This window comes from Nonomuraea endophytica (genome assembly GCF_014203235.1).
GTDB classification, from domain to species: Bacteria; Actinomycetota; Actinomycetes; order Streptosporangiales; family Streptosporangiaceae; genus Nonomuraea; species Nonomuraea endophytica.
Genome location: NZ_JACHIN010000007.1, coordinates 94,393 through 176,710 on the forward strand (window position 1 = coordinate 94,393; position 82,318 = coordinate 176,710).

Consider the following 82,318-nt stretch of genomic DNA (forward strand, 5'->3'; position numbering starts at 1 on the left):
CCCAGAGCGATGCCCTCAGCCGCATGGGTGTTACTCAGGTCGAGTTATCCACACCCCACCCGCGCCCACCTCCGGCAATCCCCAGAACCCCGCTCGGCGATTTTCCGAGATCCCGTCTGCGCGACAGTCATCGACATGTCCGCGAAACAAGACCTCGGCAGGCAAGGCGAGCAGCTGGCCGTCGCATACCTCCAGTCCGAAGGCATGGAGATCATCGAGCGCAACTGGCGCTGCCGCCACGGCGAGATCGACATCATCGCCCGAGACGGCCCCACCCTCGTGGTGGTCGAGGTCAAGACCCGCTCCACCAGATCCCACGGCACCGCCCTGGAGTCGGTGCGCCCCATGAAGCTCGCCCGCCTCCGCATGCTCGCCGCGAAATGGCTGGCGGCCCAGCCGTGCGGCTTCGAAACCGTCCGCGTGGACGTCATAGCCCTGGAACGCTTCGCCGGCGACTTCTCGATGCGCCACATCCGGGGGGCGATCTGAATGGCCGTGGCCCGCACCAGAAGCGTCACCCTCATCGGCGTAACCGGCCGCACGGTGGAGGTGGAGGCCGACGTGGGCAACGGCCTGGCCGGCATCTCCCTGATCGGCCTGCCCGACACCGCCCTGAGCGAGGCCCGCGAGCGCGTACGTTCCGCGCTGGTCAACAGCAACTACCCCTGGCCGGACGCCCGCATCACGGTCAGCCTCTTCCCGGCGAGCCTCCCCAAACGAGGCAGCCAGTTCGACCTGGCGATCGCGGTGGCCATCCTGGGCGCGGCCGGCGTGGTCCCGGCCGAACGCCTGGCCTCCTTCTCCTTCCTGGGCGAACTCGGCTTGGACGGCCGCCTGCGCCCCGTCCGCGGCATTCTCCCGTCCGTCCTGAGCACCGCGAAGGAGGGTGACATAACAGTCGTGGTCCCCACCGCGAACGCCGCCGAGGCCAGCCTCGTCCCCGACGTGAAGGTGGTCCCGGTCCGCGACCTCCGCCAGCTGGCCGAATGGCTACGCAGAGGCGACGACCCACCCGAGCCCGAATACCCAGAACCCCCACCAACCCCCACGACTTCCCAGGTACGGCCCAGCGTCGACCTGGCCGACGTCGTAGGCCAGCCGTTGGGCAGACGGGCCTTGGAAGTGTGCGCGGCAGGCGGCCACAACCTCTGGCTGCTCGGCCCGCCCGGCACCGGCAAGACCCTCCTGGCCGAACGCCTGCCCACCCTCCTGCCCGACCTGCAACTGGACCACGCCCTGGAGGTGACCGCCATCCACTCGGTAGCCGGAGTCCTGCCGCCCGACAGTCCCATGATGAGCAGGCCGCCGTTCGTCAGCCCCCACCACACGGCGACACCGGCGGCCATAGTCGGCGGCGGCAGCACGATCATCCGCCCGGGCGCCGCTTCCCTGGCCCACCGAGGCGTCCTGTTCCTGGACGAAGCTCCGGAGTTCCAGCGCTACGTCCTCGACTCGCTGCGCCAACCCCTGGAATCCGGCTACGTAACCGTCTCGCGAGCGGCAGGCTCGGTGACCTTCCCCGCACGCTTCATGCTGGTACTCGCCGCCAACCCCTGCCCATGCTCACAACCGCAGGAAGGCGACCAAACCTGCCGCTGCACCCCCGTCGTGAAACGTCGCTACCTGGGCAAACTCTCCGGCCCACTGCTGGACCGCATCGACATGAAGGTCACGGTGGCCCGCTCCTCCCGCAGAGAACTCATGGCCGACCGCCACTTCGTCGAGTCCAGCGAGGTAGTGGCCGCCCGAGTGAAGGCGGCGAGAGACCGAGCCGCGAAGCGCCTGTCCGGCACCCCGTGGCGCACCAATGCCGAAGTCCCGTCCCCGGCTCTCCACACCGACTTCCGCCCCACGAACGACGCCATGAAGCCCCTGTCGGTCAGCCTCGACACCGGCACGTTGAGCACACGAGGCCTGGACCGCATCATCCGAGTCGCCTGGACCCTCGCGGACCTGGCGGGAAAGGACCGTCCCGAGGTGGAAGAAGTCTCGACAGCGCTGGCCCTGTGGCTGGGGGTGGGCTGATGTCCCAGAACGACGACCTCCTGGCCCGAGTGGCCCTGATGCGAGCAGCCGACGCCGGAGACAAGCTCATGGGCCGCCTGGTGGCCCACTTCGGCCCCGTGGAAACTCTCCGCCTGATCCACGCCCACGCCAAGTCCACAGTCACCCCCACCCTCCTCACCCGAGCCCCAACCTCAACCCCAACCGCCTGTCCCCCGCCCAACCTGCCCCCAGCCACCCCGCATCTCCACCCAGTCACCCCGCCCAACCTCAACCCACCCAACCCCAACCCGGCCAACCCCAACCCGGCCAACCCCAACCCGGCCAACCTCACCCTGGCCACGCCGCCCGACCTCAGCCCTGCCACGCCGCTCAACCTCCATCCGGTCAACCAGGTCAACCAGGTCAACCAGGTCAACCTCAATCTGGTCACCCAGCCCGACCTCGACCCGGCCACCCAGCTCAACACCGCGGCCCTCGCGACCACACCCCACCCCGAGTCGCCGACCACGCCACAACACGTCTGCTCTCCTGCCACGTCTTGCCGGACCGCATCCCCCGCCATCACTGCCAACGCCACATCCCCTTCCTGGGCAGCGTCCCCGGCCCTGCCCACCCAGGCCACCTGCCTCGGCAACTCGTCCCCCCTCCCCAGCGGGCAGAACTCCGCGTGCTGCCGAGAAGCTCCCGGACCTGGTCCCCAGGACGCCCTGACCGGGCGCGTCCTCCAGGCCGGAGACCCGCACGCCTACCGAGGGGAGTGGGTCCAGCTCACGACCGAGGGCAACCTCGCGCTGTACCCGACACCCGAGCCTGAGCACCAAAGCGGCCACGCGTGCTGCCCGCCTGACGAGGAGCGCGACAGAGGCCAACATCCCAGCGACCGTGCGACCACACGAGACACGACGGCATCGGAAGCCCAGGAAGCCAGGCTCAGTCGGCGGCTGCGAGCGTGGCAGGCGCGCCTGGAGACCGCCGACCCGGAAGCGGATCTGGCGGCAGGCGAGAAGGCGGGCGCCCGGCTGATCATCCCCGGCACCCCCGAATGGCCCACCCAGCTCGACCAGCTCGGCACCAGCCGCCCCCTCGGCCTGTGGGTGAACGGCACGGCCGACCTCCGCTACTCCTGCCTGCGTTCGGTGTCGATCGTGGGGGCACGGGCGGCGACGCCGTACGGGATGCATGTGGCGGCGGAGTTCGCGGCAGGCGTGGCCGAGTCCGGCTGGACGGTCATCTCAGGCGGCGCCCTCGGCATCGACGGCGCCGCGCACCGAGGAACTCTGGCAGCCGGAGGCACCACGATCGCCATCCTGGCCTGCGGAGTGGACATCGCCTACCCGAGCGGTCATCACGACCTGTTCGCGGAGATCAGGGCAGACGGCGCGGTCATCAGCGAATGCCCGCCCGGCGTTCACCCGACCCGCGCCCGCTTCCTGATCAGGAACCGCCTGATAGCCGCCCTCTCCCGAGGAACCCTCGTGGTGGAGGCGGCCCTGCGCAGCGGCGCCGCGAACACGGCCACCCACGCGCTGACCCTGTCACGCCACCTGGCCGTAGTCCCGGGTCCGGTCACGTCGGAGATGTCCGCAGGCTGCCACCGCCTGCTCCGCGACCGCAAGGCCGTCTGCGTGACCACCCCGGCGGAACTCATCGACCTGGTCGGCATGATCGGCGATGACCTGGCCCCGACCCCGCGCGGCCCCGTGGTGCCCCACGACGCGCTCTCAGAGACGGCCAGGAGTGTTCTGGACGCGGTACCCGGCAAAGGTGGTGCGGGGACCGCCACAATCGCGGTAGCCGCGGGCACAGACCTCTCCACGACCCTCAGCGCCCTCGGCAGCCTGGCCGCCGCCGGCTATGTCCTCCGCACCGCAAGGGGCTGGCGCCTAAAACCCGGCGCCTTCTCCCGCCCCTAACCCCCAATCCACCTAACCCCAGCCCAGAGCCCACATTGCCCAGAGCACCAGGTCACACACCCTGCGGCCCTCTGACCGAGAGAAGACCCACCACACGGGTTGCCGAGGAGCGCCACACGGTGCCGAGCTGCTGAGCGCAGCCCCCCTTTGGTACGCGGTTACCGGGGAGCGCCGCACACGGGAGCGCCGCACACGGGAGCGCCGCACACGGGAGCGCCGCACAAGGGAGGGCCGCCCCGCGTGCCGACAAGGGAGAGAGGCCCTCGGGGGCTCGCCCGACTGGTAGCCCGAAGGGTCGGTTGCCCGAAGGCAGAGAGGCGATGGGCATCTCATAGGGCCTGAGCAGGCGAGACGCTCTAAGGGCGGGAGGTGGCGGCCGCATAGAAGACCTGGGCACGTGCGGAAGGGCTCAGGTCGGCGCGGTAGGGCGTAGGCAGGTGCGGCAGGCCGTGGGCACGTGCGGAAGAGCCCAGGTCGGCGTGGAAGGGCGTGGGCAGGTGGCGGAAGGGCGTGGGCGGGTGCGATGGAACCTGGGAGTCCGGGGAGAACGGCGGGTCACAGAATGGACGAGAACCGGAGGTCGCAGAGTGTTGGGCAGCATGCGAGAGGCCCCCAGTGTCGTGACGGACTCCAGAGGCCAACCCGGAATGCCGAACCCCTACTTGGAGAAGCCCTCCTTGGGCATCTCGAGGTCGGCCTTGGCCAGTTCTTCGACGTTCACATCCTTGAACGTCACCACCCGTACGTTCTTAACAAACCGTGCAGGCCGGTACATGTCCCAAACCCATGCGTCTTGCATCTTCACGTCGAAGAACACATCGCCGTTCCCCGCCGTCTTCACGTCGAGATCCACCGAGTTCGTCAGGTAGAAGCGCCGCTCCGTCTCCACGACGTAAGTGAACAGGCCCACGACATCCCGGTACTCGCGGTAAAGCTGCAGCTCCATCTCGGTTTCGTACTTTTCGAGATCTTCTGCGCTCATCGCGTCCCTCCTGTAGTTCCGAGGTCAGGCAACCCCGGCCCCCATTTCATTGTCACCCATCTCCCTTGCCACAGTGACGAAGGAGAACCGGTGATGCGAGCACGGACCGTGAGCTTCCAGTGCCCGCCGGTGCCGAGCGGTCGTATACCCCTTGTGCTCGGCGAAACCGTAGGCGGGAAACTCCGTGTCCAGCGAGACCATCATCCGGTCTCGCGTCACTTTCGCCACGATGGAGGCCGCCGCCACGCATGCGGCGACCTGGTCCCCCTTCCATACCGCCAGCGACGGCGCCGGCAGGCCCGGCACGGGAAAGCCGTCGGTCAGGATGTATTCCGGGTCTGTCGTCAACTGCGCCACCGCCCGCCGCATTCCCGCCACGTTGCATCGGTGCAGCCCGCGCGCGTCGATCTCCTGCGGCGGGATGACGACAACCCCCACGTCGGCGCTCTTCGTGACCAGGGCGTAGAGGCGCTCGCGCGTGGCGGCTGTCAGGAGCTTCGAATCCCCCAGACCCGAAATCTCCTTGCGCAGGATCACCGCCGCGACCACCAGCGGTCCGGCACAGGCGCCGCGACCGGCCTCGTCCACCCCGGCGATCGGGGTGAGACCGCGGCGGGCCAGCGCTCTCTCGTACGCGTAAAGCCCGGAATCTCGCCGGACAACGCTCGGTCGGGGGCGGAACGCAACTGTCATGACAGACGCAGCGTACGCCCCAATAGCCGCAAACCGCGACCGGAAAGGCGCTTACTTCACCTTGTCGAAGCTCTCCGGTTTCTGGAAGATCTCGCCCCTGCCCAGCGGCCAGTAGCGCAGGAACGCCTTGCCGACCACGTCCTCCTCGGAGATCCACCCGGCGGCGCCCTCCTGCTTGACGTGGTCACGCGAGTCCTGCGACATCGACCGGTGGTCGCCCATGAGGAAGAGCTTGCCCGCCGGCACGGTGTACTTGAAGTCGTCGCCCGACGGCTCGTCGTCCGGGAACAGGTAGGACTTCTCCTCAAGCGCAACGCCGTTGACCGTCACCCGGCGCTTGGAGTCGCAGCACACGACCTTGTCGCCGCCGACGCCGATGACGCGCTTGATGGTGTCCTGTCCGTCCCAGCCCTTGAAGACCACGATGTCGCCCCGCTCCGGCTTGCCGGCGAGCTTGTTGACGAACACCCGGTCGTTGATCTGAAGCGTGTTCTCCATCGACTCCGACGGGATGTAGAAGGAGCCGACCACGAACGCCTGCAGCAGCAGCGCGATGCCGACGCCCAGCACCAGCAGGAGCACCGTCTCGCGGAAGCCGCCCTTTTTCTTCTTCTTCTCGGCGGGCTCCGCCTTCTTGGTGACGGCCATCAGCGCTTCCTCCTCAGCACCCACCGCCGGCGCACCAGCACCAGCGGCACCGCGAACGCGAACCCGGCCACCAGCGGCAGCCCCCCGGCCATGGCCTGCAGCGCGGGCTGCGCGAACGTCTCGGGGATCGGCAGCGTCGCCGCCCGCGAGAAAGGCCAGACGATGACGAACGCCCGCCCGATGACCTGGCTCTCCGGGATCGAACCGCCACCCGGATCGCCCTGGTGGGCACGCGAGTCGAGCGAGACCACGCGGTGGTCGCCCATCACCCACAGCCGCCCTTCGGGCACCGTGATCTCGAACGGCTCCCGCGACGGCACATTGCCCGGATAGAGGTAACTTTCCTCGTCGATCGCCACGCCGTTGACCGAGATGCGGCCCTTGGAGTCGCAGCACTTCACCTTGTCGCCGCCGACGCCGATGACGCGCTTGATGTAGTCCTTCTCACCGGGGACCACGCCGAAGGCCGTGCCCACCCAGCGGAAGAAGGCCGCGATCGGGTTCGACGGCTCCTCCATCACGAACTCGCCGTCCCAGGAGTCGACCCCGGAGAAGACCACGACGTCACCGCGCTCGATGTCACGCGTGTGGTAGACCAGCTTGTTCACCAGCACCCTGTCGTTCTTCAGCAGGGTGTTCTCCATCGACTCAGACGGGATGTAGAACGCCTGGATCACAAACGTCTTGATGATCAAGGCTAGTACGAGGGCCACGACGACCAGGACGGGAAGTTCCTTCCAGAACGACCCTTTCTTGTCCTTCTTTTTGGGGTCCTTGGCCTTCTGAGTCTCTTCGGCGACCACGTCCACCTCGTCCTTGACAGGGCGGCGCGCTGCGCCGTTCTCCTGGCTCTCGCTAGTCATCGCTGACGAGCCTAGATGATGCATGGGCTCGACAAGCCTCGACCGACGGTACACCCGTCCGCGAGTCGCTCCATATAAAGAAAAGCCCGGTACGGCCAAGCAGTACCGGGCTTTTGGGTCGCGCCTTACTTGGCGGGCGCGTTCTCACGCTTCTCGCGGATGCGGGCGGCCTTGCCGCGCAGGTCACGCATGTAGTAGAGCTTGGCGCGGCGGACGTCACCGCGGGTGACCAGCACGATCTTCTCGATGACCGGGCTGTGCACCGGGAAGGTGCGCTCGACGCCCACGCCGTAGCTCACCTTGCGGACGGTGAAGGTCTCGCGGGCGCCGGCGCCCTGACGGCGCAGCACGAAGCCCTTGAAGACCTGGATACGCGACCGGTTGCCTTCGACGACTCGCACGTGAACCTCGAGCGTGTCACCGGGACGGAAGCCCGGGACGTCGCTGCGCAGGGTCGCTTTGTCGAGTTCCTGGATCTTCGTGTGCATGAGAGCTGTTACCTCAAAGTCTTCGCGAGCACGCGGAGGTCCACCCGGCCGCGGCTCGCGGCGGACACGCCTGCTTCCATGATGAACCCGGGCGTCCCCCGGGCACGGCGAACCAACCACATGATGGGTTGGCAGCGATTCAGTTTGCCACATGTTCCCGCATGACGCGAAACGAAGCCCACCCACCGAACGACAAGGACCCTCGGGCCAGAGGGCGTCAGGTGGCGCTGCCTGCACAGCAGCGAGGGGCGGGCGAAGGGGGTCAAGGGCGCCGCCTGGGCAGCGGCGAAGGCATCAGCGCATGGGGGTCGGGCCGAGAGTGTCAGGGCGAGGCAGTGCGCGGGGCCCGGGAGGGACATAGAGGCGAGCGGGCCAGGGGCGCGGGGCGGGCGAAGAGGTCGGGCAGAGGAGCGAGCAGGGGCGGAGGGGCGGGTGGAACGGAAGGGTGGGGCGGGCGAAGAGGTCGGGCAGAGGAGCGAGCAGGGGCGGAGGGCCGGGCCGAGCAGAGGGGTGGGCGGAGTGAAGGGGTGGGCGGAGTGAAGGGGTGGGCGGAGGTGTGAAGGAGGGTTGGGGGTGGTGGAGGGCTAGGGAGAGTCTGGGGTTTCGAGGTCTTTTAGTAGGGCTTGATCGTGTTTGTCGAGGGTCTGCGGGTCTAGGTTCGCGGCCAGTTCTGGTCGGTTCTTGACCGTGCGACGTAGCGCCTCGTCCCGTCGCCACCTGGCGACCTTGCCGTGGTGCCCACTCAGCAGCACCCCAGGCACCTCGTGCCCCCGCCAAACCGGCGGCTTCGTGTAAACAGGCCCTTCCAGCAGGTTCCGCATCGAACCAGGAGCGAACGAGTCGTCCACCGCCGAGCACGCGTTGCCCAGCACACCGGGCAACAACCGCCCGATCGCCTCCACCATCACCAGCACCGCGACTTCGCCGCCTGCCAGCACGTAGTCGCCGATGCTCACCTCGTCCACGCGCAGGCGGGAGCCGTACTCGGTCATGACGCGGGAGTCGATGCCCTCGTAGCGCCCGCAGCAGAACAGCAGCCACTCCTCGCGCGCCAGTTCCTGCGCCAGCTCCTGCGTGAACGGCCGTCCGCTCGGCGTCGGCACGATCATGCGGGGCGTGCCGTCGCCGATCACGGTGTCGATCGCCTCGCCCCACACCTCGGGCTTCATGACCATGCCGGGACCCCCGCCGTAGGGGGTGTCGTCGACGGTCTTGTGCACGTCGTGCGCCCAGTCGCGCAGCTGGTGGAGGCGGACGTCGAGGGTGCCGCGCTCGCGGGCCTTGCCGATCAGGGAGACGTCGAGCGGGGCGAAGTACTCGGGGAAGATCGAGACGATGTCGAGGCGCAGCATGTCAGAGCAGCCCCTCCGGGGGGTCGACGATCAACCGGCCTCCGGGCACGTCGACCTCGGGCACCAGCGCCTTCACGAACGGGATGAGGGCGTCGTCCTGGCCGCCGTCGCGGCGTACGACGAGGAGGTCCTGGCCGTGGTGGAGCACGTCGGCCACCTCGCCGACGGGCGCGCCCGCGACCGTCACGACCGCGAGCCCGATGAGCTGGTGGTCGTGGAACTCGTCGGGGTCGTCGGAGGGAACCACGTCGGCGGAGTCGATGACGAGCATGGTGCCGCGTAGTTCGTCGGCCGCGTCGCGGGTGGCGAAGCCCTCGAAGCGCACCAGCAGCACGTCCTTGTTCCAGCGGCGGCTCTCGACCACGAGCGGGCCGCGCGCGGCCGGGTCGGTGGTCAGCGCGATGCCGGGCGCGAAACGCAGCTCGGGCTCGTCGGTGCGCACCTCCACGGTGACCTCGCCGCGGACGCCGTGCGGGCGTCCGATCCGCCCCACTACCAGCTGCACGATCAGTTCCTTCTCTCCATGTACGGCCAAACGCGAGCGCCCCCACCGGAGAACCGATGAGGGCGCGTGAAACCAGCGGACTAGCGGACCGCTTCGTGCAGGTCGAGCAGATCGACCCGGACGTACTTTCCGTCAGCCAGTGCGTTCACGACGGTGCGCAGCGCCTTAGCGGTGCGGCCGCCGCGGCCGATGACCTTGCCGAGGTCGTCGGGGTGCACCCGGACCTCGAGAACGCGCCCGCTGCGAATGCGGCGTGCGCGGACCCGGACGTCGTCAGGATGTTCGACGATGCCCTTAACGAGGTGCTCGAGGGCCTCCTCGAGCACGTCAGCCCTCGCCCTCGGTGGGGGTCTCGGCCGGCGTCTCGGCGGGGGCCTCGGCTGCCGCAGCCGGAGCCGGAGCCTCGTCCTTCTTCTTGGCCTTCTTCGGCGTGGTGCCGCTGTTGCCGGTGTCGCCACCGGACAGCGCCTCCTTGGCCGCGGCCTCGTAGACGAGGTGACGGTCGGCGGGCACCTCGGCCACCTTGAGCGGAGCCGGCGCGGGCTCGCCCTTGAACTTCTGCCAGTCACCGGTGAGCTTGAGCAGCTTCAGCACGGGCTCGGTGGGCTGCGCGCCCACGCCCAGCCAGTAGGCGGCGCGCTCAGCGTTGATCTGGATGACCGAAGGGTCTTCCTTCGGGTGGTACAGGCCGATCTCTTCGATCGCCCGGCCGTCACGCTTGGTGCGGCTGTCGGCGACGACGATGCGGTACTGCGGGTTGCGGATCATGCCGAGCCGCTTGAGCTTGATCTTGACTGCCACGGGTGTGGTCTCTCCTGCAATCGAGCGTGGGTGAACGGTTTGCCATCGAGTGGGGCACGATGGCGGGCCGCTCGAGGGACAGGCGCGGCCGGCGGGAGGTGAGAGGGCACCCGCCTGGTCACGGTGTTCCAACATGCCATTGTGCCAGACCGTGGGTACTGACAGCGACATGGCACGTGGGGTACGGCGGCGCGCGCCGTACCCCACGAGGAGCTACTTCTTGTCGTCGCCGGGAAGCTGGAACTTCGACGGGTCGAAACCGGGCGGAAGCTGCATTCCTGGCGGGAGCTTGGGGCCGCCGCCGAGGTTGCCGAGCAGGCCGCCCTTCTTGGGGGGCGCGGCGTCGTCCTCGGGTGACGGGGCGGGCTTGCCCAGCGCCGCCTTGCGCGGGTCGCCGCTGACCCGGCGGCCCTTCTTGTTCTTCTTCTGCTGCTTGGCGGCCTTGTTACGGCCGCCCGGCATGCCGGGGATGCCCATGCCGCCGGCCATCCGCTTCATCATCTTCTGGGCTTCGTAGAAGCGGGTGATCAGGTTGCTGACCGCGGTCACCGTCACGCCGGAGCCGGCGGCGATGCGCGCCCTGCGGGAGCCGTTGATGATCTTCGGGTCGCTGCGCTCGCCCGGGGTCATCGAGCGGATGATCGCGGCGATGCGGTCGAGGTCGCGGTCGTCGATCGAGTCGAGCTGATCGCGCATCTGCCCCATGCCGGGCATCATGCCGAGCAGGTTTTTGATGGGGCCCATCTTCTGGACCATCATCATCTGCTCGAGGAAGTCCTCCAGCGTGAAGTTCTCGCCCGAGGTGAGCTTGCCCGCCATCTTGGCGGCCTGCTCCTCGTCGAACGTCTTCTGCGCCTGCTCGATCAGGGTGAGGACGTCACCCATGTCGAGGATGCGGGAGGCCATCCGGTCGGGGTGGAAGGCGTCGAAGTCTTCCAGCTTCTCGCCCGTGGAGGCGAACATGATCGGCTTGCCGGTGATGTGCCGCACCGAGAGGGCGGCGCCGCCGCGGGCGTCGCCGTCGAGCTTGGTCAGGACCACGCCGTCGAAGCCGACGCCCTCCATGAACGCCTGCGCGGTGGTCACCGCGTCCTGGCCGATCATGGCGTCGACCACGAAGAGGACCTCGTCGGGCGAGACCGCGTCGCGGATGTCGGCGGCCTGCTTCATCATCTCCTGGTCGATGCCCAGGCGGCCGGCGGTGTCGATGAGGACCACGTCGTGCTGCTTCTGGCGGGCGACCTCGATCGACTGCCTGGCGACCTCGATCGGGTCGCCGACGCCGTTGCCCGGCTCGGGCGCGTAGGTGACGACGCCCGCGCGCTCGCCCATGACCTGGAGCTGGTTGACCGCGTTGGGACGCTGCAGGTCGGCCGCGACCAGCAGCGGCACGTGGCCCTGCTCGCGCAGCCAGCGGGCCAGCTTGCCGGCCAGCGTCGTCTTGCCCGCGCCCTGCAGACCGGCCAGCATGATGACCGTCGGCGGCGTCTTGGCGAAGCGGAGCCTGCGCGTCTCGCCGCCGAGGATGGCGATGAGCTCCTCGTTGACGATCTTGACGACCTGCTGCGCCGGGTTGAGCGCACCGGAGACCTCCGAGCCCCGGGCACGCTCCTTGACCTGGGCGACGAACGCCTTGACCACCGGCAGCGCGACATCGGCCTCGAGCAGCGCGATGCGGATCTCGCGGGTGGTCGCGTCGATGTCGGCGTCGGACAGCCGACCCTTGGAACGGAGGGAGGAGAAGACCGATGTCAACCGGTCGGAAAGCGTCTCGAACACGTGGTTGGCCAGTCCTCGATGCGGTTATGCGTGGTCTGGACCCAGCCTAGTCGCTCCTTCAGCCATTCCAGCCGGGCACGGCCATGCGTACCGTAAGGGCGTGCTCGACCAGGTGGATGAGCGCGCTCTTGACCGAGTCCTTGGACCGGGCGTCCAGGCGCACCAGCGGGATGTGCGGCGCCAGCGTGAGCGCGTCGCGCACCTCGCCGTCGCTGTGGGGATACTGGCCGTCCCAGCCGTTGACGCCCACGACGAACGGCAGCTGCGCCTCTTCGAAGTAGTCGATGGCGGGGAAGCTGTCGGCCAGGCGCCGGGTGTCCACCAGCACGACCGCGCCGATGGCGCCGCGCACCAGGTCGTCCCACATGAACCAGAACCGGTGCTGACCCGGCGTCCCGAACAGGTAGAGGATGAGGTCACGGTCCAGCGACACGCGGCCGAAGTCCATCGCCACGGTCGTCGTGGACTTCAGTGGTGTCATCCCGAGGTCGTCGATCCCCGCTGAGGCGTCTGTCATGACCGCCTCCGTGGTCAGCGGCATGATCTCCGACACCGCGCCGACGAACGTCGTCTTACCGACACCGAAGCCTCCGGCCACCACGATCTTCGTCGAGGTGAGGCCGGGGCTAGAGCCTGCGAAGTCCACTGAGCACCCTTTCGAGCAAAGACACGTCCGGCCTTCCGGCTTCCAGCGCTGGCTGGTGCACGCGGACCAGACCTTCTGCCGCCATGTCGGCGATCAGCACCCGCACCACGCCGAGTGGTATCCGCAGGAGCGCGGAGACCTCGGCGACCGAGCGCACCTGGCGGCACAGCTGGGAGATCGCCTGGTACTCGGGGGTGATGTGCGAGAACTCCCGGTGTTCGGCCGTGGCCGAGGACACCAGCGCTTCCATGGCGAGCTTGACCCGCGGCGCCGTGCGCCCGCCCGTCACCGCGTACGGGCGTACCGGCGAGGCGGGGTCGTTGTGGGGCGGCGGCGGGGGTTCCCAGCCGCCGCCGCTGTTCCAACTAGGGTGGCTGTTCACGAGGCGTGCACCTCGAAGCTCTGGTCACTCACGCTGATCACCTGGTCTGGCTGGCGCGCAGTTCGGCGCGTACCGCAGGGGTCAGCACCTGCCCGGCACGGTCCACCATCAGGGTCATCTGGTAGGCGACCAGCCCCATGTCGCAGTCGGGGGCGGCCAGGACCGCCAGGCACGAGCCGTCGCTGATCGACATGATCAGCATGAGACCGCGTTCCATCTCCACGATGGTCTGGTTGACCACCCCGCCCTCGAAGACCCGGGCGGCGCCCTGGGTCAGGCTGATCAGCCCGGAGGCGATCGCGGCCAGCTGGTCGGCCCTGTCCGTCGGGAAGCCGGCGGAGGCCGCGAGCGGTAACCCGTCGGAAGAAACCACAACAGCATGGGCGACCCCGGGAACGGTGCTGACGAAATCAGTGATCAGCCAGTCGACCCCGCGCGCCGCGTGGCTCAGGTCGTTCATTCGCCCTCCTCCCTGCTATCAACGTGCTTCGAGCCAGGGGGATACGCCCTGCCTTCGCTGATGTCATCACGTGCTGCTCGGAAGCCCTGCTGGAAACTGCTCAGCCGGCTGCGCACCCGGTCGGGCGAGACGTTGCGTACCGGGGCCACGCCCTTGGGCGCGCTGGCGGTGTCGGCCGAGCCCGGCACCAGGTTGGCCTTGGGGACGCGCTTCGGCAGTCCCGCCGCCGTGGGCGCGTCTCGCACCGGCTCGCGTACGGCTTCCGCCGCGCTCCAGCCCGCGTCAGCCTTGGTCGAGCCCCAGTTGCCGCCGCCGTTGTCGTTGTGCTCGAACCAGGCCGACTCCACCGAGGCGAAGATCGGCAGGAACTCGTCGCCCTGGTTCACGGCCGGGATGGGCCCGGTGGCGGCCGACTCCGTCTCGGGGAAGTCGTAGCGGTTCTGCGGGCGCTGCGGTTGCTGTTGCTCGCGGTTGAACGACCAGGTGGACACCTCCTCCGATGGAGGCGCCGGCTGGCGTTTGGGCAGCGGGGGCTCGTTGCCCCAGCCGCCACCGCCGGTGTTGCGTGAGGGCACCCACACGTCCGAGGTGTCGGGGCCGCCGCCGCGCGGGTCGGACGGCCAGCCGCCGCCGTTCCCGCCGCCGCCGCCACCTGCGGGTACGCCGCCTTCGGAGGGCCACTGGGGCATGGACGGCCATGAGCCGCTGGCCGGGTTCGACGGGAAGGAGGGGTGGCCGCCGGGCATCTGCTGGCCCCACTGCATGGGCTGGCCGTTGAACGGCTCGACCACGGGCGGGTGCGGTGGCGGCGCGCTGATCGGGCCAGGTCCGCTGCCGGCGCCGGCCATGGCGGCGGCCTGGGCGCCGAGCAGCGCCTCGGGCAGCAGAACCATGGCGGTCAGGCCACCGGAGCCGTGGGGGCGCAGCTGCACGCGGATGCCGTGGCGGTGGGCCAGGCGGGCGACCACGAACAGGCCCATGCGGCGGGAGACGGAGACGTCGACCGTGGGCGCGTCGGTGAGGCGGTCGTTGGCCTGGGTGAGTTCCTCGCCGGTCATGCCGATGCCGGAGTCGGTGATCGACAGCATGACGCCGCCGCCGTCGATGCGGCTGCCGGAGACGGTGACGCGGGTCTCGCGCGGGGAGAACGACAGCGCGTTCTCGACCAGCTCGGCCAGCAGGTGGATGACGTCGTTGACGGCCTGTCCTGCGACGGATACGCCGTCGGGCACCTGCAGGACGACGCGCTCGTAGTTCTCGACCTCCGACAGGGAGGCGCGGGCGACGTCGACCAGCTTGACCGGCTGGCTCCAGCGGCGGGGCGGGTCCTGGCCGGCGAGGACCAGGAGGTTCTCGCTGTTGCGGCGCATGCGGGTGGCGAGGTGGTCGAGCTTGAACAGGTTGGCCAGCCGGCTCTCGTCCTGCTCGCCCTGCTCCAGGCCGTCGATCAGGGTGATCTGGCGCTCGACGAGGGTCTGGGAGCGGCGCGAGAGGTTGACGAACATGGCGTTGACGTTGCTCCGAAGCCTGGACTCCTCGCCCGCCAGCCGTACCGCCTCGCGGTGGACCTCGTCGAAGGCGCGGGCCACTTCACCGATCTCGTCCTCGGAGACGACGCCGATGGGCGGCACCTCGGGCGTGCTGGCGTCGACGGTCTCGCGCATGGTGCGCACGGTGTCCGGCAGGCGCTGGCCGGCGATGTGCAGGGCCTCGCTGCGCAGCCGGCGCAGCGGGCTGACCAGCGAGCGCGCCATCAGGGTGGTGACGATCAGGACCAGGATCAGCAGCAGGCCGGAGCCGACGGCGGCGAACAGCGCGGAGGTCTGGGCGGAGTCCTTCAGCCCCCGGCTCTGCACGTTGATCGACTGCGACAGCCGCTTCTCCACGGTGCGCATGGCGTCGATGGCGCCGGTGATCGACTCGAACCAGCGGTCGGCGTCCGCGCGGGTGCGGGAGTCGAGGTCGATGGCGGTGCCCTCGGCCGCCTGCGACAGCGCGCGCAGGCGGAACAGCGCCGCGCGGTCGACGTCGGCGCCGGTGACGGTGTCCTCGTAGAACTGCAGTTCGTCGATGGAGGCGGTCGACCGGAATGCGGCGATCTCGCTCTCCTGCTGGGCGCGGGCGCCGCCGAAGGCTTCCTGCTCGCCGGTCTGGAAGGCGCCGGTCGTGGCGGCGGCGGCCAGGAGTCCGCGCTGCTGCGAGGCGGCGTCCTTCGCGCGCGTCAGGGCGCTGAAGGCGCGGACGCTGTTGCTCAGGGTCTCGTCGACGTCGCCCTGGCCGATCTCGTCGTGGAACTTCTGGAGCGCGTCGATGATCTGGGAGTACTTGCGCATCGTGGGCAGCGCGGGCAGCTGCGACTTGATGACGGTGTCGCGGGCGAAGGCGATCTCCTCCAGGCGGCCCTGCATCTGCTGGACCATGAGGCTGACGCTCTCGCCGTGCGCGTCGGAAATGACGGCGGCCTTCTGGTTGAAGGCGGTGACGGCCTTGTCGACCGGGGTGAACGTGGCGCGTAAGTCGGCTTCAGCGGGCCTGCGCCGACCGACGGCGACATACTGGACGGCCCGGTCACGTTCCAGGGCGAGCTCGTGGACGAGCTCGGTGATGGAATCCCCCAATTCCGCCTTTTCCAGGACACGCTGATAAGCGTTGGCCCGGCCAATGGAGTCCACGATCTGCAGGCCGCCGATCCACACACCGACGGCGGTCGGGACGGCGATGAGCGCGATGAGCCGCCATCGCACGCGCCAGTTGCGGAGTCGGAACCTACCGCCACCGGCCTTGGAGTGTGCCTGCGTGGGCACCGGACTCTGCGTGCCACGCTGGTTCGCGCCGGATCGTTTCCTCACGTGACTGGCACTTCCTCGCGGGTTCCACGGGGTGGTGAGGGATAGACGGGACAACCCTCGGAACAAGGAGCTATTTGAGCACATCCTCCTAACTCAGGCCAACACTCCGGCCTCACCGAACTCATCAAGCATTGCAAATCACCCACTCCCTGCCATATCACATCTTCATTATCACCACAAAGGTCATTATTTCGGACATACGGCCCAGCCTTCGATATTTCGGACAACACAAAACGGATGATTTCATGGCAATTGCGACCGGGGCTCCGGTACGATCACCGCCTGTTCGCACGGTCCCACCAGTCGCTCGGGACGCTCGCGGAACCCTTGCACCACCCCGTCGAGGAGACTCATGACTTTCGGGCCTACCCTCCGCGTGTCCGTAATCGGGCTCGTCGTGGCCGTTTCCCTTGCCGCATGCAGCAGCGGCTCAGGCTCCCCCACTGGTTCCTCCGCAGCTGGGGGCCTTGAGAAGACGACGATCACCATCGGGGTCTCCCCCGTGCCGTCGTCCGCGCCGGTTTATATCGCCGAAGCGCGAGGTTTCTTCAAACAAGAGGGCCTCAGCGTCAAGATGGAGGTCATCCAGGCGCCACAGGCGGTCATGCCCAAGATCGCCAACGGCAGCATGGACATCTTCAAGGGCAGTTACGTATCGTTCCTAAACCTTCAGGACAGTGGTCAGAAGATCAAGATCCTGTCCGATACCCTCCAGGGCGCGCCCGGTATCGCCGCAGTGGTCGTCCCGAAGGACTCCAAGCTGCAGAGCGCCAAGGAGCTCAAGGGCAAGACCATCGCCGTCAACTCCCTGAAGAACCTCGGCGAGCTCTCCGTCAGCGCGCACCTGCAGATCAACGAGCTCAGCCCGCAGGACGTCAAGTTCACCGTGATCGACTTCCAGGCGCAGATCGCCGCGCTGAAGTCCGGCACCGTGGACGCCGCGTGGCTGGTGGAGCCGTTCCTGTCGGCGGCGCAGCAGGGCGGTGCGCGCGTGCTGCTCGACACCAACACCGGCCCCACCGAGTCGCTGCCGATCGACGGCTGGGGCAGCACCGACGCGTGGGTGGCCAAGCACCCGAAGACCGCCGCCGCCTTCCAGCGCGCCGTCCAGAAGGCGCAGCGCCTGGCCGCGACCGACCGTTCGGCGCTGGCCGAGGTGGTGCCGAAGTACACCCAGATCCCCAAGGAAGCGGTCATGACCATGGCCATGGGGACCTTCCCGACCTCGCTCAACGCGACGCGCATTCAGCGCGTGGCCGACCTCATGCACGAGTTCGGCTATCTGAAGAGCAAGATTGATGTCCCCACCATGGTCTTCAACGGACCCGAGCAGTAGCAGGAGCGAAAACATGAGATTAACGCGGGTCGTCACCGTCGCCTGCGCGACCGTTCTCGCCCTGGCCGCGTGCGGCGGCGGGCAGAAGGAGACGCCGAAGGCGCAGGGCTCGGCCCCCGCCGGCGGACTGGAGAAGAGCACGATCACCGTTGGTGTCGTGCCCGTCCCCTCCTCCTCGCCGCTGTACATCGCCGAGAAGCGCGGCTTCTTCAAGGCAGAGGGCCTGACCGTCAAGACGGAGATCATCCAGGCTCCGCAGGCGGTCATGCCGAAGATCCTCAACGGCAGCATGGACGCCTTCCTCACCAGCTACGTCTCGCTGATGGCGATCCAGGACTCCGGCGCGGCCAAGCTCAAGCTGTTCCAGCACGTCCAGACCGGCGCCCCCGGCATCGCGGGCGTCGTGGTGCCCAAGGACTCGCCGATCAAGGCGACGGCCGACCTCAAGGGCAAGACCGTCGCGGTCAACGTGCTGAAGGCGCTCGGCCAGACCGCCACCAACGCCCACCTCCAGGCGGCCGGTCTCAAGCCGGAGGACGTGAAGTTCGTGGCGATCCAGTTCGCCGACCAGCTCGGCGCCCTGGCCTCCAAGAAGGTCGACGCCGCCTGGCTGGTGGAGCCGTTCCTGTCGGCCGCGATCAAGGAGGGCGCGACCCAGATCATCGACACCACCAGCGGCCCGACCGCGGGCATCCCGATCGACGGCTGGGGCGTGTCGGAGAAGTGGCTGACCGACAACCCGAAGACGGCCGCGGCCTTCCACCGCGCGCTGGCCAAGGCGCAGAAGATCGCCGGTGAGGACCGCAACGCCATCAACGAGGTGGTCCCGACCTACACCCAGATCCCCGCGCCGGCCGTCGCCGCGATGAAGCTCGGCAGCTTCGGCATGGAGCCGGACATGGCCGCGTTCCAGAAGCTGGCCGACCTGCTCCAGAGCTACGGCTACCTCAAGGCGAAGATGGACGTCTCGACACTCATCCCCGCCAAGGTCGAATGAGCACTCTCCGCAACAGACGAGGAATCCTGGGCGCCGCCGGCGTCCTGGGGTTCCTCGTTCTCGTAGAGGCCCTGGGACGTCTCGGGGTCATCGACCCCGAGATCATCCCGCTCGTCTCGACCGTGCTGGCCACCACGGTCGAGATCGCTTTCGAGGGCGAGTTCCTGTCCAACGTCGGGGACACCCTGCTGGCCTGCCTCATCGGCCTGGTGATCGCGATCGCCACCGCGGTGCCCGCCGGGCTGCTGCTCGGCACCGTCCCCGTGATCGAGCGCTCGGTGCGGCCGCTGGTGGAGTTCCTGCGGCCCATCCCGTCGGTGTCGCTGATCCCGCTGGCGATGTTCCTGTTCACCGAGAGCCAGGACGCCAAGATCGCGCTGATCGTCTACACCTGCGCGTGGCCGTTGCTCATCAACACGATGTACGGCCTGAGCGACGTCGACCCCCAGGCCAAGCAGACCCTGCGCAGCTTCGGGTTCGGCGGCATGTCGATCGTGCTGCGGGTCAGCCTGCCCAGCGCGGCGCCCTTCATCGCCACCGGCATCCGCATCGCCCTGTCGGTCACGCTGATCGTGGCGGTGAGCGTCGAGCTCATCGCCGGTGGCGGCGGCGGGATCGGCAACTTCCTCTCCCTCGCCGGCAGCGCCAACCGCGTCGACAGGATGCTGGCCGGCACGATCTGGGCGGGCCTGATCGGCCTGGCGGCCAACGCGTTGTTCATGGCCGGTGAGCGCCGGTTGTTCCACTGGCACCAGGGATCGACGTCATGATCATACGCAGGCTCGCGTGGTACTGGCTGCTGCCCGTCGCCGTCCTGGCCTGGGAGCTGACCACGCGGCAGGCCGAGGCCACCTACTTCCCCCCACCGAGCGTCATCGTGGTCCGGCTGCACGAGATGTGGTTCTCCGGGCCGCTGTCACGGGTCTTCCTGACCGACGAGGCGCTCGCGGACCTGGTCCCGAGCCTGGCCCGGCTGCTGGCCGGCTGGGCGATGGCCGCGGTGGCGGGGGTGGCGCTCGGCGTCCTGCTGGGCCGCTCGCGCTGGCTGTCGGCGCTGGCCGACCCGCTGATCCACTTCGGCCGCTCGGTGCCGCCCTCGACGCTCCTGCCGATCTTCCTCATCCTGTTCAAGATCGGCACACCGATGCAACTGGCCTCGATCGTCTACGGCGTCGTCTGGCCGGTGCTGATCAACGCCGCGGACGGGGCGCGCTTCGTCGACAAGCAGTACGTGGAGACCGGGGAGGTCTTCCGGCTGAGCATGACGCAGCGGGTGTTCCGCATCATCCTGCCGGCGGCGGCGCCGAAGATCTTTGCCGGGCTGCGGCTGAGCATCTCGCTGGCGCTCATCATGATGGTCGTCTCGGAGCTGGTCGGCAGCAGCGAGGGCATCGGGCACCGCATGCTGGAGGCGCAGAGCGAGTTCGACATCCCGGCCATGTGGGCGGGCATCGTGCTGCTGGGCGTGCTCGGGATCCTGCTCAACGCCGTGTTCATCGGGGTGGAGCGGATGACGCTGGGCTGGCATCGGGCCAGCCGTACCCGCTGAGACGCCCCCTTCCCGAGGGGAGGGGGGCGTCCGCGCGTCAGCCGTACAGGCGCTCGATGATCTCTTTCTGGCGGGCGACGAACCAGGCGCGGCCGGGCTCGGCGTCGGCCAGGCCGTCGGGGCGCTCCACGTCGTGGCGGGCGTACTCCTCGGCCCAGAGGGCCGGTTTCACGCGGGAGAGCAGGTTGGTCATGCCGGGGCGGGTGCGGAAGCGGCGCAGTCCGTCGAGGTCGAGCTCGGCAGCGGCGATGACCGACTCGCCCGGCCCGGCCACGGCGAGCACCCGGCCCTCGAAGTCGAGGACCTCCGAGCCGCCGTTGGTGGAGTCGCCGGGGATGGAGATGCCGGTCAGGCCGCCGCTGTTGGCGGAGACCAGGTAGGCCATGTTCTCGATGGCGCGTGCCCGGCGGCCGATCGCCTTGGGCGTCAGCGCCGGGGCCGAGGCCTCCGAGGTCGGGTGGCAGAAGACCTCGGCGCCGCGCAGCGCCAGCGACCTGGCCAGCTCCGGGTAGAGGATCTCCTCCGAGGCCAGCGCGGCCAGGTTGCCGATCTCGGTCCTGGCCACCGGCAGCACCGCGTCCATGCCGTAGACGCCGAGGTAGCGCTCCCACACGTCGTAGGGGCTGGGCGAGTACATGGAGTGGAGCCTGCGGTAGCGCAGCACCGTCTCGCCCTGCGGGGAGAGGATCACGCAGGCCTGGAAGAACAGCTCGGGGAAGTGCTCGTCGCTCTCGTAGGCGTTGACGCACAGGTAGACGCCGTGGCGGCCGGCGATCTCGGCGAGTTCCTTGTACTCCTCGCCGTCGGGGGCCAGGGCCGCCTTGTCCCGCCAGGCGGCGACGCTCTCGCTGATGGGGAAGCCGGTCAGCACGTACTCGGGCAGGACGACCAGCCGCAGGTCGGGACCGATCCAGGCCTTGGAGCCGCCGAGGCCCGAGTCCACCCGGGCGATCGCCGCCCTGATCTCCGAACGCGGGTCGGCCAAACCCGTCACCGCACGGGTCTCCAGTTGCAGGGCCAGCGCCCGGTAGGCGGTCATCGGTGCCACCACGGGTTCGCCGCGGCCGAGCGGTTGACCAGGTGGGCGCGGCGGCGGACGAACCGGTTGATCGAGACCTTGCCCATCCGCGAGCCGCCGAGGCCGGAGAGCTTGAAGGAGTTCTTCTCCCCTTCGTGCACCAGCGCCGTCAGCGAGGCGTCGTTGACGCTGACCGCGCCCGCCTCCAGCCGCCGCGCGACCGCGCGCGCGTCCTGCTCGGTCGCGGCGAAGACCGCTCCCGACAGCCCGTACGCGCAGTCGTTGGCTAGCCGTACCGCCTCGTCGGCGTCGTCCACGGCCATCACGGGAAGGATCGGCCCGAACGTCTCCTCGGTCATGAGCGCCATCGAGTGATCGACGCCCGACACCACGGTCGGGCGGCACCACAGCCCGCCGCCGTGGTGCTCGATCCGGCCGCCGGTGTGCACGACCGCGCCGCGCTCGACGGCGTCGGCGAGGTGGCGCGCGATGACGTCGGCCTGGTCGGCCGCGATGATCGGCCCGATGGGGCCGCCCTCGCAGGTCAGCGCCACCTTGGCCGCCTTGTCGGCGAGCAGCGCGAGGAACTCCGCGTGTACGGCCCGCTCCACGTACACCCGCTCGATCGACTGGCAGGCCTGCCCGGCGTTGGCGGTGCCGCCCCACAGGACGGCGGCGGCGGCCCGGTCGAGGTCGCTGCCGGCCAGCACGATGGCCGGGTCCTTGCCGCCGAGCTCCAGGAAGGCGGGGATGAACGCCTTGGCCGCCGCCTCGCCGACCTTGCGCCCGGTGGGCACGCTGCCGGTGAACACGACCGCGTCGACGAGGCCGATCAGCGCGGCGCCGGTCTCCCCCGCGCCTTCGACCACCCGCAGCGGCAGTTCCTCGGGCACCAGCTTCATGAGCGGCTCGATGAACCTGGGCGTCACCTCGCTGGGCTTGACCAGCACCGCGCATCCGGCGGCCAGCGCCGGGATCGCGTCGATGAGGCCGAGCAGCAGCGGGAAGTTCCACGGGCTGATCACCCCGACCAGCTCGTACGGCACCGCCTCGCCCCCGACCACGATGCCGGGCAGGCTGGCGGGCTCGTCCTCGGGCGGGGCGAGAAGGGCGGGGGCCAGCCGTACCCACCGCTCGATCATGCCCGCCACGATCTGCCGCTCCAGCACCGACTCGCCGGTGCGGCCGGTGTCGGCCACGAGCGCGGCGAGCAGTTCGTCGTCGGTGGCCAGCGCGGCCCCGAAGCGGTTGAGCACGGCCCCTCGGTCCGCCTCGCGCCAGGCGGGCGCCGCCGCGCGCAGCTCGTTGGCCGTGGCCGTGAGCAGCGCGGGCGACGGTGGTGCGAGCAGGCGGTCGGTTTCCCCGGTGAGCGGGTTCCTGACCTGCGTCATGGTTACCTTCCGTTGGTGGTGCACCACTGGGCCCAGGTGGTGGCACCCCGGCCCAGTTGCTTGTTGTAGAACGACGACCAGGAGTTCTCGCTGGCGCCGGGGTCGGTGGGAGCGGCCTGGTAGAGCGGGTACTGCAGGTCGATCTTGGCACGCAGCCACGGCTCGACCTCAGCGTAGGAGTTGAGCGCCCAGCTTCGGGCGTGGTAGGTCAGCTGGCCCTGGACACTTTCCTCGGGCAGGCACATGAAGGGCGCCCACGGGCTGGTGCGGCTCCAGCTGATCTTGGTCTTCATGGCGCCGGTGGGGACGGTGCCGTCGACGGTGCGTGCGGCGCGCTCACGGTCGTCGACGTAGAAGTCGAACATCTCCATCGCGCTGTAGTAGCCGTTCTTGAGGCCGAAGCGCTCGCCGAGCGTGGTGCCGAAGTTGGTGTTGACCGGGATGTCGCTGGTCCACGCCGTTTCCTCGTGCCGCTGCTGCAGGGGTGGGCCGACGTAGGAGGGGGTGACGTTGAACGGGCCGAAGGCCACCCGGTCGTTGTTGATCGGCACGACCGGGTAGATCTTGCCGTCGACGGGGTTGGTCCACTCGGTGAGGATCTGCGTGGGGTTGGTGGGGCTGGTGTAGAAGACGATCTCGCGGGAGAGCTGGTGGATCTGCGTGGTGCCGGGCACGCGGTAGAGCCGGCGGATGTTGTAGCCCTCGAGGTTGAACAGCTTCTGGCCGTGGCGGATCTTGGGGTCGAGGGCGTTGCCCTCCACGTTCGCGTAGACCGAGCCGGAGATGCGGAAGACCATGTCCTGGCCGTCGGGGCGGCCCATGGACTGCAGCTGGAGCTGTCCGGCGTCGTCGGTGACCGTCCGGTAGATGGGGCCCGGGGCCCAGGGGTCGTCGATGTCGGCGGCGACTGCGGCGCCCGGTGCGAGACCGGTCAGCATGACGGCGGATAAGGCGATAGCGAAGGACAGACCACGGCGCTTCAACATCGTGTCTCCGGAGGTGGGGCGGCTATAGCGGGGGAAATACGATCATCATCGGAGAGACTCTGTCAACGCGCGTGTCGGCTCCGGGCAGAGCCCCCGGCCGCCGCGGATCGGGCGGCCGGGGCGGGGGTCAGGACACCCGTCGCTCGTCGATCAGCGTGCGCTTGACGCAGACGCCGCCCTTGACCCACTGCCACACGCGGCTCTTGCTCTTGCCGTCGTCGCTGAGCACGATCAGCTCGAACAGCCGCAGGTCCTCGTCGGCGGCCTTGTAGATCCAGCTCAGGTAGATCGTGGACGCGTCCAGCTCCCAGAACTCGCCCTTGATGCGCTCGGTGTCGAAGCCGCAGCGCCCGTTGCCCAGGTACGTGCCGGGGAACTGGAGCTCCTCGGTCCTGCCGTCGTCCCAGGTGTAGCGGTTGACCTGGTGATAGGTCTTGTCGTCCACGATGGTGCAGGTCAGGTGGGAGCGGTGGCGGTCGATCAGGTTGCCGTCCGCGTCAAGGTGGGTGTACGTGCCCTCCCACTCGCCCTCGTGGCGGGCGAGAAGCGGCATGTCATCACGAAGACCCATAGGAACACCTCTTGCAGGGTTGGTCATGGTTTGCGGCCGACGCCGGCGACCGCCAGTTTCAGCACCGGATGGCTCTCCTGGAACGGTTGATCGGGATCGGGACGCCAGTCAGGCACCCCTACCAGCCCGGGATCGACCATTTCAAGACCCGCGAAGAAGCGGGCGATCTCATCCTTGGTGCGGTATCGGGTGTTCCGTGCCTCCAGCAGCGAACGGCTCTGCTCGTCGCCCCTGTTCAGGAGGTGGTGGATGAACACGTAGCTGCCCGAGGGAAGGGCGGCGACGAGCTCCTTCGTGAGATGCCACGGATCCTCCTCGTCCTGGACGTGGTGGAGGATCCCGCAGAGGATCAGGCCGACCGGCCGCTTGAGGTCGATGTGCGCGAGCAGCTCGCGGTCGCCCAGCAGGGCCGCGGGCTCACGCAGGTCGGCGTGTACGGCGAGCGTATTGACATTCCTGGCCAGCAAGGCTCTGGCGTGGACCAGGACGTGCGGGTCATTGTCTACATAGGCGACACGCACCCCGGGATCAACCGAGTGAGCCACCTGATGCACGTTTTCGGCTGTCGGTAACCCCGTGCCGATGTCGATCAGCTGACGTAGACCGACCTCTCCGACCAGAAACCTGACGACCCTGCCCAGCACCGCGCGTTGCGCGCGCACCCCGATCTCGACACCGGGCATGAGCGCGCGGATGCGCTCACCCTCGGCCCGGTCGACACCGAAGTTGTCCTTGCCCCCGAGCAGGTAGTCGTACACACGAGCAGGGCTGGCCTCCGACAGATTCAGTCCGTAGGGAGCCTCACCATCGACGTCTGCCACGACACCCCTTACACCCAAACCTATGATCGCCCTCTGAGCCTATCCGGAAAGCCACCCTGCCACCTACACGACATACCAACATAAATACCCATAAAACCGGACAAAGTACGCGGTTTAATTTAAATCCGACGGTCAAAAGGCTAAAACTGACATATCCACTATATCTCCTTTAAATCTCTTCTCGTGCGTTACAGTGCGTGTCATCGTCGCTCACACCCCCTGGTTCATAAGGAGACACGGCATGCGGTTACGTGCCCTGGGGCGCACCGCCCTGATCGGCCTGGCGACAACCCTGGTGATTGCGGGGTGTTCTTCTGGATCCGGGACGGAAAGCAAACCGGGGGGTACGGCCAACGCGTCGGGTCTGGAGAAGACCTCGTTGCTCATCGGCCAGTACCCCGGAGCCGACTCGGCGCCCCTGTTCATCGCCATGGAACGCGGCTTCTTCAAGGAGCAGGGACTTGAGGTCAGGCAGGAGCCCATCCAGGCCCCGCAGGCTGTCTTGCCCAAGCTCAGCAACGGCCAGATGGACGTCGTCCTTGGCAGCTACGCCACCATCCTGACCATTCAGGAGGGCGGTTCGGAGAAGTTCAAGTACATCGCCGACTCCTATCAGGGAGCCAGTGGCGCGTTCGGTGTGATGGTCGCGAAGAATTCACCGATCAAGAAAATCTCCGACCTCAAGGGAAAGAAGATCGGCGTCAACGCGCTCAAGGGACTCGGCGTTCTCACCATGAACCCGCACCTGAAGATCAACGGCGTTGACCCGCAGAAGGACGTCACCTACGTCGAGATCGCGACCACCAACTGGCTGTCGTCGCTGGAGAAGGGCGACGCGGACGCGGTCTGGATGACCGACCCGTACGTCAGCGAGGCGGAGAGCAAGCTCGGCGCCACCATGCTGATCGACACCATGTCCGGCCCCACCGAGAGCCTGCCCATCACCGGCTGGGCCGCCACCGAGAAGTGGATCAGCGAGAACCCCAAGACCATGGCCGCCTTCCAGCGCGCGATGGCCAAGGCGCAGAACATCGCCGCCACCGACCGTGACGCGGTGACCGCGATCCTGCCCACGTTCACGAAGATCCCCAAGGAAACGGCCGCGACGATCAACCTCGGCAACTATCCGACCTCGCTGAACGCCCAGCGCATCCAACGCGTCGCCGACCTGATGGCCGAGTACGGCTTCCTGAAGGCGAAGATGGACGTGAGCACGATGATCGTCAATCCGCAGGGATGACCGCAGCGATCGACGGAACGCGGCGCGAGCGCGACCCGCTCGCCCGCGTCCCGATAGGGAAGATCACCCGCCACGTCGTCGGCGTGGCGGCTTTTCTGCTTCTGTGGGAGGTCGTCAGCCGGGCCGGGCTGTTCACCTGGCTGCCGAACGCCTCGGACTCGCTGATCAGGTTCGCGACGCTGGCCGCCGACCCCGTCTTCCTCGGCGACCTGGCCGCCACGCTGACCGCCGCGATCCTCGGGCTCGGGCTCGCGGTGCTGCTGGCCGTACCGGTGGGGCTGCTGCTCGGAACGGTGCCGGTGGTCGAGGAGACCACGCGCGCCATCGTCGAGTTCCTGCGGCCCATCCCGTCGGTCGCGCTGATCCCGCTGGCGCTGTTCTTCTTCACTCCGGAGATCAACGCCAAGATCGCGCTGATCGTCTACGCCGCGTCCTGGCCCATCCTCATCAACACCCTGTACGGCGTGCGCGACGTCGACCCGGTCGCCGCCGAGACCCTGCGCTCGTTCGGCTTCGGCGCGGGCGCGGTGGTGTGGCGGGTGGCGCTGCCGAGCGCGGCGCCGTTCATCTTCACCGGTGTACGGCTGGCCGCCTCGGTCACCCTCATCCTGGCCATCAGCGTGGAGTACTTCGTCGGCGGCGCCAGCGGCGTGGGCAGGTTCCTCATCGAGGCCAGCACCGGCATCGGCGAGTCGGCCATGCTCGACGTGATCGCGACGCTGATCTGGGCCGGGCTGGTCGGCCTGGTGGTCAACGCGGTGCTGCTGCGCGCCGAGCGGCGGCTGTTCAGGTGGCGAAGCGCATGATCAAGACTCTCGTCAAGCGGCTCTGGCTGATCCCCGTCGTCCTGGTCGGCTGGGAGCTGGCCGCGATGGCGGTCGCCAGCCCGTACTTCCCCGCGCCCTCGCGCATCATGGTGCGGCTGTATGAGATGTTCGCCGCCGAGGAGGCGATCGGGCACGTCTGGCCGAGCCTGGCCAGGGTGGTCGGCGCCTGGTGCGTGGCGGTACTGGTCGGCGTCCTGCTGGGCGTGGCGCTGGGGCGTACGCGGTGGCTGGCCGACTACATCGACCCGCTCGTGGAGTTCGGCCGGGCGGTGCCGCCGCCGGCGATGCTCCCGGTCTTCCTGGTGCTGTTCAGCATGGGCACCGAGGTGCAGGTGGCCACGATCATCTTCGGTGTCATCTGGCCGATCCTGCTGAACTCCATCGACGGCGCCCGCCACGTGGAGCGGATGCAGATCGAGACGGCCACCGTCTTCGGCATCCCCGCCCACCTGCGGGTCCTGCGCATCATCCTGCCCGCCGCGTCCCCCAAGATCTTCGCCGGACTGCGGCTGAGCGTCTCGCTGGCGCTCATCCTCATGGTCGTCTCCGAGCTCAAGGGCAGCACGGAGGGCATCGGCTACCTGCTCAGCCTCGCCTCCAACAATGCCGACATGCCCGCCCTGTGGGCCGGCGTCGTGATGCTCGGCGTGCTGGGCTTCGTTCTCAACTCCCTGTTCCTCATGGGCGAGCGCCGCGTCCTCGCCTGGCACCACAACCGGAGGCGGTCATGACAGACCTGCTGATCAGGAACGTGCGGGTCGTCACCCACGAGCGTGACGAACCCGTTGAGGCGGACATCGCGATAACGGACGGCCGCATCACCGCGGTCGCCCCCGGCCTGCCGCCCGGCGACGACGTCATCGAGGGGAACGGCAAGCTCGCCTTCCCCGGCGTGGTCGACGCCCACCAGCACTGGGGCATCTACAACGCGCTGGAGGAGGACGCCTCGACCGAGAGCCGGGCGGCCGCCCAGGGCGGCGTCACCACCGCGCTCACCTACATGCGCACCGGCCAGTACTACCTCAACCGGGGCGGCCCCTACGCCGAGTTCTTCCCCGAGGTGCTCGCCAGGGCCGAGGGCCGCGCCTACATCGACTACGGCTTCCACCTGGCGCCCATGTCGAGCACGCACATCGCCGAACTGCCCGACCTGATCGAGAAGCACGGCGTGCCCAGCTTCAAGATCTTCATGTTCTACGGCGGGCACGGCCTGCACGGCCGCTCCAACGACCAGAGCCGTTTCCTCATGCTGCCCGACGGCGAACGCTACGACTACGCCCACTTCGAGTTCGTCATGCGCGGCGTCCAGGCGGCCCGCGAACGTTTCCCCGACCTGGCCGACGAGATCTCGCTGTCGCTGCACTGCGAGACCGCCGAGATCATGACCGCCTACACCAAGCTGGTCGAGGAGGCCGGCGAGCTCAGCGGCCTGGCCGCCTACAGCGCCTCGCGGCCGCCGCACTCCGAGGGCCTGGCCGTCTTCATCGCCTCCTACCTGGCCCACGAGACCGGGCTGGCCAACATCAACCTGCTGCACCTGTCCTCGCGCAAGGCGCTGGACGCCGCGGTGCGCATGGCCGCCGCCTTCCCGAACATCGACTTCCGCCGCGAGGTCACCATCGGGCACCTGCTGGCCTCCGTCGAGACGGCGGAAGGGCTGGGCGGCAAGGTCAACCCGCCGATCCGGCCCCAGGAGGACGTCGAGGCACTGTGGGAGTACGTGCTCGACGGCACCGTCGACTGGGTGGTCAGCGACCACGCCTGCTGCCGCGAGGAGCTGAAGTACGGCGAGCCGAAGGACGACGTGTTCGTGGCCAAGGCGGGCTTCGGGGGCGCGGAGTATCTGCTTCCCGGGCTCGTCTCCGAGGGGCGGCGGCGCGGCCTGCCGTACGGGAGGATCGCGGCGCTCACCGCGTGGAACCCCGCGCGCAGGTACGGCCTGCGGGCCAAGGGCACGATCGCGCCCGGCTACGACGCGGACGTGGCGCTGCTGGACCCGGACCAGACGTGGACGGTGCACGCGGCCGACTCGGAGTCCACGCAGGAGTACACGCCGTTCGAGGGCTTCGAGCTGACGGCGCGGGTGACCGACACGTTCGTGCGCGGCCACCACGTCATGGACGCCGGTAAGATCATCGGCCGTCCCCTCGGCTCCTATCTCGTGAGGCCCGGTGTTCACTGAAGGCGAGCTCCTCTACCTGCGTGACCACACCATCGGCCGGCTGGCCAGCGCGGCCGCGGACGGGCGCCCGCACGTGGTGCCGGTGCGGTTCCGGCTGTCGGAGGGCGGGCGGTCGCTGGAGATCGGCGCGCGCGACCTGCCTGCCCGCGGGCAGCGGCGCGCCTACCGCGACAACGCCGCCGAGAACCCGGAGCTGGCGATCGTCGTGGACGACTACACCGAGGACGGCGTGCCGCGCGGCCTGCTCATCCGCGGCACCGCCAAGCTCCACGACAGCGGCGGCGAGCGGGTGGTGCGCGGCGGCGGGCCGCAGTGGCTCGAGCTGCTGCCCGCCTCGATCTCCTCGTGGGGCATCGACTCGGCCGGGTACGCGCCCCCGATCCGCCGCGCGTTCTAGCCGCCCTGCCAGGCCAGCACCCTGCGCTGAACGGCCAGCAACACCGCGTTGAGCACGTAGCCGAGCACCCCGATCAGCACCACCGCCGACCACATCCTGGGCAGGTCGCCGACCGCGTAGGCGTCCTGCAGCAGGTAGCCGATGCCGTTGGAGGAGCCGGGCATCAGCTCGGAGAAGACCATGAGGATCAGCGCCACGGACATGCTCAGCCGCAGCCCGGCGAACACCTTCGGCAGCGCCGACGGCACGAGCACCCGCCACAGCCGCTGGGCGGCGGTGAGCCGGAAGACCTGGGCGGTCTCCAGATGCCTCCGGTCCACGCCGCTGACGCCGTCGGCGGTGTTGAGCAGGATCGGCCAGAGCGTGGCGAAGGCGATCGTGGCCAGCTGCATCTGGGTGCCGACGCTGAGCAGCACGATGAAGACCGGCACCAGCAGCGGGGGCGGGACGGCGCGGAAGAGCTGCAGCACGGGGTCGGCGTAGGCGCGCGCCTTCGCCGACCGGCCCAGGACGAAGCCCAGGACCACTCCGGTGACCACCGCTCCGGCCAGCCCGGCGGCCAGCCTGCCCAGGCTCGGGGCGAGGTGCTCGACCGCCTCGTCGGTGAAGATGTAAGAGCCGGAGAACCACAACTCGTACATGCGGGCCGCGATCTGCGAAGGCGGCGGGAAGAAGCGGTTGCCCGCCGAGCGCGACAGCGCCTCCCAGGCCAGCGCGCAGGCGGCGAACACCGCCCAGCGGATCACCGGTGGGCCCAGAAGAACAGGCGGCGCTCGCCGCGTACCAGCAGGGTGTTGGCGAGCAGGCCGAGCAGGGCGGCCCAGACGGTGACGGCCAGCACCTCGGCCGTGGCGTCGGGGACGAACGTGGACTGGGCCACGTGCACCCCGATGCCCTGGCCGGTGCCCATGAAGATCTCGCCGGCGATGGTGGCGATCAGGGCTATGCCGGCCGCGAGCCGTACACCGGTGGCGATGAACGGCGCCGCGCTCGGCAGCGACACCCGCACCAGCACCGCGGCGCGGCCGAAGCCGAAGGCGCGCAGCGTGTCCACGGCCACCGGCTCGACGTCGCGCAGTCCGTACACGGCGTTGAACAGGACCGGCCACAGCGCGACGTAGGTGACGACCACGACCCGGGTGGCGCCGCCGGAGCCGAGCATCATGCCGACCAGCGGGAAGAGCGCGACGCCCGGCATCGGACGCAGGAACTCCAGCACCGCCCTGCTCGCCCGCTCCACGCCCGGCAGGCTGCCGAGCAGCAGCCCGGCCGGGATCGCGATGGCGGTGGCCAGGAGGGTGCCGCCCGCCCAGGTGAGCAGGGTGCCGGCGAGATGGGACAGGTAGCCGGGCTCCAGGGCGAGCGTGGCCGCCCTGGCCAGGACCTCCCCGGCGGGCGGCAGCGTGCCGCCGCTCGCCCGGCCCAGCACCTCCAGGCCGGCCAGCAACAGCGCGACGCCCACGGCGCCGCGCCAGCGCGAACCGGTCAACCGCCCGGGGTGTAGATGAGGTCGGTGGCCTTGAAATTGCCCTTGAGCAGGCCCTCGACCCTCATCTGGTCGATGACGCGCTGCAGGCGGGCGGCATCGGGCGCGGTCGGGAAGTCGACGAGCTTGATCGCCGCGGCGGTCGTGGCGTCCATCTTGGTGTAGGTGGGCAGTTGCAGGACCTTCTCGACGCTGACCCGGTCGGCGGCCAGGCTCTGCGCCTTGCCGAGCGCCGTGGCGAGGGCGGCGGCGGTCTTCGGGCGGGCGTCGATCCATTCCTGCTTGACGAAGTAGCCGGCGGTGGGCCAGTTCTGCGTGGTGCCGGAGGCCAGGTCGGTGACGAGGCGGAAGCCCTTGCCGGCCGCCAGGCTGGTGAACGGCTCGGTGAAGGCGGCGGCGTCCACCTGCCCCGCCTCGACGGCGGCGACCGTGTTCGGGACCGGCACCTGCACGTACTCGACCTTGGCCGGATCGGCGCCGGCGTCGCGCAGCACCGCGTTGAGCATGAGCGGCTGGACGTTCTTCAGCACGGCGACGGCGACCTTCTTGCCCTCCAGGTCCTTGACCGTCTTGATCGGCGAGGACTCCGGCACCATGACCGCCTGGACGCCGGGCTTGCCGACCGACCCCTCAGAGATGATCTTCAGTTTGGCGCCGTTGTCGATGATCTGCAGCAGGCTCACGTAGTTGGCGAAACCCAGGTCGACCTCGCCGCTGTTGAAGGCGACGCTTCCGGCCTTGCTGTCAGTGAAGAACTGCGCGGAAAGCTCGACGCCCTCGGTCGCGAAGACGCCCTTGTCGAGCCCCACGTGCAACCCCGCCTGGTCGAGGAACGGCAGCGCCATCGCCTTGACCACGCTCGACTCCTGACCGGTGGCCGTCTTGCCCGGTTCCGCCCCGCCCGTCCCCGAGCCGCAACCCGCCAGTGCCAAGGCGGCCACCAGACCAGCTAACAGCGACACTCGGGAGAATTTCATGAAATTTCCACCTCTTCCGGCTTACGCCCCCTGCCACCCGAGCAGGCGGCGCTCGATCACGACGAACATGGAGTTCACCACGTAACCGAGCAGACCGAGCAGCGCGATGGCGGCCCAGACCCCCGGGGTGTCGAACCCCCGCTGCGCCTGAAGCAGCTGATAACCGATCCCGTCGGTGCCGCCGAACAACTCGGAGATCACCATCATGATCAGTGCCAGCGAAAGACTCAACCGCAGACCGGCCAGGATCTTCGGCGCCGCCGCCGGGATGATGACCTTGCGTACCTGCTCCGCGCGGGACAGCCCGAACACGCGGGCCGTCTCGATCTGCAGGACCTCGACCGAGCGGGCGCCGTCGATGGAGTTCAGCAGCACCGGCCAGATCACGCCGAAGACGATCGCGGCCAGCTGCGTGGCCAGGCCGCCCTGCAGCAGCGCGAGGAAGAAGGGCAGCAGCAGCGGCGGCGGCACCGAGCGGCCGAACTGGATCAGCGGCCCGGCGTAGTCCTGGGCCGCCCGCGAACGGCCGATCAGCACCCCCGCCAGCACACCGGCCGCGGCGGCCAGCACCCATCCGGTGAACATGCGCGCCAGGCTCGGCAGCAGATTGGCCACCGCCTCGTCGGTCAGGAACAACCGGGCCGCCGGGCCGGAGAACCACAGCTCGCGCATCCGGCCCGCGATGGCGGTCGGCGGCGGAAAGTCGGTGTCGGCCTTGAGCCGCGTGAGCACCTCCCACACGACCAGCACAGCGGGCACGAACCACACCCTGTTCAGCACAGCGGGCACGGACCACGGCACGGACCACAGCCTGTTCGGCCCGCTCACTCGGCCACTCCCCTGCGCGCCTCGTGCCAGCGGAACAGGCGGCGCTCCGCCGCCACCAGCAGCGTGTTGGCCACCAGGCCCGCCGCGCCCGCCCAGAGGGTGGCGGCCAGCATGAGATCGGTACGGTTGCCGCTGCCCGCCTGGATGACGAAGACGCCGATGCCGGAGCTGCCCCCGGCCAGCAGTTCCGCGCTGACCGCGAGGATGAGGGCCACCCCGGCGGCGATGCGGACACCTGTGGCCACGAACGGGGCGGCGCTGGGCAGGCTGACCCGCCACAGCACCGCCAGCGGGCCGAAGCCGAAGCTGCGCAGGGAGTCCTTGGCCAGGGGGTCGACCTCGCGCATGCCGTACAGCGTGTTGATGAGGACGGGCCACACGGCGGCGTACACGATCACCGAGGCCTTCATCGCGACGTCGGCGGGGATGAGCAGGATCGCCAGCGGGATGATGGCCACCGACGGGATGGGACGCATGAACTCCAGCAGCGGGCGGGTCGCCCGCTCGGCGGCGGGCAGCGCGCCGAGCGCCACGCCGACGGGCACCGCGACGGCGACGGCGGCCAGCAGACCGAGCGCCCAGTTGAGCAGGGTGGCGGCGACGCCCGCCAGGAACCCGGGGTCGGCCAGGAGCAGCGCGGCCTCGACCAGGACGAGCGAGGGCGGCGGGAACACCACGCCCTCGGCCAGCCAGAAGCGCACGACCAGCTCGGCCACGAGCAGGAACGCGGCGACGCCCGCCGCGCCCCGCACGGCACGCACGCTCATCCGGTGGGGCTGACCAGGAGCGTCTTGACGTCCAGGGGCTGCTTGAGATACCCGAACTCCAGCATCAGGTCGGCCACCCGCTGCAGCCTGGCCGGGTCGAGGTCGGTCGGGAAGGTGCCCAGCGCGATCTTCGTGACCGCGGCCTGGTCGATCTTCGAGTAGGTGGGGATGATCGCGTCGACCACCGTGCGGTCACCGGCGGCCAGCTTCTGCGCCTTGCCGATCGCGCGCTGGAAGGCGGCGAGCGTCTTGGGGTTCTTCGCGACCCACTCGCCGGTGGCCATCCAGGCGGCGATCGGCAGGCCGGCGGTCGGCCCGGTCATGGTGTCGGCGAGTACGCGCAGGCCCGGCTGGACCTGTGTGGCGGTGATGAACGGCTCGGTCAGCCACGCGGCGTCGGCCTGCCCGGCGGCCAGCGCGTTGCCCATGTCGGGGAAGGGCTTCTCGATGAACTTCACCTCGCCCGGCGCCACGCCCGCGCTCTTCAGCGTCGAGGTGACGGCCAGCGTGCCGATGTTGTTGAGGGTGTTGACCAGGATCGTCTTGCCCTTGAGGTCGGCTACCGCCTTGATCGGGGAGTCCTTGGCCACCATGAGGTCGAAGGTGTTCGGGGCGGCGCCGTAGAGGTCGCCGACGACCTTGATCTTCTCGCCCCTGCCCGCGGCCAGGAACGTGGAGACGTAGTTGGTGTGGGAGATGTCGAGGGCCCCGCTCTTGATCTGCGGCAGCGCGACGGCGCCGCCCTGGATCGTGATCGGCTCGACGGTCAGGCCCTCTTCCTTGAAGTAGCCCTTGGACCGGGCGATGTAGAGCGCGGCCGCGTCGGGGATGGGCAGCGCGCCCACCTTGATGACGGGCTTCTCCAGCCCGCCGGTGGACGCCTGCTCGGCACCCCCGCACGCGGTCAGCGCCAGGGTGGTGGCGAGCAGGAGGGCGGGGATCGTACGTCTCATGGTGTGCGCTCCGGGGGGTGGGGAGGGCCTGCCGCAAGAGACGATATTTCATGACGCGCGGCTTTTCTGACACCTTTTCGACGAGTGAAATCCCCAATTCGGACTCAAAGGCACAAAGCAGCGCGAATTCTGGTCAATGCCAGCTATGGCCTCACAATTCGGGCCTCCGCTAGAGTCAGGGGGTCACTCGCGCCCCTCAAGGAACCCAGCCTTGCTCGAGATATCCAACCTCAGCCACACCTACGGCAGCGGCCCCAGCGCCCACCACGCCATCGAAGGCCTCTCCCTGAGCGTCGCCGACGGCGAACTGTTGTGCGTCGTCGGCCCCTCCGGCGCCGGCAAGTCCACGCTGCTGCGCAGCATCGCCGGCCTGCTCACGCCCACCGGCGGCGAGATCAAGGTCGACGGGCAGCTGGTCACCCACACACCCGACAACCTGGCCGTCGTCTTCCAGGACTACAGCCGCTCGTTGTTCCCGTGGATGTCGGTGGCCGACAACGTCGCCCTGCCGCTGCGCCGCAAGAACATGGACAAGAAAGCGCGCAGAGACGCCGCGCAGGAAGCGCTGGAGTCGGTCGGGCTGGGGGACGCGGGCAAGAAATACCCGTTCCAGCTGTCCGGCGGCATGCAGCAGCGCGTGGCCATCGCCCGCGCCCTCGCCTACCGGCCGACGCTCATGCTCATGGACGAGCCCTTCGGCTCCGTCGACGCCCAGACCCGCGAGGACCTCGAAGACCTCGTCCTGCAGGTGCGCGGCCACCACCAGATGACGATCGTGCTCATCACGCACGACATCGACGAGAGCGTTTACGTCGGGGACCGCGTGGTCGTCCTGTCCAAGGCCCCCGCCAACGTGGTCGGCGACCTGCCCGTGGACCTGCCGTCGCCCCGCGACCAGATCACCACCCGCGAGCACCCCGACTTCGTCCACCTCCGCGCCGAGGTGGGGCGTCTCGTCCGCGGCCTGGACTCCAAGACTCCTGCCTGACTTTCCCACAGGGCTGTCTTGTTTTTGAGTTACGGCAAGCCGCCCCACCCCCACCCGCCGCACGTGGCCGGTGACCTTCCAGGGGAACGCTCCTCCGCCTCCCCGGCCGGCCACCGCAACGTGCGCTCGCGCACCCGCTGAGCGGGAAAACCCGGCATGCCCAGAGGCTCTCCGCGTGGACCGCGCGAGGCTGGTTCACCGGGGTCAGGCGTGGGTTCACGCCGGGCCAGAGCGGGGTCCAAGCCAGTGCCCCTTGGGTGGGTTCTCGGCCAGGGGCGGCGGGGTGGGTTCTGGGCCTGTTTGGCAAGTTGGTTGGTTGGCCGGGCCTGGTCGGCTCGGCCAACTTTCCTGGGTTGTGGCGGGTTAGGCCGGGGCGATCTGGCGGGTCAGGGCGTGTTCGACCAGCGTGATCAGGGTGGACTTGACCGACTCCCGGTTGCGGGCGTCGAGGCGGACGATCGGGGTGCCGTCGCCGACCGTCAGTGCCTCGCGCAGTTCCCGCTCGTCGTGCAAAAAGGCGCCGTCCCAGCCGTTCACACCGACCACGAACGGCAGCTTGGCCTCTTCGAAGTAGTCGATGGCCGGGAAGCTGTCGGCCAGGCGGCGCGTGTCCACGAGGACCACCGCGCCGATGGCGCCGCGTACCAGGTCGTCCCACATGAACCAGAACCGGTGCTGACCGGGCGTCCCGAACAGGTACAGGATCAGGTCGCGGTCCAGCGAGACCCGGCCGAAGTCCATCGCCACCGTGGTCGTGGTCTTGTTGGGAGTGAGCGACACGTCGTCGACGCCGGCCGACGCGTCGGTCATGACGGCCTCCGTGGTGAGCGGCAGGATCTCAGAGACCGCTCCCACGAACGTCGTCTTGCCCACGCCGAAGCCTCCAGCCACGACGATCTTCGTCGAGGTGAGGCCGGCGCTAGAGCCTGCGAAGTCCACTGAGTACCCTTTCGAGCAAGTTGAGGTCCGGCTTCCCCGCGTCCAGCGCAGGCTGGTGCACGCGGATCAGGCCTTCCGACGCCATGTCGGCGATCAGCACCCGGACCACCCCGAGAGGTTGCCGTAAAAGGGCGGAGATCTCCGCAACCGACCGAACATTTCGTGTCAGCTGGATGATCGCCTGATACTCCGGACTCAAGAGGGAAATATCTTGGTATTCCGACGTCACGGAGGAAACCAGCGCCTCCATGGCGAACTTCATCCGCGGAGCGGTCCGCCCCCCGGTCACGGCATAAGGCCGCACCAGTGAGCTCGGCTTCTGCGGACGGGGCGCCGACGGATGCGGCGGAGTGCTATCACCAGCCCAACCCTGACCTGACACCATGATCTCCTGTCACCGCCCGGCTAGCGGGGGCGGGCCGCCTGCAGCTCCGCCCGTACGGCGGGCGTCAGCACCTGGCCGGCCCGCTCGACGAGGAGCGTCATCTGGTAGGCCACCAGGCCCATGTCGCAGTCCGGCGAGGCGAGCACCGCCAGACAGGATCCATCACTGATCGACATGATCATCAAAAGGCCGCGTTGCATCTCGATCACGGTCTGGGTGACCATGCCGCCCTCGAAGACGCGGGCCGCGCCCTGGGTCAAGCTGATCACACCGGAGGCGACCGCGGCGAGCTGGTCGGCCCGGTCCTTGGGGAACCCCTCGGAGAAGGCCAGCGGCAGACCGTCCGACGACACGACAACGGTGTGCGCGACACCGGGCACGTTGTTGACGAAATCGGTGATCAGCCAGCTGATGCCACGCGCTCCCTGGCTCAGTTCTCTCATTCCTTCTCCTTCAGATCCTCACGGCCCTGCCGTACACCCTGCTGGAAGCTGGAGAGCCTGCTGCGCAGGCGCTCGGGTGAGATCGACGGCGGCGGAGACGTCAATTGGGGCTCGGCGGAGCCCGCCGTGCCCGGCACCAGATTGGCCTTGGGCACGCGCCGCGGCAGGCCGGAGGCGGTGGTACCACCCCTGGCGGGCTCGGCGGCGGCCTGCGCGGCCTGGAATCCGCTGTCGGCCGGGGAGGACCAGGAAGCACCGGCGCCGGACTGCCCGGGCCTGCGCTGCGGCAGACCAGACCGGCCCACGCCACCCGCCTGCCCAGCGCCACCCGCACCACCGGCACCCGCGCCGGGACCACCGGCGCCGGGACCACCAGCACCAGGACCCGCATGACCGGGACCCGCGTTGCCGGAACCCATCTGGCCGGGACCTGCTTGGCCGGCGGCTCCGTAACCGGAACCCGCGTTGCCGGGGCCCGCCTGACCGGGGCCCGCTTGGCTGGGGCCGCCGTGGGTTGGGCTGTAGCCGGTGCCAGGAGCGCCCGAGCCCGCGTAGTCGGAGCCTGGGTAGTCCGAGCTGGAGCCTGGGTAGCCGGCGGGGTCCCCGTGGGTGCCTGGACCGGTGCCCGCGGGCGCGTAACCGCCCTGAGAGTCCCCGTGGCCGCCTGAGGCCGGGTGACCCGGGCCCTGACCGTAGCCCGAGCCCTGGCCGTATCCGGAGACCGGCGGGGGGCCGTCGGCCGAGATGACCGGGTGGGGCATGGTCGGGGGCGAGTCGGCCTCGTAGGAGTCGTAGGCGGGGCTGTTGCCGACCACGCCGAACGCGCCCGTCCCCGGACCGTTGAAGCCGTCGGAGGAGGCGGAACCCGGAGCTCCGGTGTAGCCGCCCTGTCCCACCGGGCCGAACGCGCCGGTCGAAGGACCGGAAAGCTCGGGGTCGGCGGGCGGCTCCTGGGCCTTCAGCGGGTCGGGCTCGGGGCGGCGGAACCAGTCGGAGCCCACCGACGAGAAGATCGGCAGGAAGTCCTCGCCCTCGGACTCCATGGGCGAGCTGTCGACCACGGGCAGCGGACCGGTGAGGTCCTGCGAGGCGTAGTCGGAGTTGTACGGCGTGAACAGCCCGTTGCCCGAGCCGTTGCCGTTGGGGGTCGAGGCGACCGACGGCCAGTTCGAGTCTTCGCTGAAGGACGGCCACCGCTGGTCGACCTCAAGCGGCGGCGGCTCCTCCGCGAAGGATGGCCAGCGCTGGTCGGCCGGGAGCGGCGGCGGCTGCTCGGCGAACGACGGCCAGCTCGCCTCGGGCGACTGCCCGGCGAAAGGCGACTGGTCAGCGAACGGTGATTGGCCGGGGAACGGCTGGCCTCCCGAAGGCGGCTGCTCGGCGTAGGGCTGGTCGGCGAAGTGCTGCTGGTCGGCGAAAGGCTGCTCGCCAAAGGCGGCGGGCGCCTGGTCGCCGGGCGAGTCCGCGTAAGGCTGCTTGCCCGCCTGTGACGGCTCCTCGCCGTACGGGGTCCAGCCGCCCGTGTCCGGCACCGGCATCGAGCCGGGCCACTGGGTGTCGGCCAGCGACTCGTGGGCGCGTACCTCGGGAGTGTCGGGGTTGGCGTAGGGCGGCGAGCCCAGCATGGCCGGGTCGAAGGTGGTGAAGCTGTCGTACTGCCCGCGCTGCTGCGGCACCATGCCGTTGGCGGCGGCGACGAGCATGTCGGGCAGCATGACCAGCGCGCTGAGCCCGCCGGTCTCCCGCATGCGGAGCTGGACCCTGATGCCGTGGCGCAGGGCCAGGCGGCCGACCACGAACAGGCCCATGCGCCGGGACACGGACACGTCCACGACGGGCGGGTTGGCGAGGCGCCAGTTGGCCTCGGCCAGTTCGTCGCCGCTCATGCCGATGCCCAGGTCGCTGATGGTGACGACGAAGCCGCCGTCGGCGGGGGCGCTGGTGACGCTGACCCGGCTCTCGCGCGGCGAGAAGGAGATCGCGTTCTCGATCAGCTCGGCGAGCAGGTGGACGGCGTCGGTGACGGCCGGGCCGACGATCTGGATGTCGGACGGGATCTGGATCTGGACCCGCTCGTAGTTCTCGACCTCGGACAGCGAGGCGCGGGCGATGTCGACCAGCGGGACGGGCTCGCTCCACTTGCGGGCGGCCTCCTGGCCGGCGAGGACCAGGAGGTTCTCGCTGTTGCGGCGCATGCGGGTGGCGAGGTGGTCGAGTCGGAAGAGGTTGGCGAGCCGGTTCTCGTCCTCCTCGCCCTGCTCCAGGCCTTCGATGAGCTGCAGCTGGCGCTCGACGAGCGTCTGCGAGCGGCGCGAGAGGTTGACGAACATGGAGTTGACGTTGGCGCGCAGCTTGGCCTCGTCGCCGGCCAGCCGGATCGCCTCGCGGTGGACCTCGTCGAAGGCCCGTGCGACTTCCCCGATCTCGTCCCGGGTGTTGACGCCGACGGAGGGGACCTCTGGGGTGGCGGCGCCGTCGCCGGACTCGCGCAGCACGCGGACGGTCTCCGGCAGCCTGGTCGTGGCCACCTGGAGTGCCTCGGCGCGCAGCCGGCGCAGCGGGCGTACCAGCGAACCGGCCACGCGGGTGGTGATCACCAGGACGAGGAGCAGCAGCACGAGGATGAGCGCGCCGGAGATGATGGCGTTGCGCTGCTCGGTGTCGCTCAGCTCACGGGTCTTGGTCACGACGGCCGTGGCGATGCCGTCCTCCACCTTGCGCATGGCGTTGACGGCCAGCGTGGTGCTGTCGTACCAGAACAACAGCTCACGGCGCGGGGTGGCGGTGATGTCGAGGTCGCGGATCTCCTTGTACTCGCGCAGCTGGGCCAGGGCGCGCTGGCGCATGGCGTCGGCGCGGTCGATGGCCGGGCCCTTGAGGGTGTCGTTGTACAGGGCGGAGTACTTGGACTGGGCCTCCTGCTCGAAGGTGGCCAGCTCGGCCTGCTGGGCGTTCCAGGAGCCGAGGAAGTCCGAAAGGTCGTCGTAGTCCAGCTTCCGCTCGACCAGCGCGACGACCAGGATGACCTGCTGGCGCGAGACCTCTTCCTTGGCCCGCTGGAGGGCGCCGAGGGCGGCCACGTCCTTGAGCAGGATGTCGTCGTCGCCGACCTGGCCGAGCTCGTCCTGGAGGTTCTCCAGGACGTCGATCATCGTCGAGTAGGTCCGGATCGCGGCTCGGGGCGGCACGCTGTCGCCCAGGATCGACTCGCGCAGCCCGTCGAGGCCGGTGAGCCAGCGGCGCATGTTCTCGACCTCTTGCCGCACGCGGGGCGAGTGCGCGTCGTCGATGGCGGCCGTGCTGTCGAGCACCTTGGTCTTGGCGCCGTCCACGACGGCGCGCTGGGTGCGCAGTTGCGCCATCCGGCTGGGCCGCCGCTGGTCGGCGATGTACCAGGCGGTGAGCGCGCGCTCCTTGCCCATCTCGTGGGAGAGCGCGCCGATGCGCTGGACCAGCTCGGCCACCTGGGTGAGCCGCCGGTACTCGGCGCTGGTGCCGATCGCGTTGGCAAGCTGAATACCGGCGAGGAGTACACCGACGATGGTGGGGATGAGGATCAGGGCCACCAACCGGGAGCGCACACGCCAGTTAGCCAGCCGGAACCGTCCGCCTGTGTACTCCCCTGGCGTCGCGTGCCGGGGGTTTTCCGTCCTCACTGACTCTCGCTACCTCTCGCGCTACGTGCTCGAAAAATCTGACACGCGTGCGGCGCATGGGATTCCGCGGGCGTGGGTAATTGGAACACAACCCGTACCAGATCGGCCAACCGTGCATATCCCATCAAAAGCGACCAAACGTGTCATTTCGGTCGGTTTCGCCGTCAGCTTTCAGGCCGGCCGGAAGGAGTCCCGCTTGGCCGGGGCAGCGTGTTTGATCATCAGGTGACGGGTCACCGAGTACTCCTGAACGGCCTCCTGGCTCATGTCCTTGCCGAATCCGCTGCCCTTGACGCCGCCGTGCGGGGCCTCGCTGGCGATCGGAAGATGGTCGTTTACCCAGGTCACACCTACATCCAGGCGATGCGACACCCTCATGGCCCGCGCCACGTCCCGCGACCAGACCGATGAGGCCAGGCCGTAGCGGGTGTCGTTGGCCAGCCGTACCGCGTCGTCCTCGTGGTCGAACGGAAGCACCACAAGAACTGGACCGAAAAGTTCACCTTGGACGATTTCGCTGTCCTGCGCCACGCCGGCGACGAGCGTCGGCGGGTAGTAGAAGCCGGGGCCGTCGATCGGGGCTCCGCCGTGCACCACCTGAGCGCCCGCCCGCTCGACGAAGCCGTGCACCCGCTCGCGATGGGCCGCCGAGACGAGCGGCCCGATGTCCGTGGCCGCGTCCCAGGGGTCGCCTACGGTGATCTTGGCGAGGGTCGCCCGCAGAGCCTCGACCGTGTCGTCGAAGACCGTCCTGGCGACGTAGACGCGTGTGGCGGCGGTGCAGTCCTGGCCGGTGTTGTAGGTGGCGCCCATGGCCACGCCGCGCGCCGCCTCCTCCAGGTCGGCGTCCTCGAACACCAGGGCCGGGGCCTTGCCGCCGAGCTCCAGGTGGACCCGCTTGAGCGTGCGCGCCGCGCCGGTCATGACCGCGCGGCCGGTCTCGGTGGAGCCCGTCACGCTGACCATGTCCACGCCCGGGTCGGTCACCAGCGCCTCGCCCACGGCCCCGTCGCCGAGCACCACCTGCACGAGCCCCTCGGGCGCCCCGGCCCGCGCGAACAGCTCGGCGAGCCGCAGCGTGGAGCGAGGGGTCTGCGGCGCGGGCTTGATGACGACCGCGTTTCCAGCCGCGACCGCAGGCCCCACCTTCCAGACGGCCATGATGAACGGAAAGTTCCACGGCGCGATCGACCCGACCACCCCGACGGGGCGGCGCAGCAGCACCGAGGTGTACCCGGCGCTGAGCACACCGGCCCCGGTGCCGTCCAGCGAGCGGGCGGCGCCGGCGAAGAAGCGCAGGTTGTCGACGGCGAACGGCAGCTCGCCGTCGCGGAAGACCGCGGCCGGCTTGCCCGTCTCCTCGACCTCCAGCCTGGTCAGCTCCTCGGCGTCGGCCTCCACGAGGTCGGCCAGGCGCAGCAGCAGCCGCGCCCGCTCGGCCGGAGTGGTCTGCGACCACTCCTCAAAAGCCCGCCGGGCCTTTCGTACGGCTACCGCCACCTCCCCCACCGGAGTGTCGGGAACATCGGCGAAGGGCTGCCCGGTGGCCGGGTTGATCAGTTGGCGCATGGGGTTCTTTCCTTGGATGACCCGGTACGGCCCGGCGGTGCGAGCCGTACCGGCGGATTACTTCAGGCCGAGCTGCTCGATGAGGTCGGCGGCCTTGCGCAGGCCGTCGCGCTCGCGGATCTCCTCGCCGGTGGCGGCGAGTTCGGCGCGCAGCTCAGCGTCGCCGAGCAGGCGCTCCAGGGCACCCTTCAGCTCCTCGTCGGTGAAGGTGTAGGTCGACAGCCGCACGCCGTAGCCGAGCTCGTCCACGCGCTGGGCGTTGTCGTACTGGTCCCAGAACAGCGGCAGCAGGATCATCGGCTTGCCGAAGTGCAGGGCCTCGACGGTGGTGTTGTTGCCGCCGTGGGTGATCACCAGGTCGCAGAGCGGGATGATCTTCGTCTGGGGCAGGAACTCCGCGCCGTACATGTTGTCGGCCAGCTTGATCTCCTCGTGCAGCGGGCCCTTGGAGACGATGAACTGGTGCGGGGTGGTGCCCAGCACGTCGATCACCCGCTGCATGAGCTCCACGTCGGAGGAGCCGAGCGAGCCCAGCGAGAAGTAGACCAGCGCGCCCTCGCCCCGCTGGAAGGGCAGCTCGAAGGCCTCCTCGGTCTCACGTACCGACGAGTCGAGCCGGTGCCACGTCGGGCCCAGCGGGCGGGCGTTGGTGTAGTCGAGGACCTCGGGGTACACGTAGAGGTTCAGGTCGCCCTCGTGGATGAAGTCGAGGTCGGGCAGCGGGTCCGTGCCCTGCTCGACGCACCAGGCGTTGAAGGCGGTCCAGATCTCGCGGTGGGTGCGCTCGTACTCGGCGCGGAAGGCGGCCCAGTCGGCGCGGTCGTCGGCGGGCAGGCCGGAGAAGACCGGCGCGATGTTCTCGCCGCGCACCTCCAGCGGGTTGCACGACACGATGCGGGCGAACTTCTTGCCCGCGGTCAGCAGCGCCGGGAACGTGATCACGTTGTCCTCGACGATGACGTCGGGGTTCACGCGCTCGATGATGGCCTTGAGCTGCGGCTCGCAGTACTTGACACCGTCGATGAGGGAGTCCCAGATCGGCTTGGTGACGGTCGCGAGCTGCTCCAGCGTGGTCTTGCGGTATTCCGGCGCGGTCTCGCGGATGAAGTCCTTCCAGAACTGGCCGGGGTCCTGCTCCTCGGCGTCCTCCGCCGGGGGTGCCAGGTCGACCAGGTCCTCCTCGAAGCCGAGCGTTTCGAGCTTGCCCTTCCACGACGCCTCGGCCGCGAAGACGACCCGGTGTCCGCGGCGGCGCAGGATGTCGCCGATGCCGATGCTGTTGTTCGTCGGCCCGTACGCGCTCTCGGGCATGAACAGGATGGTGAGAGCCATGTGGTCACTCCGGGGGGAAACGTCAATCTGAACGGGAATTCAAATGCTGATCTAGCGTAAAGGTCAACTTCGCGGCACTATGGTGACGGATTTGCTGAACCATGGTGCATCGGGGGTGGGCGTGGCCCAGCGCAAGAGTCGCACGGATCGCCGGATCGATCTGATCGAGGCGGCGCGCCGAGCCATCATCCGGCATGGCGTCGACGGAGTGCAGCTCTCGCACGTGGCCGAGGAGGCCGGTCTGACCTCCGGCGCCGTGCTTTACCACTACCCCGACCTCAACGAGCTGCTCGTCGAGGCCCAGCACGCGGGCATGGAGCGCTTCTACGAGCAGCGCCTGCGGCAGATCGCCGCCGTCATGGACCCGGTGGAGAAGCTGGTCATGACGATCCGCTCCGGGCTGCCGACCGGACCGCTCGACCCGGACGTGCGCCTGCTCAACGAACTCGGCGGGGCCGCGGGCCGCAACCGGATGTACGGCGTGCTGCTCACCTCGCTCTACGACCGCCAGGTGTCGATGTACCAGTCGATCCTGGACACCGGGGCCGCGCTCGGCGTGTTCAAGCTGAGCGCGGACGCGCTGACGATCTCGCGCAACCTGGTGGCCCTGGAGGACGCCTACGGCTACCGCATCACCGCCAGGCACCCGGTGATCGGCCCGGCGGAGGCGGTGGAGCTGATCCTCTCCTACGCCCGCGCGGCGACCGGCAACGACCTCGCTCATTGAACCGCCGGGAGCAGGACCGCGTCCCGCTCCCCCCACTGCAGCCCGACCTCGGCGCCGGGCTTGACCGCGCTTGCGCCCTGCACGGCCACGAGCACGGGCTTGGCCTGGCCGGGCACCTCGACGGAGATGTGCGAGACGCCGCCGTAGAAGCTGACGTCCAGCACGGTGCCCGTGAGCGGGCCGTCCCCGGTCAGTTCCAGCTTCTCCGGGCGTACGGCCAGCAGCGCCGCCGCCCCTTCCGGCACCTGCTCGACGGCCGTGCCGCGCAGGGTGCCGAAGTTCTCGGTGCGCAGGGTGCCGTCGGGGCCGGCCGTACCGGCGAAGAGGTTGTTGGCGCCGACGAAGTCGGCGACGAAGCGGGAGCGGGGCCGCTCGTACAGCTCGACGGGGCGGTCCACCTGGCGCACCCGGCCGGTGTCGAAGACCGCGATGCGGTCGGCCAGCGACATGGCCTCCTCCTGGTCGTGGGTGACGACCACGAAGGTGATGCCGACCTCGTGCTGCAGCCGCTTGAGCTCCAGCTGCATGTCGGCGCGGACCTTCTTGTCCAGCGCCGACAGCGGCTCGTCGAGCAGGAGCAGCCTGGGGCGCTTGACGATGGCCCTGGCCAGGGCGACGCGCTGACGCTGGCCGCCGGACAGCTGCTGCGGTTTCCTGTTCGCCTGGGTGGACAGGCCGACGGTCTCCAGCACCTCGCCGACGCGCTTCTTGACCTCGCCCCGGGGCAGCTTCTCGCGCTCCAGGCCGTAGGCGACGTTCTTGGCGACGCTCATGTGCGGGAACAGCGCGTACGACTGGAACATGAGGTTGATCGGCCGCTTGTTGGGCGCCAGCGTGAGCAGGTCGGCGCCGTCGAGCGAGACCGAGCCGCCGTCGGGCGTCTCGAAACCGGCCAGGATGCGCAGGAGCGTCGTCTTGCCGCAGCCCGAGGGGCCGAGCAGCGCGAAGAACTCGCCCTGGCCGATCTCCAGCGAGACCCCGTCGAGCGCGGTGACGTCGCCGAACCTGCGCGTGATGCCGTCAATCTTGAGCACGGGACTCCCCGATCTTCGTCAGCCGCTGCCCCGCGATCACCGCGGTGAAGCTCACCAGCAGCAGGATCGAGGCCAGGGCGTTGATCTCCGGGGTCACCCCGAATCGGATCATTGAGTAGATGACGATCGGCAGCGTCGGGTCGGCGTTGCCGATCGTGAAGAAGGCGATGACGAACTCGTCCAGCGAGAGCGTGAACGCCAGCAGCGCCCCGGCGATGATGCCGGGCGTGAGCTGCGGCAGCGTGACCTTCACGAAGGTGGTCACCGGGCCGGCGCCCAGGTCGCGGCTGGCCTCTTCCAGCGAGGTGTCGGCGCCGGTGAGCCTGGTGCGCACGACCGCCGCCACGAACGCGGTCGAGAACACCGCGTGCGCCAGGATCACCGAGTGGTGGCCGAGCGTCTGGTTGAGCGTGATGAACAACATCAGCAGCCCGATCCCGAGCACCAGGTCGGGCAGGACGGCCGGCATCAGGGCCACCGCGTCCAAGATCTTGGAGCGCGTGTAGCGGGCCAGGCCGACGGCCAGCAGGGTGCCGAGGACGGTGGCGATCGCGGTCGAGCTCACCGCCACGATCAGCGTGTTGACCAGGCCCGAGATGACCCGTTCGTCGGCGAGCAGCTCGCCGTACCACTTCAGGCTGAAGCCCTCGAAGGTGTAGGCCGACTCACCGGCGTTGAACGACATCGCGACCAGGACCGCGATCGGCAGGTAGAGGAAGACGATCGTCGCCCAGAACGGGACGTGGAGAAGCTTCGGCCTACGCACGGCGGGCCGCCCAGGACTGCACCATGAGCAGCACGATCAGCACGGCGATCAGCGCGAGCGTCAGCGTGGCGCCGAAGGGCTCGTCGCGCGCCTGCAGGAACTGCGTCCTGATCAGGTTGCCGACCATGATGGACTTGCCGCCGCCGAGCAGGTCGGGGATGACGAAGTTGCCGAAGCTCGGCACGAACACGAACAGGCAGCCGGTCAGCACACCCGGGATCGTCAGCGGCAGGGTCACCTTGCGGAAGGTGGTGAAGGCGGAGGCGCCCAGGTTGGCCGAGGCCTCGCGCAGCTGCGGGTCGAGCCGCTCGATCGCCGCGTACAACGGCAGCACCATCAGCGGCAGGTAGGAGTAGAGCAGGCCGACGACGATGGCGCCGTCCTTGTAGAGCAGCTCCAGCTGGGTGCCGAGCACCGAGTTCACGATGCCGGGACCGCTCAGCAGCATGATCCACGCGTAGATGCGGATGATGAAGTTCGTCCAGAACGGCAGCACGATGGCCACCAGCGCGATGGTCTTCCAGTTACGCGGGAGCTGGGCGATGAAGTACGCCGTGGGGTAGCCGATCAGCAGCGCGAGCAGCGTGGTGATCCCGGCGATCTTCAGCGAGTTGCCGAGCACGCTCAGGTACAGCGGATCGATCAGCCGGGTGAAGTTCTCGGTGGTGAACTCGTAGATGATGCCGCCGAACCGGCCCCGCCGGAAGAACGCGGCGCTCAGCACCAGCGCCAGCGGCACCAGCAGCAGCACGATCAGGTAGGTCAGTCCCGGCGACAGGAAAGCGAACGCCGCGAACCGGCGCCCCCGTGCGGGGGACGCCGGCCGGGTCTTGGTCTGGCTGGTCACGTCGGCTTACTGCGCCTGAACCTCGGTCGACAGGCGGGTGTACTTCGTCGACGCCTCGCCCAGGTCACGGATGGACTCGCCGTTGAGCAGCTCGGCGGGCTTGATGCCCAGCAGCGAGCCCTCGGGCACCTTCACGGCGTCCATGGCGGCCTTGTTCGGGACCTTGTAGTTGATGTTCTCGGCGGCCCAGCCGTGGATCTTCGGGTCCAGGATGTAGTTGATCAGGGCGTGCGCGGCCTCCTTGTTCTTGGAGGACTTCATGATCACCATGGTGTCCACCCAGAGGTCGCTGCCCTCCTTCGGGACCACGAACTTGATGTTCTTCTTCGGGTCGGTGGTCGGGCACCAGCCGTCCCACGCCTCGACCATCACGGCCTCGCCGGACTTGAGCTTGTCGCCGAAGGTGGTGTCGTCGTAGCCGAGCAGGTTCTGCTTGGCGGCGACGAGCAGCTCCTTGGCCTTGGCGATCTCGTCGTCCTTGTCGGTGTTGACCGAGTAGCCGAGCGCCTTGAGGGCGGGCAGGGCCAGCCAGCGCTCGGTGGTCATCATCGTGACCTTCTTCTGCGCCCAGGCCGGCGGCTTGAGGATGTCGTTCCAGCTGGTGGGCTCGGCCTTCACCAGGTCGGAGCGGTAGCAGATGCCCGTGGTGCCCCAGGTGTAGGGCACGGAGTACTTGTTGCCCTTGTCGTAGGACAGCTGGGTGGCCTCGGGGTAGAGGTTGCTCAGGTTCGGGATCAGCTCGGGGTGGATCGGCTCCAGAAGCCCCTGCTCCCACAGCGCCTGCGCGTACTGACCCGACACGAACGCCACGTCGATGCCGCTGTCACCGGGGACGGCCAGCTTCTTCATGGCCGTCTCGTTGGTGTCGTGCAGGTTGATCTTGACGTTGGAGACCTTGAGGTCCTGCTTGACCTTGTCGGGTAGCTCCTTGGGCGTGTAACCGTCCCAGACCGTGACCTGGAGCGACTGCTTGGACAGGTCGGCGTTGGCGTTGAGCTGGGCCGCACTGGCACTGGGCGCGGCCTCTGCGCCCGTGCTGGTCGACTCACCACCGCCGCCGCACGCTGCGGCGGCGAGCGCGAGGCCGGCAACCGCGACGGCGGCCGGAAGACGACGGGTGAACCGGGTACGGAACACGGTCGCTACTCCTTCAGGAATTCGGGGAAGAGGTCGCGCAACCATCCAGGCACGCCAGACCAGGAGAGGAGTGTTGCAGTAGAAATCAACATGAGCAAGACTTTTCCGGACATTGCCACCTGGAAGTTTGGTCTGCCTGTTGAACTCGGATTCAATATGGGAGCGATTGCTCTCTGTGGGTGAGAATCCCCTTACCGAACGGGATCACGGCCTCACCGCCGCGCTCCTCGCCGCGCTGGCGACGGAACCGCCGGCGCCGTTCGCCGTGCGCCGCTTCCAGCCGCTGCCCACTCTGTCGTACGGCGAAGCTGATCAGGGCACCGGGGTGGCGCCAGAACGCGGCTTCGGCGAGCACGTGGACATGACCAACCACTCGGTCGTCGTGGCCGAATCGGTGGTCGTCAAATGGCTCACGCCGCCCGTTCCGCTCCCGCACCCGACGCCCGAGATCTTCGCCCACCTCGTTGATGCCGGCTTCAACGAAACCGCTCCCCCTTACGCGGCTCTGACACGCTCCGACGGCAAGTCGGAGCTCCTGCTCGCCCTGGTCACGGGCTACCTTCCGGACGCCAGGGACGGCTGGGAGTGGTGCGTGGACGCCTGCGCTTCATCCGACACCTCCTTCGCGACACCGCTCGGCCACCTGGCCGCCAACCTCCACACCGCCCTGTCCACCCTCCCCGCCCCCTCAGACCAACCCACGGACCCCGAGCGCGCCCCAGATGGCGGGCCGGACAGCGGCGCTTTCAGCGGGCCGGACAGTGGCCCAGACGGCGGCCCGTTCAGTGGGCCGGACCGTGGCTCCGAGAGTGGCCAGGACGCTGGTCTGCTGGCTCGGGGGGTGGGGGCTCTGGAGGAGGCGCTGGCGGTGACCGGCGGGGAGGACGGCGCGTGGCTGGCCGGACAGGCCGGGCGGATGCGGGCCGAGCTGGCCCCGCTCGGCGCTCCGGCGACCGGGCCGCGGATCAGGATCCACGGCGACCTGCACGTGGGACAGATCCTGCGCTGGCGGGACGGCTACGCGGTCATCGACTTCGACGGCAACCCCACGGTGGCCGACGCCGCGCCGTACCAGCCGGCGGCCAGGGACGTCGCACAACTGACCACGAGCCTGGAGCACGTCGCCCAGGTGGCGATCAAACGCCGCGGCACCGCCGCTGACAAGGCCGCCGACTGGGTACGGCGGGCCAGACGCGAGATGCTGACCGCCTACACCGGCGCCTGTGACCTGCTCGACCCCGCCCTGATCAGGCCGTTCGAGGTCGAGCAGGAGTGCCGCGAGCTGATCTACGCCGCCCGCCACCTGCCCCGCTGGCGCTACGCCCCGATGGGCGTCCTGCACACCTGGTACGACGAGAAAGAGGACCCCGCGTGAACCCCGAGCTGTTCCTGGCCGACCTGGAAGCCAAGCCTGAGGCCCTGGCCAAGCTGGCGGAGTCGCTGGCCGACGACCCGTTCGCGGCGATCCCCGGCGACGTCGAGCGCGTGGTGTTCCTGGGCATGGGAAGCTCCCGCTACGCCGCGGGCGTGGCGGCGCTGCGGCTGCGGGCGGCCGGGGTGAACGCGGTGGCCGAGTACGCCTCCGCGCGGGCCTCGTTCCCGGCGGCCCGTGGCACGCTCGTGGTGCCGATCTCGGCGACCGGAGGCAGCAGGGAGACCCTGGACGCCGTCGCCCGCTACCGGGACAGGCAGGCGTTCGTCGCCGCGCTCACCAACGACATCGGCTCGGCGGTGGCCGAGGGCGCCGACGCGGTCGTGGACATGCTGGCGGGCGAGGAGCTGGGCGGGGTGGCCTGCCGTACCTTCCAGCACACGCTCGCGCTCCTGCTCGCCCTGGAGGCGCGGCTGAGCGGCGGCCACCGCGGCGTGGCCGGGCTCGTGTGGCAGGCGGCCGAGGCCACCGCGGACCTGCTGGACCGGCGCGAGCAGTGGCTCCCCCGCGCCATCGAGCTCCTGGACGGCCCGCACGGCGTCTACACGATCGCCCCCGCCGAGCACCTGTCGTCGGCGGAGCAGTCGGCGCTGATGTTCCGCGAGGGTCCGCGCCGCCCGGCCGACGCGTGCGAGACGGGCGACTGGTCGCACGTGGACGTGTACCTCACCAAGACCCTCGACTACCGCGCCATCCTCTTCCCCGGCTCCGCGTACGACGCGCAGGCGATGGAGTGGGTGGAGCAGCGCGGCTCCACGGTGCTCGCCGTCGGCGCCGACCTGCCGGGCGCGGCGGCCTCCATCCGCTACACCCACGACACCGACCCGGACGTAGCCCTGCTCACGGAGACACTGGTCGCCGAACTCGTCGCCGCCCACTGGTGGTCGAACTGACCGCCCGAAACTCCTGACCGTGCCGGCCTTTCTCAGGTACGGCTGACGCGTGCCGTACCAGAGATCAGCCGGTGTGGAAGCGGCGGTGCAGGGCGCGGATCTCGGCGGTCAGCGCGGGAGCGGGGCCGTCGACCACGGCGTCGGGCACGACGGCGCGGATGGGCAGCGTGGCGACCGGCGGCGCGGGCACCCCCAGCTCACCGAGCCACTCACCCAGCTGCTCGGACGATGCGGCGTACACGATGCGGCCGAGCCCGACCCAGCCGTGGGCGGCCGCGCACATCGGGCAGTGCTCCCCCGAGGTGTACACGGTGGCCGCCGCCCGCTCCTGCGGCGTCATGTTGGCCGCGGCCCAGCGGGCGATCTCGAACTCCGGGTGCCGGGTGTGGTCGCCGCCCGCCACGTGGTTGTGGTCCTCGAACAGCACCGCGCCCCGGCCTGACACCAGCACGGAGCCGAACGGCTGGTCGCCCTTCTCCAGCGCCCGCGCCGCCAGCTCCACGCAGCGCCGCAGGTGCAGCAGGTCCCTGTCGTCCATGTCGCCTCCCCCGATCTTGGCAACCTATCCCTGGTGCCGGTAGAAGGTCGTGGGGATGGGGTCGAGCGGCGTGTTGCCGAGGATCAGGTCGGCGGACTTCTCGGCGAGCATCATGACGGGAGCATAGATGTTGCCGTTCGTCACGTACGGCATCGCCGAGGCGTCGACCACCCGCAGCCCCTCCAGCCCGTGCACGCGCATCGTCTCCGGGTCCAGGACCGACATCTCGTCCACGCCCATCCGGGCGGTGCACGACGGGTGGAGGGCGGTCTCGCCGTCCTTGCGCACCCAGTCGAGTATCTGCTCGTCGGTCTCCACCTCGGGCCCCGGGGAGATCTCGCCGCCGTTCAGCCCGTCCCAGGCGGGCTGGGCCAGGATGGCGCGGGCGTGCCGGATCGCCTCCACCCACTCCCTGCGGTCCTGGTCGGTGGACAGGTAGTTGAAGCGGAGCTGCGGCTTGACCCGGACGTCCGTCGAGGTGATGCGGACCGAGCCGCGGGCGTCGGAGTACATGGGGCCGATGTGCACCTGGTAGCCGTGCCCGCCGGCCGGGGCCGAGCCGTCGTAGCGGACCGCGATCGGCAGGAAGTGGAACATCAGGTTCGGGTAGGCGACCTCGTCGTTGGAGCGGATGAAGCCGCCGGCCTCGAAGTGGTTGGTGGCGCCCGGCCCGCGCCGCAGGAACAGCCAGTTCGCGCCGATGAACGGCCGGCGCCACATGGCCAGCGACGGCTGCATCGAGACCGGCTTCAGGCAGGCGTGCTGGACGTAGACCTCCAGGTGGTCCTGCAGGTGCTCGCCGACGCCCGGCAGGTCGTGCACGACGGGCACGCCGGCCTGCTCCAGCACCGCCTTGGGGCCGACGCCGGAGACCTGGAGCAGTTGCGGGGTGTTGATCGCGCCGCCGCAGAGGACGACCTCCTTGGCCGCGATCCGCTCGCCGTCGCAGATGACGCCGACCGCCCTGGCGCCCTCGAAGACGACCTTCTCGACGAAGGCGCGGGTGCGGCTGGTCAGGTTGGGGCGGCGCCGTACCGGATGGAGGTAGGCGCGGGCGGCGCTCAGGCGGCGGCCGCGGTGGAGGTTGCGGTCGAAGGCGGCGAAACCCTCCTGGCGGAAGCCGTTCACGTCGTCGGTGAGCGGGTGGCCGGCCTCCTGGACCGCCTTGAAGAACGCCTCGAACAGCGGACCCTCGGCGCGGCCCCGCTCCAGCTTGAGCGGGCCGTCGCCGCCGCGCCACTCGCCGCCGGGATCGGCGAGGCAGTTCTCCATCTTCTTGAAGTACGGCAGGCAGTGGGCGTAGTCCCAGGACTTCATACCCGGGTCGGCCGCCCAGCGCTCGTAGTCCAGCGGGTTGCCGCGCTGGAAGATCATGCCGTTGATGCTGCTGGAGCCGCCGAGCACCTTGCCGCGGGCGTGGTAGACGCGGCGGTCGTTCATGTGCGGCTCGGGCTCGGACTCGTACTTCCAGTCGTAGAAGCGGCTGCCGATGGGGAACATGAGCGCCGCCGGCATGTGGATGAACACGTCCCACGGGTAGTCGGGCCGGCCCGCCTCCAGCACCAGCACGCTGACCGAGGGGTCGGCGCTGAGCCGGTTGGCGAGCGCACAGCCCGCCGACCCCCCTCCCACGATGACGAAATCGAAGCTCACCTGGGGATCCAGTCCTTCCACACGATCTTGTTCTCGTCGACCCACTTCTTGGCGGCCTGCTCCGCGGTCATCTTCTCGTTGACCATGTCGCTGGCGACCTTGTTCTGGTGGTCGTTGGTCCAGTTGAAGTTGCGGACCAGTTCGTAGGCCTTGCCGCCGGTGCGGGCGAAGTCCGCGCTGACGATCTTGTCCAGGAGGTAGGGCGGGTAGTCGCAGGTCACCGTCTCGGTGTCGGCGTCGCACCCGATAGCGTAAGCGGGCAGGTTGATCTTGACGAGTTTGATCTTGGTGAACAGCCACTGGGGTTCGTAGAAATACATCAGCAGCGGCCTCTTCTTGGCGGTCGCCTGCTGCGCGGCCTTGATGAGCGCGTCCTCACTGCCGGAGTAGACGACCTTGAAATTGAGGCCGAGGTTGCGGATGATCGCCTCGTCGTTCGTGACGAAGGTCGGGTCGCCCGCCAAGAACTGTCCGACATTTCCAGACTTGGTGGTCTTGAAGAGCGCGGCGTACTTGTTCAAATTTCTATAATTGGTGATGTCTGGATATTTCCTGACCATCCACTCAGGGACATACCATCCGATCACCCCTTTGTTCCCCGTCAAACCGGCGGGGACTGCCGCCTTCTTCTCCTCGATCCACTCCTTCTTCTCCGCGGGGTGGCCCCAATTCTCGACGATCACGTCCACCTTGCCGGCGGCGAAATCGGGCCACGACTTGTCCTCTGTGATCTTTCGCGTCTGCACCTTGTAGCCGAGCTCGTGCTCCAGCAGATAGGCCAGCACGCCCGCGGTCGCCTCGTACCCGACCCAGGCGTGCATGTCGATCTTCACGGTGCCCTGCGTGCCGGGGGCGGCCTTGGGCTCCTCACCGGTGCAGGCGGACAGCAGCAGGACCGCGACCAGCAGTCCCGCGAGCGGTTTGGTTGGCATCACAGGTCCTCGTGGCCGCGGCCCGCTAGGGCCGCGGCCTGCCGGGGGTCACTTGGGAATCCAGGCCTGCCACTTGGCGGTGTTGGCCTCGACCCACTTCTTGGCCGCGTCCTCGCCGGACATGCCGTTGTTGGTCATGTCGTCGGCCACGGCGTTCTGGTCCTCGTTGGTCCACGTGAAGTTCTTGACCAGGTCGAAGGCCTTGCCTCCGGACGTGGCGAACTTCGTGCTGACGATCTTGTCAAGGTCCATCTCGGCGTAGTCGCAGGCCACCTTCTTGGGGTCGGCGTCGCAACCGTCGGCGTACGGCGGCAGGTTCACCCTGGCCAGCTCCGTCTTGCTGAAGAGCCAGTGCGGGTCCCAGAAGTAGAACAGCAGCGGCTTCTTCTGCTCCTGCGCCTGCTGGGCGCCCTTGATCAGGGCCGCCTCCGAGCCGCCGGTGACGACCTTGAGGTTGAGCTTGAGGTTCTTGATCAGCGCGTCCTCGTTGGACACGTACGACGGGTCGCCGAACAGCAGCTGGCCCTTGTCACCCGACTCGGAGGTCTTGAACAGGTCGGCGTACTTGTTCAGGTTCTTGTAGTCGGTGATGCCGGGGTACTTGTCGACCATCCACTTGGGGATGTACCAGCCGATGACGCCCTTGTTGCCGGTCGAGCCGGCGGTCTGGGCCACCTTCTTCTCGTCGATGTACTGCTTCTTGAGGTCCGGGTGGCCCCAGTTCTCGATGATGACGTCGACGTCGCCGGTCTCGAAGCCCTCCCAGGCGAGCTGCTCCTTGATCTCCGGCAGTTCGACCGTGTATCCGAGCTCTTTCTTCAGCAGGTAGGCCACCACGTTGGCGCTCGCCTCGTAGCCCACCCACGGGTTGATCGCGATCTTCACGGTGCCGCCGCCCGAGGCCGGCGCCGCGCTCTGCGAGCCCGACGGCGCGGCGGCCGAGCTGGGCTTGTCTTCCACCTTGGCTCCGCCGCATCCCGCGACGGCCAGTCCAAGCGTCAGAAGGCCTGCAAGCAGGCGAATCTTCATATCGGCTTCCTCTTTTGGGGGGACGGACGCCTGTCGGCGCCCTGCGTGATCCGGTCGAGCATGATGCCCAGCAGCACGATGGCGATTCCGGCGGCGAAGCCCATGCCGAAGTCCGTGCGCTGGGAGAACCCCGAGACGACGTCGTAGCCGAGCGCGCCACCCCCGACCATGGCGCCGAGCACCACCATGGCCAGCGTCATCACGATGCCCTGGTTGACCGCGAGCAGGATGGACTTGCGCGCCATCGGCAACTGCACCTTGCGCAGCAGCTGGCCGGGGGTCGACCCGGCCGACAGCGCCGCCTCCACCACGGTCGGCGGCACCCCGCGCAGCCCTTCCTCCACCAGCCGGACGACCGGCGGCACCGCGTAGATCACCGAGGCGAAGATGGCGGTGAACCGGGTCGCGCCGAACAACGCCAGCGCCGGCAGCAGGTAGACGAACGAGGGCATCGTCTGGGCGGCGTCCAGCAGCGGGCGCTGGACCGCCGAGAAGCGGGGCGAGCGGGCCGCGGCGATGCCGAGCAGCAGGCCGATCGCCAGCGTGACCGTCACCGCCACGAAGACCATGGTCAGCGTCTGCATGCTGTGCTCCCACAGCCCGAGCAGGGCGATCGCCAGCAGGCAGCCGAGCGCCGTCAGCGCCGGGCGCACCCCGGCGGCCCAGAAGGCGAAGGCGAGCACGGCGGCGGCGATCAGCCACCAGGGGGCGGTGGTGAGCACCCCGTCCAGCGGGTTCAGCAGCAGCCGGGTGGTGAACTCCTTGAGCGCGTCGGTGACCGGGTACCAGGTGCGCTCGGCCCAGCGCACCGCCTCGTTCACCGGGCCGCCCATCTGCAGCTCCAGCGCGCTGGGGAACTCCGGCGGCAGCGCGTACGCCAGCCCGACGCCCACGGCGGCGATCCCGGCGGCGACGGCCAGCTTGAGCAGGGACAGGCCCGCGTGGGCCCGCTGCCGGGCCGCCGCCATCGTGGTGCGGTCGAGCACCACGGCCATCACCACGATGGCCAGGCCGGCCGGGAGCATGATGCCGACGTTCTCCCTGGACAGGCCCTTGATGATGTCGGAGCCGAGTCCGGGGGCGGCGATCAGGTTGGCGATGACGACCATGGACAGGGCCATCATGATCGTCTGGTTGATCGCGAGGGTCATCGTGGAGCGGGCCAGCGGCAGCCGTACCTTGAAGAGGGTCTGCCAGCGGGTGGCGCCGAGCGAGGCCGAGGCCTCGACGGCGGTGGGCGAGACCTGCTCGATCGCCAGCGCGGTGATGCGGATCGCGGGCGGGATCGCGTAGATGATCGTGGCCGCGACGCCCGCGGGCGCGCCGATCTGGAAGAACAACACCATCGGCGCCAGGTACGCGAACGTCGGCATGATCTGCATGTAGTCGAGCACCGGCGTGATCGCCCGGCGCAGCCGCGGTGAGCGGCCCACCCACACGCCCAGGGGCAGCCCGGCCAGCAGCGACAGCAGCACGGCGGTGGCGACCAGGGCGAGGGTGTCGACGCTGTGCTCCCACACGCCCAGCACGCCGAACGAGGCGAACCCGGCCACGCCCAGCAGCGCGATCCGCCAGCCGCCGGCCAGCCAGCCGATGCCACCCATCACGCCGAGCAGGCCCGGCCAGCCGAGCGCGTGCAGCACGGTCTCGAAGGTCTGGAACAGGCCGTCGATGAACAGCCGGATGTAGTTGATGAAGTAGAGGAAGACCGGGTTGGCGTTCTTGTTGTCGTCCACCCACTCGCGCGCGTCGGTGAGCGCGACGAACGTGCCGGCCTCGTCATCGTGTGGGAGCGTTCCCACTCCACGGAAGACGACATAGCCCACCGCGAACGCGACCGCCGCCGCTGCGGGCACGGCCCACCTCGGCAGCTTCACGCGGGGCGGGGACCCGACCGCGGTCGCGCTCATGCCCCGGCCCGTACGGCCGGCGTCTCGTGCCCGGCCAGGAAGGAGAGCATGTCGACCCGGTCCACGACGCCGACGAGCTCGTCGCCGTCCATGACCCTGATCGGGTGGCCGGAGCCCGAGGAGACCTCGATGGCGTCCTTGACCACGGTCGCCGCGGGCAGGGCCGGGCCGTCCAGCGCCTCGCCCGGCTCGGGCGGACGGGCGATCCAGCGCAGCGTCAGCACGTGGCTGCGCGGCACGTCGCGGACGAAGTCGGCCACGTAGTCGTCGGCGGGCGCGCCGACCAGGTCCTCTGGGGTGCCGAGCTGCACGATCGAGCCGGAGCGCATGATGGCGATGCGCTCACCGAGCTTGAGCGCCTCGGACAGGTCGTGGGTGATGAACACCATGGTCTTGCCGACCTCGCGGTGGAGCCTGATCACCTCGGCCTGCATGTCGCGGCGGATGAGCGGGTCCAGGGCGCTGAAGGGCTCGTCGAAGAGCATGACCTCGGGGTCGACGGCGAGCGCGCGGGCCAGGCCGACGCGCTGCTGCATGCCGCCGGAGAGCTGGTCGGGGTAGGCGTCGCCGTGTCCGTCGAGGCCGACCAGGGAGAGGATCTCGCGGGCCCGCTCGTGCCTGGCGGCCTTGGTGGCGCCCTGGACCTCCAGGCCGTAGGCGACATTGTCGATGACGCGGCGGTGGGGCAGCAGCCCGAAGTGCTGGAAGACCATGCTGACGCGGTGGCGGCGGATCTCGCGCAGGCGCGTGGGGCTCGCCTTGCCGATGTCCTCGCCGCCGATGGAAATCTCGCCGGCGCTCGGTTCGATCAATCGGGTCAGACAGCGGACCAGTGTGGATTTGCCACTTCCGGACAGGCCCATAACTACGAAGACCTCGCCGGGCCGTACCGTGAAGCTCACGTCCCGTACGGCGGCCGTGCAGCCGGTCTTCTCGCGGAGAGGGGCGGCTTCGAGATGCTTGTCTTCACTGTTCAGCACCTTTTCGGCGGCGGACCCGAAGATCTTCCAGAGACCCTTGACCTCGATGGCCGCGCTCTCGGGAGCAAGCCCCATTTTGCCTCCCGTAGGTAGCTAGGACGGGGGCCAACATATGTGGTGAATAGCGCAAATCACAACGTCGTGACCGTCCAGATACCGGGGCGCTTCCCACGCGTTACTGCCTTGGAACGGGACAATCGCCTATACGTGGACAGTCGCCACCTTCCGTGGTTATTTCCGGCCGAAAGATGGAGCCCCAGCTTCTCGCCTCATGCGACCCATCACTCGAATTCTGGCGCGTAATGTTCGATTGGCCGCAACAGTCGGCATGTGTTCCAATTACCCCCACTTGCTGGATTTCCCAAGGGCCCGCACGGCCTTCCATATACGCCGATATGGGCGGCGAGAGGTTGCGTTCGGTGAGCACACAGTTAGGCGAAAGGCAGGCAAGAGCCGCCGACGAGGGAGGCTGGCGGCTACGCAATTGGCGTGTCCGGGCGCGGCTTGTCTCGTTGATCCTCATTCCCACCGCCGCCGCAGTCCTGCTCGGCGGCGTGCAAATGTTCGCCTCCACCGGCGCCGCCGCCGACTACGAACGCACCAACCAGCTCGCCCGCCTGTCCGACCAGATCAGCGAGCTCACCCACCAGGTGGCCCGCGAGCGCGCCGTCGCCGCCTGGTTCATCGCCAGGGGCCGCCCCGACAACGGCGTCGAGACGCTCACCCAGCAGGTACGCGAGACCAGCAGCGCCGCCACCACCGTCAAGTCCAGCGCCGAGGGTCTGACCGGGGAGGTCACCGGCCGCACCGCCGACGAGCTTGAGGCCACCCTCGCCCGGCTCGACGACCTGACCGGCCTGCGCGAGCAGACCACCAAGGGCGACCTGCTGCCCGGACCGGCCATCGAGCTCTACACGACCGTCATCAGCGATCTGATCTCCGTCCACGACGAGCTCAGCAAGGGCACCGACGACGACGAGCTGTTCCGCCAGTCGCAGTTGCTCGTCGCCCTGGCCAGGGCCAAGGAGGCCGTCTCCCGGCAGCAGGCGTGGATCACCATCGCGCTGCAGGCCGGCCGCTTCGAGCAGGAACAGCTCAAGGCCGTCTTCGGCGAGCAGGCCCGCGAGACCAACGAACGCCGGGCCTTCACCGCCGAGGCCACCGCCGACGAGCGGCGCGTCTTCGACGAGAACGTCAACGCGGCAGGCACCGAGCGCATGCTGTTCCTGCGCGAGCTCGTGCTCAGCCGGGCCGCCAACAACCAGCCGCTCAAGGGCCTCGACCTGGCCAAGCGCGACGACGCCCGCGAGTGGTACGAGGCGGCCAGCGTGATGGTCGACTCCATGCGCGCCGTGGAACGCCGCCAGTCCGCGGGCATCGTGACCCGCAGCGAGCAGCTCACCTCCGCCGAACGCCAGCGCGCCTACCTCATCGCCGGCGCCGTGCTCGCCCTGCTCATCGCGGTCCTGCTGATCACCACGGGCGTCGCGCGCTCTCTGGTACGGCCCCTGCGCAGGCTGCGCGGCGAGGCCCTGGAGATCGCCGGGCGGCGGCTGCCGGAGTTCGTCCAGCGGCTGCGCGAGTCCCGCGACGGCGGCGCCGACGTCGAGATCCCGCCCATCGGCATCTTCTCCAAGGACGAGGTCGGCGAGGTCGCGCGGGCCTTCGACGAGGTGCACCGCGAAGCCGTACGGCTGGCCGGCGACGAGGCGCGGCTGCGCTCCAACGTCAACGCCATGTTCGTCAACCTCTCCCGCAGGTCGCAGACGCTCGTCGAACGCCAGCTCACCCTCATCGAACGGCTGGAGCGCGGCGAACGCGACGACACCAGGCTCGGCGACCTCTTCAAGCTCGACCACCTCGCCACCCGCATGCGGCGCAACTCCGAGAACCTCCTGGTCCTGGCCGGGCAGGAGGCGGCCCGCAAGTGGAGTGAGGCGGTCGAGCTCCTCGACATCGTCCGGGCCGCGCTCGGCGAGGTGGAGAGCTACGACCGGGTCAGCATCCAGGTGCAGTCGGCGGCGGCGATCGCCGGACAGGCCGTCAGCGACGTGGTGCACCTGCTGGCCGAGCTGGTGGAGAACGCGGTCTCCTTCTCCTCGCGCGACACCAAGGTGATCATCAGCAGCAGCCGGATCGACGGCGGCGGGCTGATGGTGTCGGTCACCGACCAGGGCATCGGCATGACCCCGGAGGAACTGGGTCAGGCCAACTGGCGGCTGGCCAACCCGCCCGTCGTGGACGTGTCGGTGTCGCGGCGGATGGGCCTGTTCGTGGTCGGGCGGCTGGCGCTGCGGCACAACATCCGGGTCCAGCTGCGCCGCCAGGACATCGGCGGGCTGACCGCCATGGTGCTGATACCGGAGGCGCTGCTGTCGGCGGTGACCGAGCAGGCGGTCGAGCCTGGCGGGCAGGCCTTCGACTCCTTCGACGTGGCGCCGGTCGGGCCGGGGGCGCCGTTCGACTCCTTCGACGTGCCGCCCGCCCCGCCGTTCGACACAGGACCCTCTCCGTCCTCCCCCTTCGACACCGGATCACCGTTCGACACGGGCTCCTCGCCCTTCAACACCGGGCCCTCACCCTTCGACCCGGCGGCCTCGCCGTTCGCCGGAGGAACGCAGGGCGGACCCGGGCCGGCGGCGCCCATGGGGAACCCGCCCATGGGCAGCCCGGCTGTCGGTTCCCTGCTGCCCGGCAGATCTCACGCCACGGGACCGCAGTCGCCGCACGCGTCAGGACCGCCGGGAGGCCCGCTGCAGGGACCGCCCGGAGGACCGCAGGCCGGGGGGCCGCCCTCCTTCGACGGCCCGCCCTCCCGCCCGTCCTACGACGGCCCGCCCTCCCACACGCCTTCTTACGACTCGGGGCCGCCCTCCTACGACGCCAGGCCGCAGCACCCGTCGATCGACGTGCCGCTGCCCGAGCCCGAGCCGCGCTCCTGGTTCTCCGCGGCCACGCCGTCGATCGAGATGACCAGCCCCATCCCCAAGGTCGACGAGTACCTGCCGATCTTCGCGGCGGTGGAGAACGAGTCGAGCTGGTTCACCAAGTCCTCCCCCACCCCCGACCAGCGCACCGACTGGCAGTCGCCCGCCGACCCCGCGTGGCAGGCCGCCCGCTCGGCCGGCGAGCCGGAACACGGGGGTACGACCTCTTCGGGATTGCCGAAACGCACGCCAAGGGCGAACCTTGTTCCGGGCTCTGCCACGCCGGCGGCCCCACCGCCACCCCTGCCGCCGGTCGAGCCAGACAGGCTGCGAAGCAGGCTCTCCAGCTACCAGCAGGGCGTCCGTAAGGGGCGCTCCGAGCTTGAGGAGAACCCATGAGAAATCTGAGCCAGGCGGCCAGGGACGTGAACTGGCTGGTCACCGGCTTCGTCGAACAGGTGCCCGGTGTGGCCCACGCGGTGGTCGTCTCCGCCGACGGTCTGCCGATGGCGTTCTCGCGAGGCTTCCCGCAGGACCGCGCCGACCAGCTGGCCGCCATCACGGCGGGCCTGATCAGCCTCACCGCGGGCGCGGCCCGCGTGTTCGAGGGCGGCGGCGTCAACCAGACACTGGTCGAGATGGAGCACGGCCTCCTGCTCGCGATGTCGATCAGCGACGGTTCCAGCCTGGCCGTACTGGCCGCACCCGACTGCGACATGGGCCTTATCGCCTACCAAATGACCATCCTCGTGGAGCGCGCGGGGCAGGTGCTGACGCCCGCCGTACGCGCCGAGCTCTCCGCAGCGCGCCCCTGGTGATCGGAGTCGACTGTGGCATCGTGGCATGACGGCCCGCCGGAGGCGGAGCGCAGCTCGCTGGTACGCATGTATGCGGTCACCGGCGGGCGTACCGCTCCGCGCAGCGGCCTGGCGATGGAGGCGCTCGTCTCCTCGGCGACCTCGGCGCAGCTGGGCATGGCCTACACACGGGAGTACCGTGCCATCAGCGAGCTGTGCCGCCAGGTCAGGTCGGTGGCGGAGGTCTCTGCATTGCTGAGCATCCCCCTCGGCGTGGCCCGCGTACTGATCGCGGACATGGAGGCGGAAGGGCTGGTACGGATCTACCAGCCGCAGTTGGACGCAGGCCTGCCGGACAGGAGCCTGCTGGAAAGGGTGCTCAGTGGACTACGCAGGCTCTAACTCGGGCCTCACCTCGACCAAGATCGTGGTCGCCGGTGGTTTCGGTGTCGGGAAGACCACGTTCGTCGGGTCGGTATCGGAAATCATGCCTTTGACGACGGAAGCGGTGATGACGGATGCCTCCGCGGGCATCGACGACCTGGGGCTGATCCCCGGCAAGTCGACCACCACGGTGGCCATGGACTTCGGGCGGCTCTCCTTAGACCGCGAGCTGATCCTCTACCTGTTCGGCACCCCGGGCCAGCATCGCTTCTGGTTCATGTGGGACGACCTGGTGAAGGGCGCGATCGGCGCCGTCGTGCTGGTGGACAGCCGCCGACTGGCCGACAGCTTCCCGGCCGTCGACTACTTCGAGAACGCCGACATCCCCTTCGTGATCGGTCTCAACGGATGGCACGGCCAGTTCCCGCACGTCGAGCACGAGGTGCGCGAAGCCCTCACGCTCTCGCCGCACGTCCCGATCGTCCGCACGGACGCCCGGCACCGCGACGCGGTCAAGTCCACGCTCATCGCGCTGGTCGAGCATGCGCTCTCCACCACCGTGGCGTGATCGCCCCCGGCCGTACGGTGTACCGTACGGATCGTGACCATCGAGTACACCGGGAAGGGCGACCCGGCGCGCAGCCTCGCGCTGCTCTGGCGGACCAGCGACCGCGTCAGCCGTAAGGGCAAGCCGGACCTCAGCGTCGAGCGGATCGTCCGCGCGGCGATCGAGGTGGCCGACGCCGACGGACTGCAGGCGCTGTCCATGCGGCGGGTCGCCGAGAAGCTGGGCGTGGGGACGATGTCGCTCTACACCTACGTGCCAGGCAAGCCGGAGCTGCTCGACGTCATGCTCGACACCGTCTACGGGGAGGTCGAGCGGCCCGAGGATCTTCCGGACGGGTGGCGTGAACGGCTCTCGCGCATCGCCAGGGAGAACTGGCGGCTCTACCTGCGCCACCCCTGGCTGCTCCAGGTCGCCACCTCCCGGCCGGTGCTGGGCCCCAACGTGACCGCCAAGTACGACTTCGAACTGCGGGCGCTGGACGGCATCGGGCTCACCGACGTCGAGATGGACGCGGTGCTCACGCTCGTCAACGGGTTCGTCCACGGCACCGCCAGAGGGGCGGTGGAGGCCGCGCAGGCCGAGTCGCGGACCGGGATGAGCGACGAGCAGTGGTGGGCCGCCCACGCGCCCTTCCTGGCCCGCATCGGCGACACCGCCCGCTTCCCGACGGCCGCGCGGGTGGGACAGGCCACCGGGGAGGCGCTGGGCAGCGCCTACAGCGCCGAGCACGCCTTCGAGTTCGGGCTGGAGCGCGTGCTGGACGGCGTGGAGGCACTGATCGAACGACGCACGTCTTAAAAGCGTCGGCCTAGGGAGCGAGCCACACGGCCTGAAAAACGCGAGCGGCCCAAGCAGCCTGGAGACGGCGAAAGCGGCCCCGCTCCGCTGGGGAGGGGGCCGCCGGGCCGTACCGGATGAGGGTCAGACGTGGGCGGCGCGGATGCGGACGACGTGCTCCACCAGTGCGATGAGCGTCGCCTTGACCGAGTCGCGGTGCCGGGCGTCCGTGCGGACGATCGGCACGTGCGAGGGCAGCGCCAGCGCCTCCCGCACCTCCTCCTCGCCGTGCGGGAACTGCCCGTCCCACCCGTTGACGCCCACGACGAAGGGCAGCTTGGCCTCTTCGAAGTAGTCGATCGCGGGGAAGCTGTCGGCCAGGCGCCGCGTGTCGAGCAGGACGACGGCGCCGATGGCCCCGCGCACCAGGTCGTCCCACATGAACCAGAAGCGGTGCTGACCGGGCGTGCCGAACAGGTAGAGGATGAGGTCACGGTCGAGCGAGAGCCGGCCGAAGTCCATCGCCACCGTGGTGGTCTGCTTGTTCGGTGTCATGCCGAGGTCGTCGATGCCCGCGGACGCGTCCGTCATGACCGCTTCCGTGGTGAGCGGGAGGATCTCGGACACCGCTCCCACGAACGTCGTCTTGCCCACGCCGAAGCCGCCCGCGACCACAATCTTCGTGGATGTGAGGCCTGCGTTAGAGCCTGCACTGTGTTCATAGGCGTCGTAGGCCACTGAGCACCCTTTCGAGCATGTTGAGGTCTGGCTGTCCCTGGGCGAGACGTGGCTGGTGGAGGCGGACGAGTCCTTCGTCGGACATGTCCGCCACCAGCACGCGCGCCACACCGAGCGGAACCCGGAGCAGGGCCGAGATCTCGGCGACCGACCGGAAGGTGCGGCAGAGTTGCATGATCGCATCCTGCTCGGGCGTGAGCAGGGACAACTCGTCATCAGGGATCGACATGGAGGACACCAGGGTCTCCATCGCCAGGTGGTAGCGCGGTTCGGAGCGACCGCCGGTTACCGCGTAAGGGCGGAACAGGGGCTCGTCGTCCCCGTCACTGCCATACACGGGCCTGTCCCATCGATTTCATCGCATCACCGCGTCCTGGCTGCCTGGAGTTCCGCGCGCAGGGACGGCGTGAGAGCCTGGCCGGCGCGGTCGACGAGCAGCGTCATCTGGTAGGCCACCAGCCCCATGTCGCAGTCGGGGGCGGCCAGCACGGTGAGCACGGAACCGTCGCTGATCGCCATGACCAGCAGCAGCCCGCGCTGCATCTCCACGACCGTCTGGGTGACGGCGCCGCCCTCGAAGACCCGGGAGGCGCCCACCGTCAGGCTGAGCAGCCCGGCGGACACGGCGGCGAGCTGGTCGGCGCGGTCGGGCGGGAAGCCTTCCGAACTGGCCAGGCAGAGCCCATCGGCGGAGACGACGACGGCATGCGCGACACCGGGAGTGTTCCTCACGAAGTCGGTGATCAGCCAGTCGAACCGGTGCGCCTCGTGGCTAAGGGTAGTCACGCTACCTCCCTAGCGGCAGGACGCTCGCTCACTCTTGTTCCTCCTGTTCACGTACTTCCGCACGACCGCGGCGCACACCCTGCTGGTAGCTGGCCATCCGGCTGCGGATCCGATCCGCGGACACCGGCGGCATCGGGGACAGCGGCTGGGACTGCTGGCCCGCCGTACCCGGCACCAGGTTGGCCTTGGGCGTGCGCTTGGGCAGACCGGCGGAGGTGAGTCCGCCGAGACTGGGGTCGCTGGCGGCCGCCGCCGCACGCCATCCGGCGTCAGCGGGGGTTCGCCACGTTTCCTCCCCAGAGGGTACGGCCTGCGGGGGTGCGGCCTCATCCCTCCTGGGCAACTCCGGCGCATCCGGCACCCGGTGCTCGCCCGTCACCCGCTCGCCCGGCCCTTGAGCCCCAGGCGCCTGAGTACCGGGCGCCTGAGTACCGGGCGCCTGAGCTCCTGGCGCCTGCTCTCCCGGCGGCCTGCGGAACCAGGCCGACTCGACGGAGGCGAAGATCGGCAGGAACTCCTCCTGCTCGGGCTCCATCGGGGAGACGTCCACCGACGGCACGTCCCTGCGCCAGTGCTCGCGGACCGGCTCGAACTGCTGCCGCGTCGGCGGCCGGCTGGCGGGGGGCGTCGGATATCCGCCGCCGCCGGGCGGTGGCGGCACCGGCGTCTGCGACTGGAAGGCTCCGGTGGCGGGCGGGTAGGCGGGCCGTACCTCGGCGGTGGGCTGGGGCACGGGGAAGGCTCCCGTGTTCTCCCTGGCCTGGACGGGCTGGTCGGCGGGGCCGCGGGTGGGCAGCGGGCCGGAGTCCGCGCTGGGGTAGGACGGCTGCTCGACGCTGGGGTACGCGGGCTGCTCGGTGCTCGGGTAGGAGGGCTGCTCGGTGCTCGGATACGCGGGCTGCTCGACGCTCGGGAAGGCGTGCTCCGCGCTGGGATAGGCGGGCTGCTCCATGCTCGGGAACGACGGGTGCTCCTGGCGGCGCTGCGGCGGCTGGGGCTGCTGCGGGCCGCTCGGGAACGACGGGAAGGTCCCGCTGTCCTGCCGGAAGGCGCCGCCGTCGGTGTCGGCGGTGAAGCCGGTCAGCCGTCCGCGCGAGGCCGTGAGGTCCTGCGACTCGTAGCTGCCGAAGGAGTTGAAGCTCTGCGCGGGCGCGCCGAAGGCGGGCGCGGGCGAGGCCACGGTGCCGCCGCCGAAGGCGGGCCGCTGGGCGTTGGGCTGCGGCTGCGAGCCGTCGGGGATCAGCGTGGGCGGCAGCAGCACCATGGCGATCAGGCCGGCGCCCTCGCCCTTGCGCAGCTGCACGCGGATGCCGTGGCGCAGCGCCAGCCGGCCGACCACGAACAGGCCCATGCGCCGCGAGACCGACACGTCCACGACCGGCGGCTCGGCCAGGCGCCGGTTGGCCTCGGCCATCTCGTCCTCGGTCATGCTGATGCCGGCGTCGCTCACCGACAGCAGCGCGCCGCCGCCCTCGATGACGCTGCTGGAGACGATCACCTGGCTGTTCTTGGGCGAGAACTGGATCGCGTTCTCGACCAGCTCGGCGACGAGGTGGACGAGGTCGTTGGCGGCGCTGCCCACCACGGAGGTGGAACGGTGCACCTTGACCTGGACCCGCTCGTAGTCCTCGACCTCCGACAGCGCGGCGCGCACGACGTCGACGAGCTTGGCCGGCTGGCTGCGCCGGCGGGTGGGCTCGTGGCCGGCGAGGACCAGCAGGTTCTCGGAGTTGCGGCGCATGCGGGTGGCCAGGTGGTCGAGCTTGAACAGGTCGGCCAGGCGGCCGCCGTCCTGCTCGCCCTTCTCCAGGCCGTCGATCAGCGAGATCTGCCGCTCGACCAGCGTCTGGGTGCGGCGTGAGAGGTTGACGAACATCGCGCTGATGTTGCTGCGGAGCTCGGCCTCCTCGCCGGCCAGCCGTACGGCCTGACGGTGGACCTCGTCGAAGGCCTTGGCGACCTCGCCGATCTCGTCCTGGCCCTCGATGTCGATGGGCCGCACGGCGCCCGCCGAGGTGTCACCGGTGATACGCAGCTTGCGCACCACGTCGGGCAGGCGGAAGCCGGCGATGTCGAGCGCCTCGGTGCGCAGCCGCCGCAGCGGCGAGACCATCGAGCGGGCGATGACGACGGTAAACAGCAGCACGGCCACGAGCAGCAGCAGGATGGCGACGCCGGCGACGACGGCGCTGCGCACCTCGGCGTTCTTCAGCTCCAGCACGCGGGCCGCGAGCCGCTGGGCGACCTCGTTCTCCACGCCGCCGATGGCGTCGATGACCTTGCTGTTGTCGTCGAACCAGACGTTGGGGTCCTCGATGAGGTGGTTGCTGAAGACCGCTCCGGCTTCCTTGTTGCCCGCGAGCACGATCGCGCGGGCCTTGGTCAGCTCGGTGCCGTAGTACTCGGTGGGCGGAAGCGCGTTGCGCAGCTTCATGCCGAACTCGACGCCGGCCTCGGCGCCGAAGTCGGCCTGGGCCTCAAGCTGGCGGGAGTGCGAGGCGATGAAGCGCTGGGCTTCCTGCGCGTCGACCGAGCGGTAGCGGTAGTAGCCGATGAGCAGCTGGTAGCGCTGCTGGGAGATCTCCTCCTTGGCCCGCGCGAGCGCGCTGAGGCCGCGGTGGTAGCCGATCGTCGCGGCGTCCTGCGTCAGCAGGCTCAGCTCGTCGTGCAGGCTCAGCAGGGAGTCGGTGAGGCCGCGGTAGGCGGTCGGGACCTTGTCCGCGCGGATCTTGGTCAGGTTGAGCGAGGTCCGCACCATCATGACGGCGTGCTCGACGCGGGGACCGAAGTCGGCCATGGCTGTCAGGTCGTCCTGCAGCGCCTTGACCTGGTCGTTGACCTCTTTCTGACGGGCGGTGAAGGCGCCCTTGAGCTCTCGGCCCGCGGCTCCGGCCGTGTACATCCATGTCGCCGTGTCACGCTCCAGACCGACAGTCTGCACGAGATCGCGGATGCGCCCGCTCTGCTCGGCTGCCGCGGCGGCGCGGTCGTAGACGTTGACGCTTTCGACGGAGGTGACGACCCGGGCGCCCGCGAGAACCACGCCGGCCACCGTGGGGACGAGGATGAGGGCCGTCAGACGCCATCTCACGCGCCAGTTGCGCAGGCTGAACTTGGGCAGCGACCGCCTCGCGCGGTCCCGCCTCGCGGCGAGGCCGCTCTCGGAACTCCCCGTAGTCACTGCTTTCGTTACCCCTCAATCATCCCGTCTTCAACGGGTCGTAAAGCCGTCCACAAAGTATCCGCAGCACCTCACGTACCAGGCAAAACGGACACAATCGTTACAAATGTGACCGCAGAATGTGTGTTGTTGGTTACCGCAGTGCTGCAAGCACGAGATCGCGGACTTGCGTCCTCTGCGCACCGTCGCTGAGGGGGCGCCCGGCACGGTCTACCACATAGAAGACGTCCACCGCCTCCGCGCCGAGAGTCTCCACTCGGGCGGCGCGTACGTCAAGCCCACATTCCCCGAAAGCCCTGCCAATACGCCACAGAAGCCCCGGCCTGTCATGGGCTCTGACTTCCACCACGGTGGCGGTCGCGGAGGCGTCGTCCACCAACGTCACGCGGGGTGGAGCGACAGGTACGCGGGCGGGTCTCACCGACCGTGTACGGCGGGCCAGACGTTGCTCAATGTCAAGTCGCCCAGCAAGGACGAGACGGAGATCGGCTTCGAGTGTCGCGGGGTCCGGCGGCGAGCCGTACTCGGGGATGACCGCGAACTCGATCACGGCCGTGGCGCCCGCGGCCGCTGAGGAGGCCGAACGCACCACGAGCCGGTGCGCGGCGAGCACGCCCGCGGCGCTCCACAGCAGCCCGGGGCGGTCGGGGGCGACGACGGTGACCGCTCCCCCGTGCACGCGTACGGCCCCGCCACCGTGCCGGGCCAGCGCGACCTGCGCCTCCGACAGGCTCGGCGGCTTGGGCGGCGGCGAGCCGGACAGCGCCGAACGCACCCTGCGCACCAGGTCGGCGACCAGCCCGGCCTTCCAGGAGTTCCAGGCGGCGGGCCCGGTGGCGTGGCCGTCGGCGCTGGCCAGCGCGGCCAGCAGGTCGAGCACCTCGCGCGAGCCCACGGTCCCGGCGACCTTCTCGATCGTGACCGGGTCGTCCAGGTCGCGGCGGGTGGCGGTCTCGGGCAGCAGCAGGTGGTGGCGTACGACGGTGGCGAGGATCTCCACGTCGCGCGCGGGCAGCCCGATCCGGGCGCCGATGTCGCGGACCACGACCTCGCCGGTGGCGGAGTGGTCGCCGGGCCAGCCCTTGCCGATGTCGTGCAGCAGCGCGGAGATCAGCAGGAGGTCGGGGCGGGAGACCTCGCGGGTGTGCGCGGCGGCGTTGGCCGCGGTCTCGACCAGGTGGCGGTCGACGGTGAAGCGGTGGATGGGGTTGCGCTGCGGGCGGTGCCGCACACGTTCCCAGTCGGGCAGCAGCTTGACCAGGATGCCCGCCTGGTCGAGCTCCTCCCACACCGGCACCGCGGCCCGTCCGGCGCCGAGCACCGAGACCAGCGCGTCCCGCGCCTCCTCGGGCCACGGGACCGGCATCGGCGCCGACTGCGCCGCCAGCACGGTGACCGTCGCGGGCGCCAGCGGCAGCCCCGACCCGGCCGCGGCCGCGGCCACGCGCAGCACCAGTACCGGGTCCTTGCGCGGATCGGCGCCGCGCGCCAGCACGACCTCGCCGCCGTGCTCGACCACGCCGTCGGCCAGCGGGCGGCGTCCTCGCGGGCTCGGCCCCGACACCAGCCGGTCGACCGCCCGCCAGGTCACGTCGAAGGCGTGCGCGATCGTGCGGCCGGCCTCCGCGAGCCGGCGCATCAGCGCCTCCGCGTCCAGCAGGCCCAGCAGCCCCGCCACGGCGTCCTGCTCCTGCAGGACCAGGCGGTCGGCGCCGCGCCCGGTGACGACGTGCAGCGCGTGGCGCACGTCCAGGATGAACTCGTAGGCCTCGCGCGCCCTCGGCCCCGGCGCCGAGGCGACCCAGGCCGCCGCGACCGCCTGCATCGCCTGCAGGTCGCGCAGCCCGCCGCGGCCGTCCTTCAGATCGGGTTCGAGCAGGAAGGCGACCTCGCCGCTGCTCTCGGCCCGCCGGTCGGCCGCCACGCGCAGTTCGGCCAGGCGGCGGCGCGAGTCGGCGCGCCACTCGGCCAGCACCGCCTCCCTGGCCTTCTTGGTCAGCTCGGGGTCGCCCGCCACGTGCCTGGCCTGGATCAGCCCGAGCACGGCCTTCAGGTCGTCGCGGGCGACGCGCACGGCCTCGTCGACGGTACGCACCGAGTGGTCGAGCCCGACGCCCGAGTCCCACACCGGATACCAGACGCGGTCGGCGATCGAGGCGATGTCGTCGCGGCCCTCGTGCAGCAGGACCAGGTCCAGGTCGCTGCCCGGGGCGAGCTCGCGCCGCCCCAGGCTGCCGACCGCCATCAGCGCCGTGCCCGCGCCGTCGCCGGCCGTACGGAAGAGATCCTTGAGCCAGCGGTCGGTGTCGGCGGCCCGCGAACCGCGGGCCGCGGCGAAGGAGCGCGCCTCTCCTCTCACGACACCTCCATGGTTTCCGGGCGAGCTCACAGCGCCTCGGGGCCCCGCTCTCCCGTGCGTACCCGGATGACCGTGTCCACCGGGACGGACCAGACCTTGCCGTCGCCGATCTTGCCGGTCTGGGCGGCCTTGACGATGACGTCGATCACGTCCTCGGCGTCGTCCTCCTCGGCCAGGACCTCCACGCGGACCTTGGGGACCAGGTCCACCTGGTACTCGGCGCCTCGGTAGACCTCGGTGTGGCCGCGCTGCCTGCCGTACCCGCTGGCCTCGCTGACCGTCATGCCCTTGATGCCGAACTGCTCCAGCGCGGCCTTCACGTCGTCGAGCTTGAACGGCTTGATGACGGCGGTGATGAGCCTCATGCGTCCACCTTCTTCGTGGCAGGGACCGGGCCGTTGGGGGAGACCACGCCGGAGGCGTGCACGCTGCCGAGGTCGTAGCCGGTCTCGGCGTGCGTGGTGACGTCGACGCCGGCGACCTCGGCCTCCTGGGAGATCCGGAAGCCCATGGTCTTGTCGATGATCTTTCCGATCACCCATGAGAGCACGAACGAGTAGAGACCCACCACGACCGGGCCGAGCACCTGCAACCCGAGCTGGCTGAGTTGCCCGCCCTCGATCAGGATGCCCTTGTTCTGGCCGGGCAGGAACGGGTAGGCGGCCACGAAGCCCAGCGCGACCGCGCCGATCACGCCGCCGACCAGGTGCACGCCGACCACGTCGAGCGAGTCGTCGAAGCCCGCCTTGTACTTCAGGCCGACCGCGTAGCAGCAGCCGACACCGGCCAGCAGGCCGATGACCACGGCCGCCCAGGGGTCCACGAACCCGCAGGCCGGGGTGATGGCGACCAGGCCGGCGACCGCGCCGGACGCGGCGCCCAGCGTGGTGGCGTGGCCGTCGCGCAGCTTCTCCACGATGAGCCAGGCGCCCGCCGCGACGGCGGTGGCGACCTGCGTGTTCATGAAGGCGAGGCCGGCGGTCTGGTCGGGGGCCAGTTCCGAGCCGGCGTTGAACCCGAACCAGCCGAACCACAGCAGGCCGGTGCCGAGCAGGACCAGCGTCAGATTGTGCGGCCTCATCGGCTCCTTACGCCAGCCGGAGCGCTTGCCCAGCACCAGCGCCAGCGCGAGGGCCGCGGCGCCCGCGTTGATGTGGACCACGGTGCCGCCCGCGAAGTCCTCGATGCCCAGCTGACCCAGCCAGCCGCCGCCCCACACCCAGTGCGCCACGGGGAAGTACACGACCGTGGCCCACACCAGGGAGAAGAGCACCCAGGCGCCGAACTTGGCCCGGTCGGCGATGGCCCCGCTGATCAGCGCGACGGTGATGATGGCGAAGGTGAGCTGGAAGGCGGAGAAGACCATCAGCGGGAAGTTGTCGGCCGCCGCCGCCTCGGGCGTGACGTTGCCGCCCGCCACGATGAGGTTCTCGTAGACCGCGTTGTAGACGCCACTGAGCCCGAGGTAGTCGAGGCCGCCGACGATCTTGTTGATGAACCCGGTGCCGTCTCCGGCGGTGTCGAAGGCGAGCGAGTAGCCGTAGAGCACCCAGGCGACGGTCACCACGATGATGCTGACGAACGACATCATCATCATGTTGAGGACGCTCTTGGCCCTGGTCATGCCCCCGTAGAAGAACGCGAGGCCCGGAGTCATCAGCAGCACCAGAGCGGTGCACAGCAGCATCCAGGCGGTAGTGCCGCTATCGATCATCGACGCGACCTCCTTACACATTGGCGACTGACCGGAACTGTCGCCCTGCGGGGTTTCGCGGCTCGACCAGGAGTGTTTCGCGTGCGTGAATCTCCACGCCGTGGTGTTTCGCCCTTGTTTCGGTCTCCGCACAGCCCGCGTTTGGGGCCGGGAGGGCTGGCGCCCAAGCGGGCGCTAGGCCAAAACCTACTTTAATTATGGACAATCTCCCGTGAGGTCCATCACAGTAAATTCGGACACCACGCGACTTTCCCTGCTTCGACGGCCTATCCGTCCCTGACGCTTAAGGCGGCGTTCACCGCCGTTTAGATAGGTTTGTTTACAGTAGAAGGCAAGATGCCTGATGAACGGGGGGTGTTCGGCATGTCCGCGACTCTGCTCGCGCCCACGGCCCGGCCACAGCACGAGTTTCTTCCCATCCCACCAACGGACACCGAAATTTCACTCTATTTTGGCCCGCAGCGCCGGTGGGTTCTGCTGGCCGTACCTTTGAGTCTGACCTTTACCGCCGGAACATTATTCCTCTTCTCCTTGCGCCACCCGATCCTGCTGCCCTTCCTGGCGGCGCTCGTGGTCAACCTGGCTGGCTGGCTGCTCTCCTACGTGGACGGCCAGCGCCAGCGCACCACCACCTGGGAGTCGCACCTGCTGCTGACCAAGGGCTGGCGCCCGGAGCGGCCGCCCGGCGTGGACGTGCTGCTGCCGACCATGGACGAACCACTGGAGGTGCTGGACAACACCTTCGCCCACGTGGCTCGCCTTGACTGGAACGCTCCACTCACCGTCACGGTCCTGGACGACGCCGACCGTCCCGAGGTGGCCGACCTGGCCCGCTCGTACGGCTTCGCCCACACCGTCCGCCCCGACCGGGGCCACCTGAAGAAGGCCGGGAACCTCAACCACGGCCTGTCCCTGACCGGCAACGAGGTCGTGGCGGTCTTCGACGCCGACTTCGTCCCGCGCCCCGACTTCCTGCACCACCTGGTCCCCTACCTGGAGGACCCGCAGATCGCCATCGCCCAGTCGCCGCAGTTCTTCGACACCGACCAGGGCATGCCGTGGATCCAGCGGACCGCCGCCGCATCCCAGGAGCTGTTCTACCGGTGGCTGCAGCCCAGCCGCGACGCCGACGGCGGCGCCATCTGCGTGGGCACCAACGTCGTCTACCGCCGCGCCGCCCTGGACCGCATCGGCGGCTTCCCCAGGATCGACCACAGCGAGGACATCTACACCAGCGTCGCGCTCATGAAGCACGGCCTGCGCACCAAGTACGTGCCGGTCCTGCTGGCCAAGGGCCTGTCGCCGGACAACGTCGGCTCGTACGTGGCGCAGCAGTACCGCTGGGCCATGGGCTGCCTGAGCCTGCTGTTCAGCCGGGACTTCCACCGCACGCCGATGGGCTGGCGAGTGCGCCTTTCCTACTGGAGCGGCTTCCTGTCCTATTTCGTCTCGGCGCTCAACATCGCGGCCATCCCGCTGCCCGGCCTGATCATGCTCTACGCCTACCCGCAGGATGTGCGCGCCTGGCACATGATCCCGTTCGTCGGCCCGCTGTGGGTGGCGCTGGTGCTGCTGCCCGCGACCTCGGTCGGCCGCTACCGCTTCGAGGTCATCCGCGCCCAGACGCTCTACTCCTACTGCCACCTGTTCGCCATCGGCCACGCCCTGCGCAACCGGGTGTCGGCCTGGGTGCCCAGCGGCGGCGGCGGAGCGAAGCGCTCGCGCCTGGTGGTCACCATCACCCGCCTTGCCCTCGCCTGGCTGAGCGGGACCACGCTCGCGGTCTGGGCGGGCATCGCCTGGCGCGCCCCCACCTATGGCTGGCACCACTACTGGGCGCTGACGCTGTTCGCCGCCGCGAGCACCTACATCGCCCTGCCGCTGATCCGCGACCTGTGGAGGTTCGTCCGATGAACCACCGTCAGCGCTGGCCGGAAACCCTGGCCATCACCACCCTGCTGGTCCTGGCCATCGTGCTGGCCACGGGCTGGGCCGTACTGCCCCCCGTGATCCCGTGACCGGGCACCGTAAGGACATCGACGGCCTGCGCGCGGTGGCCGTCCTGTTCGTCCTGGCCTTCCACGCCTCCGTGCCCGGTCTGGGCGGCGGGTTCGTCGGCGTCGACGTCTTCTTCGTCATCTCCGGCTTCCTCATCACCGGCCTGATCGTGCGCGACCTGGCCGCGGGGACCTTCTCCCTCGCCGACTTCTACGCCCGGCGGGCCCGCCGCATCCTTCCGGCCGCCGGAGTGGTCCTGGTGGCGAGCGCGCTGGCGGCCTGGCTGCTGCTGCCGCCGCTGCGCGCCACCGACGTGGCCGCCGACGTCTTCACCGCCGCCCTCTACGTGGCCAACTGGCGCTTCATCGCCCAGGAGACCGACTACCTGGCCGCCGACCGCGACCCGAGCCCGCTGCTGCACTTCTGGTCGCTCGCGGTCGAGGAACAGTTCTACCTGGTGTGGGCGCCGCTGCTGCTGGCCGCGTTCTGGCTGGCCGGGCGCCGGGCCGTGGCCACCGCCGCGGTGCTGGTCACGGCGGGGTCGTTCGCGCTGTCGCTGTCCTGGGAGGGGCCCGCCGCCTACCTGGCCTCGCCCACGCGGGCCTGGCAGTTCGGGGTGGGGGCGCTGTCCGCGCTGGCTCTGCCGTACCTCTCCCGCACGCCCCGCCTCCTGGCCGCACTCCTGGGTACGGCCGGCGCCGCGGCGCTGGCCTGGTCGCTGACACTCGACGAGAGCGGTTATCCGGGGCTGCAGGCACTGGTTCCCACGCTGGGGACGGCGGCGCTGATCCTGTTCCGCTCGCCGGTCTCGGCGCTGCTGGGCCACGGCTGGACGGGTGCGGTGGGGCGGCTGTCGTTCGCCTGGTACCTGTGGCACTGGCCGGTGGTGGTGTTGTTCGGCGACGGGCAGCCGTGGCCGGTCAAGCTCGCGCTCGTGATCGGCTCGGCGCTGCCCGCCTGGCTGACGATGCGGCTGGTGGAGCAGCCGGTGCGCTTCTCCAAGGTCGTGGCCGAACTGCCCCGGCGCGGGCTGGCGGTGGGCACGGCGGCGATGACCGTGCCGGTGACGGCCGCACTGTTGCTGGGCGGGGCGAGCGTGCCGCGTGCCGAGGTGGCCGCGGCGGTGGTCGAGACGGCTCCTACCGTGGACGCGGCGGCGGCGCGTACCGACTATCCGCCTTCCGAGGGGTGCGAGGTGGCGCTGACCGCGACCACGAGCCCGCCGTGCCTGTTCACGCCCAGCGGGTCCGGGCGAGCGGGCGCGGTGCCCGGCAACGACCGCGTCGTGCTTCTCGGCGACTCGCACGCCGGGCAGTGGTTCACGATGGCGCGGCGGGTGGCGGAGCGGCGCGGCTGGACGCTGGAGGTGCTGACCAAGCCAGGCTGCCCGCTGCCCGCGCTGAAGGTCGTGGATCCGCGGCTTGGCAGGGAATACCGCGAGTGCGACGAATGGCGCGAGAACACCCTGACCAGGCTGGAGGGCGAGGGGCCGCCGCGGCTGATCCTGCTGGGCTCGCTGTCGGCCTACGCCGACAAGAAGACCACGCTGAAGGGCTGGCGGCCCACGCTGGAGCGGCTGTCGCGGCTGGGGGCGCCGCTGGTGTACCTGCGTGACACGCCGCTCCCCGGCATCGACGTGCCCGCGTGCCTGTCCGGCCGGCCCGCCGCGTCCTGCGCCTTCCCCCGCTCGCGCGGGCTGGCGCCGGACCCCCTCGCGGCCGGCAAACGGCCCGGCCTGTGGACGCTGGACGTCAGCGACCTGCTCTGCCCCGGCAACGGCCCCACCTGCCCGGCGGCGCTCGACGGCGTCGTGCTCTACCGCGACGACTCCCACCTGACCAACACCCTCGTCCAGCGGCTCGCTCCACGCCTGGAGCAGCAACTGGAGAGGCTCGACCTGATCCCCACGGTGCTTTGACATCGTTCCCCCCGCGTAACGGGGGGATTCCCACGGTCGCCCGCAGTCCTTCCCGCTTCACCGCCGGTTGCCCGCCGAGAGGATTCTCATTGAGGTCTTACACCAGCTCCACAGGCGTTTCAGCTCTCCGCCAGCCCGGCGGCGAGCACATTCTTGGCCGCGTTCACATCCCGGTCATGGACCACGCCACAGGCGCACTCCCACGCCCGGACACTCAGTGGCATCGCCTCTTGCCGGGTACCGCACGCCGAGCAAAGCTTGGAGGAGGGGAACCAGCGATCCACCACCACCAGCGTGCGCCCATACCCCTGCGCCTTGTACTCCAGCATCGAGCGCAGTTCTCGCCAGGAGGCATCGCTGATGGCGTTCGCCAGTTTGCCGTTCTTGACCAGGTTGCGCACCGCCAGGTCCTCCACGGCGACCGCTTGATTCTCGCGAACCAGCCGTGTCGTGACCTTGTGCAGATAATCCCTTCTCCGGTCGGCTATTCGGGCATACACCCTGGCCACCCGCAGCCGCGCCTTGCCCCGATTCGCCGAACCCTTGGCCTTGCGGGCCAGCGCCCGCTGCGCCCCGGCCAGCCTGCGCCGCTCCCGCCGCCCATGACCCGGATTGGCGATCTTCTCACCGGTGGAAAGAGTGACCAGTGCCGCGATCCCGACGTCGACCCCCACACTCGCCGCGACCGGCGGCAGCGGGATGATCTCATTCTCGACCAGGATCGACACAAACCAGCGTCCCGCCGCGTCCCTGCTCACCGTCACCGTGGACGGCTCCGCACCCTCCGGCAAAGGACGCGACCACACAATCGCCAGCGGCGCGTCCATCTTCGCCAGCGTCAACCGGCCCTCACGCCAGCGGAACGCCGACCGGGTGTACTCGGCCGGTGCCCGCGCCTTCTTCCTGCTCTTGAACACCGGATACTTAGCGCGTTTGGCGAAGAAGTTCGCGAACGCCGCCTGCAAGTGGCGCAGCGCCTGCTGCAGCGGAACCGACGACACCGCCGACAGGAAACCCAACGCGTCACTGCATTTCCACCCGGTCAGCATGGCCGACGACTCCCCGTAGGAGACGCGACGCCCCTCCGCATAGGCACGGGTCCGCTCTTCAAGAGCCTTGTTGTAGACCAGACGCACACAACCGAACGTCCGAACCAGTTCGTCGGCCTGTCCGGACGTCGGGTAAAAGCGGTACGTGTAAGCCCGCTTCACGATGCGCGCCACACCGCACATCCTATCGCACGAGCGGTCAACTATCGAGCACATGTTCCCATATCGTGGCGGGTTGAGGACACTACGTGTCCCCGGCTCACGCCATGCGGAGCTCCGATACCTTCGAGCCCTGAAGGACCAGTTCTCCTCGGAGGTTTCCGATGAGAATCCTCACCGCGCTCCTGCTGGTCTGTGTCGTCGCCGCGTGCGGTGGCGGCACGGATCAGCGGGAGGTCTTCCGCGACGACTTCGACGGCGCCGCGCTCGACACCGGGCGCTGGCGGCACGAGACCGGGCCGCCAGAACGCTGGGGCACCGGCGAGATCGAGACGATGACCGACTCCCCCGCCAACGTCGCCCTCGACGGCAAGGGCCACCTGGCCATCACCCCGCGGCTGGAGGGCGGCCGGTGGACCTCCGGCCGGGTCAGGACCCAGCGCGCCGACTTCGCCGTCCCGCCCGGCGGCACGCTGCGGGTGGAGGCGCGCCTCGCGCTGCCCAACGTCACTCCCGCCGACGGCGCCGGATACTGGCCGGCGTTCTGGATGCTGGGCGGGGAGACCGGCTGGCCCGCCGTCGGCGAGATCGACATCATGGAGGCGGTGAACGGCCGGCCGTCGGTCACCGGCGCCATGCACTGCGGCACCATGCCGGGCGGCCCGTGCCAGGAGCCGAAGGGCCTGGTCACGCCCGAACAGCCGTGCCCCGGCTGCCACGGCTCCTTCCACACCTACGCGGTCGAGGTGACTGGGAAGGCCACGACCTGGCTGCTGGACGGCAAGCCGTACTTCACCTTGGACAGGAGCCTGCCCCGGGCGTTCTTCGTGATACTCAACGTGGCGGTCGGCGGCGGGCTGCCCGGATCGCCCAACGCGGCGACCGTTCCCGGCCGGCCGATGCTGGTGGACTACGTCAGCGTCACCACGGTCAGGCCGCCGGCGTGAGCCGTACCTCGTCGCCCACGCGCACTTCGCCGGGCCGCAGGACCCGGGCGTAGACGCCCGCGCACGGTTGCTCGCCCATGTCGAAGACCTCGACGCGGTTGTGGCGAGCCACCGTGCGCAGCGCGTCGGTGTCGCGCGGCAGCTCGCCGTGCGCGAGCGTGGGTACGGCACAGCGCGGGCTTGCCACGATGACCTCCAGCTCCGCCGACCCGAGGCGCAGCCGGGCGCCGGCCCACGTGTTCTCGGGGAAGCCGTCGCCGGGCGTGTCGATCACGAGGTTGGGGCGGTAGCGGAGCGCCTCCATGTGGCCTCGGGCGCTCAGCTCGCCGATGCGCCGCACGGTCGAGGTGGTGATGAGGTGGAGCGGGGCGAAGTCGAAGAACGTCCCGGGCGCGGCGGCGGCCAGGTAGGTGATGGTGTGTCCGACCTCCTGCTCGACGCCCTGTCGCAGCACCTCTTCGGGGATCGAGCGCTCCAGCTCGGCCTGCGGCGGCGGGGTGTCGGCGAGCCGTACCTCGCGGCCGAAAAGCTTGGACAGCTCGGCGTCGCCAGGAGGCGCGACGCCGTCGAGCGTGAGCAGGTCGCGCCACAGCCGGGGGTTCTTGGCACTGGCGACCTTGCCCGTGGAAACGTCGACGACGGCGCGCACCCGGTCTCCGGAGAGCCCTCGCTCAGTGATCTCGCCGGTGTCGAGGTCTTCCCCGAGCATCGACTTGACCGGATAGCGGCGCAATGCCCCCACAACACCGACAAGATCACTCATTTCATGATCTTACGGCGTGTGCGGAGCTTTTGCCGGTTTCCACAGCGATCCATCGAGCACCAGCGGCGCGCGCCGGGTCGCGAGGTGTCGAGAAACAGCAGGTAGCAGCGCTCGCCGCCGCACATGCGCACGCGTTCGACACGATCTCCGGAAAACAACTCGATCGCGTCCCTGGCCGCCGCCGACAGGAACTGCGATCCGGTCACCGGATACGCCCACTCCCTGACCCGGTCGGCCCCCATGACCGGCACCGGCGGAGGCGCGGCGGCCAGCTCGTTGAGGACCGTGTGCGGCTCCGGCGGGTCAGCGTCGATCCTGACCTCGGCCACACCGGCGACCTTGAAGCCGGGGGCGTCGTCCTTCACCGCCTCCATGGCGAGCGACAGGATCGCGCCGCGCAGCCGTTTGGCGGCGACCAGCTCGTCCGCGTCCGCCCGCGCGGGCCCGTCCACGCCGAGCCTCGACACGGCGATCCACTCGGCCAGGTCGGCGGGGGCGTGCAGCCGTTCCCAGGGATTCACCGCCCCGCTGAGCAGGAACTCCAGGCACAGCGTGCCCGCGTCGAACCTGAACCGCTGACCGTTGCCTCCGGTCAGCACCATCGCGCTTGCGCTCTCCACACGTGCAGTGTAACACTTGACACCAGTTAAACCGGTGTACCCAGAGGAGACCAAGATGAACGAGATCATTGAACTGTCCGACCGCATGTGGGAAGCCAACAGGAACGGCGACGCCGCCTTCTTCGACCGCTTCCTCACCGCCGAACCGGTGAGCGTCTCCCCCTGGGGCGTCATGACCGACCGGGCGGCGATCCTCAAGGGCTTCGCCGAGAACCGCAACCCCTACATCCGCACCGATCAGTCCGACCACCGCGTCATCCGGCTGACCGACGACAGCCTCGTCCACACCAGCCTGGTCGAGATCGACGTGCTCGTGAACGGCACCGAGAAGCAGACCGTGCGCTACCACGCCACGACGGCCCTGGTCCGCCAGGACGGCGAGTGGAAGGCCGCCGTCTTCCAGGTCACCCCCGCCGGAGCCTAGGGATCCAGCCGGGCACCGCCCGCCGGTAGTCCTCGTACTCCTGTCCGAAGGTACGGCGCAGCGTCGGCTCCTCGTAGAAGCGCACGAACAACCACGTGACGGCGCCGACGAGCGCCGCGTACCAGAGCAGGCTCAGCCGTCCGAGCAGCAGAGCCTGGCCGACGATGGCCAGTTCGACCGCCACGTACATGGGATTGCGCACGTAGCGATAGAAACCCCCCACCACGAGGCGGCTCGGCGCGGCCGCCGGCATCGGCGTGCCCAGCCCCTCCACCACGAAGCGGACGAACGCCGGCACGATCACCACCGCCCCCGCCACCACCATGAGGCCGCCGAGCACCCGCAGCGGCGGCCATGTCGGCCCGAAGTGCCAGCCGGTGATCAGCCACGGCGCCACCCCGGCGACCAGTCCGGGCCCGAGGACGAAGAACAACGACGTCACCGTCGCGGCCACCGGCTTCCGCATCCGCGTTACCCCCAGAAGCGCCGAAGATGAGGGACGAGCTCGGCGGCCCGCTCGTCGGGGAAGAAGAGCCGGCCACCGTCGATCTCGACGACCTCCCGCACGCCCGGAATGGTGTCGCGCAGCCAGCGCGCCCATTCCACGCCGAAGAAGACGTCACCCGTACCCCACACCACAAGCGTTGGCACGGCAAGTACCGTCAGTTGCGACTCGATGGCCACCATCTCCTTGGCGTCGATTCCTGCCAGGAGGCGTTCGAAGGCCCGCCCGCCGCCGGGCTTGGCGAACATCGGCCGCAGGTACGCCTCCACGAGGGCCTCCGGGTCGTCGATCCGCTCGTAGCCCTCGCCGTACACGCTCTGGCCTATCAGGTGGGGATTTTGGATCAGCGCCTCTACCAGAGGCGCGAGTTCACCTTTTTCGGCCAGTTCGACGGTGGGGCGGAAGGCCTCCGGCGGGGTGTTGTCGTGGACGTCGCAGTTGGTGAGGGTCAGGGAGCGGAGCCTGTCCGGGTGGCGCACCGCGAAGATCTGCGCCACCGCGCCGCCGGTGTCGTTGGCGACCAGGTCGACCTGGTCGAGGTTCAGGTCGTCGCAGAACTCGGCCAGCGTTTCCGCCAGGCCGGGCAGCGTGAGGTCGTCCGTGACCGGGCTGCCGCCGTGGACGGGCAGATCGAGTGCGATACAGCGGCGTTCGCCGCGTAGCTCGGCGATGACGTTGCGCCAGAGGTAGGAGCTCGTACCCACGCCATGCACGAACAGCGTGGCCGGGCCCTGGCCCTCGTCGATGTGGTTGAGCATGAACGCCTCCAAACAAACCGACTGTCGGTCTGGAAAATACCCGACTGTTGGTCGGTATGTCTAGAGTTGGTTCATGAACCTCAAGGCAGAGCGGGGCGCGGCCACCCGCGACCGGGTCCTCACGGTCGCGCGACGCCTGTTCGCCGAACAAGGCTACGAGGGGACCTCGATCGAAACGGTCCTGCAGGAGACGGGGCTGAGCCGGGGGGCGCTGTACCACCACTACTCGGGGAAGGACGCCCTGTTCGAGGCGGTACTTGAGCAGGTGGAGACGTCGGTGGGGGTGCGGCTGATGGAGGCGGTGAAGGGGATCGCCGACCCTGCCGAGGCGCTTGTGACGGGGTGTTTGGCTTGGGTGCGGATGGCTCGTGACCCGGCTACCCGCCGCATCGTGCTGATCGACGCGCCTGCTGTGCTGGGGTGGGAGAGGTGGCGGGCACTGGAGGAACGGCACGCGTTCGGCATGCTGAAGGCGGCGCTTCGGGCGACCGGCAGGGTGCCGAAGGAGGCGTTGGACGTGTACGCGCACATGTTGCTGGCGGCGATCAACGAAAGCGTGTTGCTGGTGGCTCGGGGGAATGAGCTGGAGGGTGCGGAGAGAGCTGTCGAAGACTTTCTTCATCGGCTTCTCCGCCCCTAAAGGCAAGGTCATCGCTCTTGGCGCGCTTCGCGCGATTGGCGCTCAGGCGTTTCTCCAGTCGAGCTGAAGCTCGACCCCTGTCGGGCCTCCGCTCCGCTCCGGACGCCCTGCTTTTGGCCCCCCACCCCTTACCCGGCTAGGTGGTCGGCCAGCTCCTGCCCACCCGTGCCGGTTGGGGTGTGGGCCAACTGGGGGTGTGGACCGGTTGGGGCGTGGACCGGGAATGTGAGCCGGTTGGGTGTGGACCGGCTGGAGGTGTGGACCGGTTGAGGTGTGGACCGGTTGAGGTGTGGAGGTCCGGTTGAGTGGAGGACCGGTTGAGGTGTGGACCGGTTGAGGTGTGGACCGGTTGAGGTGTGGACCGGTTGAGGTGTGGACCGGTTGAGGTGTGGACCGGTTGAGGTGTGGACCGGTTGAGGTGG

General features: G+C 69.5%; 78 protein-coding genes and 1 pseudogene. 26 read left to right on the forward strand and 53 right to left on the reverse strand.

The genetic code is table 11. The features are described from left to right. Positions 1–135 precede the first annotated feature (135 nt). Genes HNR40_RS25525 through dprA form a run of 3 tightly spaced genes read left to right on the forward strand, consistent with a single transcriptional unit; the run spans position 136 to position 3,920 of the window. Positions 136–489 carry a YraN family protein gene (locus tag HNR40_RS25525; RefSeq protein WP_184965548.1) on the forward strand — a complete coding sequence of 118 codons (354 nt, stop codon included), beginning with the start codon at positions 136–138 and terminating at the stop codon, positions 487–489. After that, positions 490–2,025, forward strand: coding sequence for a YifB family Mg chelatase-like AAA ATPase (locus HNR40_RS25530; protein ID WP_184965550.1), 1,536 nt, complete (start codon positions 490–492; stop codon positions 2,023–2,025). After that, entirely contained in the window at positions 2,025–3,920 is a 1,896-nt protein-coding gene (gene dprA, locus HNR40_RS53725; protein WP_246509476.1) for a DNA-processing protein DprA, read from the forward strand. The genes HNR40_RS25530 and dprA overlap by 1 nt, the downstream gene beginning before the upstream one ends. Before the next feature lie 658 nt (positions 3,921–4,578). Here the strand turns inward: dprA and HNR40_RS25540 are convergent. From HNR40_RS25540 to HNR40_RS25605, 14 genes are all read right to left on the reverse strand, one after another. Beyond that, entirely contained in the window at positions 4,579–4,902 is a 324-nt protein-coding gene (locus HNR40_RS25540) for a DUF2469 domain-containing protein (protein WP_184965553.1), read from the reverse strand. A gap of 24 nt (positions 4,903–4,926) precedes the next feature. Then, positions 4,927–5,595: a ribonuclease HII gene (locus tag HNR40_RS25545; protein WP_184965555.1), complete on the reverse strand. Its 669-nt coding sequence runs from the start codon at positions 5,593–5,595 to the stop codon at positions 4,927–4,929. A gap of 51 nt (positions 5,596–5,646) precedes the next feature. Continuing rightward, positions 5,647–6,243, reverse strand: coding sequence for a signal peptidase I (gene lepB, locus HNR40_RS25550; protein ID WP_184965557.1), 597 nt, complete (start codon positions 6,241–6,243; stop codon positions 5,647–5,649). Next, a complete protein-coding gene (gene lepB / locus HNR40_RS25555) occupies positions 6,243–7,106 on the reverse strand; it encodes a signal peptidase I (RefSeq protein WP_184965559.1) in 864 nt (287 codons plus the stop codon). Before lepB (HNR40_RS25555) ends, lepB (HNR40_RS25550) begins: the two co-directional genes overlap by 1 nt. Before the next feature lie 125 nt (positions 7,107–7,231). Beyond that, positions 7,232–7,594, reverse strand: coding sequence for a 50S ribosomal protein L19 (gene rplS / locus HNR40_RS25560; protein WP_184965560.1), 363 nt, complete (start codon positions 7,592–7,594; stop codon positions 7,232–7,234). 584 nt (positions 7,595–8,178) lie between these two features. Further along, positions 8,179–8,943 (reverse strand): tRNA (guanosine(37)-N1)-methyltransferase TrmD, encoded by a 765-nt coding sequence (trmD, locus tag HNR40_RS25565; protein ID WP_184966315.1) that lies wholly within the window; start codon positions 8,941–8,943, stop codon positions 8,179–8,181. Positions 8,944–8,947: 4 nt separating this feature from the next. Then, on the reverse strand, positions 8,948–9,451 hold the full coding sequence (gene rimM / locus HNR40_RS25570) for a ribosome maturation factor RimM (protein ID WP_184965562.1): 504 nt from the start codon (positions 9,449–9,451) through the stop codon (positions 8,948–8,950). 80 nt (positions 9,452–9,531) lie between these two features. Next, positions 9,532–9,777: an RNA-binding protein gene (locus tag HNR40_RS25575; RefSeq protein ID WP_148033779.1), complete on the reverse strand. Its 246-nt coding sequence runs from the start codon at positions 9,775–9,777 to the stop codon at positions 9,532–9,534. Position 9,778: 1 nt separating this feature from the next. After that, positions 9,779–10,252 carry a 30S ribosomal protein S16 gene (gene rpsP / locus HNR40_RS25580; protein ID WP_184965564.1) on the reverse strand — a complete coding sequence of 158 codons (474 nt, stop codon included), beginning with the start codon at positions 10,250–10,252 and terminating at the stop codon, positions 9,779–9,781. A 213-nt stretch (positions 10,253–10,465) separates the two neighbouring features. Beyond that, the gene (gene ffh, locus HNR40_RS25585) at positions 10,466–12,031 is read right to left on the reverse strand and encodes a signal recognition particle protein (RefSeq protein WP_184965566.1); all 1,566 of its coding nucleotides are present in this window, start codon (positions 12,029–12,031) and stop codon (positions 10,466–10,468) included. A gap of 58 nt (positions 12,032–12,089) precedes the next feature. Next, positions 12,090–12,677, reverse strand: coding sequence for a GTP-binding protein (locus tag HNR40_RS25590; protein ID WP_184965568.1), 588 nt, complete (start codon positions 12,675–12,677; stop codon positions 12,090–12,092). Beyond that, a complete protein-coding gene (locus HNR40_RS25595; protein WP_376773507.1) occupies positions 12,658–13,059 on the reverse strand; it encodes a DUF742 domain-containing protein in 402 nt (133 codons plus the stop codon). Before HNR40_RS25595 ends, HNR40_RS25590 begins: the two co-directional genes overlap by 20 nt. Before the next feature lie 37 nt (positions 13,060–13,096). After that, complete coding sequence (locus HNR40_RS25600) at positions 13,097–13,519, reverse strand: roadblock/LC7 domain-containing protein (protein ID WP_184965570.1); 423 nt, start codon at positions 13,517–13,519, stop codon at positions 13,097–13,099. Beyond that, a complete protein-coding gene (locus tag HNR40_RS25605; RefSeq protein WP_184965572.1) occupies positions 13,516–16,263 on the reverse strand; it encodes a sensor histidine kinase in 2,748 nt (915 codons plus the stop codon). Before HNR40_RS25605 ends, HNR40_RS25600 begins: the two co-directional genes overlap by 4 nt. 457 nt (positions 16,264–16,720) lie before the next feature. On the opposite strand from HNR40_RS25605, the gene HNR40_RS25610 reads away from it, so the two are divergent. The 4 genes from HNR40_RS25610 to HNR40_RS25625 are packed head-to-tail and all read left to right on the forward strand — an operon-like array spanning position 16,721 to position 20,250. After that, a complete protein-coding gene (locus HNR40_RS25610) occupies positions 16,721–17,704 on the forward strand; it encodes an ABC transporter substrate-binding protein (RefSeq protein ID WP_246509478.1) in 984 nt (327 codons plus the stop codon). 13 nt (positions 17,705–17,717) lie between these two features. After that, positions 17,718–18,701 carry an ABC transporter substrate-binding protein gene (locus tag HNR40_RS25615; protein ID WP_184965576.1) on the forward strand — a complete coding sequence of 328 codons (984 nt, stop codon included), beginning with the start codon at positions 17,718–17,720 and terminating at the stop codon, positions 18,699–18,701. Then, a complete protein-coding gene (locus tag HNR40_RS25620) occupies positions 18,698–19,471 on the forward strand; it encodes an ABC transporter permease (protein ID WP_184965577.1) in 774 nt (257 codons plus the stop codon). The genes HNR40_RS25615 and HNR40_RS25620 overlap by 4 nt, the downstream gene beginning before the upstream one ends. Continuing rightward, a complete protein-coding gene (locus tag HNR40_RS25625; RefSeq protein ID WP_184965579.1) occupies positions 19,468–20,250 on the forward strand; it encodes an ABC transporter permease in 783 nt (260 codons plus the stop codon). Before HNR40_RS25620 ends, HNR40_RS25625 begins: the two co-directional genes overlap by 4 nt. A gap of 37 nt (positions 20,251–20,287) precedes the next feature. Here the strand turns inward: HNR40_RS25625 and HNR40_RS25630 are convergent, their stop codons facing one another. The 5 genes from HNR40_RS25630 to HNR40_RS25650 all read right to left on the reverse strand — a co-directional run bounded on the left by HNR40_RS25630 (position 20,288) and on the right by HNR40_RS25650 (position 25,037). Next, positions 20,288–21,289 carry a nitrilase-related carbon-nitrogen hydrolase gene (locus HNR40_RS25630; RefSeq protein ID WP_184965581.1) on the reverse strand — a complete coding sequence of 334 codons (1,002 nt, stop codon included), beginning with the start codon at positions 21,287–21,289 and terminating at the stop codon, positions 20,288–20,290. After that, complete coding sequence (locus HNR40_RS25635) at positions 21,286–22,659, reverse strand: aldehyde dehydrogenase family protein (protein WP_184965583.1); 1,374 nt, start codon at positions 22,657–22,659, stop codon at positions 21,286–21,288. Before HNR40_RS25635 ends, HNR40_RS25630 begins: the two co-directional genes overlap by 4 nt. A 2-nt stretch (positions 22,660–22,661) precedes the next feature. Next, positions 22,662–23,645 carry a DUF1838 family protein gene (locus tag HNR40_RS25640; protein WP_246509479.1) on the reverse strand — a complete coding sequence of 328 codons (984 nt, stop codon included), beginning with the start codon at positions 23,643–23,645 and terminating at the stop codon, positions 22,662–22,664. Positions 23,646–23,772: 127 nt separating this feature from the next. Continuing rightward, entirely contained in the window at positions 23,773–24,216 is a 444-nt protein-coding gene (locus HNR40_RS25645; RefSeq protein WP_184965584.1) for a DUF3598 family protein, read from the reverse strand. A gap of 23 nt (positions 24,217–24,239) precedes the next feature. Next, positions 24,240–25,037, reverse strand: coding sequence for an SAM-dependent methyltransferase (locus HNR40_RS25650; protein WP_184965586.1), 798 nt, complete (start codon positions 25,035–25,037; stop codon positions 24,240–24,242). A gap of 241 nt (positions 25,038–25,278) precedes the next feature. Here HNR40_RS25650 and HNR40_RS25655 point away from each other — a divergent pair, with 241 nt between their 5' ends. Genes HNR40_RS25655 through HNR40_RS25675 form a run of 5 tightly spaced genes read left to right on the forward strand, consistent with a single transcriptional unit; the run spans position 25,279 to position 29,683 of the window. After that, positions 25,279–26,277, forward strand: a complete 999-nt coding sequence (locus HNR40_RS25655; RefSeq protein ID WP_184965588.1) for an ABC transporter substrate-binding protein — start codon at positions 25,279–25,281, stop codon at positions 26,275–26,277. After that, positions 26,274–27,083: an ABC transporter permease gene (locus HNR40_RS25660; protein ID WP_184965590.1), complete on the forward strand. Its 810-nt coding sequence runs from the start codon at positions 26,274–26,276 to the stop codon at positions 27,081–27,083. Before HNR40_RS25655 ends, HNR40_RS25660 begins: the two co-directional genes overlap by 4 nt. Continuing rightward, positions 27,080–27,835 carry an ABC transporter permease gene (locus tag HNR40_RS25665; RefSeq protein WP_184965592.1) on the forward strand — a complete coding sequence of 252 codons (756 nt, stop codon included), beginning with the start codon at positions 27,080–27,082 and terminating at the stop codon, positions 27,833–27,835. Before HNR40_RS25660 ends, HNR40_RS25665 begins: the two co-directional genes overlap by 4 nt. After that, on the forward strand, positions 27,832–29,286 hold the full coding sequence (locus tag HNR40_RS25670) for a dihydroorotase (RefSeq protein WP_184965594.1): 1,455 nt from the start codon (positions 27,832–27,834) through the stop codon (positions 29,284–29,286). The genes HNR40_RS25665 and HNR40_RS25670 overlap by 4 nt, the downstream gene beginning before the upstream one ends. After that, the gene (locus tag HNR40_RS25675) at positions 29,276–29,683 is read left to right on the forward strand and encodes a pyridoxamine 5'-phosphate oxidase family protein (RefSeq protein ID WP_184965596.1); all 408 of its coding nucleotides are present in this window, start codon (positions 29,276–29,278) and stop codon (positions 29,681–29,683) included. The genes HNR40_RS25670 and HNR40_RS25675 overlap by 11 nt, the downstream gene beginning before the upstream one ends. Here the strand turns inward: HNR40_RS25675 and HNR40_RS25680 are convergent. The 6 genes from HNR40_RS25680 to HNR40_RS25700 form a co-directional block, all read right to left on the reverse strand. Further along, positions 29,680–30,429 (reverse strand): ABC transporter permease, encoded by a 750-nt coding sequence (locus HNR40_RS25680; RefSeq protein WP_312896505.1) that lies wholly within the window; start codon positions 30,427–30,429, stop codon positions 29,680–29,682. The genes HNR40_RS25675 and HNR40_RS25680 overlap by 4 nt on opposite strands. Continuing rightward, positions 30,426–31,172 carry an ABC transporter permease gene (locus HNR40_RS25685; RefSeq protein ID WP_246509480.1) on the reverse strand — a complete coding sequence of 249 codons (747 nt, stop codon included), beginning with the start codon at positions 31,170–31,172 and terminating at the stop codon, positions 30,426–30,428. Before HNR40_RS25685 ends, HNR40_RS25680 begins: the two co-directional genes overlap by 4 nt. Then, positions 31,169–32,146 (reverse strand): ABC transporter substrate-binding protein, encoded by a 978-nt coding sequence (locus HNR40_RS54930; protein WP_246509481.1) that lies wholly within the window; start codon positions 32,144–32,146, stop codon positions 31,169–31,171. Before HNR40_RS54930 ends, HNR40_RS25685 begins: the two co-directional genes overlap by 4 nt. Positions 32,147–32,167: 21 nt before the next feature. Next, complete coding sequence (locus HNR40_RS25690; protein WP_312896506.1) at positions 32,168–32,905, reverse strand: ABC transporter permease; 738 nt, start codon at positions 32,903–32,905, stop codon at positions 32,168–32,170. A gap of 65 nt (positions 32,906–32,970) precedes the next feature. Beyond that, on the reverse strand, positions 32,971–33,741 hold the full coding sequence (locus HNR40_RS25695) for an ABC transporter permease (protein ID WP_184965598.1): 771 nt from the start codon (positions 33,739–33,741) through the stop codon (positions 32,971–32,973). Next, positions 33,738–34,694 (reverse strand): ABC transporter substrate-binding protein, encoded by a 957-nt coding sequence (locus HNR40_RS25700; protein ID WP_246509482.1) that lies wholly within the window; start codon positions 34,692–34,694, stop codon positions 33,738–33,740. Before HNR40_RS25700 ends, HNR40_RS25695 begins: the two co-directional genes overlap by 4 nt. Before the next feature lie 211 nt (positions 34,695–34,905). Between HNR40_RS25700 and HNR40_RS25705 the strand changes: the two genes are divergently transcribed. After that, positions 34,906–35,682, forward strand: coding sequence for an ABC transporter ATP-binding protein (locus HNR40_RS25705; RefSeq protein WP_246509483.1), 777 nt, complete (start codon positions 34,906–34,908; stop codon positions 35,680–35,682). A 363-nt stretch (positions 35,683–36,045) separates the two neighbouring features. Here the strand turns inward: HNR40_RS25705 and HNR40_RS25710 are convergent, their stop codons facing one another. The 6 genes from HNR40_RS25710 to HNR40_RS25735 all read right to left on the reverse strand — a co-directional run bounded on the left by HNR40_RS25710 (position 36,046) and on the right by HNR40_RS25735 (position 44,006). Further along, entirely contained in the window at positions 36,046–36,621 is a 576-nt protein-coding gene (locus HNR40_RS25710; RefSeq protein ID WP_184965600.1) for a GTP-binding protein, read from the reverse strand. Further along, entirely contained in the window at positions 36,602–37,006 is a 405-nt protein-coding gene (locus HNR40_RS25715) for a DUF742 domain-containing protein (RefSeq protein WP_214641576.1), read from the reverse strand. The genes HNR40_RS25710 and HNR40_RS25715 overlap by 20 nt, the downstream gene beginning before the upstream one ends. Positions 37,007–37,026: 20 nt before the next feature. Next, a complete protein-coding gene (locus HNR40_RS25720; protein WP_157250067.1) occupies positions 37,027–37,449 on the reverse strand; it encodes a roadblock/LC7 domain-containing protein in 423 nt (140 codons plus the stop codon). After that, a complete protein-coding gene (locus HNR40_RS25725) occupies positions 37,446–41,015 on the reverse strand; it encodes a nitrate- and nitrite sensing domain-containing protein (protein WP_184965601.1) in 3,570 nt (1,189 codons plus the stop codon). The genes HNR40_RS25720 and HNR40_RS25725 overlap by 4 nt, the downstream gene beginning before the upstream one ends. Before the next feature lie 261 nt (positions 41,016–41,276). Beyond that, positions 41,277–42,692, reverse strand: a complete 1,416-nt coding sequence (locus HNR40_RS25730; protein WP_312896531.1) for an aminobutyraldehyde dehydrogenase — start codon at positions 42,690–42,692, stop codon at positions 41,277–41,279. Between the two features lie 39 nt (positions 42,693–42,731). Continuing rightward, positions 42,732–44,006, reverse strand: a complete 1,275-nt coding sequence (locus HNR40_RS25735; protein WP_184965603.1) for a glycosyltransferase — start codon at positions 44,004–44,006, stop codon at positions 42,732–42,734. A gap of 91 nt (positions 44,007–44,097) precedes the next feature. Between HNR40_RS25735 and HNR40_RS25740 the strand changes: the two genes are divergently transcribed. Continuing rightward, on the forward strand, positions 44,098–44,733 hold the full coding sequence (locus HNR40_RS25740) for a TetR/AcrR family transcriptional regulator (RefSeq protein WP_246509484.1): 636 nt from the start codon (positions 44,098–44,100) through the stop codon (positions 44,731–44,733). Here the strand turns inward: HNR40_RS25740 and HNR40_RS57365 are convergent. Genes HNR40_RS57365 through HNR40_RS25760 form a run of 4 tightly spaced genes read right to left on the reverse strand, consistent with a single transcriptional unit; the run spans position 44,727 to position 48,517 of the window. After that, on the reverse strand, positions 44,727–45,767 hold the full coding sequence (locus HNR40_RS57365; RefSeq protein ID WP_184965606.1) for an ABC transporter ATP-binding protein: 1,041 nt from the start codon (positions 45,765–45,767) through the stop codon (positions 44,727–44,729). The two genes, HNR40_RS25740 and HNR40_RS57365, sit on opposite strands and share 7 nt — an antisense overlap. Then, positions 45,754–46,533 carry an ABC transporter permease gene (locus HNR40_RS25750; RefSeq protein ID WP_184965608.1) on the reverse strand — a complete coding sequence of 260 codons (780 nt, stop codon included), beginning with the start codon at positions 46,531–46,533 and terminating at the stop codon, positions 45,754–45,756. Before HNR40_RS25750 ends, HNR40_RS57365 begins: the two co-directional genes overlap by 14 nt. Continuing rightward, the gene (locus HNR40_RS25755; RefSeq protein ID WP_312896507.1) at positions 46,526–47,380 is read right to left on the reverse strand and encodes an ABC transporter permease; all 855 of its coding nucleotides are present in this window, start codon (positions 47,378–47,380) and stop codon (positions 46,526–46,528) included. Before HNR40_RS25755 ends, HNR40_RS25750 begins: the two co-directional genes overlap by 8 nt. 6 nt (positions 47,381–47,386) lie before the next feature. Further along, complete coding sequence (locus HNR40_RS25760; protein WP_184965610.1) at positions 47,387–48,517, reverse strand: polyamine ABC transporter substrate-binding protein; 1,131 nt, start codon at positions 48,515–48,517, stop codon at positions 47,387–47,389. Between the two features lie 175 nt (positions 48,518–48,692). Here HNR40_RS25760 and HNR40_RS25765 point away from each other — a divergent pair, with 175 nt between their 5' ends. Continuing rightward, complete coding sequence (locus tag HNR40_RS25765; protein ID WP_184965612.1) at positions 48,693–49,892, forward strand: hypothetical protein; 1,200 nt, start codon at positions 48,693–48,695, stop codon at positions 49,890–49,892. Beyond that, complete coding sequence (locus HNR40_RS25770) at positions 49,889–50,842, forward strand: SIS domain-containing protein (RefSeq protein ID WP_184965614.1); 954 nt, start codon at positions 49,889–49,891, stop codon at positions 50,840–50,842. The genes HNR40_RS25765 and HNR40_RS25770 overlap by 4 nt, the downstream gene beginning before the upstream one ends. A gap of 64 nt (positions 50,843–50,906) precedes the next feature. Here HNR40_RS25770 and HNR40_RS25775 read toward each other — a convergent pair whose 3' ends face one another. The 6 genes from HNR40_RS25775 to HNR40_RS25800 all read right to left on the reverse strand — a co-directional run bounded on the left by HNR40_RS25775 (position 50,907) and on the right by HNR40_RS25800 (position 57,959). Continuing rightward, positions 50,907–51,380 (reverse strand): nucleoside deaminase, encoded by a 474-nt coding sequence (locus HNR40_RS25775; RefSeq protein WP_184965616.1) that lies wholly within the window; start codon positions 51,378–51,380, stop codon positions 50,907–50,909. A 24-nt stretch (positions 51,381–51,404) separates the two neighbouring features. Then, complete coding sequence (gene betA / locus HNR40_RS25780; protein ID WP_312896508.1) at positions 51,405–53,033, reverse strand: choline dehydrogenase; 1,629 nt, start codon at positions 53,031–53,033, stop codon at positions 51,405–51,407. Then, on the reverse strand, positions 53,030–53,965 hold the full coding sequence (locus HNR40_RS25785) for an ABC transporter substrate-binding protein (RefSeq protein WP_184965618.1): 936 nt from the start codon (positions 53,963–53,965) through the stop codon (positions 53,030–53,032). Before HNR40_RS25785 ends, betA begins: the two co-directional genes overlap by 4 nt. Before the next feature lie 48 nt (positions 53,966–54,013). After that, a complete protein-coding gene (locus HNR40_RS25790) occupies positions 54,014–54,925 on the reverse strand; it encodes an ABC transporter substrate-binding protein (protein WP_312896509.1) in 912 nt (303 codons plus the stop codon). A gap of 65 nt (positions 54,926–54,990) precedes the next feature. Next, positions 54,991–56,904: an ABC transporter permease gene (locus HNR40_RS25795; RefSeq protein ID WP_184965620.1), complete on the reverse strand. Its 1,914-nt coding sequence runs from the start codon at positions 56,902–56,904 to the stop codon at positions 54,991–54,993. After that, positions 56,901–57,959, reverse strand: a complete 1,059-nt coding sequence (locus tag HNR40_RS25800; RefSeq protein ID WP_184965621.1) for a quaternary amine ABC transporter ATP-binding protein — start codon at positions 57,957–57,959, stop codon at positions 56,901–56,903. The genes HNR40_RS25795 and HNR40_RS25800 overlap by 4 nt, the downstream gene beginning before the upstream one ends. Before the next feature lie 437 nt (positions 57,960–58,396). Here HNR40_RS25800 and HNR40_RS56490 point away from each other — a divergent pair, with 437 nt between their 5' ends. The 5 genes from HNR40_RS56490 to HNR40_RS25825 all read left to right on the forward strand — a co-directional run bounded on the left by HNR40_RS56490 (position 58,397) and on the right by HNR40_RS25825 (position 63,358). Beyond that, positions 58,397–61,210 carry a sensor histidine kinase gene (locus HNR40_RS56490; RefSeq protein ID WP_281395496.1) on the forward strand — a complete coding sequence of 938 codons (2,814 nt, stop codon included), beginning with the start codon at positions 58,397–58,399 and terminating at the stop codon, positions 61,208–61,210. Continuing rightward, complete coding sequence (locus HNR40_RS25810) at positions 61,207–61,629, forward strand: roadblock/LC7 domain-containing protein (RefSeq protein ID WP_184965622.1); 423 nt, start codon at positions 61,207–61,209, stop codon at positions 61,627–61,629. Before HNR40_RS56490 ends, HNR40_RS25810 begins: the two co-directional genes overlap by 4 nt. Positions 61,630–61,695: 66 nt before the next feature. After that, positions 61,696–62,010, forward strand: coding sequence for a DUF742 domain-containing protein (locus HNR40_RS25815; protein ID WP_221340875.1), 315 nt, complete (start codon positions 61,696–61,698; stop codon positions 62,008–62,010). Beyond that, on the forward strand, positions 61,991–62,560 hold the full coding sequence (locus tag HNR40_RS25820) for a GTP-binding protein (protein ID WP_184965624.1): 570 nt from the start codon (positions 61,991–61,993) through the stop codon (positions 62,558–62,560). Before HNR40_RS25815 ends, HNR40_RS25820 begins: the two co-directional genes overlap by 20 nt. A 33-nt stretch (positions 62,561–62,593) precedes the next feature. Further along, positions 62,594–63,358, forward strand: a complete 765-nt coding sequence (locus HNR40_RS25825; protein ID WP_184965625.1) for a TetR/AcrR family transcriptional regulator — start codon at positions 62,594–62,596, stop codon at positions 63,356–63,358. Between the two features lie 123 nt (positions 63,359–63,481). Here the strand turns inward: HNR40_RS25825 and HNR40_RS25830 are convergent, their stop codons facing one another. The 7 genes from HNR40_RS25830 to HNR40_RS25860 form a co-directional block, all read right to left on the reverse strand. Then, a complete protein-coding gene (locus tag HNR40_RS25830) occupies positions 63,482–64,015 on the reverse strand; it encodes a GTP-binding protein (RefSeq protein WP_312896532.1) in 534 nt (177 codons plus the stop codon). Positions 64,016–64,055: 40 nt separating this feature from the next. Beyond that, a complete protein-coding gene (locus HNR40_RS25835) occupies positions 64,056–64,412 on the reverse strand; it encodes a DUF742 domain-containing protein (protein WP_184965629.1) in 357 nt (118 codons plus the stop codon). Positions 64,413–64,438: 26 nt separating this feature from the next. Further along, positions 64,439–64,861 carry a roadblock/LC7 domain-containing protein gene (locus tag HNR40_RS25840; RefSeq protein ID WP_184965631.1) on the reverse strand — a complete coding sequence of 141 codons (423 nt, stop codon included), beginning with the start codon at positions 64,859–64,861 and terminating at the stop codon, positions 64,439–64,441. A gap of 28 nt (positions 64,862–64,889) precedes the next feature. Then, entirely contained in the window at positions 64,890–67,952 is a 3,063-nt protein-coding gene (locus HNR40_RS56495) for a sensor histidine kinase (RefSeq protein ID WP_184965633.1), read from the reverse strand. A gap of 223 nt (positions 67,953–68,175) precedes the next feature. After that, positions 68,176–70,401: a [protein-PII] uridylyltransferase gene (locus HNR40_RS25850; RefSeq protein WP_184965635.1), complete on the reverse strand. Its 2,226-nt coding sequence runs from the start codon at positions 70,399–70,401 to the stop codon at positions 68,176–68,178. Between the two features lie 26 nt (positions 70,402–70,427). Further along, complete coding sequence (locus HNR40_RS25855; RefSeq protein WP_157250041.1) at positions 70,428–70,766, reverse strand: P-II family nitrogen regulator; 339 nt, start codon at positions 70,764–70,766, stop codon at positions 70,428–70,430. Further along, a complete protein-coding gene (locus HNR40_RS25860) occupies positions 70,763–72,115 on the reverse strand; it encodes an ammonium transporter (RefSeq protein WP_221340826.1) in 1,353 nt (450 codons plus the stop codon). The genes HNR40_RS25855 and HNR40_RS25860 overlap by 4 nt, the downstream gene beginning before the upstream one ends. Before the next feature lie 531 nt (positions 72,116–72,646). Between HNR40_RS25860 and HNR40_RS25865 the strand changes: the two genes are divergently transcribed. After that, a complete protein-coding gene (locus HNR40_RS25865) occupies positions 72,647–74,029 on the forward strand; it encodes a glycosyltransferase family 2 protein (RefSeq protein WP_246509486.1) in 1,383 nt (460 codons plus the stop codon). Positions 74,030–74,129: 100 nt separating this feature from the next. Then, a complete protein-coding gene (locus HNR40_RS56500; protein ID WP_184965641.1) occupies positions 74,130–76,031 on the forward strand; it encodes an acyltransferase family protein in 1,902 nt (633 codons plus the stop codon). Positions 76,032–76,065: 34 nt separating this feature from the next. On the opposite strand, the pseudogene HNR40_RS25875 reads toward HNR40_RS56500, so the two are convergent. Next, a pseudogene (locus tag HNR40_RS25875) lies at positions 76,066–77,254 on the reverse strand (RNA-guided endonuclease InsQ/TnpB family protein); the annotation flags it as partial. Positions 77,255–77,403: 149 nt separating this feature from the next. On the opposite strand from HNR40_RS25875, the gene HNR40_RS25880 reads away from it, so the two are divergent. Beyond that, positions 77,404–78,186 carry a family 16 glycosylhydrolase gene (locus HNR40_RS25880; RefSeq protein WP_184965645.1) on the forward strand — a complete coding sequence of 261 codons (783 nt, stop codon included), beginning with the start codon at positions 77,404–77,406 and terminating at the stop codon, positions 78,184–78,186. Here the strand turns inward: HNR40_RS25880 and HNR40_RS25885 are convergent. Together HNR40_RS25885 and HNR40_RS25890 are read right to left on the reverse strand one after the other, a co-directional pair. Then, the gene (locus tag HNR40_RS25885; RefSeq protein ID WP_184965647.1) at positions 78,170–78,949 is read right to left on the reverse strand and encodes an MOSC domain-containing protein; all 780 of its coding nucleotides are present in this window, start codon (positions 78,947–78,949) and stop codon (positions 78,170–78,172) included. The genes HNR40_RS25880 and HNR40_RS25885 overlap by 17 nt on opposite strands. Next, positions 78,946–79,569 (reverse strand): CGNR zinc finger domain-containing protein, encoded by a 624-nt coding sequence (locus HNR40_RS25890; protein WP_312896510.1) that lies wholly within the window; start codon positions 79,567–79,569, stop codon positions 78,946–78,948. Before HNR40_RS25890 ends, HNR40_RS25885 begins: the two co-directional genes overlap by 4 nt. Before the next feature lie 55 nt (positions 79,570–79,624). On the opposite strand from HNR40_RS25890, the gene HNR40_RS25895 reads away from it, so the two are divergent. Then, positions 79,625–79,993, forward strand: coding sequence for a nuclear transport factor 2 family protein (locus tag HNR40_RS25895; protein WP_184965649.1), 369 nt, complete (start codon positions 79,625–79,627; stop codon positions 79,991–79,993). Here HNR40_RS25895 and HNR40_RS25900 read toward each other — a convergent pair. Then, positions 79,974–80,459 carry a methyltransferase family protein gene (locus HNR40_RS25900; RefSeq protein ID WP_184965651.1) on the reverse strand — a complete coding sequence of 162 codons (486 nt, stop codon included), beginning with the start codon at positions 80,457–80,459 and terminating at the stop codon, positions 79,974–79,976. The genes HNR40_RS25895 and HNR40_RS25900 overlap by 20 nt on opposite strands. A gap of 5 nt (positions 80,460–80,464) precedes the next feature. Then, the gene (locus HNR40_RS25905) at positions 80,465–81,256 is read right to left on the reverse strand and encodes an alpha/beta fold hydrolase (RefSeq protein WP_184965652.1); all 792 of its coding nucleotides are present in this window, start codon (positions 81,254–81,256) and stop codon (positions 80,465–80,467) included. Between the two features lie 73 nt (positions 81,257–81,329). Between HNR40_RS25905 and HNR40_RS25910 the strand changes: the two genes are divergently transcribed. After that, on the forward strand, positions 81,330–81,896 hold the full coding sequence (locus tag HNR40_RS25910) for a TetR/AcrR family transcriptional regulator (protein WP_184965654.1): 567 nt from the start codon (positions 81,330–81,332) through the stop codon (positions 81,894–81,896). Positions 81,897–82,318 lie beyond the last annotated feature (422 nt).

What these genes read in the sequence shown, in the direction of transcription:
- HNR40_RS25525 (WP_184965548.1), top strand. Translation starts at nt 136, where the DNA reads ATGTCCGCGAAACAAGACCTCGGCAGGCAAGGCGAGCAGCTGGCCGTC.
- HNR40_RS25530 (WP_184965550.1), top strand. Translation starts at nt 490, where the DNA reads ATGGCCGTGGCCCGCACCAGAAGCGTCACCCTCATCGGCGTAACCGGC.
- dprA (WP_246509476.1), top strand. Translation starts at nt 2,025, where the DNA reads ATGTCCCAGAACGACGACCTCCTGGCCCGAGTGGCCCTGATGCGAGCA.
- HNR40_RS25540 (WP_184965553.1), bottom strand. Translation starts at nt 4,902, where the DNA reads ATGAGCGCAGAAGATCTCGAAAAGTACGAAACCGAGATGGAGCTGCAG.
- HNR40_RS25545 (WP_184965555.1), bottom strand. Translation starts at nt 5,595, where the DNA reads ATGACAGTTGCGTTCCGCCCCCGACCGAGCGTTGTCCGGCGAGATTCC.
- lepB (WP_184965557.1), bottom strand. Translation starts at nt 6,243, where the DNA reads ATGGCCGTCACCAAGAAGGCGGAGCCCGCCGAGAAGAAGAAGAAAAAG.
- lepB (WP_184965559.1), bottom strand. Translation starts at nt 7,106, where the DNA reads ATGACTAGCGAGAGCCAGGAGAACGGCGCAGCGCGCCGCCCTGTCAAG.
- rplS (WP_184965560.1), bottom strand. Translation starts at nt 7,594, where the DNA reads ATGCACACGAAGATCCAGGAACTCGACAAAGCGACCCTGCGCAGCGAC.
- HNR40_RS25600 (WP_184965570.1), bottom strand. Translation starts at nt 13,519, where the DNA reads ATGAACGACCTGAGCCACGCGGCGCGCGGGGTCGACTGGCTGATCACT.
- HNR40_RS25610 (WP_246509478.1), top strand. Translation starts at nt 16,721, where the DNA reads ATGACTTTCGGGCCTACCCTCCGCGTGTCCGTAATCGGGCTCGTCGTG.
- HNR40_RS25615 (WP_184965576.1), top strand. Translation starts at nt 17,718, where the DNA reads ATGAGATTAACGCGGGTCGTCACCGTCGCCTGCGCGACCGTTCTCGCC.
- HNR40_RS25620 (WP_184965577.1), top strand. Translation starts at nt 18,698, where the DNA reads ATGAGCACTCTCCGCAACAGACGAGGAATCCTGGGCGCCGCCGGCGTC.
- HNR40_RS25625 (WP_184965579.1), top strand. Translation starts at nt 19,468, where the DNA reads ATGATCATACGCAGGCTCGCGTGGTACTGGCTGCTGCCCGTCGCCGTC.
- HNR40_RS25630 (WP_184965581.1), bottom strand. Translation starts at nt 21,289, where the DNA reads ATGACCGCCTACCGGGCGCTGGCCCTGCAACTGGAGACCCGTGCGGTG.
- HNR40_RS25635 (WP_184965583.1), bottom strand. Translation starts at nt 22,659, where the DNA reads ATGACGCAGGTCAGGAACCCGCTCACCGGGGAAACCGACCGCCTGCTC.
- HNR40_RS25640 (WP_246509479.1), bottom strand. Translation starts at nt 23,645, where the DNA reads ATGTTGAAGCGCCGTGGTCTGTCCTTCGCTATCGCCTTATCCGCCGTC.
- HNR40_RS25645 (WP_184965584.1), bottom strand. Translation starts at nt 24,216, where the DNA reads ATGGGTCTTCGTGATGACATGCCGCTTCTCGCCCGCCACGAGGGCGAG.
- HNR40_RS25655 (WP_184965588.1), top strand. Translation starts at nt 25,279, where the DNA reads ATGCGGTTACGTGCCCTGGGGCGCACCGCCCTGATCGGCCTGGCGACA.
- HNR40_RS25660 (WP_184965590.1), top strand. Translation starts at nt 26,274, where the DNA reads ATGACCGCAGCGATCGACGGAACGCGGCGCGAGCGCGACCCGCTCGCC.
- HNR40_RS25665 (WP_184965592.1), top strand. Translation starts at nt 27,080, where the DNA reads ATGATCAAGACTCTCGTCAAGCGGCTCTGGCTGATCCCCGTCGTCCTG.
- HNR40_RS25670 (WP_184965594.1), top strand. Translation starts at nt 27,832, where the DNA reads ATGACAGACCTGCTGATCAGGAACGTGCGGGTCGTCACCCACGAGCGT.
- HNR40_RS54930 (WP_246509481.1), bottom strand. Translation starts at nt 32,146, where the DNA reads ATGAAATTCTCCCGAGTGTCGCTGTTAGCTGGTCTGGTGGCCGCCTTG.
- HNR40_RS25695 (WP_184965598.1), bottom strand. Translation starts at nt 33,741, where the DNA reads ATGAGCGTGCGTGCCGTGCGGGGCGCGGCGGGCGTCGCCGCGTTCCTG.
- HNR40_RS25700 (WP_246509482.1), bottom strand. Translation starts at nt 34,694, where the DNA reads ATGAGACGTACGATCCCCGCCCTCCTGCTCGCCACCACCCTGGCGCTG.
- HNR40_RS25715 (WP_214641576.1), bottom strand. Translation starts at nt 37,006, where the DNA reads ATGGTGTCAGGTCAGGGTTGGGCTGGTGATAGCACTCCGCCGCATCCG.
- HNR40_RS25720 (WP_157250067.1), bottom strand. Translation starts at nt 37,449, where the DNA reads ATGAGAGAACTGAGCCAGGGAGCGCGTGGCATCAGCTGGCTGATCACC.
- HNR40_RS25735 (WP_184965603.1), bottom strand. Translation starts at nt 44,006, where the DNA reads ATGGCTCTCACCATCCTGTTCATGCCCGAGAGCGCGTACGGGCCGACG.
- HNR40_RS25775 (WP_184965616.1), bottom strand. Translation starts at nt 51,380, where the DNA reads ATGGACGACAGGGACCTGCTGCACCTGCGGCGCTGCGTGGAGCTGGCG.
- HNR40_RS25785 (WP_184965618.1), bottom strand. Translation starts at nt 53,965, where the DNA reads ATGCCAACCAAACCGCTCGCGGGACTGCTGGTCGCGGTCCTGCTGCTG.
- HNR40_RS25795 (WP_184965620.1), bottom strand. Translation starts at nt 56,904, where the DNA reads ATGAGCGCGACCGCGGTCGGGTCCCCGCCCCGCGTGAAGCTGCCGAGG.
- HNR40_RS25800 (WP_184965621.1), bottom strand. Translation starts at nt 57,959, where the DNA reads ATGGGGCTTGCTCCCGAGAGCGCGGCCATCGAGGTCAAGGGTCTCTGG.
- HNR40_RS25810 (WP_184965622.1), top strand. Translation starts at nt 61,207, where the DNA reads ATGAGAAATCTGAGCCAGGCGGCCAGGGACGTGAACTGGCTGGTCACC.
- HNR40_RS25815 (WP_221340875.1), top strand. Translation starts at nt 61,696, where the DNA reads ATGTATGCGGTCACCGGCGGGCGTACCGCTCCGCGCAGCGGCCTGGCG.
- HNR40_RS25855 (WP_157250041.1), bottom strand. Translation starts at nt 70,766, where the DNA reads ATGAGGCTCATCACCGCCGTCATCAAGCCGTTCAAGCTCGACGACGTG.
- HNR40_RS25860 (WP_221340826.1), bottom strand. Translation starts at nt 72,115, where the DNA reads ATGATCGATAGCGGCACTACCGCCTGGATGCTGCTGTGCACCGCTCTG.
- HNR40_RS25880 (WP_184965645.1), top strand. Translation starts at nt 77,404, where the DNA reads ATGAGAATCCTCACCGCGCTCCTGCTGGTCTGTGTCGTCGCCGCGTGC.
- HNR40_RS25885 (WP_184965647.1), bottom strand. Translation starts at nt 78,949, where the DNA reads ATGAGTGATCTTGTCGGTGTTGTGGGGGCATTGCGCCGCTATCCGGTC.
- HNR40_RS25895 (WP_184965649.1), top strand. Translation starts at nt 79,625, where the DNA reads ATGAACGAGATCATTGAACTGTCCGACCGCATGTGGGAAGCCAACAGG.
- HNR40_RS25900 (WP_184965651.1), bottom strand. Translation starts at nt 80,459, where the DNA reads ATGCGGAAGCCGGTGGCCGCGACGGTGACGTCGTTGTTCTTCGTCCTC.
- HNR40_RS25905 (WP_184965652.1), bottom strand. Translation starts at nt 81,256, where the DNA reads ATGCTCAACCACATCGACGAGGGCCAGGGCCCGGCCACGCTGTTCGTG.
- HNR40_RS25910 (WP_184965654.1), top strand. Translation starts at nt 81,330, where the DNA reads ATGAACCTCAAGGCAGAGCGGGGCGCGGCCACCCGCGACCGGGTCCTC.